Below are 111970 nucleotides of genomic sequence, written 5' to 3' on the forward strand. Positions count from 1 at the left end.
AGATCTTCGGCGAGCCGTAGGTGCCGCCGGAGTCGTCGAACTCCTCCTTCACTGCTTCGATCAGATGCTGTCTGCGCAGCTCACGCCGGGTGGGCTGGCGGGTGCGGTGCTTGTAGAACCATGCCTCGCTCACGCCCAGAGCGCGGCAGGAGACGCGGTGCGAAATGCCGTGCTCGGTCCTGAAGTCGCTGATCACCCCGACGACGGCCGCCGGGTCCGCCACGGCTACTTCACCCACAGGACCATGCAGCGTTTGAGGACATCACGCTCCATGACCAGTTCCTTGTTCTCCCGCTTGAGCTGGGCGACCTCCCGCCGCAGACGCTCCACCTCGTCACTCCCGCCGGCCGGAGCGATTCCTGCCCGACGGGCGCGGGAGACCCAGCTCGCCAGGGTGGTCTCGTTGATCCCCAGGTCTTCGGCGACCTCGGCGATCGTCTTGCCGGTCTCCGTGACGATCCGTACGGCCCCCTCACGGAACTCCGGATCGAACTTCCGTCGCTTCTCCGCCATGACTCCCAACTTCCCCTGCAGTCACGGTCTTCACGCTACGAGGGGAGGGACACTCGTCAAGTACCTCGTGTCCGTCTTCGAGTGGATGTGGCACCAGGCTTCGCCTCTGCTGGGAGCCACACCGCTGACGTCTTCTCTGGGCAGCGTGTCAGAGGGTCAGTTCGCGATATCCCGCCTGCTGGCGGAGGGGCACACCGACGAGGTGGTGGCCCGGCGGCTAGGAATCAGTGTGCGGACGTGTCGCAAGCACATCGCGCACCTCGCCCAATTGCTCGGCAGCGCAAACCGCGTGCAGCTCGGTGTGCTCATTGCCCGGTCGGGGATGCTCGAAGTGGCGTCGGGGCCGCGGTGACCACGGCCGGCAAGGCCATGCGCACGGCCGATTGTGCGCGGCCACGCGGTGCAACAAGATGACGAGGGCCTCCGGTCCATTCCCGGGCGTTGTGCACGGGGTTCGCCATGACGGGCCGGAGCGTGCCATGTCAGTCCTTGTCGTCCAGAATGCCCGACTGCGCGATGAGGTAGCCGAGTTGGGCCCGGCTGCCGCTGCCCAGGGTGGCGTTGAGCTTGGCGATGTGGGCGCGGCAGGTGCGCACGTTCATCCCGAGGCGGCGGGCGATGGAGTCGTCGACGTGACCTTCGACGAGGAGCCTTGCGATGGAGCGCTGTATACCTGTGACGCCGTTGGAAGGCGGTGAGTAAGGAAGTTGCTCGTTGAGTGGTGTGGCACGCCGCCAAAGGTGTTCGAAGACTTGAGCCAGGTAGTCCACCAAGCCGGGGTGGCGCAGCTCCAACGCGATCCTGCGGTCCGAGCGGGCAGGGATGTACGCCACAGTGCGGTCAAAGATGATCAAGCGTTCGATCAGCTCTTCGAGGGTGCGGATTTCCACCTTGCCCTCAGCGAGTTGTTCGGCATAGGCGAGGGTGCCCAGACTGTGCCGGACCGTGTGCTGATACAAGGTGCGGATGCTGATGCCGCGTTCGACGACGGCCTTCCCGCGTTCCAACGCCTCGCTCAGCACATGTTCGCTGCGCCCTCCGCCGGGTTGGACGGTCAAGACTTCTGTGTGGCATTCCATGGTTGCCAGGTCGAGCGCCGCGTTGATGCGACTGACGCCCTCCAGCACAGTGATGGCGTGCGTGGTTGAAGGGTCCTGCGCACTGATACTCATGAACGGCTCGAATGAGTCGGTCAGTTCGACGGTGAGGTGCCGCCGCTCCTGGATCTCTCGCTCGATGGGCTGGAGGCGCTGCGCGAGTGCTGCGGACGGCGGAACGGGGCGTAGCCACTCCGGGTCGTCTGGATCCGGGTGCAGAAGCGCGAAGTCCATCAGGCAGGGAGCGACAGCGGCCTCGGCGCGGGTCACACGGCCCGAGCGCAGTGCACTGGCGTAAAGACGCCTTCCTGCCTCGCACATATCGGTTACGCCATGGGGATGCGCCCGATTTGTGGTTTCTATGCTCAAATCTCCACCCCCCAGGGTCCTGAACGTGCAAGAACATGATGCATCGCTTCTGTGGCATTCGTGTCCTTGGGTGAGGCATCGTCGAAAGGGCGGGGGAGAGGAATCCATCAAGTGAGGACGAAGCTGAGTATGTACAGGAGAATGCTTCGCTCGGTGCTTGCCACGACCTTCTCCGCGGCTGTGATCTACGGCGGCGTAGCCGCCGCTGGCGACATCGGTTGGGACACCGCACCGGCAGGGATGACTACGGCTACTGCTATCGGAACAACGTCGGGTGGGGACATCGGCTGGGACGTCGCACCGTCTCGGGCGGGTTCAAGCAGCTCGCAGACGGGTTCAGGCGCATGACCATTCCCCCGGATGATCGCGTGTTCCGGCGCGAGATGGCGACGGCCTACCGCTCCGGGTGGCATTTCATCGACCTCGTCACGGCGATTCCGCATCGTGGCGACTCGTTGATGGTCACCCTGTTCGGCGAGCCGATCGTCGTCGCACGCGAGGAGGACGAGGATGTCCGTGCCTACCGCTGCCTGCGCCGGCCCCGAGGGGCTCCTCAGCCCGTCCGCTGTGCCATTCGGTACGGCATGATTTTTGTCAATCTCGACCAGCGTGACCACCAGCTGGCCGAGCCGGACACCACCGCCACCCCCCGCAGTGCCTGAGCGATTCCCCCGTCGTTTCAAATCGCTCAGGTGCTTCCCCCACACAGCGGCGCCATCGTGGACCTGAAACACGATGGCGCCGTTGTGCTGCCCGGAAACGCCTCGGGCGGCAGGCGCGCCTGAAATCGGCCGGCCCGGCCTGTCCCGCCCCGCTCGCCCCGGCCGGCCCGCCCCCGGCCCGGCCTGTCCCGCCCCGGCGCGGCTACGCCCGGCCCATCGCGCGGGTCAGTGCGATCTCGATGACCACCCGGTCCGGGTTCGGCTTCGGGGTGCGTCCGTACCGCTCCGCGTAGCGGCTCACCGCGTCCGCCACCACCTCCGCCTCCGTGCGGATGGTCGCGACGCCCTCCAGCGTCGCCCAGCGGCCCTTGTCGACCTGGCAGACCGCCACCCGTGCGCCCTCGGGGCCGGCGGCCAGCACGTTCGCGACCTTGCGGCTGTGTTTGTTGGTGATCACCCGCGCCTTCCCGCCCTCCGGGTCGTAGGTCACTCCCACGGCGACCACGTGCGGAGTGCCGTCCGGGCGCGGGGTCGTCAGCGTGCACATGTGGTGGTCGCGCCAGAAGCTGAGGTAGGGGGCGTCGGGGTTGCGAGGGTCGATGGCCATGGGGCGGAACCTACCTCCGTGGGGCGATGTCCTGTCCGGCAGCACCCTGAGTGGATTAGACTCAACTTTGTGCACGTTGTCGGAGTCAGTATGGATGTGACAACCCCATCGGCGAGGAGGAGAGAGCGCACGTGGACGCAGAGCTGACCAACAGGAGCCGGGACGCGATCAACGCCGCGACCAGCCGGGCCGTGTCCGAGGGTCACCCCGATCTGACCCCGGCGCATCTGCTCCTGGCGCTGCTCGAGGGGCAGGACAACGAGAACATCATCGACCTTCTGGCAGCCGTCGACGCGGACCAGGCCGCGGTGCGGTCGGGGGGCGAGCGCGTCCTCGCGTCGCTGCCCAGCGTCACCGGGTCCACCGTCGCCCCGCCCCAGCCCAACCGCGAACTGCTCGCCGTCATCGCGGACGCCGCGCAGCGCGCCAAGGAGCTCGGGGACGACTACCTGTCCACGGAGCATCTGCTCATCGGCATCGCCGCGAAGGGCGGCGCCGTCGGCGAGGTGCTGGACCAGCAGGGCGCAGGTGCGAAGAAGCTGCTGGCCGCGTTCGAGAAGGTAAGGGGAGGGCGCCGGGTGACCACACCCGACCCGGAGGGTCAGTACAAGGCGCTGGAGAAGTTCGGTACGGACTTCACCGCCGCGGCCCGCGAGGGCAAGCTCGACCCGGTCATCGGCCGGGACCAGGAGATCCGCCGCGTCGTGCAGGTGCTGTCGCGGCGCACGAAGAACAACCCGGTGCTCATCGGCGAGCCCGGCGTCGGCAAGACCGCCGTCGTCGAGGGCCTCGCCCAGCGGATCGTGAAGGGCGACGTCCCCGAGTCGCTGCGCAACAAGCGGCTCGTCGCACTCGACCTCGGCGCCATGGTCGCCGGCGCGAAGTACCGCGGCGAGTTCGAGGAGCGGCTGAAGACCGTCCTGTCCGAGATCAAGGACAGCGACGGCCAGATCATCACCTTCATCGACGAACTGCACACCGTCGTCGGCGCCGGAGCCGGCGGCGACTCCGCCATGGACGCCGGCAACATGCTGAAGCCGATGCTCGCCCGCGGCGAGCTGCGGATGGTCGGCGCGACCACCCTCGACGAGTACCGCGAGCGCGTCGAGAAGGACCCGGCCCTCGAGCGGCGCTTCCAGCAGGTGCTGGTCGCGGAGCCGACCGTCGAGGACACCATCGCGATCCTGCGCGGCCTCAAGGGGCGCTACGAGGCGCACCACAAGGTCCAGATCAACGACAGCGCGCTCGTCGCCGCCGCCACCCTCTCCGACCGGTACATCACCTCCCGCTTCCTGCCGGACAAGGCCATCGACCTCGTCGACGAGTCGGCGTCCCGGCTGCGCATGGAGATCGACTCCTCGCCCGTCGAGATCGACGAGCTGCAGCGCGCCGTCGACCGGCTGCGGATGGAGGAGCTCGCCCTCAAGAACGAGTCGGACCCCGCCTCCAAGCAGCGCCTGGAGAAGCTGCGCCGCGACCTAGCCGACAAGGAGGAGGAGCTGCGCGGCCTCACCGCCCGCTGGGAGAAGGAGAAGGAGAGCCTGAACCGCGTCGGTGAGCTCAAGGAGCGCCTCGACGATCTGCGCGGCCAGGCCGAACGCGCCCAGCGCGACGGCGACTTCGACACCGCCTCCAAGCTGCTGTACGGGGAGATCCCCGGCCTGGAGCGGGAGTTGGAGGAGGCCGCGCGGGCCGAGGCCGAGCAGGAGGCGTCGAAGGACACCATGGTCAAGGAGGAGGTCGGCCCCGACGACATCGCGGACGTGGTCGGCTCCTGGACCGGCATCCCGGCCGGGCGCCTCCTCGAGGGCGAGACGCAGAAGCTGCTGCGGATGGAGCAGGAGCTGGGCCGGCGGCTGATCGGCCAGAGCGAGGCCGTGCGGGCCGTCTCCGACGCCGTGCGCAGGACGCGGGCGGGGATCGCCGACCCGGACCGGCCCACCGGCTCGTTCCTCTTCCTCGGCCCGACCGGAGTCGGCAAGACCGAGCTGGCGAAGGCGCTGGCCGACTTCCTCTTCGACGACGAGCGGGCGATGGTCCGCATCGACATGTCGGAGTACGGGGAGAAGCACACCGTCGCCCGCCTGGTCGGCGCGCCTCCGGGCTATGTCGGCTACGAGGAGGGCGGCCAGCTCACCGAGGCGGTCCGCCGCCGTCCGTACAGCGTGGTGCTGCTCGACGAGGTGGAGAAGGCCCACCCCGAGGTCTTCGACATCCTGCTCCAGGTCCTCGACGACGGGCGGCTCACCGACGGGCAGGGCAGGACGGTGGACTTCCGCAACACCATCCTGATCCTGACCTCCAACCTCGGCAGCCAGTACCTGATGGACCCGACGACCGCGGCGGAGCAGAAGAAGCAGCAGGTCTTGGATGTGGTGAGGGCGTCCTTCAAGCCGGAGTTCCTCAACCGGCTCGACGACGTGGTGGTCTTCTCCGCCCTGTCCGAGGACGAGCTGGCGCACATCGCCGAGCTGCAGATCGGCCGGCTCGCCAAGCGCCTGGCGGACCGCCGGCTGACCCTGGACGTCACGCCGGAGGCCCTGGCCTGGCTCGCCGAGGAGGGCAACGATCCCGCGTACGGTGCGCGGCCGCTGCGCAGGCTGATCCAGACGGCGATCGGCGACCGCCTCGCCAAGGAGATCCTCGCGGGCGAGATCAAGGACGGCGACACCGTACGGGTGGACCGTGTCGAGGACGGCCTCGTCGTCGGCGCGGCGCAGTAACGGCTCGCGTGCGACATCCCCGGCCGCCGGTGCCCTTGTGGTCCGGCGGCCGGATCTTTGTCAGCCCGCAGCGGATCGCGGGCGACGGGGCTTGCCACCCCCCGCCGGGGATGGGAGAGGATGGCCGCATCCGTACGAAGGGAAATACACGGTGACCATCGATCCGTCCTCGATTCCGAATTTCGGGGGCAAGCCCCAGCCCCAGGCCGCAGGACCGGCGGGCCCCGTCGTTCCCGATCAGGATCTCGTCAAGCAGCTTCTCGACCAGATGGAGCTGAAGTACGTCGTCGACGACGAGGGCGACCTCGCGGCGCCGTGGGAGGACTTCCGCACGTACTTCATGTTCCGCGGCGAGGACGAGCAGCAGGTCTTCTCGGTGCGGACCTTCTACGACCGGCCGCACGCGGTCACGGAGAAGGCCAAGATCCTCGACGCGATCGACGACTGGAACCGCAGGACCCTGTGGCCGAAGGTCTACACCCACCTCCACGAGGAGGAGGGCGCCGAACTGCCGACGATCCGTCTCATCGGCGAGGCGCAGATGCTGATCGGCACGGGCGTGAGCCTCGAGCACTTCGTGTCGTCGACGGTCAGCTGGGTGCGCGCGTCGATCGAGTTCGACAAGTGGCTCGCGGAGCAGCTCGGCCTGGCCGTCCAGGAGGACGAGAAGCCCGCCGACGACGCCTGAGGCGTCCCCACGCGACAAGGCCCGGCGGGGCCGCGGTCTTCACGACCGCGGCCCCGCCGGGCCTCCGCGTTCGCGGGGCGGCTCGCCCTCAGGAGACCGGTGACTTGAGGCGCGCGACCGCCTCCTCGAGGACGTCGACGCGCTTGCAGAACGCGAAGCGGACGAACGGGGCGCCCTGCCCGGGTTGGTCGTAGAAGACCGCGTTCGGAATGGCGACCACCCCGCAGCGCTCCGGGAGCGCACGGCAGAACGCGAACCCGTCGGACTCGCCCAGCGGCCGGATGTCCGTGGTGACGAAGTACGTACCCGCCGGACGCTGCACCCCGAAACCGGCCGCGGCGAGCCCCTCGCTCAGCAGGTCGCGCTTCGCCCGCAGGTCCTTGCGGAGCCCGTCGAAGTACGAGTCCGGCAGACGCAGCGCCTCGGCGACCGCGTACTGGAACGGGCCCGCGGAGACATACGTCAGAAACTGCTTCGCCGTGCGGACCGCCGTCACCGGCTCCGGTGACGCGGTCACCCAGCCGACACCTTGCTGGCCTACCTATTCCCATGTCGTGCGACAGGCCCCGCTGCGGATCTCCGGCAGCGGCGGTGAGCGGGCCGCACAACCTGTCCGGACCGGTCTGCCGGCCGTACCGACGGGCTCGGTGACGCGGCACTGTCCGTCGTATCCTGACCACACACGGGAAGGAGCCGTCCATGAGCGTCGACGCGATCGTGCACACCGAGTTCCCCAAGGGGTACACGGTCCTGTTCGGGGCCGACGGAAAGGTGATCATGACCCCGCAGAGCGAAGAGCACTCCAGCACCATCAGGTCGATGCAGATCGACTCCGCTCTTGCCCTTGGCCGTCACGCGAAGGTCACCTCCGACGTCTACATCGACTTCCCCGCCGACGAGAACTCCGCCCCCGACCTCGCGATCCTGCGCGAGGACGCACGCAAGGTAGGCAAGCGCTACAGCTTCGAGGACGTCCTGCTGATCTCCGAGGTCGTCTCGACCTCTTCCGCACGCAAGGACTACGACGACTGCACCGCGAAGTACGGCAGCTACGGAATCCCGATCTACCTGGTCGTGGACCCCTACGCCCAGGAAGTCGTCCTTCACACCCAGCCGACCGCCACCGGTTACATCGCGGCGCACACCCACAAGTACGGCACGGGCAAGCTCCCCATCCCCCTGGCCGACGGCCGCACCTTCACCCTCGACCTCGACGAACTCCCGCGTCCGGAGCCCGACTCGAACGCCCGCTGACGAAGGGCTCCCGGCGGTAGCGTGCCACCGTAAGGACTGCGGCGGACAGGTGGGACGGGGGAGATGCGGATGAGGTCCGCGCCCGAAGCCGAGGAGGAGTTCGAGGCCGCGACCGGGCTGCTGGTCGACCGCCTGGTCCGGTGGGCCGGGGAGCAGGCTGCCGGTGGACGGGTTCACGGCCGAGGCGATGCTGGACTACCGGCACCGGGCGACGGCCGACGGCCGGCTGGGTCTGTGGGAGGCGCGCCACGTGGACGAGGTCCTGCTCTCCTGGCTGCCCCGGAACGTCACCGAGCTTCCCGGGGAGGAACGCTCCGACGCAGCCACGAACGCGGGCACCCTGCTGCCAGGAGCGGCCACAAGCGACGCCGCTGACCAGCGGCGTCACCGCCCGGTGCCGCGGACAGTGACGAGTGCGAACTCGCAGCGCGGGTCTGCGAAGACGGACGTCATGGTCGGAGTCGGACACCGTGGTCCCGCGGTTCGGTGACGACGACGAGGTTCTGGGCGGAGCAGGAGAGCCGGTCGAGCCGGCTCAGGCCGTCGCGCTGCGGCGCTGGTACGCGACTGCGCCGAGCCAGGCCGCGACGACGGTCGTGGCCGCGACGACCGTCACGGCCACGCCCCGGTCCGAGGCGCACCACGCCACCTGGTTGACCAGGGCGCCGGGAGTCAGCCCGCGCAGTGGCTGCCAGACCGACAGCAGCGGGTCGACCAGGAGTAGCGTCACAAGACCGATCCCGATCGCGGCGCCGCCCGAGCGGGTCACGAGCGCGACCAGCGCGCCGAGAGCGCCCAGACAGCAGGAGGCCAGAGTGAGCCCCGCCCACTGCTCGACGAGCGCGCCGAGCGCTGCCGCCGATGCCCACGAGTCCAGGGAGGCGCCGCGCGAGAGTGCCATCGCACCGCCGGTCAGCATCGAGAGCAGGAGGGCCAACGCGCCCACCAGGGCCGTGACCGCACCCAGGACCAGCAGTCTGGCGAAGTGGATGCGCCGGGCCGAAGGTCCCTGGAGCCGTGCCGCGCGGGCTGTGGCATGGGTGAGGTCGCGTCCGGCGGAAAGCGCGAACAGACAGTAGGCGACGATGGCGAGCTGTGGAGCGAGCAGCCGGACCGCGGCGGACGCTCCCTCCGGCTCGGTCAGTGCCACGAGGTCCATCGGCATGCGGGCGGTGCCGTCCGCCATCGCCCCGGGCGCCGCTCGCCCCGGCACCAGCAGGGCGAGGACGGTGACCGCGAGGACGGGCGCCGTGACTGCGCACAGCGCGGTCACGATGGGGGACGGCCTGGACAGGCGGGTCAGTTCGGCCGTGAACACTCCGGTCATGCCTTGCCTCCCGGGTGGGGGGCGCCACCGATCGCCGCGGCGAACGCCTGGAAGAGATCTGCCTGCTGCTCGCTGACCTCGACGACGTCGATGTCGGCGGTGATCAGGGCGCGGTTGAGTTCCGCCGCCCTGCCGCGGTCCGCGGCCACCACGACGTGGTCGTCGTACGGGGCGGCCGTGAGACCCAGAGACTGCGCGGTGCGTACGACCGCGGCGAGCATGGCCGGGTCGGCGGGGACGACCCGCAGACCGCTCCTGCCCAGTCCGAGCACCTGGGCACGGGGGCTGTCGATACGGCAGGTGCCGCCGTCGATCAGTACGAAGTGGTCGCACACCGACTCCAGGTCGGCCAGGACGTGGCTGGAGATCACCACGGTGTGGCCCGTCTCCGCCTGTTCCTTCACGAGGTTCAGCAGCCGGGCGGAGCTGAACGGGTCGAGGCCGTTGGTCGGTTCGTCGAGCACCAGCAGCTCGGGGTCCTTCAGCAGGGCGCCGGCGATACCGAGGCGCTGCTTCATGCCGAGGGAGTAGCCGCGTACCTTGCGGCGGGCGGCGTCCGTGAGCCCCACGGTCTCCAGGAGTTCGTCGATACGGTGCTCGGGGGTGCCTGACAGGCGCGCCAGGACCCGCAGATTGGCGCGGCCGGTGAGCGCGGGGTCGACGGCCGGGCCGTCGATGAACGCCCCCACCTTCGGCAGATAGGCCGCGGGGTCGGACAGCGGGTGTCCGAGGATGCTGCCCTCGCCCCGCTGCGGCCGCAGCAGGCCGAGCATCACGCGCAGCGCGGTCGACTTCCCCGCCCCGTTGGGGCCGATCAGGCCGGTGACCTGGCCGCGTGGGATGCGCAGGCTCAACGAGTCGAGGACAGGGCGCCCGCCCAGTTGGACGCCCACGCCGTCGAGTACGACAGCCGGTCCGCTCACAGCGCGACACCTCCGACGAGCGCGCCCACGGCGCCGATGACCGTGGTCAGGGCGGTGACGACGGCCGATCGGGCGAAGGTGAGCCCCAGCCCCTTGCGACAGCCGATGAAGAACAGCACGGCGACCGCGGCCAGGAACGGGTCGGCCACGCCGATGACTCCGGCGTGCGCCGTGAGCCACTCGGGGCCGGCGGTGGCGATCACCAGCACATAGCAGAGCTGACGCAGAATCAGCGGGAAACAGGCGTAGGCCCAGACGGCGAGCATCTTCCGGTGCGCGGGTTTGGCGTCACCTCCGATGCGTACGACCACAGCGAACATGGCGTAGTTGGCGGTCATGAGCGCCACCTGCACCACGCACAGCACCACTCCTGCCAGCACCGCGAGATAGCCGGCCGCGCCCGCCCGGTCGGCGAGTGCCGGATCCTCCAGGAGCGCGGACCGTATGCCGCCATGCACCAGGAAGGCGAAGACGACGGGCATGAGGGGCAGGGTGAACAGCAGGGCGCGCAGGGCACGTCGAGGTCCGCTGCCTTCGGCCACGGCCTGGAAGACGGCGCCGGGCGCGGCCAGAACCAGCCATGGGCGGGGTGCCTGCGGACCCGCCGCCGTGCCGTCCTCCGCCTCCGGGAGCCGGGGTGGGGACGCCATCGAGGTCGTCACGACGCCTCCGCCACGATCAGAGCCAGTCCACCGAGCATCCCGAGCACGCCGCAGATACGCAGCAGCAGACAGGGGCCGGGAGCGAGCATCCCGGAGGTGAGTACCGCTCCGGCCGCCAGCAGACCGAGCGCGGCGCCAGGCCCGTACAGGCCGGGCAGCAGGATCAGGGCGAACAGGGCCGCGGGTGGTGGCACTACGGCACCGACCAGGGCGATACCGCGCCGGGGGCGGCTGGGGTCGGGGGTGTTCATGGGTGAATCTCCATGGCGCGAAGGGTGGTCGGGGTGGCAGCGGACGGCGGGGTGGTCAGGTGGCCGCTTCGAGGACTGCGGCGGGTATCAGGAGAACCGTCGCCGCCGCGAGGCGCAGCCCGCTGTCGCGGGCCCACTTCCGCCGGGGTGGGAGCGGGCGACCTCGGACGGACGCCAAGGCGCGCGCGGCGCCGGACAGCCCGACCGCCGTGGCCAGGACGAATGCGCCGAGTTCCGGTACCAGATGGGGCATTCGGCTCAGCAGCTCGGCCAGATCGTGTCCGCTGCCCAGGTAGGAGCCGAGGGCGTACCCGTTGACGAACCATCCGACGCCTGCCATCAGCAGGGTCAGCAGCCCGAGCGAGAGCAGGCCCAGGACAGCGGTCGTCACGGCGAGGCCGGCGTTGTGCGCCCAGATGCTGAGCGCGCCACGCCCCTCGGCTCCCAGGTGCTCGGCCGTACCGAGGAGTCGGCCGGACTGCGCACCCGCGAGCAGTGGCAGGACGACGGCTGCGGCCGCCGCCAGAGCCGTATGGGAGGTACGGGAGGAGGACACCGGAGCGTCCACCGCCTGGCCGGTCATGGAGAGGCCCCCTCTTCTTCCATCGCCAAGTGCCGGCGCAGCGCGGCAAGGGCATCCGGGTCCTCGTACTGGCCGACGAGGCGGCCCCGGTCCACCCGGAGGGCCCGGGTGGCGATGGTGACCAGCGGTTCGAACGTGTGGGTCGCGACCAGGACGGCTCCTCCGGTCGCGAGGTGGGCGCGCAGCGTCTCGCGCAGGATCCCGGCCGTCGCGGCGTCGAGGCCGTTGAACGGCTCGTCAAGGAGGAGGAGTTCGGGCTCGTGCAGCGTCGCCACCGCCAGGGCGAGGCGCTGGCGCTGGCCGAGGGACAGGGTACGTACGGGACGGTCGGCGACCTCGTCCAGCCGGAACCGCCGCAGCCGGTCGGCCGTTCCTGGCGTCAACTGCCACAGCCGGGAGAGCAGTTCGATGTGTTCGACGGGGCTGAGGACGTCGTACAGCGGGGGCTTGTCGGCGACGAAGCCTACTTTGGACCGGGCGTCCGGTGATCCGGCCGGTGCTCCTGCTATCAGCGCCAGGCCCTCGTCGGGCTCGGTGAGACCTGCCGCGGTCCGCAGGATCGTCGACTTGCCCGCGCCGTTGCCTCCGCCGAGGACCACACAGTCCCCCGGGGAGACGCTGAAGGAGACGCCGTCGAGAGCCGCGGTCCCTGTCTGCGGGTAGCTGACGCGGACCGATTCAAAGCTGAGCATGGGCATCCGTTTCGGGGCGGGCTGGGGCATCCGGTGCGCGGCGCGTCGCGGGTACGGGCAGGGGCGGGTGGGCGGAGTGGGTGCCACGGGCGGCCCACCAGCGCGGCAGGGCCGCTCCGGCGGGGCGGGCGAGGACGAGGACGAGCAGACAGCCGGCCACCGCCAGCGGCCAGAAGTCGGGTACGAGGTAGCCGAGACCTGCCGCGAGCGGGCCGCCGAGGCTCACCCACAGCGCGGTCGCCGTCATCGAGGCGGCGCGCACCTGGGGTTCGGGGTGAGGCAGTACGATCTCGGGGCGCAGGGGCGCCGGATGGTTCCCCGAGACGATCACCAGGACCGTGGCGTCGATGGCAGCGCTGCCGAGGACCACGGGGGCCAGCGCGGCGACCGCCGACGGTGGCAGGGCCAGGGCCGGCTGCGCCACGAGCAGCATGCCGATGCCGACGGCGGTGCCGACCAGGGTGCAGGCACCCGCTCGCACCGACCGCAGCCGGTCGAGCGCACCGGGGATGGTCCGCAGCAGCTGACCGGCGGGGCCCTCGGTGTCCATGCTGATCACCGGGGCGAGCACCTCGCCGAGCAGGCCCAGGACCGTACCGATGAGTGAGGCCACCAGCATGGTGACCAGAGCCTGGGCGAGCGGTCCCGAGCGGGCGGAGGGGCCGAGCACGGCCAGCGAGCCGACGCAGACGGCCAGGGCCGGCACGAAGACGGCGACTCCGGCGAGCAGCTCCCACACCTGGGGGCCGCGGCGCACCAGCACGCGGAGGTCCTTCGCCCGCAGCGCCGCGTCGGGAGCCGTCGGGAGCGGCTGGGTGACGCGCCAGGTGCCGGGGGTGGTCATGCGCTGCTGGACGGTGTGTGGATCGGTGCGGCGCATCGCGAACACGGCGAGCGCACCCGCGGCACAGCCCACGGTGAGCAGGACCAGCGCGGAGGCGGCACCCGGAGTTCCCGCCCGGCGGGAGATCTCGGCCGCGAGCGCGCGGACCGGCTCCTCGGCGTCGCGTACGTCCCCGACGAGGGCGAGGGCGGCCGCGGCGAGCACCAGGTGCCGGCAGCCGCCGAGCAGGGTGAGCAGCGGGGCGTTCCAGGCGGCGGGAGCCAGGAGGCCGAGTCGGAACAGGAGTACGGCGCAGGCGCGGGCGAGGAGGGCGACGCCGAGCGCGCACACGGTGCCCCACAGCAGCATGCCTGAGGCCGAGCCCAGCGGGAGCACACCTGCCAGTACGGCACCGGTGGTGACGCCGCCCCCGATGAGCAGGCCGCCACATGCCGCGTACAGGGCCGCCGGCAGGAGCAGCCGGACCACGGCGATGTGTACGCCGGATACCGGCAGTCCCCGCAGCAGCGCGGCATCCGGTACGAGCAGGGCGTCGCGCACGGATGTGACCGAGAACCCGGCCAGCGCGACCAGGACGACGAGCCCGGCCCAGGTGACATCGAGCGCGGGCCGGGAGCGTTCGACTCCCGCGAGCTGGCCGGCCCCGGCGCAGACCAGCGCGACCAGGAGGAAAACGGCGGTCGCCGCAGCGACCGCCGTTCCCCGTATGCGGGCAGGACCGGACGGCAGCCAGGGGAAGCGCGCGCACCACACACGGATGCGGCGCTGCCGATCCAGCCGCCACAGACTCCAGATGGTCATTTCCCGGTCCTCTGCCGATCCGCCCGATCAGTGTCGTGCTCTGTCTACTACCAGCCGACCATGGCGCCGGTGGCGGCCTTCTTGCCGATGGTGGCGACGAAGGTGGCCCAGGTGGCGCGGATGGTCAGCGCGGCACCGCCGAGGCCCAGCGGCAGCAGGGCGACACTCAGCGCCATGGCCCACGGGCTGTTGACCGCGTCGACGATCTTCTTGGCGGCGTACGCGCTGACGCCGAACGTCGTGGTCAGGTCCGCCGAGAACGCCGTCGGCAGGGCCTCGGCGTGGGACGCGCCACCGGTGGTCAGCAGCGCGACCGACGCGACGGCCAGCAGTGCGGCGACCGAGAACGCCATGAGGGCGCGCGGCAGCGTACGGATGTGAGGCATGCTCATTCCCCTGTTCAAAGTGGTCATTCCGGACCGACGAACGGTTCCGGTCCGGCGAATGGGCAGGGTAGGCACACGCAGCCCTGCCCAACCTCCGCCTGTCGAAGGTCCCGCCCCCGCCGAGCGGTGGCTCCTTCCCCCGCCGTTCGGCGGGGTTCTATCGCCTGGAATGACTGATCTCAGGGTTGCGCGGCCTTGTTATGTTGAGGTGACCGCAAGACACAGGGGGACCCACGTGATCCGGGTGTTGATCGTCGACGACGAGGTGCTGTTGCGCTCTGGCCTGCAACGGATTCTGGACGCCGAGCCGGACATCACGGTGCCGGTGACCTGCGACGGCCCGGAGGCGGTCGAGATGGTCATGCGGCACCGCCCGGACGTGGTGCTGCTCGACGTGCGGATGCCACGCAGGGACGGTCTGAGCGTGCTCACCGAACTGTATGCCCGTCCCCGCCCTCCTGTGGTGGCCATGCTGACGACATTCTCCGGCGACGGGGAGATAGCAGCAGCTCTTCGTACGGGCGCGGCAGGCTTCCTGTTGAAGGACACCGCACCACAGGGGCTGGCCCACGCGGTCCGCACGCTCTTCTCGGGCGGAACGGTCCTGTCACCCGCCGTGGCCTCCAACGTGGTTGGCGGCTACCTCAGCGGCCGGCAGCTCGACCCCCGCATGGACAAGCTCACCGAGCGCGAACGAGAGGTGCTGTCGCTCCTCGGGGAGGGCCTGTCCAACGCGGAGATCGGCCACGAGCTGCTGATGAGTGCGGCCACCGCCAAGGACCACGTCAGCTCCATCTACACCAAGCTCGGCCTGTCCAACCGTGTCCAGGCGGCGGTACTCGCGCACCAGAACGCCCGCACCGCCCCCAGGCCATGAGGGTCTCTCCCCGCCTCGAATCCGCCATAGTCCTGGTCCCGTCGGCGGCCGAGCTGCTGACCGTCTGCCGCGTCGCCACCCCGCTGGAACTCGCCTGGCACACAGCGTCCGTGGCAGTACTGCTACTCCGCCACCGCCTGCCGGTGGCCGTGCTCGCGGCGACGCTGCCCGCGGCCCTCACCGGCTACCTGCTGATCGCCCCGATGGCCGCCCTCTACCAGGTGGCGAAGGACATCCGCCCCCTGCGGACCGTGGTGTGCTGCGCTGTGCTGGTCTTCCTGGCGGGTCTCTGGCCGTGGTGGCCGACCCAGGACGGCGAGTGGACGTACGAGGAAGTCCTGTTCGGCGTGCTCTCGGCCGCGATGCTGAGCGCCGGCCCGACCGCGGTCGGCCGGCTCGCGCGAGCCCGTGCCCAGCTGTGCGAGCAGATCGCGGAGCTGGCGCGTGCCCGGGACCGGGAGCGGGAGCTGCTCTCCGAAATGGCCGCCGCCGAGGAACGGGCACGCCTGGCGCGGGAGATGCATGACGTCGTCTCCCACCAGATCAGCCTGATCGCGGTCCAGGCAGGGGCACTTGAGGCGACGGCGAAGGACAGGGACAGCCAAGAAGGCGCGATGACGATCCGGAGACTCAGTACCGCCACCCTGGAGGAACTGCGGCACCTGGTCGGGGCGCTCCGGTCGCCACGCAGGACACCTGGCCTCGTGGACCTGCCGGCCTTGGTCGAATCAAGCGGCCTGCCGGTTCGTTTCGATGCGGTGGACGTCTCGTCCCTCTCGTGGACCGGGGCGGTGGATCACACGGCATACCGCACCGTGCAGGAAGCCCTGACCAACGTACGAAAGCATGCTCCGAACGCCGAGGTGACGGTCGCCGTGAGCACGGTGCCGGGAACCACGTCCACGCTCGTCGTCGAGATACGCAACAGCCATTCCGCTGGCGCGAACCCTTGTGAGTCACTCCCCACAGGTGGTGGCCACGGACTGTCCGGACTGCGAGAGCGTGCCGAGCTGCTCGGAGGGAAGCTGGAGGCAGGGCAGACGGAGGACGGAGGCTTTCGTGTACAGGCAATCCTGCCCGACTCAATCCCCTCGAACTGTTGAGTCCTTCCTCTGAAGCCGGTTCCACGGTGAGGCCGGCCCAGTATCCGTTCTCGTAGACGGTCGGGCCGGCCGCACGGAGAGCGATGACCTCAGCCGGCCAGGCGTCGCAGGCGGGTGGTGGCCTCGTGGAGGACGTCGTCCCTCTTGCAGAACGTGAAGCGGACATGGGTGCGGCCGGCGTCGGGGTCGTCGTAGAAGACGGAGTTGGGGATGGCGACGACGCCGCAGCGTTCGGGGAGGGTGCGGCAGAAGGTGTAGGCGTCCTTCTCGCATGGCTGAATCCGTCGCCCGGATTGACGCCGGCTCAACATGATTGCCTTGCCCCGCCATTCGTGCCCTGCTTATGGTGACGGCGGCGACCAGCGGCTCTGGCCAAGCCGCCGAGGTGATGCACGGTGGAACGGACGGGTGCTGCGGGCCGGAGTCCTGAAGTCCGCCCCCGTCAGAGTGTTCGCCGTGGTGGCGGCCGTTCTGCTCCTGGGCGTCATGTGCACCGCCTCGTACTACTTCCTCAAGCCCCTGGTCGATGAAGCGGCCGTGTGGCGGCTGCTGTTCGATACCTCGACGGTGTCCCTCCTGCTGTGGGTGCAGATCGCGTTCCTACTGGTGAAGGTGTTGTTCATCAACGCCGAAGGGATGCTCCAACTCAGCTATCAGCTACCGGTCACCAACCGGGAACGCTCGACGGCGTTCCTCATGTACGAGGCGGCGATGACCGCCGTCGTGGCCGCCGTCGGCCTGGTCTCCCTCTGCGTCAGCGCGCTGATCCTCCTCGGCCCGTCCGCGACCGGGTACATCACGGCATCGGTCATCCTGCCGGTCGCCCTGACCTACCTGGTGCTGTCTGTTCTATACCAGCTGCTGACCCGGCTGTGGATGCTGATAGGGCTCAGCCGGATGGCGGGCGTCCTGAACGTGCTGGTTCTGTTCGCGGTGCTCGATCGAGCGGACAGCGTGGCGCACGTCGGTGATCCCGGAAGGGACGATGAGTGCGAGGCAGACAGCCGTGGTGGCCCTGGTCGGGCCGTCTGCTTGCATCACGGTGGGCGCCCTTCTGTGGCTCCTCGGCCTCGACCGGCCCTTGGCCTGGTGGTACCTCGCGCACATCGTGTTCCTGCTGCCGTTCTTCGGCGATGGCCGGGCCCTTTGGCACGGCTTCGGCGCTACCTGGAGGCGGCCAGAAGGCAGGAGTTGACATCGTCCGCCCCGTGACCAGGAGAGCACCCCGAGGCCGTTCTGCTGGGCATGAGCGCACGCCCTCCCGGCCTGCTGTCGCGCGAGCGGTGCCGGACAATGCATGCGTGACGAACGACAACAGACCTGGCGGTCCTGGCCGCAAGACCCTCGCGGCGATGGGGCTCCCGCTCGGCCTTCTGGCCGGTGTCGTACTCGGCCTGATCGTGTTCGACGACATCGACCTCGGCATCGCCCTCGGCCTCGGCGCGGGCGCCGTGATCGCCGGAACCGGCGTCGCCCGCGGCAGCCGGCCGGACACGGACCCGCAGCGCTAGTCCGCGGACGCCAGGCCCGGACGCTCCCCGGCAGGCGCGGCCAGCTCGGGGGCGTACAGCGTCGCGAGCGGCTCCGGACCGGCGTACCGACGGCACGGGCACCGGCCCTCCGCCTTGCCGCCGGCACCGCTCGCAGCCTTGGCGACCTTCACCGACGCGTAGCACAGACCGTCCCGCGCATCGTGATACGCGAGATGGTGCCCGCACCCACACACCGGCTCCGGGCCGCTCAGCGCCCGCTCACGCGCCTTCCGCCGCTCAGCCGCCGCCTTCTTCAAGCGGTCGTACGCGCCCCCGGCGACATAGCCGCCCGCGAGTATGACCAGTGCGATCTCGAAGCCCGTCAACGCTCCCCCTGCCGAATCGACGTCCACCGCGACTCACCGGATCTTCGCACCTCCGCACGGCTGGCGAGCGTCCAGATCCCGGTACCCGCAGCCATTGACACCCGACAGCCCTAAGATCCACTCCGAGTCGACGCCCCAGCGGGCCCGTACAGGAGTGGAACTGATCCGATGCCAGAACGAACCGGGCAGTTACGGCACACGCTGGCTTGCCGCACCCGCCGCATCGTCGACTCCGAAGCCTTCGGCACCGCGGTGTTCTGCCTCATCCTCGGCAACGCCGTCCTGCTGGGCGTCGAGACCTACGACGGCGCGATACGCCAGTGGCACGATGCCTTGAAGGCCGCTGAGCACTTCTTCCTGGCCGCCTTCACCACGGAGGTACTCCTCCGTGCAGCCGCCCACGCCGACCGGCCCAGAGACTTCTTCCGTGACCCGTGGAACCTCTTCGACCTCGCCGTAGTCGCTCTCGCCTTCGCCCCGTGCGCCCGCGAGAACGCCACCGTGCTGCGACTGCTGCGCCTCGCCCGTGTCCTGCGCGCCGCGCGCTTCCTCCCCCAACTGCGCATCGTCATCGTCGCCGTGGGCAAGAGCCTGCCCGGCACCCTCAGCTTCCTGCTCGTGGGCACACTGCTGCTGTACGTGTACGCGATGCTCGGCTGGGTCATTCTCGGCGACGAGGACCCCGAACACTATGGCTCCCTCGGCCGTGCCGCGCTCACCCTGTTCCTGCTCATCACCCTCGATGGCCTCGGCGACACGGTCCGCGCCGGCCTCGATATCTCCCGCTGGACCATCCTCTACTTCGCCTCCTACGTCCTGTTCGGCTCCTTCGTCCTGGTGAACCTGCTCATCGGTGTCGTCATCAACTCCCTGGAAGAGGCCCGTGAACTCGAAGCCGCGGCGCGCCGCCCGCAGGAGCAGCCCGCCCCGGCTGACGGCGCTCGCGTGCGTGAGCGCATCGCGGCAGCCCGCCAGGCACTAGACACCCTCGAAGCCGAACTGGCCGCGCTGCCCGCGCCCCGCCCTGCCGACACCCCGCGAAGCCCACCGAGACCAACACCCTGACCTGCGCAAACAGCGCCTGGGCAGGTGTCGGTCCTGTTCATACCCCGTTCGGGACGGGAGAGGGGCGTGAGTCAGGACGCGAGGCGTCGCAGGCGGGTGGTGGCCTCGTGGAGGACGTCGTCCTTCTTGCAGAAGGCGAAGCGGACCTGGGTGCGGCCGGCGTCGGGGTCGTCGTAGAAGACGGCGTTGGGGATGGCGACGACGCCGCAGCGTTCGGGGAGGGTGCGGCAGAAGGCGTGGGCGTCCTTCTCGCCGAGGGGGGTGATGTCGGTGGTGATGAAGTACGTGCCCTGGGGCTGGTACACCTCGAATCCGGCCGTCCTCAGGCTGTCGCCGAGCAGGTCCCGCTTGCGTCGCAGGTCGGCGCGGAGGCCGTCGTAGTACGCGTCCGGGAGGCGCAGCGCCTCGGCGACCGCGTACTGGAACGGGCCCGAGCTGACGTACGTCAGGTACTGCTTGGCGGTTCGGACAGCGGTCACGAGTTCCCGTGTGCCGGTGGCCCAGCCGACCTTCCAGCCGGTGAACGAGAACGTCTTTCCGGCGCTCGAGATGGTGACCGTGCGCTCGCGCATCCCCGGGAACGATGCGAGCGGCACATGCTCGCCGTCGAAGGCCAGGTGCTCGTAGACCTCGTCGGTGACCACCAGAAGGTCCCGTTCGACGGCGAGTTCGGCGATCCGGGAGAGCTCCTCACGGCTCAGGACCGTGCCGGTGGGGTTGTGCGGGGTGTTGATCAGGAGCAGCCGGGTGCGTCCGGTGACGGCGGCGCGCAGCTCGTCGAGGTCGAGGCGGAAGCGCTGCTCGTGCGGGCGCAGCGTCACCGGCACGCGCACGCCGCCCGCCATCGCGATGCACGCCGCGTACGAGTCGTAGTACGGCTCCAGGGCGATCACCTCGTCGCTCGGCTCCACGAGCGCCAGCAGGGCGGCCGCGATCGCCTCCGTGGCGCCCGCCGTGACGAGCACCTCGGTGTCGGGGTCGTGGACGAGGCCGTGGAAGCGCTGCTGGTGCTCGGCGATCGCGTGCCGCAGCTCCGGGACGCCGGGGCCGGGCGGGTACTGGTTGCCGCGCCCGTCCCGCAGGGCCCGTACCGCCGCTTCCCGCACCTCCTCGGGCCCGTCGGTGTCGGGGAAGCCCTGGCCGAGGTTGATCGAGCCGGTGCTCAGGGCCAGTGCCGACATCTCGGCGAAGATCGTCGTGCCGAACTCCGCCAGCCTGCGGTTGAGCAGCGGGCGCGGGCCCTGGTCGCGTGCCGTCCTGTCCGTCGTCATGGCGGCCATCCTGCGCGGAACCTCTGGAGTTGCTCAAGTCTGCTTTGGGGCCGCGTGGCCGAGGGCATCCCCATGCCACGCAGATAAGCGGCCCGTAAAACAAGAAGCGGTCACGCAACGTCGCGGGGGTCTTGCTTCGGGGGAACGAGAAGGACGGTGGGAAGATGACGGGTTTCTTGATCGGGTTGATCTCGATCGTGATGGTGATTGTCGTGCTCGTGGCAGTGAGCGCGTCCGGTTCGGGCGGTCGCAAGGTCGGGCGCAGCCGCAGCCGCAGCCGCAGCCGCAGCGGCGCCGGCGGCAGCTGGTGGGCCGGCTCCGACAGCTCCAGCGGCCACGCGTGCGGCGGCAGCTCGTCGTCCTGCAGCAGCAGTTCGTCCTGCGGCGGCGGAGGCGGCGGAGGGTGCGGGGGCGGAGGCAGCTGACACGGGGCAGCTGACTTCGCGGCCGGGGAATGTGCCCGGTGGGTGTGCCGAGCGCACGACCAACACCCGCCGGGCATCTTCCTGTTCGAAGAACGTCCGGGCGGCGTGTTGACTTCATACCCTGGTTTTCCGTTGAACAGTTGAACCGTTGGGCCCCCGAGGGGATGGAAACCACGCCACGTTGGGTAAAACCGCTGTGGGCGCCGTCCACTTCGTGATTTTCTCCCTGTCGGAACCTGTTGGATCCATCCAGCCCTCGGACCTCACGTGGACACGAGCAGGCCACCCCCCACACGTCCAGAGCCTGTCCGGCTGATCGCTGCCGGGCGGGCTGGGCACTCCGTTGCCGGAGTGCCGGTCCACGCGTCCATCCCCCGCCGAAGCGCGCTTGCGGAGCCGACCCATGCTCACGACCATCGATACCGCCTACACCGACACCCGTGCCGACGATCTCGCCTGGGCCCTGGGAAGGGAGCCGCTGCCTGCCCTGGCCGTGCTCGACCTCGAACTGGCGGGCGCCAAGCTGCAGTTGAGACTGCTGGGTGCATCCCACCAGGTGCTGCTCGAGGAGGGGAAGGGCGCCTGTTCGGAGACAGTCGCCTGTATCCCCGGCAGCAGCACCCCGCTTCCGCTGGGCGTGGCGAAGCGGCTCGGCGACTGGGAGTACGAGTTCGCGGCCCGGGTCGAGACGCTGTCGCGGCGCTCGTTCGCCGGCCGTGCCCAGGAGCTGCTGGCACTGGTGGCCGACCATCCGCACGGCCTCGCCGGTACGTTCCCCGGTTCGCCGCACGCGTTCACCGCGATGGTGGCGCAGCGCGGCGAAGGCCAAGTGCGGTGGCGCACCTGGCACGCGTATCCGCAGGAGGGCCGGCTGGTCGTCACTCGTACACGTGTCGGTGCCGTGCAGCCCGCCCTGCAAGGCGACCGCGCCGAGCGTCACCCCGAGCCTTTCGGCGCGTAGTTGACGCGTGTGGGTGACAAGCGGTGCGTCTGCCGTGACGTAGCGTTTCCGGGGTGATCGACCGGACGCAGCCCTCGCCGCCTCAGGGCAAGGTGCTGCTTCCCGTGCGTCCGGACGCCGGCCGCCACATCGTGCTGGCCGTGGTCTTCGTCTGCGCCGCGTGCGGTCTGGTCTACGAGCTCGAGCTGGTCGCTCTCGCCACGTACCTGCTCGGTGACTCGGTCACCCAGGCGTCCGTCGTCCTGTCGGTGATGGTCTTCGCGATGGGCGTCGGATCGCTGCTCGCCAAGCGGCTGCGCTGCCGGGCGGCCGTCGGTTTCGGGCTGCTGGAGGCGGCGCTGGCCCTGGTCGGCGGCACCTCGGCCATGGTGCTGTACGCGTCCTTCGCCTGGTTCGGCGAGTCCCGGTGGGTGCTGGTGTGCTTCAGCCTGACCATCGGGGTCCTGATCGGTGCGGAGATGCCGCTCCTGATGTCGCTGATCCAGCGCATCTCGCGGCGGGACGCGGACGGGACGGTCGCCGACCTGTTCGCCGCGGACTACGTGGGCGCTCTCGTCGGCGGGCTGGCCTTCCCGTTTCTGCTGCTGCCGTGGCTCGGCGAGCTCACCGGCGCGCTGGTGACCGGCGCGGTCAACGCGGTGGCGGGCGGGGCGGTGGTGCTGTGGCTGTTCCGCGGTGAACTCACGGCGCGCTGGCGGGCACGGCTGCTCGCGGTCAACGTGCTGGTGCTGATGCTGCTTGCGGGCGCCGCCGTGCTGGTCGACGACTTCGAACAGGCCGCACGCCGGGCGGTCTACGGAGACGACGTGCGGGTCGCCGTGCGCACAGAGGTCCAGGAGGTGGTGCTCACGGGCGGACCGTCCCAGCCGCCGGACCTGTTCCTGAACGGGCGGTTGAAGGTGCGCGGCCGCGACGAGCACCGCTACCACGAGGCGCTCGTCCACCCGGCGATGCGCGGACCGCACGAGCGCGTCCTGATCCTCGGCGGCGGCGACGCACTGGCGGCGCGCGAGGTGCTGCGCTACCCGGACGTCCGCGCGCTCACCGTCGTCGAACTGGACCCCGAGGTCGCCCGGTTGGCCCGCACCGAACCGGCGTTGGCGAAGCTGAACGACCATGCCTACGACGACCCGCGGATCAGGGTCGTCACCGCGGACGCCTTCTCCTGGCTGCGCGGGCACCGAGGGACCTACGACGTGGTCGTCTCCGACCTGCCCGACCCGGGCATCACCGCGAGCAGCAAGCTCTACTCCTTGGAGTTCTACGGGCTTGCCCGGCGCGTCCTGGCCGACGGCGGCCGGCTCGTGGTCCAGGCCGGGCCCACCGCTCGGCCGCGGACGTTCTGGACGGTCGACGCCACGCTGCGCGCGGCCGGGTTCGCCACCAGCGCGTACCGGGTGCGCGGGACCGAGTCGGGTGCGGCGAGCGGCCCGGACCCGTTCAGGGCCGCCGGGGAGGCGTCCGCGGACTGGGGCATGCTGCTTGCGGCAGAGGGCGGTGCTCCGCGCCTCGGCCTCGCCGCCGACGCACCGGGACTGCGCTCGGAGGTCGAGTACACGCTGGCGCGGGATGCTCTCGCCGCGGAGCGCACCAGGCTGCGGGGGCTTCCGCCGTCGACGCTGGCCCGGCCGCGCTACACGCACTGACCGGCGGCGGGTACACACGTTGACCGGCCGGGGGATGCGCGCCGGGCGCGCGCCGGGCGGCGCTGCACACGCTGACCGGCGGCGGGTACACACGTTGACCGGCGGGGGGATGCGCGCCGGGCGCGCGCCGGGCGTCGGAAAGGCAGACGTGGCGCGCCGTGCTGAGTAGGCTCGGATCCCATGGAGCATGAGGTGTTCGTTCCGGTACCGGCTGAGACCCTCCGACAGACGCTGCGGGACCCCTCCCGGGTCGCCCGCTGCATCCCGGGGCTCCAGCGGGACGCAGACGAGTCGGCCGGCCCCCTCGCCGGGCGGCTCAAGGTCAGAATCGGCGGCCACACCATCACCTACCGCGGCACCCTCCACATCACGGAGCAGGACGGCGAACGGGGCGGGGTCTTCGCGGTCGAGGGCGAGGGCGCCGAAGCACGCGGCACAGGTTCGGTGAAGCTCACACTGATGATCCGCCCGGCGCCGACCGACGGCGGTACGACGATGACGTTCACGGCCTCGGCGCGCGCCGAGGGCCGCCTGGCCGACCTTGCGGCAGGTACGAAGGTGTCGGCCGCGCACCGTCTGCTCGACCGGTTCGCGGAGGCGCTGTCGGCCGCCGCCTTCGAGGACCCGGAGCCCACGCGTGGCGCCGCCGACGCGGCTCAGTCCGTCGACGCGGCCGACGAGACCGGCTCGCCCCGGGCCGACGACGCGGCCGACGAGACCGGTACGCCCGTCTTCGACCCGCCCGTCCCGCCCCCCTCGCTCCGCCCCGACGCCGACGACGAGTTCGACGACCTCGACGAGGTGGAGGACGTCGACGGCATCGAGAGCGTCGACGATCTCGACGACCTCCCCGACGCGGCCCCGGCAGAGGCCGCCCATGCGCGGCGCACCATGATCGGCCGGAGCGCCGAGGAGGTCGACCACGCGCCGCCGCGCGGGCGTTACGCACCCACACCCCCGCTCGACGCGGGCTCTGCCGGTACGACCCTGCGCTGGCTCGCGCCCGCCGCGGCCCTCGCACTGGCATCTGCGGTCGTGGTCGGCAGGGCGCTGCGCCGTCGCCGGTGACACGCCGTAATGTCGTCGTGTGAGTAGCGAAGAGAGCATCCGGCTGGCCGCCGGTGACGTTGAGTTGACCGTGCATCCAGCGCTCGGCTGCCGCATCGGGAGTCTGCGCATCGGGGCCACAGAGGTGCTGCGCCAGGGCGAGCGCTACGGCGTGTTCCCCATGGTTCCCTGGTGCGGCCGCACGCGGGACGGGCGGTTCCGCAATGGCGGCGTGGAGCACCAACTGCCGCTCAACGCACCGCCGCACGCCATCCACGGCACCGGCCGCGACACCGTGTGGCGCACCGCCAGGGCCGGCAAGGGCGAGGCGGCCTTCACGTACGACCTGGCAGACCCGTGGCCATACAACGGGCGCGTCACGCAGGCCTTCGAGCTGGCGGACGACGCGCTGACCATCAGGATGGGTGTGGAGACGTACGGGACGTCGTTCCCCGCCCAGGCAGGCTGGCACCCCTGGTTCCTGCGGAAGCTCGGTCGCGGTGCGGGCAAGGGTGAGGGCGAGAACGTACGGGTCGACTTCACGCCCGAGTGGCAGGAGGAGCGCGGCGAGGACCATCTGCCCACCGGCAAGCGCATCGCACCGCTGCCCGGTCCGTGGGACGACTGCTTCGGGATGCCCGACGGGGTCGCCGTGACCCTCACCTGGGCCGGACAGCTCGAGCTGACGGTCAGGAGTCCGGCCGAGTGGGTCGTGCTCTACGACGAGCAGCCGGAGGCGGTCTGCGTGGAGCCGCAGTCGGGTCCGCCGAACGGCCTCAACACCCACCCCCAGCTCGTCACGCCGATCGAGCCGCTGGAGATCGCGACGACCTGGACCTGGCGACGGCTGTGAGTCGACGGCTCTAAGCTCATGGGCATGACTGACGTACGTGCTGAGCTGCTCGAGCAGATCAAGGACAAGGCCGTGGTGCACGGCAGGGTGACCCTCTCCTCGGGTATCGAGGCCGACTGGTACATCGACCTCCGCCGGATCACGCTCGACGGCGAGGCCGCGCCGATGGTCGGTCAGGTGATGCTCGACGCCACCGCCGATCTGGACTACGACTGCGTGGGCGGTCTGACGCTGGGCGCCGACCCGGTGGCGACGTCGATGCTGCACGCCTCGGCCGCGCGCGGGAAGCGGCTCGACGCCTTTGTCGTCCGCAAGGCCGGCAAGGCGCACGGCATGCAGCGCCGGATCGAGGGCACGGACGTGAGGGGCCGCCGCTGCCTGGTCGTCGAGGACGTGTCCACCACCGGCGGCTCGCCGCTGACCGCCGTCGAGGCGGTCAGGGAGGCCGGCGGCGAGGTCGTCGCGGTGGCCGTCATCGTCGAGCGCGGCGCCGCGCCCAAGATCGCGGAGGCGGGCCTTCCATACGTCAACGCGTACTCGCTCAAGGAGCTCGGCCTCGCCTGATCATGGCTTGACCTGCGCATACATCCAGGGTCGCGCTGTTTCACGTGAAACAGCGCGACCCTGTCGCATATCGCCTGGCCAGGCAGTCTGGTGCCGACGCGGGAGTCTGGAAAGATAGGCCGCGACGATGACGTCGCCCAAGGTCAGGGCCCAGCACCACATACCCGCACATCACAAGGAGCGGACACATGCCCATCGCGACTCCCGAGGTCTACAACGAGATGCTCGACCGGGCGAAGGCAGGCAAGTTTGCCTACCCGGCCATCAACGTGACCTCGTCCCAGACCCTGCACGCTGCACTGCGTGGCTTCGCGGAGGCCGAGAGCGACGGCATCATCCAGATTTCCACCGGCGGTGCCGAGTTCCTGGGTGGCCAGCACAACAAGGACATGGTCACGGGCGCCGTTGCCCTCGCCGAGTTCGCACACATCGTCGCCGCCAAGTACGACGTCACCGTCGCGCTGCACACCGACCACTGCCCGAAGGACAAGCTGGACGGCTACGTACGTCCGCTGCTCGACATCTCCGCCGAGCGCGTGAAGGCCGGCCGCAACCCGCTGTTCCAGTCCCACATGTGGGACGGCTCGGCCGAAACCCTCGCCGACAACCTGGCCATCGGCCAGGAGCTGCTGGCGCAGGCCGCCGCCGCCAAGATCATCCTCGAGGTCGAGATCACCCCGACCGGCGGCGAGGAGGACGGCGTCACCCACGAGATCAACGACGAGCTGTACACCACCGTCGACGACGCGCTGCGCACCGCCGAGGCCCTCGGCCTGGGCGAGAAGGGCCGCTACCTGCTGGCCGCCTCCTTCGGCAACGTGCACGGTGTCTACAAGCCGGGCAACGTCGTCCTCCGCCCCGAGCTGCTGAAGGACCTGCAGGCCGGTGTGGCCGCCAAGCACGGCAAGGCCGAGCCGTTCGACTTCGTCTTCCACGGCGGCTCCGGCTCGACCGCCGAGGAGATCGCCACCGCGCTGGAGAACGGCGTCGTGAAGATGAACCTCGACACCGACACCCAGTACGCCTTCACGCGTCCGGTCGCGGACCACATGTTCAAGAACTACGACGGCGTCCTGAAGGTCGACGGCGAGGTCGGCTCCAAGAAGACCTACGACCCGCGCACCTGGGGCAAGGCGGCCGAGGCCGGCATGGCCACCCGTGTCACCGAGGCCTGCGCGGCTCTGCGCTCCACGGGCACCAAGATCAAGTAAGGCTTCGGCCCTTACGTCGGGCCCGGCGTCCCTGCGAGGCTGTGAGGGAGCCGGGCCCGCGGTATGTCCGGCGTCCGACGAGGGTGCCGCTGCCCGGTCGTAGGGCGGCGGAGCTGCTGCGATGATCCCCGTATGGACAAGAGCCCAGGAGGCATCAGGCTGGCGTCGGCCGCCGGCCGCTGGGTGGTCCTGACGACCGTCCTCGGGTCCGGCATGGCGCTGCTGGACTCGACCGTCGTCAATGTCGCCCTCCCCCGGATCGGTGAGGACCTCGACGCCGATCTGGCCGTCCTGCAGTGGACCGTCAACGCCTACATGCTGACGCTGGCGGCGCTGATCCTGCTCGGCGGCGCGCTCGGCGACCGCTACGGCCGCCGCCGGATCTTCGTGCTGGGCGTCATCTGGTTCGCCGTCGGATCGCTGCTCTGCGGGCTCGCGCCGAACGGCGGAGTGCTGGTCGCAGCCCGCGCCCTCCAAGGCATCGGCGGCGCCCTGCTCACACCCGGGTCGCTGGCCCTGATCCAGGCGAGCTTCCGTCCGGACGACCGCTCCCGGGCCGTGGGCCTGTGGTCCGGTCTCGGCGGGTTCGGCGCGGCGATCGGGCCGTTCGTCGGCGGCTGGCTGGTCGACGGACCCGGCTGGCGGTGGGTGTTCCTGCTCAACGTGCCGCTGGCCCTGCTGTGTGTGCCCGTGGCGATGCGCCATGTGCCGGAATCCCGCGACCCGAGGGCGACGGGCCGTTTCGACATCCTGGGCGCGTTCCTCGGCGCGGCGTCCCTCGGCCTCGTCACGTACGCGCTCATCGCGGCGACGGTGTGGGCGGGGCTCCTGGGCGCGGCCGTGGGGGTCGCCTTCGTCCTGGTCGAACAGCGGGCGCCGGAACCGATGCTGCCGCTGTCGATCTTCGCGTCGCGCCAGTTCACGGCGGTCAACGTGGTGACGCTGTGCGTGTACGCCGCCTTCGGCGGATTCTTCTTCCTCATCGTCCTGCAGCTCCAGGTGGTGGCCGGCTACTCGGCCCTCGGCACGGGCACGGCGCTCCTGCCGACCACCCTGCTGATGCTCCTGCTGTCCGCGCGCTCGGGAGAGCTCGGCGAACGGATCGGCCCGCGCATCCCGCTCACCGTCGGTCCGCTGCTCTGCGCCGCCGGGATGATGCTGACGCTGCGGGTGGACGAGGACGCGTCGTACCTGACCGATGTGCTGCCTGCGCTGCTGGTGTTGGGGCTCGGCATGGTGACGCTGGTCGCGCCGCTGACGGCGACCGTGCTGGCGTCCGTGGAGACCGGTCGGGCCGGCATCGCGAGCGGCATCAACAACGCGGCCGCCCGCGCGGCGGGCCTGATCGCGGTGGCGGCGCTGCCGCTGCTGGCGGGCATGGGCCCGGAGGCGTACCGCTCGGCCGCCGAGTTCGGGGAGACGTTCCGGCGGGCGATCCCGATGTGCGCGGGGGTGCTGGTGGCCGGCTCGCTGATCGCGTGGTGGACGGTGCGCCGGCCGGACGACGCGCGCCGCTGCCACCCCGAGTGCAAGGTCAACTGCGGCGTGACGTCCCCGCCGCTGGAACCGCAGACGTGACGACTCTTTCGGACCGACGCCGCGCGGTCCCGCCCGACCTGTGAGACTGGGGGCCATGTCCATCCACGAGAACCTGCTCGGGGGCCCGCCCCCGACCCACCTGCCCGACGAGCCCGGACCGCGAGAGCTCCTGGCCGGCGGAACCGCTGCCGCCGAGGTCGCGGCCAAGTACCCGACCAGCTCGCTGGCCTGGGCGCAGCTCGCCGACGACGCCTTCGAGAACGGCCGCGTCGTCGAGTCGTACGCGTACGCACGGACCGGCTACCACCGTGGCCTCGACGCGCTGCGGCGCAACGGCTGGAAGGGCCACGGCCCGGTGCCTTGGGAGCACGAACCCAACCGCGGCTTCCTGCGCGCGCTGCACGCGCTGGCGCGCGCCGCCGGTGAGATCGGCGAGAAGGACGAGTACGAGCGCTGCAGCACCTTCCTGCGCGACTCCTCGCCGACCGCGGCCGAGACGCTGGGCTGAGCCGGGACGGGGCCGGCCGACTGCCGCGACGTCCGTTGGACGAAGGCGCGTTCCGGCCCCGACTCCGCTTGGGCGAAGGCGCGTTCCGGCCCCGACTCCGCTTGGACGAAAGCGCGTTCCGGCCCCGCCACGATCCGCGGGCCGGCGACCCGGACCGGGTCCGCCGGCCCGCGGCCGGTACGATCGCACGCACTGCCGAATTCACGCTTGCACGGCCGGTGCAGAGGCCCCCACCCACCTCTCCCCCCAAAAAACCGGCCCGAACCAGGGAGAGGTCTGTCTTGGGCCAGCGCGCCGCCGCCCGCAACGGGCGCAGCCGCCGACGGAGCCGCAGCAGCACGGTCCGGCGCCGGCCGGTTGGCCCGATAGTGCTGCTGGGCCTGTGCCTCGCCCTCATGTCGGTGGGCGGCGGCGCCGCCCTCGCGCACTGGCAGGGAGGCCGGCCGGCCGTCGCGGAGGCGGCGGGCCTCGCCGGAGAGCCCGAGGTCTCCCCCCTGATGTCGCCCGAGGCGTCACCGAAGGCGCCGCCGAAGGCGTCGGCGTCGCCGTCCCCGTCGAAGAGCCCCAGCAGCTCCCCCAAGCCCAAGGCGCCCCAGCCCAGCAGCAAGCCGCCCGTCGTGCCCCGCTCCGGCCCGGGGACGTTCACCGCGGCACGGGCGAACGGCGCTCCGGCCGGTGAGGGAACGCTCCGTCGCTACAAGGTCGAGGTCGAGGACGGCATCGATGTCTCCGCCGCGCAGGCGGCCGCCGAGATCCAGCAGATCCTCGCCCATCCGCGCGGCTGGGCCGCGAACGGCCGGGGCCGCTTCCAGCTGGTCACCTCCGGCGCCGACTTCGTGATCAAGATCGCCACGCCGTCCACCGCGGACAAGCTCTGTCTCGCCGTGGGCCTCAACACGCGTGGCGAACTCAACTGCGAGACCACCGAAGGGGTGGTCGTGAACCTGCGGCGCTGGCTGCTGGGCTCGCCGACGTTCGCCGGGACGCCCGCCGAGTACCGTCATCTGATCATCAACCACGAGATCGGACACGAGATCGGGATCCGCACGCACATGGGCTGCCCCGGCGCCGGAAAGCCTGCTCCGGTGATGATGCAGCAGATCAAGGGCCTGAACGGGTGCGTTTCCAATGCCTGGCCCTTCGCCGAGGACGGGACATATCTCACCGGCCCACCCGCGTGAACTTCTGCTTATGATGCCGGTGGGGACCGGGGCCCACACCGAGAAGGAAGGGGCGGACCGCTACCCGGATGTCGAGGAGACAGCAATGTCACATGACTCCGCCCCGAATCTGGACTTCGCGGGCACCACGCCGTACGAGGACTACGTCCAGGCGGACGTCCTCACCCACCTCCAGCATCCGCGGTCGGACGACCCGGGCGAGATGGTCTTCCTGGTCACCACCCAGGTCATGGAGCTGTGGTTCACCGTCGTCGTGCACGAGTGGGAGACCGCCGCACGCGCGTTGCGTGAGGACCGGATACCCGTAGCGATGGACGCCCTGAAGCGGTCCACGCGCGAACTGGAGGCGCTCAACGCCTCCTGGCGGCCGATCGCCAACCTGACACCCGCGCAGTTCAACGCCTACCGTGACGCCCTCGGCGAGGGCTCCGGTTTCCAGTCGGCGATGTACCGGCGGATGGAGTTCCTGCTCGGCGACAAGTCCGCCTCCATGCTTGTGCCGCACCGCGGCGCACCGAGGGTCCACGCCGAGCTGGAGAAGGCGCTCCACGAGCCGAGCCTCTACGACGAGGTGTTGCGACTGCTCGCACGCCGCGGGTACGCGGTGCCGGCCGAGGTGCTGGAGCGCGACCTGTCGCAGAAGTACGAGCCGTCCGAGGCGGTCGAGCGGGTCTGGGCCGAGGTGTACTCGGACGCCGAGCAGGACACCGAGCTGGTGCGCCTCGGCGAGGCGCTCACCGACGTCGGCGAACTGGTGTGGCGCTGGCGCAACGACCACCTGGTCGCGACCCGTCGGGCGATGGGCTCGAAGGTCGGCACGGGCGGTTCTGCCGGTGTGTCCTGGCTGGAGAAGCGCGCCCGCAAGAACGTCTTCCCCGAGCTGTGGACGGCGCGCAGCCATGTCTGAGTCCCTGGCCCGGCGGGCCGCGGCGCTGGACGCCGCAGACGAACTCGCAGGTGCGCGAAAGCTTTTCGCCCTCGACGACACGGTGTACCTCGACGGCAACTCGCTCGGCGCGCTGCCGGCGCATGTCCCGGACCGGGTCGCCGACGTGGTGAACCGCCAGTGGGGGCAGCTGCGCATCCGCTCCTGGACCGAGGGCGACTGGTGGACCGCGCCCGAGCGCATCGGCGACCGGATCGCTCCCCTGGTGGGGGCGGCACCGGGCCGGATCGTCGTCGGCGACTCCACAAGTGTGAACGTCTTCAAGGCCGTTGTGGGCGCGGTGCGGCTCGTCGACGACCCTGCGCGCACGGACGTCCTCGTCGACGCGACCACGTTCCCGACGGACGGGTACATCGCGGCCTCGGCCGCGCGGATGACCGGCCACCGGATCGTCCCCGTCGACCCGGCCGACCTGCCGTCCGCGCTCGGGCCGGCCACGGCGGCGGTCCTCCTCAACCACGTCGACTACCGCTCGGGCCGGCTCCACGACCTGCCGGCCCTGACGGCGGCGATCCACGAGGCGGGCGCGCTCGCCGTCTGGGACCTGTGCCACAGCGCGGGCGCGCTGCCGGTCGGGCTCGACGAGCACGGCGTCGACCTGGCGGTCGGCTGCACGTACAAGTACCTCAACGGCGGCCCCGGTTCGCCCGCCTACCTGTACGTGGCCCAGCGTCACCAGGCGTCGTTCGACTCACCCCTGCCGGGGTGGACGTCGCACGCGGACCCCTTCGCGATGACCCCCGGCTACGAGGCCGCGGACGGCGCGGTACGCGGCCGGGTCGGCACGCCGGACATCCTGTCCATGCTCGCCCTGGAGGCGGCGCTGGACGTCTGGGACGGGATCGCCATCGAGGCGGTACGTGGGAAAAGTCTGGCGTTGACGGACTTCTTCCTGGAGTGCGTCGAGGCGTATCTCCCGGCGGGTCGGGTCGCTTCGCTGACCCCGGCCGCGCACGCCGAGCGCGGCAGCCAGGTCGCTCTGCGCTGCGACGACGCGCCGCGGGTCATGGCGGAGCTGATCGCCCGCGGCGTCGTCGGTGACCTGCGCCGCCCGGACGTGCTGCGGTTCGGCTTCACGCCGCTGTACGTGGGCTTCGCGGACACCGAGCGTGCGGCCCGGGTCCTGGCGGAGGTCCTGGCCGGATGACGCAGCGGCGGGTCCGGGGGCGTGTGCCCCCGGACCCGCCGTGTCAGTGCTCGTCTTCCGCCCGGTCGCGCAGGCCGGTCGCCAGCAGGTCGAGCGCGTCGGGCGGCCTGGAGAACAGCGGCGCGCAGCCGACGCAGGCGTAGACGTTGAACCCGGGCCCGGAAGCGGAGTGCACCTCGGAGACGAGTACCGGCTCGGTGGTGATCCGGTCGCAGCGCACGCACATCCGCACCGGTTCGCGGCGACCGTCGGCGTCGTTCGTCATGCGGCCCCCTGTGCTCCGACGAGATGGTGGTCGAGGTCGAGACCGAAGTCGGCGGCGAGCACCAGGGCGAGCCGCCGCTGACGTTGTTCGTCCGCGAGCAGGTACGGCCGGACCAGGGCGTTCTCGTGGCCGTTCAGGGGGACGTCGAGTCCGTACGGCGAGCGGAGAGCGGGTAGCCGCGACGCAGGACGGGGCGGCATGGTCGCGGCCCTGAGGTGAGCCGGACGCGGCCGATGCCGGCCGGTGCCCGGAGGGATGAACAGGAGCCTCGCCCACCGGACGAGGGCACGGATAAGGTCGTACACGTCGACGCTCCTTCGAAGCGTTGGCCATGCCCCGGGGGTGCCGCCAGCACCCGCCGGGGTCTTTCCTTGCCGGCCCACGCTATCGGGCCTGGGTAGGCCTGTCTATCCTTAGCTATGCCTGTACGCATCTATGTTCGGCTGAGGGTTGCTGCATACAGTCCTGCGTGTGATCGAGTTCGACCCCACCCGACCCAAGTGGGCACAGATTGCCGACGTCATCCGGGAGCGGATCGCGAGCGGCGAGTACCCGCCGCGCCATCTGATCTCCGAAGTGCAACTGGAGCAGGAGTACGGCGTCGCGCGCATGACGGTCCGGAAGGCGACGGCGGCCCTCCGGGAGGAGGGGCTGATCACCACGACCCCGGGCATGGGATCGTTCGTCGCCGGGCGGCCACGGCAGGCCGACTGAACCCCGACGTCCAGTGGTAGCGTCCGCGCTGATCAGAGCGAACACATCGGCCCCGCAGGACTGTTGGAGCACCACATGCCGGACCTCGTCGCCAAAGACGCCTCCGAGGAAGCCTCGGCGCTCTCGCACCCCGCCGTCGAGCCGGACGCGTCCGCCACGTACGGGGACGATCCCGATCAGGTCGTGGACTTCTACGCGCCGCGTGGCGGGCGGGACGGTGCGCCGCTCGTGGTCGTGCTGCACGGCGGGGCGTGGCGCGCACCGTACGACCGGTGGCACATCACGCCCTTCGCCGCGTTCCTCGCCGACCGCGGACTGGCCGTGGCCAATGTCGAGTACCGGCGGGGCGGTGGCGACGGCACGGAGGCCGAGGCGGTCGCGGGCCGGTGGCCGGAGACGTTCGACGACGTGGCCGCCGCAATGGACGCGCTCCCGGACCTGGCGCGGCAGGCGCTGCCGCAGGCCGACCTGCGGCGCATCGTGGTGACCGGGCACTCCGCCGGCGGTCATCTCGCGCTCTGGGCCGCCGCCCGGCACGTGCTTCCCGCCGACTCGCCGTGGCGGCTGCCCGCGCCGCCCGCGCTGCGCGGTGTCGTCGCGCTCGCGCCGATCGCCGACTTCGCGGCGGCCGTCGGGCGCGACGTGTGCGGCGGCGCGGTCCATCAACTGCTGGGTGGCGCGGGCGAGTACGAGAAGCGTGCGCCGCACGCCGATCCCGCCGTTCTGGTGCCGACCGGTATCGCCACCGTCGTGGTCCAGGGGCGTGCGGACATCGTCGTCCCGCAGGCCGTCGCGGAGGCATACGTCTGCGCGGCGGCCAAGGCGGGCGAGACCGTGGGGTGGACGCTGCTCGACGAGGTCGGGCACTTCCCGCTGATCGACCCGGCGGCCGACGCCTGCGCGGTGGTCGCGGAGGAAATCGCCCAACTCGCTTGGTGACACGGGATCGCGGACAGAAGCTGACCGCAAGGCTTCATACGTTCTTCCCATGACGAATCTCGTGACCGGAGCAACCGGAACCGTAGGCCGCCAGGTCGTGGCGGAGCTTCTCCGCCGTGGACATTCCGTCCGCGCCCTGACCCGCGACCCCGCGAAGGCCGACTTCCCCGAAGACGTCGACGTCGTGCAGGGCGACCTCACCGACGCCGAGAGCCTGGCCGCCGCCCTGGAGGGCGTCACCGGCCTGCACCTGATCACCTTCGGCGGCCCGTACTTCGCCCCGCTGGACACCGGCTCGCGCATCGTGGAGCTGGCCCGGAAGGCCGGCGTGCGTCGGGTCACCGTGCTGCACGGCGGCGGTCCGAGCCCGCTGGAGGACGCGGTCAGGGGGAGCGACCTCGCCTGGACCGTGCTGATGCCCGTCGAGTTCATGGCCAACGCCCTTGAATGGGCGGAAGGCATCCGCGCCGACGGCGAGGTACGCGAACCGTTCGTCGGCAGGCTCAGCGCCATGGTCCATGAGGCCGACATCGGCGCCGTCGCGGCCGTCGCCCTCACCGAGGACGGGCACGACGGCCAGGAGTACGTGATCACCGGGGCGCAAGTGCTGACCGTCGAGGACAAGGTGGACACGATCGCCGCCGCCCGGGGCCGGAAGATCCGGCTGGTGGAGCTGAGCGAGGAGCAGGCGGTCGCGCAGTGGAAGGCCGCGGGACAGTCCGAGGAGGTCATCGGGTTCCTGCTGGACGTCTATGGCAACACGCCTGTCGAAGGACGCACCGTGGCCGACACGGTCGAGCGGGTCACGGGCCGCCCGGCCCGTACCTTCGCCCAGTGGGCCGAGGAGCACGCGGACGCCTTCCGGGCCTGACACGGGGCGGGCGGGTGGCGCAGGGCCGCAACGAGTCCTGCCCCGCCCGGGCCCGAGGGACCCTCGGCTTCGACCCGGTGGACGGCGACGGCGACCAGCGCCGGATCGCCCGCGGCCGACCGCGGTCCGTTGCCTCTCCCCTGACCGTCCGGTCCGCGGCCTCTCCCTCCGACGGTCCGTTCCGCGGTCTCTTCTTTGACCGTCCGGTCCGCGGCCGGCAGTTGACGAGGACCTCCCCGCCCCCGGAACCGCCGGGCCATACTCGTGCGTGGTGTCCGACGAAGAGCGGACGCCGGCACGATCTGGGAGGAGTCTCGGGGTGAGCGACGGCACTGCACTCGCCGAACGGATCGCCGAGCGGCGGGACGGCACGGGCGATCCTCGGGAACTGGTGGGGGAGTTTCGGCGCTCCCTTGTCCTGGTGCCCGTCGAGGGGGGCGGCCTGTGGACCGCGGAGCTCGGCGGGGTGCGCTGGATCTGCGCCTTCAGCGACGAGGCGGCCCTGGCCCGGTTCGCCCGCGCGCGGGACACCGGCGACGGACGGGAGACGGGCCGTTCCTGGGAGTTCGCCGAGATGCGCGGGGCGCGGCTGCTCGACGAGATCGTGCCGGCGATGGGTGTGCCTGCGGGTGTGGCGGTCGACATCGCCGATCCGGACGGGGCGATGGCCTTCCCGCCGGTCAGAGGCATCGTGCCGGACGCGGTCGCCGTGGACGTGCGGACCGGGGACGGCGCGGCCTGATGGGCGGCGCGGAGGACCTGCGGCTCGATCCGCAGAGCGTGCAGCGCATCACCAGCGGCATGCGCTCTGCCATGGCCGAACTACGGGACATCGGCACGGGCACCGGGGCGGTCCTCGGCAAGGGCTTCTCGGACATGGCGATGACCGGGATGGAGGCCGGGCACCACGGCCTGTCGGTGGACTTCGAGGACTACTGCGAGCGCTGGGAATGGGGCGTGCGGGCGCTCCTCCAGGACGCCAACGTCATCGCGGCGACGCTGGGGCTCTCCGCCGGCCTGCTCTGGGAGGAGGACCAGTACATCCAGGGCACCTTCAAGATCGCAGTCAATGCCGCGGTCGGCAATCCGCACGCCTCCGAGGAGGACGTCGTCAAGCAGAACTGGGGCGATGTGTTCACGCCGGACTACCTGAACCCGGACTGGAGCCCCGAGTCGTTCCAGCGGGCAGGCGACGAGATCGGACAGACCTGGAAGGACACCGGCCGGGCCGTGCTCACGGAAGGGAACGGCGGCCGTCAGTCCCGGATCCTGAACGAGATGCTCGGCGTGGACCAGGAGGCGTTCGACCGCGCGGTGGACGACACCTTCGGCCCGTCCCCCGAGCAGCGGGCAGCGCAGCAGCAGCCGGGTAACGGGGGGAACTGAGCCGTGGGCATCGGGGATTTCGTCAGCGACATCACGCCGGACGTGGTCGAGGACGCGGTCGAGGACGGCGTCGAGTGGGCCGGCAACCGCGTCGAGGACGCGGGGAACTGGACCGCCGACCGGCTCGAGGACGCCGGCTGGGAGTCCGGCGCCGACTGGGTGCGCGAGCAGTCCCGTTCGCTGGCCAACCGGATGGGCGCCGAGGTCGACGAGATGGACCTCGGGCAGACCGAGGACAAGACGAAACTGGTCTACGGCAGCCCGTCCAAGCTGCGGTCCACCGCCTCGCACCTGAGGGACCTCGAGAAGTCGTTCGATCTGGTGGGCCAGGGGCTCAAGGGCCTCGACTCGTCCGCGATCAAGGGCGAAGCGGCGGACGCCTTCCGAGAGACGGTGTCGATCGAGCCGCCCAAGTGGTTCAAGGGAGCGGACGCCTTCGGGAAGGCGGCGGACGCGCTCACGAGCTTCGCCCTCACGGTGGAGTGGGCGCAGGGGCAGGCGCAGACCGCCATCGACAAGTGGAAGGCGGGCACCAAGGCGTCGTCCGACGCCGTGGAGGCGCACAACAAGAAGGTCGACGACTACAACAAGGCCGCCGACCGTTACAACGCCCAGCCGGCGGACGAGCGCGACCCGTCCACCCTGCCGCCGAAGCCGGGCTCGTTCAGCGACCCGGGCAAGGCGCAGATGGAGGAGGCGCAGGAGATCCTCGCCGAGGCTCGCAAGCAGCGCAACGCGGCCGCAGAGACCGCCCGTACGGCGGTGCAGGCGGCCAGGGACGCCGCCCCGCCGAAGCCCTCGTACGGTGAGCAGGCGATGGACGGCCTGGAGGAACTCCAGGTGATGCAGACCCATTTCGGGGCCGGCATCGTCAAGGGCACAGCCGGCCTGGTCAACTTCGTCCGCAGCGTCAACCCCACCGACCCGTACAACATCACCCACCCCGCCGAGTACGCGACCAGCCTCAACAGTCTGGCCTCCGGCCTGGTGCTGGTCGCCAACGACCCGTGGGGCACGGGCAAGCAGATGCTCGACAACTTCATGAAGGACCCCGCGGAGGGCTTCGGCCGGCTCGTGCCGGACCTGCTGCTGACCGCCGCCACCGGCGGCGCCGGGGCCGGCGTGAAGGGGGTGCGCGTCGCCGCGGAGGCGGCGGACCTGGCCTCGGACGCCAACCGGGCGCGCAGGCTGATCGACGACGCCCCGAACGGCACCCACAACCGGCCGGACGGCCGGCGCCACTCCGGCGAGACCGACCCGGTGGACCTCGCCTCCGGCCGGATGTTCCTCCCGCACACGGACGTCGTGCTCCCGGGCACGCTGCCGCTGGCCTTCACCCGTCGCACCGAGTCCGGCTACACCTGCGGCCGGCATTTCGGGCCCTCCTGGTCCTCCACCGCCGACGAACGCCTGGAGATCGACGCGCTCGGTGTCGTCCACGTCACCGAGGACGGCCTGCTGCTCACCTACCCGCATCCCGTCCCGGGCGTGCCCACCCTCCCCGAGTCCGGCACCGTGTGCCGGACGCTGACCCGAGAGGAGAGCGGCGACTACACGCTCACCGATCCGGAGAGCGGCGTGACACGCCACTACACCGCACCCCGCGGCGTGGAGCCGGGCGGTGACGGGGACGCCTGGCTGGCGCGGATCAGCGACCGCAACGGGCACACCGTCACCGTCGACCGCACCGACGCCGGTACGCCGCTCGCCCTCGTCCACTCGGCGGGGTACCACCTGGACGTCGAAGCGGCCGACGGCCGGGTGACCGGCCTGTCCCTGCGGCTTCCCGACGGGAACGCACAGTCCGTCGTCCGGTACGGCTATACGGACGGCGACCTCACCAGCGTCACCAAGCCCTCCGGCGCCACCCTCACCTACGAGTACGACGACCGCCGTCGGGTCATCGCCTGGATCGACTCCAACGACAGCCGCTACGACTACGTCTACGACGATCAGGACCGGGTCATCGGCGAGGGCGGCCAGGCCGGACACCTCCAACTGACCCTGTCCTACGGCCTCCCCGACCCGGTCACCGGTCACCGGAGCACCACACTGACCACCGCTGACGGCCGCACGACCCGTCATCTGATCGACAGCGCCTGCCGAGTGGTGGCCACCACCGACCCGGCGGGGAACACCACTCGCTACACCTACGACACGCACGGGAACCAGCTCAGCCGGACCGACGCCCTCGGCCGCACGACCGGCTACGTGTACGACGAGGCGGGCCGTCTGCTCACGATCGTCCGCGCCGACGGCAGCCGGGTCGGAACCGTCCGCGACGAACGCGGCCTGCCGGTGGAGTTCACCGACGCGGACGGGGCACGTTGGCAGCGGCAGTTCGACGATCGGGGCAATCCCACCTGCGTCACCGACCCCGCCGGGCACACCACCCGGTACGTCTACGACAGCCACGGTCACCTGGTCTCCTCCACCGACGCGCTCGGAGCCGTCACCACGTTCCGCTGCGATCCCGCCGGCATGCCCGTGGAAGTGACCGACCCGCTCGGCGGGACCACGCACTGGGACCGGGACGCCTTCGGCCGTCTCGTACGCATCACCGATCCCCTCGGGGCGGTGACCACCCTCGAATGGACCGACGACGGCGAACTCGCCAGGCGGGTCCGCCCCGACGGCAGCGCCGAAACCTGGACGTACGACGGTGAAGGCAACTGCACCGCGCACACCGACGCAGCAGGCCTGGCGACCCGCTTCGAGTACACGCACTTCGATCTGCTCGCCGCCCGCACCGGGCCGGACGGGGTGCGTCACGAGTTCGAGCACGACGCCGCACTGCGCCTGACCCGGGTGACCGGCCCGCAGGGACACACCTGGTCCTACACGTACGACGCGGCCGGCCGGCTCGTGGCCGAGACCGATTTCGACGGACGTACCGTCCGCTACACGACCGACGCCGCCGGACAGGTCACCGCCCGCACCGACGCGCTCGGCACGTCCGTCGGCTACCACCGGGGACCGCTCGGTCAGGTGGTCCGCAAGGACGCGGCGGGAGCCGTCACCGACTACGTGTACGACGCCACGGGCCGACTGCTGGAGGCCACCGGCGCGGACGGCGGCCTGATCCGGCATTACGACCGCCGAGGTCTGCTCAAGGCCGAGATCGTCGAGGGCCGGGCCACCACTTACGCCTACGACGCCGCGGGCCGCAGAGTTCGCCGCGTCACCCCCACGGGCCTGGCCACCTCCTACGGCTACGACGCCGCAGGCCGCCCCACCCACCTGACCAGCGGCGAGCACCGCGTCACCTTCACGCACGACTCCGCGGGACGCGAACGGCTCCGGACCTTCGGTGACACCCTCGCTCTGGTGTCGGGCAGGGACGGGGCCGGCCGCCTGACCACCCAGGACCTCGTCAGCGGCGACCGCACCGTCAACCACCGCACCTACACCTACCGCGCCGACGGGCATCTCACCGCCCTCGACGACTCCCTGCGGGGCTCCTTCCGTTTCGACCTCGACCCGGTGGGCCGGGTGACGGCGGTGACCGCCGAGGGCTGGACGGAGTCGTACGCCTACGATGCCGCCGGCAACCAGACGGCGGCGTCCTGGCCCGCCTCGCACCCCGGCCATGAGGCGACCGGTCCCCGTAGCTACGACGGCACCTCTCTCACCCGCGCCGGAGCGGTGCGGTACGAGTACGACGGCGGTGGCCGCACCACCTTGCGGCAGAAGACCCGCCTCTCCCGCAAGCCCGACACCTGGCGCTACACCTGGGACGCCGAGGACCGTCTCACCGCGGTCGTCACCCCCGACGGGACGTGCTGGCGCTACCGGTACGACCCGCTGGGCCGGCGCACCGCGAAGCAGCGCCTGGCCGCGGACGGCGAGACCGTCGTCGAGGAGGTGCTGTTCACCTGGGACGGCACGACCCTGTGCGAACAGACCACCACGGCCCCCGATCTGCCCCGGCCGGTGACCCTGACCTGGGACCACCGGGGGCTGCAGCCGCTGGCACAGACGGAGCGTGTGCTCGGCGCGGACGCGTCGCAGCAGGCCTTCGACGAACGTTTCTTCGCCATCGCCACGGACCTCGTCGGAACCCCTACCGAACTCGTCTCCGAGTCCGGTGAGGTCGCCTGGCGCACGCGTACGACGCTGTGGGGCCAGGCCGCCTGGCCGTCGGGGAGCATCACCTACACGCCACTGCGGTTCCCGGGCCAGTACTACGACCCCGAGACCGGCCTTCACTACAACCTGCACCGCCACTACGACCCGCAGACCGCCCACTACCTCACCCAGGACCCCCTCGGCCTCGCTCCGGGGCCGAACCCGTCTGCCTACGTCCACAATCCGCACACCTGGGCCGACCCGCTGGGGCTCGCCCCCTACGACCCGCTGCGCGAGGGCTACACCTCCTCGCCGGGGTTCGAGAAGGACCCGTACCACCCGGACGTGGTCGAGCGCCGCATCAAGGAGAACCGCGAGCTCTACGGGATCAAGGACCCGGACGGCCCGGGGATGATCGGCGCGAACGGCACGCAGATCACCAGCAAGACGCTGTGGAACCATGGGCCGTACCGGATCGACGTGGAGAATCCGAACCCGGGCGAACGACCGGGACAGCTGCACTTCCAGGACCAGAGCAACAAGGGCGCGAAGTACCAGTACAACTTCGAGACCGGCAACTTCGACGGGCTTCCGCGCAGCATCGAGAAGGCCGTCGGCAACAACCCCGGTTTCATCGCCGGAATCAGGAAGGGGCTCGCCGCACTCGGCGAGGGATAGACGTGCGCAGCAACCAGCAGATGGCCGACCTCTTGGCGGACGCCGACGTCACCGGCCTGTCGGTGCGGGACATCCCGCCGATGTTCCGCGAGGTCGTGGAACGGGGGTGGACCCTGACCGGCAGCGGCGCTCGCGTGCTCGCCGGCCTCCGCCCCGACGAGGACCGGTCCTACTTCGACCGGCTCGCGGAGGAGACCACGGTCAACGGACGCGGCATGACCGACTACGACCTCCCCGCGGGCGCAGGAAAGGAACGTGCCGAGGTGCTGCTGCGGCGGTCCCTGGCGTACATCGGCGCCTGCCTTCGGTCGGCGGAGAAGGAGTTCGGCGATCAGCAGGTGCTGGCGTACCTCTCCCTGTCCCTCGGCGGTACGGACGACGACCTCCTGACCGCCCACGTCACCTTCTGCACGCCCCGGCCCGACACGCCGCCGTACGTCGCCGACCTCGAGCAGGTCCGGAATGCGGCGGTGGCGGAGATCTCGGTGGAAGACTGCCCGGACCGGTGACGTCACCGGACGACAACAGCCATGCCACCGAGGTGCGCAAGCGCTGGTCGCGGCCGGAGAACGCCTCCGCCCTCGCCGCGATCCGGGACGCGCTGACCGGCGACGGCGACTGGCGCGCTCTGGTGCGTGACTGGACACAGCCGTGGGGCGCCGAGAACGACCTGGCCGGCATCCCGCTCGAAGACGCCGTCCTCTCCGGACGGAACCTGACGGGCATTCACCTCTCCTACGCCGATCTGCGCGGCTGCGACCTGAGCGGCTGCGACCTGACGGACGCGTCACTGACCGGCGCCGATCTGCGCGGGGCGAACCTGACGGGCGCGACGCTGACCCGGGTGAACGCGGGTCTCAGCGATCTCACCGGGGCCGGCCTCGGCGACGCCGGCGCGGACGACGCCGTGCTGTCCCGCGCCCGTCTGGTGGGCACGGTTCTGCGCGGCGCGTCACTGTGCCGGGCCAGGCTCGTCGCGGCCGATCTCACTGACGCGGATCTGACGGGCGCCGACCTGTCGGACGCGGTGCTGATCTCCGCGCGGACCGGGGGTGCGGTGATGACCGGTACCCGGCTGGACGGGGCGAGGGGCGGCTCGCTGCGCCGCTGACGCCCGCTGGTCGCGTCCCTGCGTCGAGCGCCGCGGGTCGTGTCCCGGTGTCGAGCGCCGCGGGTCGTGTCCCTGCGCCGAGCGCCGCGGGGTCGCGTCCCTGCGCCGAGCGCCGCCGGTCGCGTCCCGGTGGCGAGCCGCGCGAGCTCGCAGAGCGATCAGCCCCGCGACCGCCCCGCGCCGTCCGGAGTACGGGCGGGGCAAGATCTACAAGGGCCCTGCCCTACCCGTAATACCTGAGAGCTACCACGCAGGAGCGCTCCCCAGCGGGACGCCGACGACCGGCCCCGCTTCATAACTTCTGGTCCTGACACAGCGATCCGGACCGGAAGGAACCTCATGGCGTCCCGCCTTCGGCGCACCCTGCTCGCCGCGCTCGTCACCGCTGCCGTGGTCTTCCCTGTCTCGGCCGCCGCGGGGCCCTCAGCCGTACCCGCGCCGCCCCCCGCCGCCCTCGGTCCGCTCGACGCGGCCGAACTCCCCCTTCTGCAAGCACGGTTCGCGGCCAACCGGGACAACATCCGCGAGGCCGCACGGGTTGCGGCCGATCACGGTGACCGGAGGCGGGCCGCCTCGCTGGACGTCATGGCCGCGGGCGGGCGGCAGCTCCTGACGTTCGACGGCCGCGACGGCGGGCGCACCGCCGAGGTGTTCGGCGACCTGGCCCACGCCGACCGCATCGCCTTACTGGTCCCGGGCTCCGACACGAACCTCGACACCTACGAACGCTTCCGTGCCGGAGCCGTGGCACTGTTCGACGCCACCCGGGCGGCGGGCGGAGGGCGTACGGCCGTGGTCGCCTGGCTCGGCTACGCCACGCCGGGGACCGTCAGCACCGATGTGCTCACCACCGGCCGCGCCGACGACGCCGCTCGGCAACTGCAGGCGTTCGCACGGGAAATGAAGGCCGCCCGACCGCGCGCCGGGCTGTCACTGCTCTGCCACTCCTACGGTTCCGTCGTGTGCGCCCGCGCCGCCCACGGACTCGACGCCGCCGACATCGCCCTTTACGGCAGCCCCGGCACGGGCGCGGACTCCGTCGGCGAGCTCGGCACCCGCGCCACCGTCTGGGCCGGCCGCGGCAGGGGCGACTGGATAGCCGACGTGCCACACGTACGCCTCGAACTCCTCGGCACGGACATCGGGTTCGGTACTGATCCGGTGTCCGACGGCTTCGGCGCCCGCGTCTTCGACGCCGGCGACGGAGGACACAGCGACTACCTCCGGCCCAAAACCGTCTCGCTCGACAACCTCGCGCTCATCGCCGCGGGCCGCACCGGCCAGGTGTCCGGTGCGTGAGCTGGTGCACCGCGTCGGCGCCGCCACACCGCCCGGACGGGACCGGGCCGTCGACGCCCTGCGGGCGTTCGCCATCCTCGGGGTCGTCCTGGGGCACTGGCTGGTCACCGCCATCGTCACCGACGGCGGCACGTTGCACGGGGTGAGCCCTCTCGCCCACATGCCCCTGCTCGCGCCGGTCTCCTGGGTGTTCCAGACCCTCGCCGTCTTCTTCCTCGTCGGCGGCCACGTGGCCGCCCGCAGCCACACCAGTGCGCGGGCACGCGGGACGATGCACGGCCGGTGGCTGGCCGCACGCCTCGGCCGGCTCTTCCGGCCCGTCGCGGCCGTGCTCGTCCTGTGGAGCGTCGCGGCGGGCGCGATGCTCGTCGGCGGGACCTCCCTGGAAACGCTGCGCACCCTGCTGACGCTGGCCCTGTCACCGCTGTGGTTCCTGCTCGTCTTCGCCGTGCTCACTGCCGCGGCGCCGCTGGCCGCCCGGCTCCACCCGCTGTGGCCGCTCGCGGTGGTCCTCCACGTCGACGTTCTCCGTTTCGGGTTCGGCGCCCCCGACGCTCTGGGCTGGGTCAACCTCGCCGCGGGCTGGCTCGTGCCGTACTGCCTCGGCGCCGCGTGGGCGCGCGGTGAGCTGCGCGGCCGGGCGACGGGCTGGGCGCTGCTGGTCACCGGCGCCGGTGCGAGCGCCTGCCTTGTGCTGTGGGCCGGGTATCCCGCGTCCATGGTGGGCGTCCCCGGCGCGGCCGTCTCCAACCTCAACCCGCCGACCCTCGCGGCCGTCAGCTTCGGGCTGGCGCAGTGCGGTGCCGCGCTGCTGCTGCTCCGGCCGCTGCGCAGGGCGATGAGGCGGCCGGCGCTCTGGGCGGCCATCGCCCTGGTGAACCTGTCGGCGATGACGCTGTTCCTGTGGCACCAGACGGCGTTGATGGCCGTCACGGCCACCGGGCTGCTCACCGGACGGGCGCTGCCCGGCCTGCACACCGTCCCCGACGGTCCGGTGTGGGTGGCGGCCCGGCTGGCCTGGCTGCCGGTTTTCGCCGTCGCGCTCGCGGTGTGCTGGGCGGCGTTCCGCACGTACGAGCGTCGGCCCTCGCGCCGGACAACAGGGATGCGTGACGTCCCACCGACAAGGAAGAGTGCCACCCATGTCTGAAGTTTCCGGGGTGGGGATCCGTGCTGCGTTCGTGGCGGCGCTGCTGCGCGTCGGGCGTGCGCTGCGCGACGATCTGGGGGCGGCCGCGCGGGATCCGCTGCCGCCGATGCGGGGGCCGCGGCTGCTGTGCCGGCTGCCGCACGTGCTGGTCGTATGCGTCGTGTGGGCGCTCACCGTCGCGCAGGCGGACCAGCTCATCCACAGTCACGGCATGGCTCCGGGGCTGGGCATCCCGATCGCGGTCGCCATGGGATTCTCCGTGGTGCTCGCCATGTTCCGGCCGGTGCCCGCGTGGTGGCTGTCGTTGGGGATCGCCGTCGTCGGCGCCGAGTTCGCGAAGAGTTACGAATCCGATCTGCTGGTCCAGTTCGGTTCGAACGGTCCCTGGCCCTGGTCCTTCACCGGGATGCTCGCGCACGCACTGGTCCTGTTCCTGGTCGCCCTGCGGGTGCGGGCACGGGTCTCGGCCGAGACGCTGCTGCTCAGCGCGGCGGTGGGACTCGTCGTCGAGTGGGTGTCGGGCGACCACCCGCACGTCTCGTCGGTGGTGCTCTCCTCCGTCATCTTCGCCGTCGTCGTCGTGCTCGGCTCGGCTCTGCGGGGGAGGCGGGAGGCGCGCGGCAGACTCGTCGAACAGGAGGTGCTCACCGCGGAGGAGCGCACCCGCCGCACCGTCCTGGAGGAGCGCAGCCGCATCGCCCGCGAACTGCACGACGTCGTCGCCCACCACATGTCGGTCGTCTCGATCCAGGCGCAGGTCGCTCCGCACCTGGTCGAGGCGCCGACCGAGGAGCTGAAGGAGAACCTCGCGGGCATCCGGCAGAACGCGCTGGACGCGCTCACCGAACTCCGCCGGGTCCTCGGCGTCCTGCGGTCCGAGAACCCGGAGGCGGCGGAGACGGCGCCGCACGCGCCGCTGCCCACGCTCTCCCGCCTCGGCGCCCTCGTCGAGAACGCGCGAGCCGCCGGACTGTCCGTCCGATACGTGAGGACCGGCCGGCAGGAGCCGCTGACGCCGGGCGTCGAACTGTCGGCCTACCGGATCGTCCAGGAGGCGCTGAGCAACGCGATCCGCCACGCCCCCGGCGCGTCCGTACGGATAGAGCTCGCCCACACCGGCCCCGGGCTGAGCGTCCGGGTCATCAACACCGCGCCGCGCGGATCCGCGCCGCCGTCACCGGGTACCGGGCACGGGTTGCTCGGGATGCGTGAGCGAGCCGCCATGCTGGGGGGCGACCTGGCCACCGGCCCCACACCGGACGGCGGGTACGAAGTGACCGCCCTTCTCCCCACGGAGCAGCAGACATGACGATCCGGGTACTGATAGCCGACGACCAGATGATGGTCCGCCAGGGCTTCACCGTCCTGTTGAACGCGGAGCCCGACATCGAGGTCGTCGGCCAGGCCGTCGACGGGCTCGACGCCGTCGACCAGGTCGCCCGGACGCTGCCCGACGTCGTCCTGATGGACATCCGGATGCCCGAACTCGGCGGCATCGAGGCCACCGGGCGCATCACCGCCGACCTGCCCGACGTCAAGGTGCTGGTGCTGACCACCTTCGACCTCGACGAATACGTCTACGAGGCGCTGCGCGCCGGGGCGTCCGGTTTCCTGCTGAAGGACGCGTCCGCGGACGAGCTGGCGCACGCCGTGCGGGTCGTCGCCGGCGGGGACGCACTGCTGTCACCGAACATCACCAAGCGGCTGATCGCGGAGTTCTCCCGCACGACCGGCGCCCCGCGAGCACCGCTCAAGGAACGGATCGGTGCTCTGACGGAGCGGGAGACGGAGGTGCTCGCGCTGATCGCTCAGGGCCTGTCGAACGCGGAAATAGCGAGCACACTGGTGGTCGCGGAACAGACGGTGAAGACGCATGTGAGCAGGGTGCTGGTGAAGCTGGGGCTCAGGGACCGCACCCAGGCCGCCGTCTTCGCCTACGAGACCGGCCTCGTCCGCCCCGCCGGCTACTGAAACCCCGGCCCCACCAGGTAGTACTCAGGACGGATGCCGCAGGATCCGCATCGATGCTGACGACCGTCTCCGCTGCGCCCCGTACCTTCGACACGTGACCGAGAAGACCCGCAGCCCCGAATACGACCTGGCCCAAGGGGCGCTCAGCGGCCTCCGCCAGGACCTCTTCCACGACGCCTTCGGCTACCGGCCGCTGCCGCCGCTGCGCGCCGACGGGCCCGTGGTCCGCCGGCTGCCGGGCGAGCGGATACGCCGGGCGGCCGTGTGGCTGCCGCACGCCGTGGTCCTGTTCCTCGCCTTCCTCACGGTGGTCATCGCCTACACGGACGGCGGGGGCGGACTGCCGATGCTGATCGGCGGCTTCGTGCCGGCGGGCGCCGTCGTGATGACGCTGGTCCGGCCGGTCGGCGCCTGGTGGGTGTCGATCGTGAGCGCACCTTTTGTGAGCGCCCTCGCCTCCTACGGCGACTGGCCCTGGGCACCGGCCGGGTTCCTCTCCCATCTCACCGTGATGACCGTCGTCGCCCTGCGGACCCGGCCCCGTGCGGCGGCCTGGATGTGGGTCATCACCGCCGCCTTCGGGGTGCTCGCCGACACGGTGATCCAGCGCGGCTACGGCGCCATCGTGCCGGGGATGCTCTTCACCTCCGCCGTCAGCCTGCTGATCGTGAGCATGTTCCTGGTCCGCCGCGACGCGAAGCAGGAAGTCGCCGCCCAGCAGACCGTCACCGCCACCGAGCGGGACAGGCGCACGCTGCTGGAGGAGCGCACCACCATCGCCCGTGAGCTGCACGACGTGGTCGCGCACCACATGTCGGTCGTCGCCATCCAGGCCGAGGCCGCGCCCTACCGGGTGGAGAACCCGCCGGAGGAGCTGGAGAAGGCGTTCGCCACGATCCGCGAGAACGCGGTCGCCGCGCTGACCGAGCTGCGCCGCATCCTCGGTGTCGTACGGGCGGAGGACTACGAGGCCCCCGACGCCCCGCAGCCGGTCCTCGCCGATCTCGGGAATCTGCTCTCCAACGTCCGCGAGGCCGGTCTGCAGACCGAGAAGACGGTCACCGGCGCGGTTCGCGCGCTGCCGCAGGGCGTGGAGCTCTCGGCCTACCGGATCGTCCAGGAGGCGCTCAGCAACGCACTGCGCCACGCGCCGGGCTCCACCGCCACGGTCGAGATCTCCTACGTGCTCGGCGGCCTCGGTCTGCGGATCGTCAACACCGCGCCACGAGGCCTGGTGAAGCCTTCGCCCGGGGCGGGTCACGGCATCACGGGCATGCGGGAGCGTGTGACGATGCTGAACGGCGAGATGACCGCCGCCGCCACCGACGAGGGCGGGTACGAGGTCACCGCCTTCATCCCGGTCGCCACGACCGAGCCGGCCGCCGCCTCCGAGGAGACCTCATGACGATCCGCGTCCTCATCGTCGACGACCAGATCATGGTCCGGGAGGGCTTCTCGGTCCTGCTGAACGCCATGCCGGACATCGAGGTCATCGGCGAGGCCGTCAACGGCCGCGAGGCCGTGACCAAGGTCGCGGAGCTGGCGCCCGACGTCGTCCTGATGGATATCCGGATGCCCGAACTGAACGGCATCGAGGCGACCCGCGAGATCGTCGCCGCGCACGCCGAGTCGAAGGTGCTGGTGCTGACCACCTTCGACCTCGACGAGTACGTGTACCAGGCGCTGCGCGCCGGGGCGTCCGGCTTCCTGCTGAAGGACGCCTCCGCCAGGCAGCTCGCCGACGGCGTGCGGGTGGTCGCGGCCGGCGAGGCGCTGCTCGCGCCGACGGTCACCCGCCGTCTCATCACCGAGTTCTCCAAACTCTCCGAGAATCCGCGGCCGGCGGCGATGACGCAGATCGGTGATCTGACGGAACGCGAGACGGAGGTCCTGGTGCTGATCGCGCAGGGCCTGTCCAACGCGGAGATCGCCTCGCACCTGGTGGTCGCGGAGTCGACCATCAAGACGCATGTGAGCAGGGTCCTGGTGAAGCTCGGGCTCCGGGACCGGACGCAGGCGGCGGTGTTCGCGTACGAGGCGAGGCTGGTCACACCCGGATAGCGGGGCTACCGTTCCCCGGCATGGACGTGCCTTTCGAACCCTGGTCCCCGGCGTTCGTCGCCGATCCGTATCCGGCTTTCACCGAGCTGCGGGAGCGGGGGCGGGTGCACTGGTTCGAGCCGACGCGGCAGTGGCTGGTGCCGCATCACGCGGACGTGTCGGCGCTGCTGCGGGACCGGCGGCTGGGCCGCACGTATCTGCACCGCTTCAGCCACGAGGAGTTCGGGCGTACGCCCCCGCCGCCCGAGCACGACCCGTTCCACACGCTCAACGACCACGGGCTGCTGGACCTCGAGGCGCCGGATCACACCCGTATCCGCCGGCTGGTGACGAAGGCGTTCACACCCCGGACCGTGCAGGCGCTGGAGCCGGTCGTGCGGCGGCTCGCGGCCGGGCTGGTCGCCGACTTCAAGAAGGCGGGCGGCGGTGACCTGCTCGCCGAGGTCGCGGAGCCGCTGCCGGTCGCGGTGATCGCGGAGATGCTGGGCATCCCCGGGTCCGACCGTCATCTGCTGCGGCCGTGGTCGGCGGACATCTGCGGGATGTACGAGCTGAATCCGTCGCAGGACACGGCGGCGCGCGCGGTCCGGGCGTCCGTCGAATTCAGCGCCTACCTGCGGGAGTTGATCGCGCTGCGGCGGGCGGAGCCGGGCGAGGACCTGATCTCTGCGCTGATCTCCCCCAGCTACCGCTGGGAGGTGCCCCCAGCGCACGACGAGGGAGACCGGCTCAGCGAGCAGGAGATGATCTCCACGTGCGTGCTGCTGCTGAATGCGGGCCACGAGGCGACCGTCAACACCACCGCCAGCGGATGGTGGACACTCTTCCGCCACCCCGAGCAGCTGGCCGCGCTGCGGGCGGACCACTCGCTGCTGTCCACCGCTGTGGAAGAGCTCATGCGTTACGACACCCCGCTTCAGCTCTTCGAGCGCTGGGTGCTCGACGACATCGAGATCGACGGGACCGTGGTGCCGCGCGGCTCCGAACTGGCCCTGCTCTTCGGCTCCGCGAACCGCGACGGGGCCCGCTTCCCGTACCCGGACACCCTCGACCTGTCCCGCCCGGACAACCCGCACGTCACCTTCGGAGCGGGCATCCACTACTGCCTGGGCGCGCCGCTGGCGCGCATCGAACTGGCGGCGTCCTTCGGGGAGTTGCTGCGGGAGGCGCCGGGGATGCGGCTTGTGGAGCAGCCGCGGTGGAAGCGGGGCTTCGTGATCCGTGGGCTGGAGGAGCTGCGGGTCGAGCTGTGACGGGGCGGCGAGTACGAGTACGGGCGGGGGCCGGTGCGCGGGGCCGGCCCCCTGCCCGCCCTTTCCCGAACCGGGCCCCGGGCCCCTTCCGGGCTCAGCCGGACCCCGCCGGGCAAGCCCCGGACCGTACCTCGCTTTGCGGGGTGGCCGGCACATCCAGCCCGCCGGCGGCACTCCCCCTTCGGCCTGGCGGCCCTGGGAGGTACCCCCACCCACGGCCGCCAGCCGAACGGGAGGATCGAGTGGGCGGGGGTCCGGGGGCGGAGTCCCGGAACCACCGGGCGGAGCGCGGTGGCGGGTCCGGGCGGAGCCCGGTTTCGGGACGGGGTACCACTCATGCCGCCAGGAGTGGGGTACCGCCAACGCCGCCAGGAGCAGGGGGAGGACGGGGTCGGGAAGCGCTCCGCGGAGCGGCCACCCCGCGCCCCCACGCACCCGCTACTTCGTCTCCAGGTCCCGCCTCCGGAACCCTTCCAGGCCGACCCGCACCAGCCCCGCCGCCAGCAGCGTCAGCACCACCATCGGCGTCCAGCTCATACCCGTCGCAGGCAGCTGGGGGACGTGCCCGAACGGCGAGAGGTTGTTCATCCAGTCGGGGAACTGCAGCAGCCGGCCCAGGTACCCGACCACGAAGGCGTACACCGGCACGATCCACGCCGCCGCGCTCGCCCGCGGGAACCAGCCGAAGAACACCACCGCGACCCCGACCGTGACCCACAGGGCCGGTGCGTACGCGAGCGCTGCGCCCAGCAGCCCCAGGAACAGTCCGCCGTCCGACGCCGAGGCGGCGCCCGAGAGACCGAAGCCGAGCCCTGCCAGCAGCAGCAGCGCCGTACCGCCGGCCATGGCCACGGCCAGGTGGCTGCCCACCCAGCGGGAGCGGGACAGCCCGGTCGCGAGCAGCGGCTCCGCGCGGCCCCCGGTCTCCTCGGAACGCGGCCTGAGCGCCGCCATCACCACGTACACCGATGCCACCACCGCGATGACGACCATGACCATCGAGGCGAACGACTCGGCCATCGTGGTGCCGCCGATCTCCGCCAGCGCCTCTTGGATCTGGTCGATGTTCTTCAGCATGTCTTCGGCCTCGCCGAGGATCGACCCGTACATCGCGCCCATCAGGAAGAGTCCGGCGCCGAAGCCGATGAGCATGCCGCGGTGCAGCCGCAGCGCGAAGCCCAGCGGAGTGCTCAGGGCGTCGGAGGCCACGGGGCTGCCGAGCCGCGAGGCGCGCAGGCCCGCGCCCACGTCCCGCCGGGTCGACAGGACGAAGCCCGCGGCCGCGCAGAGCACGGCGAGCGCCAGGCACAGCAGCAGCGGCCACCAGCGGTTGTCGACGTAGACGTACGTACGCTGCGCCCAGCCGACGGGGGACAGCCAGGACAGTGCGCCGTTGCCGCCTGCGTCTCCGGCGGCGCGCAGGACGTACGCGATGCCGATGACGGCGAGCGCCATGCCGGAGGCGCCGCGGGTGTGCGCGGTGATCTGCACGGTGACGGCGGCGACGGCGGCGAAGGCCACGCCCACGGCCGCGTGGGTGAAGCCGTAGAGCAGCGAGCCGCCGGTGTCGATGCCCTCGATGCCCAGCCCGCCGAGGCCGACGGCCAGCAGCAGGGCGAGGACGATGTTGGCGGCGGCCGCCACGGTGAGCGCGGCCGCCAGGTGGGCGTGTCGCCCGACAGCGGCGGAGCGCACCAGTTCGGCGCGGCCCGTCTCCTCCTCGTTGCGGGTGTGCCGGGTGACGATCAGGATGCTCATCAGTCCGACCATGACGGCCATGAAGCCGATCATCTGATGGCCCATCATGGCGCCGAAGTTGTAGTCGTCCAGGTAGTGCCGGGGGCCCGTCATGGCGAGCCCGGCCGGGCTGTCCATGGTGCTGACCACCGAGGCGCGGTCCTGCGGGTCGGCGTACAGCGTCTTGTAGTTGCTCGCCGTGGAGACCGTGCCGAGGAACAGGGCGACGATCCAGACGGGGAGCCGGATGCGGTCCCTGCGCAGGTCGAAGCGGATCAGCGTGCCGGTTCCGGCGAGCGCGCCCCCGCCCGTGCGGGACCCGGCGGGTGCGGGCGCCCTTGTCACGGTGGCGGTGCTCATCGCGTGCCTCCGCCGCTCGTGCCGTCCGCGCCGACCGCCTCGTCCGTGCCGTCCGCGCCGACCGCCTCGTCCGTGCCGTCCGTGCCGACCGCCTCGTCCGTGCCGTCCGTGCCGTCCGTGCCGTCCGTGCCGTCCGCCTCGTCCGTGCCGTCCGTGCCGTCCGCCTCGTCCGTGCCGTCCGTGCCGTCCGTGCCGTCCGTGCCGTCCGTGCCGTCCGCCTCGTCCGTGCCGTCCGTGCCGTCCGTGCCGTCCGCCTCGTCCGTGCCGCCGCTGCGGCCGTTCCCCGCGAGTTCGTCGCCGTAGTGCCGCAGCATCAGCTCCTCGAGCGTCGGCGGGTGGCTGGTCAGGCTGCGGACGCCGAACTCGGAGAGAAGACGGATCGCGCCGTCGAGCTGGTTGCCGTCCACGGCGAAGCGCACCCGGCCGTCGTCTGTCCGTACCTCGTGCACGCCCGGCAGCCCGTCCAGTCCGGTGACCGGGCGGGCTGTCTCCGCCTCTACGGTCGTACGGGTCAGGTGCCGCATCTCGCTCAGGGTCCCGGACTGCACGACCTTCCCGAGCCGGATGATGCTGACCCGGTCGGCGAGCTTCTCGACCTGGGCCAGGATGTGGCTGGACAGCAGGACGGTCTTGCCGGCGGTCTTCGCCTCGGTGATGACGTCCTGGAAGACGACCTCCATCAGCGGGTCGAGTCCGGCGGTCGGCTCGTCGAGGAGCAGCAGTTCGGCGTCGGAGGCCAGCGCGGCGACGATGGCGACCTTCTGCCGGTTGCCCTTGGAGTAGGCCCGGCCCTTCTTGGTCGGGTCGAGGTCGAAGCGCTCGACGAGCTCGTCGCGGCGCCGCTTGTCGATGCCGCCGCGCAACCGCGCCAGCAGGTCGATGGCCTCGCCGCCGGTGAGACCCGGCCACAGCTCGACGTCACCGGGGACGTAGGCGAGGCGCCGGTGCAGTTCGACGGCGTCGTGCCAGGGGTCCTTGCCGAGCAGCTGCGCGGCGCCGGAGTCGGCGCGCAGCAGCCCGAGCAGGACGCGGATCGTGGTCGACTTCCCGGCGCCGTTGGGCCCGAGGAAGCCGTGGACCTCGCCGGTCTCGACCGTGAGGTCGAGGCCGTCCAGCGCACGTGTCCGTCCGAACGACTTGTGTAGTCCGGAGACGGTGATTGCCTTCGTCATGGTTCAGAACGTACGCTGATTTCACAAAGTTGTGAAGTTAAGGAACCGTATAAACTCGCCTCAGAGGTTCGTGAACAGGGGAGATGATCCGGTGGGGACTGAACAGGCCGCGACAGCGCAGCAGCTGCGCGACGAGGACGCGGTGTCGGCCTTCGTGGAGCGATTCGCCGCCCAGCTCGTCGAGGCGGGCATGCCCCGGATGCCGTCCCGTGTCTTCGCCGCCCTCCTCGCCTCCGACGCCGGCGTCATGACCTCGGCAGAACTGGGCGAGGCGCTCCAGGTCAGCCCCGCCGCCGTCTCCGGCGCGATCCGGTACCTCGCCCAGGTCAACATGGTCACCCGCGAGCGCGAACCGGGCTCACGCCGCGAGCGCTACCGCGTGCACAGCAACCAGTGGTACGAGGCGCTGACCAACCGTGACCAGATCCTCAAACGCTGGGAAGGCACCCTGCGGGACGGCGTGGCGAGCCTCGGCCCCGAGACGGGGGCCGGCCGCCGGATGGCCGAGACGCTGGAGTTCTTCCAGTTCCTGGAGAAGGAGCTCGCGTCCCTCATGGAACGCTGGCGCCAACACCGCGACCGGCTCTACGGCGAGTCCTGACCTGTGCGGAGCCGGTTCGGACGGCGTCAGCCCGCCGTCGGAGCCGCTTCGGACGGCGTCAGCCCGCCGTCGGAGCCGCTTCGGATGGCGTCAGCCCGCCGTCGGAGCCGCTTCGGATGGCGTCAGCCCGCCGTCGGAACCGCTTCGGACGCGTCAGCCTGCCGGACGAGCGACCGGCTGTATCAGCCGGCCGGAGAGGTGACCGGCAGCGTCAGCCCCCAGGCCCCCGCACGCACCGTCCACGTCCGCGTCCGGACCGGGCCCGTGACGTGGGTGTCGGCCCGGTAGCGGAAGTCCGGGCCGGAGACCGTGAGCGAGCGGGCGTTCGCCCGTAGCGGTTCCTCGGCCGATCCGTGCCGGACGACGACCTCCGCGCGGCCGCCGAGCCCGGCCCGCACGGTCACGTCCTCCACCGGACGGTCGAGGTCGGTCAGCACGACGCCGTCCGCCTCGACCCGCAGCCGGTGCGTACGGACCGGAGCGGTCGTGGGGGCGGGTCGCACGAGCGTGCGGACCAGGGAGCGGGCCGTGGTCCACACCGACGCCACCTCCGCACGCGGCGTCGTCCGGCGGGCCACTGGGATCGACAGGTCGCCCAGCACCACCCCGTCGCTTTCGTCCACCAGAAGGTCCAGCCGCCGTGGGCTGCCGTCCAGCACGGCCCTGGCCGCAGCGACCGCCCCGGCGGGCACGCCGAGCGAGTGCGCGAGCCCTACCGAGGCGCCCACCGGGACCAGCGCGAGCACCCCGTCACCCAGCCAGCGGTCACGGTGCAGCAGGGACACGGCCCGCAGCAGCGCCCGGTCGTCCCCCACCACCACCGGCCTGCGGGAACCTCTCCGGGCCAGCGCCCGGGCGAACTCCTCCGGCCCCTGGGGGAAACAGATTTTCGCCTCCGACCCGCCGCACAGCACATCCTTCGCAATGCGCACGGACTCGCCGTCCATTCGGCGGGCGACCGGGTCGATGACCACCAGCAGCTGGTCGTGAGCCGACACCTCGGTCCTTCCTCGGGTAGCATCTTTGTGCAAGAGCCCCTTGCGCTATTGCGCCAGGGGCTTCGTCTATTCCGGGGCAACCTGTCCCAGGACTCAGGCACGGCTCCAGCCCCCTGACCTTGGTCTTGCCCCGCCCGGAAGGGGTGTACGCCTGTGCCCGCACTTGTGCTGCTCGGTGCTCAGTGGGGTGACGAAGGCAAGGGAAAGGCCACCGACCTGCTCGGTGGATCAGTCGATTATGTAGTGCGTTACCAGGGCGGCAACAACGCCGGCCACACGGTCGTCGTCGGCGACCAGAAGTATGCGCTGCATCTGCTCCCTTCCGGAATCCTCTCGCCCGGATGTACTCCGGTCATCGGCAACGGCGTCGTCGTGGACCCGGCGGTTCTGCTCTCCGAGCTGAGCGGGCTGAACGACCGCGGTGTCGACACGTCGAAGCTTCTGATCAGCGGAAACGCCCATCTGATCACCCCGTACAACGTCACCGTCGACAAGGTGACGGAACGGTTCCTTGGTAAGCGCAAGATCGGCACCACGGGGCGGGGCATCGGCCCGACGTACGCCGACAAGATCAACCGGGTCGGCATCCGAGTCCAGGACCTCTACGACGAGTCGATCCTGATGCAGAAGGTCGAGGCTGCCCTCGACACGAAGAACCAGCTGCTGACGAAGGTCTTCAACCGCCGTGCGATCGAGGCGGAGAAGATCGTCGAGGAGATGCTCCAGTACGCGGAGCAGATCCGGCCGTACGTCGCCGACACCACGCTGATCCTGAACAACGCCATCGACGAGGGCAAGGTCGTCCTCTTCGAGGGCGGCCAGGGCACCCTCCTCGACGTCGACCACGGCACGTACCCCTTCGTCACCTCCTCCAACCCGACCGCGGGCGGCGCCTGCACCGGCGCGGGCGTCGGCCCGACGAAGATCAGCCGGGTCATCGGCATCCTCAAGGCGTACACGACCCGCGTCGGCGCGGGCCCGTTCCCGACCGAGCTGTTCGACGAGGACGGCGAGGCACTGCGCCGCATCGGCGGCGAGCGCGGTGTCACCACCGGCCGCGACCGCCGCTGCGGCTGGTTCGACGCGGTCATCGCCCGCTACGCGACCCGCGTCAACGGCCTGACCGACTTCTTCCTCACCAAGCTGGACGTGCTCACCGGCTGGGAGCAGATCCCGGTCTGCGTCGCGTACGAGATCGACGGCAAGCGCGTCGAGGAGCTGCCGTACTCGCAGACCGACTTCCACCACGCGAAGCCGGTGTACGAGATGCTGCCGGGCTGGTCCGAGGACATCACCAAGGCGAAGACCTTCGCAGACCTGCCGAAGAACGCGCAGGACTACGTGAAGGCTCTGGAGGACATGTCCGGCGCCCCGATCTCGGCGATCGGCGTCGGCCCCGGCCGGACCGAGACGATCGAGATCAACTCGTTCCTGTAGGCCTGCCGGGCAGGACGGACACGGTGCGAGGCCCCGGACGCGAATCGGCGTCCGGGGCCTTCGCGTCGGTTCCCGCCGGGGGGAGTCAGTGGGTGGGCGGGTGTCCTCGCCCGAGGGTGCCGGTCCCGACCGCCGGCGTCCGCCTGACGGCCGGCGGGCCGGGCCCCGCGGTGACCCACGAGTGACGGCCGAGGTCCGTCGGCGTACGAGGCGGGCAGGGGCCTCTCCCCGCCGTGCACACGGCTGGTTAGGCTGCGTGTTCCGAATGTTCACGCCGGCGCCGAGGCGGGAGCACTGCCGAGGCCGGTTCAGGGGTGAAGACACATGGCGGATCGCCAGACGACCCAGTTGCTCGACAGCATGCGGCGGGGCATGCCGTTCGAGTTCACAACCAAGATGTCGATGACGAAGCGGCTCGCGACGCTGGTGTGCGTCGCCGAGCTGTTCGGCTACCAGTACGCCGGGGCCCGGCAGGAGGTCTTCTCCATCAAGCTGGCCTTCACTCCCGACCCGAGCCCGCAGGCGCAGGCGCGTGCCGCGCAGTACTGGCCGTACGCACCCCGTATCCCCGAGATCCCGCAGCAGGTGCTGGAACTCAACAAGAAGCGGGTTCTGTTCGACCTGAGCAGCAGAGCCGCGCTGCTGAGGCGGCTGCCGGTCATCGGGATCGCGCTCCTGCTCGCGAGCCTGCGCCCGCTCGGCTCCCTGAGTGACAGTCCTGGCCTGGCTCTCGGCTACGTGTGCTTCCTCGCCGCGATCGCCGGCCTCGGCGTCTGGTTCAACTTCGCGCGCCACAAGAGGGCCGGCGCACACCTCGAGGCCGCGGGTTTCGTGCGTCACGAGCCCTCCCCCGGCCAGGTCTCCTACCTCCCGCCCGGCAGCCTGCCGCCCGCCCAGTGGCACGAGCCGCAGCAGTACGGGCCCGGCCCGCAGCAGGGGTACGCCCAGCAGCCCTACGGCGGGCCGCAGCCTCCGTACCCGGCGCCGCAGCACCACCAACCCCAGCCCTACGCCCAGCAGCCCCCGGCCCAGCCCCCGTACGGCCAGCAGCCCCCGGCCCAGCCCCCGTACGGTCACCAACCCTACGGCGGTCAGCCGCCGCAGTGAGGCACGGCGGCGGCGGGCTGTGGTCGGTCCGTTGCCGTGCAAGGCATCGAAGTCAAGCGTAATTGGCCCAGCCTCAGTCAAGGAGACGCCTCGTGGCTGTCAGAAAGCCGTCCACGGAAAGGCAGCGTCGTCTCGGTTCGGAGCTCCGCAGGATGCGTGAGCACATCGGCATGTCGATCAACGAAGCGGCCGTCGTGCACCGCACCGATCGGACGACGGTGAGCAACACCGAGTCGGCCCGGTCCGGTGTGAGTAGTGACCGGGTGCGGGTCTGGGCCGCCAACTACCGCTGCCCTGACGCGAGATACGTTGACGCGCTGGCCGAGATGGCCAGGGAGCGCGGGGCGAACTGGTGGGACGAGTACCGAGATGCCCTCCCCGCAGGGCTGCTGGACATCGCAGAGATGGAGCACCACGCGGCGGCCCTGCGGTCAGCGCAGAACATGCACATGCCCGGCGTGCTCCAGACCGCCGACTACATGCGCGGCATCTTCGCCGAAGCGGTCCCGACGATGGACCCCACAGATCTCGATCGCCACGTCGAGTTTCGCGTGAGGCGCGCTGAGCTGCTTGACCGTCCTGAGCCGCCCCCGTGCGAGTTCCTGATTCACGAGACGGCGTTGCGGATGAGCTTCGGCGGTCGGAAGGTGCTGCGCAAGCCGGGACGGCGCCTTCAACGCGGATCTTCCGCTGCGGGTCACACCCGCCGAGGCGGAGGTCCTCCACGCGCAGCTCTGCTACGCCCTGGACGACGAGTCGACGCCCGCGATCACCCCCGCGTCCGCCCTCCCCGACTGTCGTAAGCCCGCAGAGGGCGGCGGTCGGGGCCACCGTCCGTAGGCGTGGACCGGTGACCTGTGTGGGCGACGCGGACCTGATCGTGTCGCCCACACGCTCCTCACTCACCCCGTGCCCACCGCAGACCCGGCACCGGGCGGGTACTGTCGAGGAACGCAGCAACGTCCACCATCGAACCGGGAGCACGACCGTGACCGCACTGCCCGCGGATCCACAGGCCGGCGAGCCGCTCATTCCCATGCCTGCTCTCACCCCGGACGCCCTGCGTGCCGCTGTCGAGAAGCTGACGCCCAGTCGCATGCCGGCGTTCGTCCGCGATCTTGTCGAAGCGACCACCAGCGCTCAGGAGCTCCAGTCTCTCGCGCCGTTGCGTACCTTCGTCCGCACGTGGGGTGTGTTCGTCGCGGTCCAGCGGTACCCCGCGCGAGCGGCACGGCTGCGCCACCTGGAAGAGCTGGTCAGCGCCGGCGAGGCGGACCCGGTCGACGCCATCGCGGAGATCAGAAGGATCCACGCGGACGCGGAGGTCGAGGCCGGGCTGTGACCGACTGGAAGTGGGACTACAACCCGAGCGAGGAGTATCTGACCGACGGACTTCCCGTCGGAGTGATCGCCGAGGTGGAGCGGATCGCCACCGAACTCGCGGCGCTGGGACGCGATGCCGAGCATGCCGGCAGCAGACCGGAGGAGCAGCCAGGGGGGCTGAGGAACTTCCCGATCTTCGGTGGACGCGGCTTCATCCAGTTCCTCGCCGTGCCCCGGCATGAATGTGTCTACGTCTGCAGCATCGTCTGGAACGGGTGAAGGCATCGCTGCCAGACGGCGCGAATTGAGCGCCCGTCCGCACCCCTGACGCACAATGGACCCTCACACGTTCACCGTGACGCAGGGGAGGGCGCGGCGGATGGCTGTTGGCGTGGTCGGCGGGGAGCTCGGCGAGCGGGGTGGGGCGGAACGGCAGCTGCTGGAGCACCTCAAGGCGGTGGACTTGCAGCACATCGAAGGCGCCCGCCTGAAGAACGCCGGCGAACGCGACGACCACCGGCATGTGCTGCTCGAACGGTGACTGCGGGCCGCGATCCGCCGGACGTCACCCTGGATGACGGGCGACACCGCCGGAGAGCCGCCGGCTGAAGGCCGAGCTCGATGACCTGGGCCGCCGGGTCTGGATGGGTGACCTCATGCACCAGGCGGGCAGCCCGGAGCGCGCGCCGTGCGCGTGACGGAGTGGGCACCTTCGCAGAAGGCATCATCCCGTGCCGAGGCCTGGCCGGGGACTCTGCGGACGGTACGGCCTCGACGTTCGAGGTCGACTCGTCCCTGCAGGGCATCCGCGGGACACTGGTAGACCCCGAGGGGCAGATCCGCGGCGAGGGCCGAGCGTCTTCGCCGCGGGTTCGCGTCGGGGGTTCTTCCGTGCCCGGACGCACCGGTGACCCGGCCGGGGCCCGGCCGCCCGGAGCGGCGGGCCTCGTGGCCGGTTTTCCGGGCCGTCGGAGAGCTGTCACCCGGTTCCTTTATGCTCCCGCCATGAGCGACGGGGGCCCCGCAAGACGGGTGATCGACGGCCGGTTCGAGCTGGAGGGGCGGCTCGGCGGCGGTGGGATGGGGACGGTCTGGCGGGCGCGGGACGTCGTGCTGGACCGGGCCGTGGCGCTCAAGGAGGTGCGGCCGCCCGATCCGGGGCTCGCCGAGTACGACCCGGAAGCCGCCCGGATGCTGAGAGCCCGGGTGTTGCGGGAGGCTCGGGCGCTGGCCAGGGTGGACCACCCGGCCGTAGTGACCATCCATCACATCGTGGACGGCGGCACCGACACCTACCCCTGGCTCGTCATGGAGCTGGTGACCGGCGGCTCGCTCGCCGACCGGCTGGCCAGGGGGCCGATGGCCCCCGCCGAGGCCGCCCGGCTGGGCCGCGGGGTGCTCGCCGCCCTGCGCGCCGCGCACGACGCCGGCATCCAGCACCGGGACGTGAAGCCGGCCAACGTACTGCTGCGGCCCGACGGGCGGCCGGTGCTCACGGACTTCGGGATCGCGGCGATCCGTGACTCCACCGCGCTGACCGCGACCGGGTCCCTCATCGGCACGCCCGACTACATGGCGCCCGAAAGGGTCAGGGGCGAGGACGGTGGCCCAGGGTCCGACCTGTGGTCGCTGGCGATGATGCTGTACGTGGCCGTGGAAGGCCACCACCCCCTGCGGCGGGGCAGCACGCTCGCGACGCTGGCGGCCGCGCTCGGCGACGAGCTGCCGCCGCCGCGTCGGGCCGGACCGCTGACGGATGTGCTGAACGCCGTGCTCGTACGGGATGTGGCAGCCCGTCCCGACGCCGAGGCCGTGGACGGGATGCTGGCGTCGGTGGCGGAGGGAGCGACCGCGGCGCCTGCGGGGGCGGACGCGACCACCGCGGTGGCGGGCGGCGACGCGGCCACCACCTCGTACCGGCTGGCGCCCCCGTCGGGCGCACCCGCACCCGCGGCGCGACCGTCGGCGGGGGTGGCAGGGCAGCCCGGGGCCGGAACGGCCGCGGAAGCGGACGGCGGGTCGCTGCACGACGCCGTGCCCGGGCCGGCCCGCCCGGATCGGCGGGACGCCGGACCCGCGGCACCACAGATTCCCGGGCGGCAGCTCGACGGGAGACGCCAGATGCGGCGGCGGGTCGCCGTCGCATCGTCGCTCGCGGGTACGGCCCTGACCGCCGTGCTGGTGTGGACGCTGCTTCCGGACGGCGAGAGCGGCACCACGGGCGCCGGGGCCAAGGACCGTGAGGTTCCGTCACAGGTCGGAGTGAGCGACTCGTCCTCGCAGCCCTCCTCGCCCTCCCCCTCGGCCGCGCCACCGTCGAAGTCCGCCTCACCGCCTTCCCAGGTCGGCTCGGACAACCTGCTCACCCCGGACGCCATCCGGTCCGCGATCAAGGAGATCAAGGCGGAGACGGGCACGGACAGGGCCGGTTACCTGGCGGTGTATCCGGAGTATGTGGCCGTCTGGTCCATGGTGGAGGGCAGCGACAAGCGGTACGACACCTGGACCTACCGCCCGGGTGAGGGCATGAACAGGGGCCCCATCAGCGGCTCCCTCATGGGAGGGGACCTCCCCTTCGACCTGGACGACTTCGACTGGGACGTCCTGCCCGGCCTGGCGAAGAGAGCGGAGAAGGACTTGAAGGTCGACGAACCCACCTCCCGCTACCTGCTGGTCGACCAGGCCAACGACACCTTCGACACGCCGCTGAGACTGGCGTTCTACCTGTCCGACGACCACGGCGGCGGCTACGTCCAGGCCGACCTCGACGGGAAGGTGACCAGGGTGGTGCCGACGGAGCGCTGAGCCGTCGGCCCCACTCCTCGCCGCTCCGCTGAACCATCCCAGGGCTGCCCCTCGCACGCCTCTCACGGTGGAGGGAGCACCGTCCGGAGGGCGGGCTGTGCTCGGGTCCTGCTCCCGCGATCGGACGCCGGATGCCGGTCCGCCGTTCAGACGCCGCGGCGGCTCATGTGCGGACGGTACTCCGCCGGTTCGCCGTCCACGCTCATCCCGTACATGAGGAGACGCTCTTTGCCCTCGAAGCGGTCGGCGCGCAGGTTCTGCGTTCATTCCGTACGGGGGCGTGTCGCGGCCTCCTTGAACGCTTCGGTCCCTCGGCACGTACTGGGACGGGGGGCCTCGGCATCCGGGGCCCCACGTCACTGATGACGCCGTCCGGTACGACTTTGGGGCCGCGGATGATGCACACACGACGGAGGCGCGTACGGCGGAAGCTCCAGCGGATCGTGCGGCTGGCCGCCGCCGGCGGGCTGCTCTGCGGCGGGCTGATGGTGTCCACCGCCGCGGCCGGTGAGCCGGCCACCGATCCGCGGGCCGCCGATCCACGAGTCGCCGGGGACCCGACCGCGGGAGTGGTCTCGCGACTCGGGCCGTCCCGGACCGCGGGCAGTTGGACGGGCGCCGACGGCCGGACCGTCGTCGCGGTCACCGATGCCGACGCCGCGGAGGAAGTGCGGCGGGCCGGCGGGGAGGCCAAAGTCGTCGAGCACAGCATGGAACGGCTCCGCTCGGCCACCGAGACCCTGAGCTCCGAGCCCCGGGTGCCCGGTACCGCGTGGGCGGTCGACTACGCGTCCAACAGCATCACGGTGCGCGCCGACAGCACCGTCTCGGCCGAGGACTGGTCGCGGCTGTCCGGCTTCGCCGAACGCATCGGCGGCTTCGTCACGATGGAACGGACCCGGGGGACCTTCACCACCCGGGTGAGCGGAGGCACGCCCGTCTTCGGTTCGCAGCGCCGTTGCTCCGCCGGCTTCAACGTGACCAACGGCCAGGACACGTTCATCCTGACGGCCGGGCACTGCGGCCCCGAGCAGACCACCTGGTTCCGGGACCGCCAGGGCGACGAACTGGTGGGCACCACCACGGCGTCCAGCTTTCCCGGCGACGACTACTCCCTGGTGCGCTACGAGGACGTGAACACGCTCGACCGCACCAACGTCGTCGACATCGGCGACGGCCAGGTGGTGAACATCATCGGGGCGGGCGAAGCCTCCGTCGGCCAGCGGGTCTTCCGCCGCGGCAGCACGACCGGATTCCGTTCCGGTGAGGTGACGGCCGTCAACGCGACGGTGAACTACCCCGAGGGCACGGTCACGGGCCTGATCGAGACCACGGTCTGCGCGGAGCCCGGCGACAGCGGAGGCCCGCTGTTCTCCGAGGGGCTCGCGCTCGGCGTGACGTCGGGAGGCGACGGTGACTGCACCACCGGGGGCACGACGTACTTCCAGCCGGTGACCACCGCCATGGAGACCCTGGGGGTGAACCTGACCGGCGGGCCGCCGAACCCCGGGGGCGACGGCGGGGCAGGGAACGGGGACACCGGGTCCGGTGTCCCGCCGGACCCCGCGACCCCGCCGGGGACTTCGGGGGAGCCGAACGCGTCGCGGACGGTCACGTCGATCGTGAACTTCGGAAATCCGGCTCTGGGACTGGGCCTCATCGGCGGCAGCCTGACCTGCCTCGTGGCCGCGCGCTGGATCGTGTCGGCGCAGGAGCGCAGGGAGTACCGCAGCTTCCACGAGGCGAGCTGGGGCTGACCGGGGGCCGACGGCGGCGGGCGTCAGCCGGCCTTGGTGTAGGTGAGGGGCTCGCCGGTGGATCCGACCAGTTCGCGGACGACGGTCGTGTCGTTCGGCATGCTCAGCCGGCTCCACTGACCGGGCGCGCAGGACACACGGTCGCCGAACGTGACGGCCGTCGGGTCCAGTTCGAGGGGCGGACCCGAGGCGCGCAGGGTGGCGGACCAGCGGCAGTCGTAGTTCGGGCCCGTTCCGGTCAGCGTCATGACCTGGTCGCCCGTCGCGCCCTGGGTGATCGTCATGATCCGGATGTTGGTGCCGTCCGCCGTGTCGAAGGACGCCCGCCACGTCCCGACGTACTGCAGCGGGACGCCGCCGGAGGCCTGGGCCGTCGAGGGCGAACCGGAGGGCGTCGGCGCCGAGGTCCCTGGGGAGGCGGAGGCGGGGGAGGGCTTCGGAGAGGGCTTCGGGTCCGCGGTCGTGTTCTTGTCGTCGTCCTTCGACATGAACGCGTAGACGGAGCCGCCCGCGCCGAGCGCGACGGCCAGCGCGACCGCGATCAGGGCCACGGTCCCGCCGCGGGAGCTGCGGCGCGGGCCGGCGGCCGGGTGTGCGTACGAGCCGGGGGCCGGCGGTGCGTACGGGCCGGCGGCCGGGGGTGCGTACGGGCCGGGGTGGTCCGGCTGCGGAAAGCCGTACGCCGGCCCGTACGGAGGCGTCCGCGACGGCACCGGGTTCGGCGTCCCGGCCGGAGCGGGCGCCGGAGGCGGTGGGGGCGGGGGTGTCCGCGGCGGCGGCGCGGTCTGTGTCGGGGGCTGCACCGGTGACCGCGGCTGCTCCACCTCCAGCAACTGCACGGCATGACGCCCGAGTTGGGCGATCAGCGCCCCCGGCAGCCACGGCTCGCCGTCGGCGTCGGTGGTCGTCCGGTCCAGTATCTGCGCGAGCGTCGGCCGGGACTCGGCGTCCTTGCGCAGACAGTCGCGGATCAGATCGAGGAGCCCCTCGGGCACACCGGTCAGGTCCGGTTCCTCCTGGGCGATGCGGAACATCTGCGCATGCCCGCCGCTGTCCGCCGAGCCGAACGGAAGCCGGCCGGCGGCCGCGTAGGCGAGTACGGACCCGAGGCAGAAGATGTCGCCGGCCGCGGTGACCCGGCCGCCGCGCACCTGCTCCGGCGACATGAAGCCGGGGGAGCCGACGAGCGCGCCGGTGCGGGTCAGACCGCCGTCGGTGACCGTGTCCAGCGCGCGGGCGATGCCGAAGTCGATGACGCGCGGTCCGTCGATGGTGAGCAGGATGTTCGACGGCTTGAGGTCGCGGTGGACGAGACCTGCGCCGTGGATGTCGGTCAGCGCGTGGGCGAGCCCCGAGGCCAGCAGCCGCACACTGCGCTCGGGCAGCGGTCCGTGCCCGCCGGAGACGACGGCGTGCAGCGCCGGCCCGGCTATGTATCCGGTGGCGACCCACGGGATCAGCGCCTCCGTGTCCGCGTCCAGCACGGGCGCGGTCCACTGGCCGCCGACGCGCAGCGCGGACCGGACCTCGAGGCGGAAGCGGTTGCGGAACTCCTCCTGTTCCGCGAGCTCCTGACGTACCAGCTTGACCGCGACGGTCCGCCCGCGGTCGGAGCGCGCGAGATACACCTGCCCCATGCCGCCCGCCCCGAGCCGGGCCAGGAGCCGGTACTCCCCGATGTGTTGCGGATCCCCCGCTGCCAGCTGCTCCATCGCCGCGCGGCCCTTCCCCCCGTACCGAAATGCTCGACGGACCGAGGATAGTGCGCCTCGAAGGCCGGCCGGCGGGTCATGGCCGGGGCAGCGACGCCCGCCGAGCCGGTGCGCTACGCGTCCTCGTCCGCCTCTTCGTCCGCGCCCGCCGTCCCGCCCACACCCTCCGCCTCGATCGTGGCCATGGCCTTCGACAACTGCTCCAGCACCTGTGCGGTCTCCGCGAACCGCTCCGGTCCGAGCACCGCCAGCAGCCGGTTCGCCAGCGCGGCATGACCGGGGTCGATCTTCTTGATCGCCGCCTGCCCCTCCTCGGTGGCGTGCAGCAACTTGGCGCGCCGGTGGGCGGGGTTGGGCCGGTACTCAGCCAGACCCTGCCCGACCAGTACGTCGGCGATCCGCTGCACGCTCTGCCGCGTGATGCCCATCGTGCGGGCGATCCCGGCGACGGACTGCGGCTCGCGCAGTACGGCGCCGAGGACCTGCCAGCGTGCGGCGGTCAGTCCGGCTTCCCGGGCCAGCCCGTCGGAGACGGTGATGAACTGCCCGTTCAGTCTGAAGACGCCGAGCGCCGTGCGGGTCAGCAGTTCCTGGGGGTGGTGTGTGGGCCTCATGAGTTCAGGATCTCGAAGGCCGACGGGTCCGAGTCGTGGAACAGCCGGTACCAGGCGTCCAGCTTCTCGCCCTCGTACACCCCGAGCCGGGCGAAGACCTCGCGGGCGAAGGCGACGGGCTCGGTCGGCCCGGCGGTGATCAGGTCGCCGTCGGTGACGGCGTCCGTGTCCACGTAGTGCTCGCCGCCCTTGTAGCCCGTGGCGTCCAGATAGAACGAGACGGCGCTGGTGTGGGGCCGGTCGTCGAGCAGGCCCTCCCGGGCGAGGCCGGCGGTCGCGCCGCAGATCGCGGCGACCGGGACGTCGGCGTCGAGGAAGGTGCGCGCCGCCGAGGCGAACGGCGCGAGCTCGTCGCCCGTGTCCCACAGCTGCGCGCCGGTGAGGATCAGCAGCGCGCTGTCGGCCGGGTCCAGGTCGGCGAGCGCGAGGTCTGGCTGGATGCGGACGCCTCCCATGGTCGTGACGGGGTCGGTGGTGAGGCCGACCGTCTTCACGGTGCAGCCGTTCTGGGTGAGGTGGGCGGTGGTGTGGCCCGTCTCCCAGTCGGCGTAGGTGTCGTACACGGCCAGATGAACTGTCCTGCGGGTCATGAGGTCTCCTCGATGTCCTGCTCCGATGACAGTAGCCTGTCATGTCGACAGTATGCTGTCAATGGAGTTGGTCTCCCGTCAGGCGGCCGGAAGGCCCGACACCCTGCCCAGATAAGCCGCCGAGTCCATACAAGGTGGCCATGTCGACCCCCGCCGGCGTTCCTTACGCTGGGCGCATGACCCCTCATGCCGATCCCCAGACCGGTGCCGCCGTCAAGGCGGCGGACCGCGCGCACGTGTTCCACTCCTGGTCCGCCCAGGGCCTGATCGACCCGCTCGCCGTCGCCGGCGCAGAGGGGTCCTATTTCTGGGACTACGACGGAAACCGCTACCTCGACTTCACCAGCGGCCTCGTCTACACCAACATCGGATACCAGCACCCGAGGGTCGTCTCCGCGATCCAGGAGCAGGCCGGGAAGCTGGCCACGTTCGCCCCCGCGTTCGCGATCGAGGCCCGCTCCGAGGCCGCCCGGCTGATCGCCGAGCGCACACCCGGTGACCTGGACAAGATCTTCTTCACCAACGGCGGTGCGGAAGCCGTCGAGAACGCCATCCGCATGGCCCGTCTGCACACCGGCCGTCCGAAGGTGCTCTCCGCCTACCGCTCGTACCACGGCGGCACCGCCACCGCGATCAACGTCACCGGCGACCCCCGCCGCTGGGCCAACGACAACGGCACCGCGGGCGTCGTCCACTTCTGGGGCCCGTTCCTGTACCGCTCCCCCTTCTACGCGTCCACGGAGCCGGAGGAGTGCGCGCGTGCCCTCCAGCACCTCGAGGACACCATCGCCTTCGAGGGCCCCCAGACGATCGCGGCGATCATCCTCGAGACCATCCCCGGCACGGCCGGCATCATGACGCCGCCGCCCGGCTATCTCGCGGGTGTCCGCGAGATCTGCGACCGGTACGGCATCGTCTTCGTCCTCGACGAGGTCATGGCCGGTTTCGGCCGCACGGGCAGGTGGTTCGCCGCCGAGCACTTCGACGTGGTGCCGGACCTGATGACCTTCGCGAAGGGCGTCAACTCCGGGTACGTGCCGCTCGGCGGCGTCGCGATCTCCGCCGAGATCGCCGCGACCTTCGACAAGCGGCCCTACCCGGGCGGCCTCACCTACTCGGGCCACCCGCTGGCATGCGCGGCGGCAGTCGCCACGATCCAGGTCATGGAGGAGGAGAAGGTCGTCGAACACGCGGCCCACATCGGCGAGACCGTCCTCGGCCCCGGCCTGCGCGAACTCGCGGAACGCCACCCGTCGGTGGGCGAGGTCCGCGGCCTCGGTGTCTTCTGGGCCCTCGAACTGGTCCGCGACCGCGAAACCCGCGAACCCCTGGTCCCGTACAACGCGGCGGGCGAGGCGGCGGCGCCGATGGCGGCGTTCGGGGCGGCCTGCAAGAAGAACGGCCTGTGGCCCTTCATCAACATGAACCGCACGCACGCGGTGCCGGCGTGCAATGTGACGGAGGCGGAGGCGAAGGAGGGGCTGGCCGCGCTGGACACGGCGCTGTCGGTGACGGATGAGCTGATCGCCTGACCCGGGGGCTCGCCCCGGACCCCGCCCGAACTCCCCCGACGGCCCGGCGGCCATGGGTGGGGGTACCTCCCACGGCCGCCAGGCCGAAGGGGGGTCCCCAGTGGGGCTGAGAGAGTCAGCCCGTCCGGCGTTCGAGGACACCGCGCGGAGCGCGGTACGGGTCCGGGGCCTGCCCCGGTTCCGGGACGGGGGTACCACCCACGCCGCCAGGCGTAGGGGAGGGCGGGGGAATCAGCCCCGCGCAGCGGGCGGGAGGCCCGGGCCGGAGGTGTCCCCGAACACCTGCGCCGGAGGCGGCCCCGCCGGCTCCACCTCCAGGAACCGTTGCTTCCGCGGCCCTCGGTACAGCAGCGCCTCCCAGCCCAGCCGCCCCAGCGCCGCCGCGCACGCCTTCAGCCGGCCCTCCCCCTCCTGGGCCGCGCCGCTGCCCGGCGGGCCGAGCCACTCCACGTACGCCGTGCCCGGACGGTCGCCGGGCCGCACGCGATAGCCCGTCGCCGTGCGCCTGCTGTCGTCGTCGACGGCCGAGGGCGGGAAGCCGGACGCCTCCAGGGCGAGGGCGACCGCGCGGACGGTGCGGGCCAGCTCCCACGGCGCGGGCGTGGCCGCCTCGTCGGTGTTGTTCGTCACGCGCCGGATCTGGAGCAGCCCTTCGAAGGCCGTCCTCACCTCCGCGGCCCGCCCCTTGGCCGCCATGCACGGCCCGTCACCCGTGGCCGGTTCGAACGCCACTGCGGCATCGCCTCCCCTCGCCGTCCAGACCGTACGCCGCGAACCGGTGCTTTCGCCCCTGGCCTATCGTGTCCGGAACCGAAGGCGAAGGAGAAGGCCACGATGCCCGGCTACGGCAGCGGTAGCGGTGGCGGGAACGGCAGCAGCGGCGCCGTGACCCGCAACACCCTGCGGCAGCAAATCGCCGACGCGCTGCGTGACGAGGTGCTCGCGGGCCGTATGCAGCCGGGTCAGGAGTTCACCGTCAAGGAGATCGCCGATCAGTACGGCGTCTCCGCGACGCCCGTGCGTGAGGCGCTCGTCGATCTCTCCGCCCAGGGCCTGCTCGACTCCGATCAGCACCGCGGTTTCAAGGTGCACCAGTTCTCCGTCGACGACTACCGGACCATGGTCGACACGCGGTCCCTGGTCGTGGACGCCGTCTTCGGCCGGAACGAGCAGCACAGGTACGCGCTGCTGGACCCGCAGGCGCTGGTGTCCGTACGGCGCCGGGCGGAAGAGGCCGCGCGGGCCGCGCGCACCGGGGACCTGGACATCCTCATCGGCTACGACCTGCGCTTCTGGCGCGAGCTCGGCGCGCTCGTCGCGAACCGCTACATCTGCGACTTCCTGCACCGGCTGCGGGTGCAGGCCTGGGTGTTCGCCGTACCGTTCCTGCGCGCCGACCCCGAGATATCGGACTGGCTGTGGGGCGGCCATCAGGACATCGTCGACGCGGTGACGAAGGGCGACGCGGACGGCGTGCGGGCCTCGATCCGCGCCTACGACGATCACGCCCTCGTCTGGGCGGACCGGCTCGAACGACGGGCGCAACGGGGGCGGCAACAGCGGTGAGCGTGGATCTGAGTGTCGTCGTCCCGGCGTACAACGAGGAGGCGCGGCTGCGCCCCACGCTGGACGCCATCTGCGCCCATCTGCAGGCGGATCCGGACCGCTGGGGCGACTGGGAGCTGATCGTCGTCGACGACGGCTCCACCGACGCCACCGCGAAGATCGCCGCGGAGGCGGCGTCCGAGGAGCCGCACATCCAGCTCGTGTCGAGCGAGGCGAACCGCGGGAAGGGCAGCGCCCTGCGCCTCGGCGTCCTCGCGTCGTACGGGCGGCGCGTGCTGGTGACGGACGCCGACCTGGCGACACCCATCGAGGAGCTGGAGCGGCTCGGCGAAGAGCTGGAGAGCACGGATGCCGCGGCCGCGATCGGTTCGCGCGCGCACCCCGACGCGCGGATCGAGGTGCATCAGCGGCGCATCCGCGAGTGGCTCGGCCGGATGGGCAACCGCGTGATACGCGCGGTGGCGGTCTCCGGCATCCGCGACACCCAGTGCGGTTTCAAGCTCTTCGACGGTGACAAGGCGCGCGCCGCGTTCGCCGACTCGAGGCTCGACGGGTGGGGGATCGACGTCGAGATCCTCCGCTTCTTCCGGCGCGCGGGCTGGCCCGTGACCGAGGTCCCGGTCCGCTGGTCGCACCGGGCAGGCTCCAAGGTCGGCCCCTCCGACTACGGCAAGGTGCTCCTGGAACTGCTGCGGCTGCGCGCCCGTGCCGTGCGCCGCGTGGACCTGGCCGTCGTCGGGCTGTTCCTGGTCGCGTCCGTACTGCTCTACAAGGGGCTGTGGGCCGACCTGGACCGGGCCTACCTCCGCGACGCGGGTCAGGACCAGAACCAGTGGGAGTGGTTCTTCGCCGTCACCGCCGACAACGTCGCCCACCTGCGCAACCCCCTCTTCACGACCCTCCAGAACAATCCCGACGGCGTGAACCTGATGGCGAACACGGTGATGCTCGGCCTGTCCGTGCCGCTCACACCGGTCACGCTCGCCTTCGGACCGACGGTCACCTGGGCGCTCGTCCTCACCCTGGGGCTCGCCGCGACCGCTTGCGCCTGGTACTGGCTGATCGCCCGGCGCCTGGTGCGAAGCCGCTGGGCGGCGGCGCTCGGCGGCGGGTTCGCCGCCTTCGCGCCGCCGATGATGTCGCACGGCAACGCCCACCCGAACTTCCTCGTCCTCTTCATGATCCCGGTGATCATCGACCGGGCGCTGCGCCTCTGCGAGGGCGGGAACGTCCGGCGGGACGGGGTGCTGCTCGGCCTCTTCGCGACGTACCAGATCTTCCTCGGCGAGGAGCCGCTGCTGCTCGCCGCCATGGGCATGCTGCTGTTCGCACTGTCCTACGCGCTCGCGGCGCGCGACGTGGCCAAGGCGGCGTGGCGGCCACTGCTGCGCGGTCTGGGCATCGCGGTACTGGTGTGCCTGCCGCTGGTGGCGTTCCCGCTGGGCTGGCAGTTCTTCGGGCCGCAGAGCTACAAGAGCGTGCTGCACGGCGACAACGCCGGCAACAGTCCGCTCGCCTTCCTGCAGCTTTCCGGCCGGGCGCTGATGGGCTCCGACGCCGGAGCCGACCCGCTCGCGATGAACCGTACCGAGCAGAACGCCTTCTTCGGCTGGCCGCTGATCGCGCTGGCCGTCGCGATCGTGATCCGGCTGTGGCGGCTCGCGCTCGTCAAGGCTCTGGCCTGCACGGCGGTCGCCGCGGCGTTCCTCTCCCTCGGGCCCAAGTTCCGTATCCCGTACACGGACATCGTGCTGACCGGGCCGTGGCGGGCGCTCGCCCACCAGCCGCTGTTCGAGTCGGTCATCGAGTCGCGGGTGGCGATGATCTGCGCGCCCGTCCTCGGTGTGCTCCTCGCGCTGACCGCCGACCGGCTGGCGGCTTGGCGGCCGCTGATGCGGGGCCTCGGTTTCGCGGCGCTCGCGGCGGCTCTGGTGCCGGTGCTGCCGACGCCCTATCCCGTGCGGGAACGGGCCGAGGTACCGGGCTTCATCACACAGGGCACCTACGCCGAGTACCTCGCGGAGGGCGAGTCCCTGGTCACCGTGCCGCTGCCGAACCCGGGCAGCGCCGAGGCACTGCACTGGCAGTCGGCGACGGGCCTCGGCTTCAAGGTCGCCGGCGGATACTTCAACGGGCCGTGGGGCCCCGACCGTATCGGCATCTACGGCGCGACCCCCCGCCACACCTCCAACCTGCTGAACGACGTCCGCGACACCGGCCGCGTACCGGTCATAGGCCCCAACTGGCGGGCACAGGCGCGGGAGGACCTCGACGCGTGGAACGCGGGCGTCGTGGTGCTGGCGCCGCAGTACAACGACGGACCGTTGTACGAGGCCGTGGAGAAACTCCTGGGCCGGCCGGGGGAGAGGGTGGCCGGGGTGTGGGTATGGGACGTGCGAGCGGAGTGACAAGGGGGTGCCGGACCGTGCGAAATCGTGTGGAACAGCACCCTTCGCGAGCCCGGTCCGCCGCACTACGCTGTCCCGACCATCGTCGCCTTCACGTTTCCTCCACCTCCCCGATCCTCTCCGAACTCCCCGAACTCCCCGAACTCCCCGAACCTCCTCGAGCTGCTGAGAGCGAGCACTCCCTTGGCCTGTGACCTGTGGCTGGTCCCCCTTGTCGACGTGCTGTGCCACAGCCCCGACAATCCCTTCGCCGAAGAGATCGCCTCCTACGACAAGGCGCTGACCGGCGCGGGCCTGCCGACGGTGCCCGTCTTCGCCTACATGCCGGGCCTGTCGGGCGATGTCGCGCCGGTAGCCGGTTTCGACTACGACGCGCTGCACTTCCTGCGGCGCGCCTATCTGCTGCAGCTGTGCGGGCTCGCGGTGACGCCGGTGGACGAACTGGGCGGCGACTACGAGCAGTTGCTGGAAATGTTCGAGACGACAGCACAGCAGTCGCATCTGGTGTGGCACTACGACCACGCCGGCGCTTACGTCCCCGTCGACTTCGCGACCCCGCTGTTCAACGACGAACTCCTGGAGGGTGGGGGCCCCTTGGGGTCCACACAGGGCCTGCTGCGCGAGCTGGAGTACGTGGCCCCCTCCATCGGTATCGACCCGGCGAACCCTCCGGCCGCGCCGGAGCCGCCGGCACGCCCCACGGCCCTGGAGGAACCCGCGGGCCCGATCCCTTACGACGAGAGCCCGTTCGCGCGTGAACGGCATGTCTGGCTGGGGCTGCACGCGGCGGCGACACGGAGCCTGGGCCAGGGCTCGATGATCATCTTCAGCTGACGCGGGTGCATCATGTCCTGGGACGTTAAGACGCCGGACAGGTGCCCGACGGCTGTCGGACACCTCGTTCCGGTAGGACCGGGGCATGTCGCAGACAAGTACCCCCGTAGCGGGGGCGGCCGCGGACGAACTTCCCAGGCCGGAGCGGTTCGCTGACGTCAAGGGCTGGTTCTGGCCGGTCGATCAAATGATCTTCGACTGGTTTCTGGCCCGCCAGGCGGATACGGACCGGCGGGGGGATCTGCTGGAGCTCGGGGCCTATATGGGCAAGAGCGCGATCTTCCTGGGTGGTTACCTCGCGGAGGGGGAGAAGTTCACGGTCTGCGACCTGTTCGACTCCGAGGCTCCCGACGACCCCAACAGCGCAGAGATGGACCGCTCCTACGCGACCCTGACGCGCCGGGCCTTCGAGGCGAACTACCTCTCCTTCCACGACGAACTGCCCACCGTGGTGCAGGCCCCGACCTCCGTGATCAACTCGAAGGTCGCCCCCGGCACCTGCCGCTTCGTCCACGTCGACGCCTCGCATCTCTACGAGCACGTCCACGGCGACATCGAGGCGGCGCGCCAACTCCTCGTCCCCGACGGCATCGTCGCCTTCGACGACTTCCGGGCCGAGCACTGCCCGGGCGTCTCCGCGGCGGTGTGGGGCGCGGTCGCGACGACCGGCCTCAAGCCGATCGTGATCACGGGCAGCAAGCTGTACGGGACATGGGGCGATCCGGCGCCGTTCACCGAGTCCCTGCAGAAGTGGCTGGAGACCCGCACGGACGTCTGGCACGGCGTGGAGGAGGTGGCGGGCCTGCCGCTCATCCGCATCAAGGGCCCCAAGGCCCGGCCCCCGGCCGGGCCGGTCTCCCGCCACGAGCCGCTTGCGGAACCGGAGCCGGAGTCGCTTCCTGCGCCGGAGTCGCAGGCCGCGGCGCCCGTGGCTCCTCCCGTACGCCGCTCCCTGGCCCGCCGTCTGGCACGGGACCTGCTGCCGCCGATCCTCACCCGCGCCCTGACATCCGGCTCCCGCCGCCGCTGACGCCCGGCCGCCCACGCCTCCCGGAGCCGCCGTGCGTCAGCGCGGCGGCTCCGGGGGGCGCTGGCGAGGCATGTTGGGGCGGGTGTTCGGGGGCAGTGGGAACCGGCCCTGGATGACGCCGTGGGACGGAGGGAGCTCCGCCGTCGTGCGCGCGGCCGAGGACGGCAGGCGCAGGGGTGCCGGGCCGGGGCGGAAGTCGGTCATCCAGTCCGACGTCTCCGAGCGGACCAGGTCCGAGATGTCCTCGGAGAAACGTCGCAGCACGCCCAGACAGCGTTCCGCGGCCTCGCTCGCCGTACCCTCCGCCGGGCCGAGCACCTCGCGCACGCTCTCCGACGCCCAGTCGTACCGAAGTGCCTGGAGGCGGCGCTGGACCGCCTGCGCGGTGGCCACGTTCCGCATCCAGCCGGCCGTCAGGCCGAAGTAGCGGTCGCAGGCCAGACAGGCCGCGGCCGCGAGGAGTGAGAGATAACCCCAGGGGGCCGTCTGGCCCACCGCGCCCGTGAGGTCCAGCAGGGGCAGGGCCGCTCCCGCGACGACGCCCAGAGCCGTGCCGAGGCGGAGCAGACGAGCCGCCCGGCGCTTACGGACCCGGTCCGAGAGGTACCAGTCCGCCGTGCGCAGTGCGTCCGCCTCCACCCAGCGGTAGAGCTCGTCGAGCCGTGCCGCCGGCTCGCCCCAGTCCCCGAGGGGGAACGACCGCCCCGTCAGGTCACCCAGCGGCGCCTCGCCGCCCTCCTCCCGGGCCCCCCCGGGCTGCATCTCCGGCTGACTCACCGGTGCACTCCTCTGCGCTCTGCTGACGACAAGGACTGACGCCCAGGACTGACTATCAGGACTGACTATCAGGTCCGAAAAGGTGCTGAAAAGGTGCTGACGTTACACCGCGTGACGTACGTGGCGGGCGTGCGTTCTGATACGGCGCAGGCCCTTCATACCGCCGAATGGTGGGCTGCGGGTTGAAGATCCCGGTATTTCCGCCCACACGGGCTCGCTGGTCGGGTAGTGGAGCCCCGGAAGGGCCCCCGGCGCTCACTCGAAAGAGTTGGTCGATGCGGGGTGGGGCATGCCGCCCGGCGAGCACGTAGGCTCGGGCGTACCGAAACGTACAGCACATTGAGTCCCGTATTCAGTCGTCGAAGCAGCCAGGAGTGACCGTGATCCCCGGTGGTGGCCAGCCCGATATGCAGCAGCTCCTCCAGCAGGCCCAGAAGATGCAGCAGGACCTCGCGCAGGCTCAGGAGGAGCTCGCGCAGACCGAGGTCGAGGGTCAGGCCGGCGGCGGGCTCGTGAAGGCCACCGTCACCGGCTCCGGCGAGCTGCGCAACCTCGTCATCGACCCGAAGGCCGTGGACCCGGAGGACACCGAGACCCTCGCGGACCTCGTCGTCGCCGCAGTCCAGGCCGCGAACGAGAACGCGCATCAGCTCCAGCAGGACAAGCTCGGCCCGCTGGCGCAGGGGCTCGGCGGTATGCCAGGCATGCCTTTCTGACCCGTTCCCGCTGTTGGTCTTCTGACGGCCACAGGCACCAACTACCGTAAGCAGCAAGCACTCCAAGGAGAGGCGTTCCGTTGTACGAAGGCGTGGTTCAGGACCTCATCGACGAACTGGGCAGGCTGCCCGGCGTCGGTCCCAAGAGCGCGCAGCGGATCGCCTTCCACATCCTCCAGGCCGAACCCACCGACGTCCGCCGCCTCGCGCACGCCCTGCTCGAGGTCAAGGACAAGGTCCGTTTCTGCGCGGTGTGCGGCAACGTCGCCCAGCAGGAGCAGTGCAACATCTGCCGCGACCCGCGCCGGGACCCGACGGTCGTCTGTGTCGTCGAGGAGCCCAAGGACGTCGTCGCGATCGAGCGGACGCGGGAGTTCCGCGGCCGTTACCACGTCCTGGGCGGGGCCATCAGCCCCATCGAGGGCGTCGGCCCCGACGACCTGCGTATCCGTGAGCTGTTGGCGCGGCTCGCGGACGGCACGGTCACGGAGCTGATCCTGGCCACGGACCCCAATCTGGAGGGCGAGGCCACGGCCACGTACCTCGCACGAATGATCAAGCCGATGGGTTTGAAGGTCACGCGGCTGGCCAGTGGACTCCCTGTAGGGGGAGACTTGGAATACGCCGACGAGGTCACGCTCGGGCGTGCCTTCGAGGGGAGACGATTGCTCGATGTCTGACGCCATGCTGCACGCCGTAGGACAGGACCCCGACAGCTTCGCGGTCCAGATCGCCGACTCGATCGAATCCTTCATCGTCGCGACCACCGAGGTCGCGAAGGGCGACGAGCCCGACAGCGCGATCCCGTTCCTGCTGCTGGAGGTGTCCCAGCTGCTGCTCACCGGTGGCCGTCTGGGCGCGCACGAGGACATCATCCCGGAAGAGCGGTACGAGCCCGACACAGGCCCGGATGTCGACGTGGACGAGCTGCGGATGCGTTTCGCGACCATGCTCGAGCCGATCGACGTCTTCTCCGAGGTCTTCGACCCGTACGAGCCCCGCAAGGCCCCGGTGCCGTCGCGGATCTCCGACAGCCTCGCCGACATCATCACCGACCTCCGCCACGGCCTCGCCCACTACCGCGCGGGCCGGACGAGCGAGGCGCTGTGGTGGTGGCAGTTCTCGTACTTCACCAACTGGGGCCCCACCGCCTCCGCGACGCTCAGGGCGCTGCAGTCCCTGGTCGCCCACGTCCGCCTGGACCAGCCGCTCGCCGAGCTGGACGGCCTCGACACCGACGAGGACCTGACCGAGGAGGTGCTGGCCGAAGAGGCGGGCAAGGTCATGGTCCAGGAGATCGCCAGGCCGCTGGGGCTGCGGCGGGCCCGCTAGGGCGTGTTTCGAAAGTCCCGCCTGGCCCACGACGTCTGGCACGCGCACTCGCTGCGTTGTCGGAGTCATCCAGGTACGTCCAGTACGAGGATGATCCTCCGCCTTGCGATTGCACGCACCAGACGCCGCGGGCCCCGCCCTGCGGGCGGACGACGCTACTTTCGAAACACGCCCTAGCCCCGACCTGCGCGTGAGGCTGTGGCGGAACTGGTACTTCCGCGTGTCCTGACCGCTTCCACCACGCTGCTATTTTCGGCCACCGACCGAGAAGCAGCGGGGGAGTGGCCTCAGTGGCGCAGGGGTGGACGGGCATACGCGCCCGGGCAGCGGGCATGGCGGCCCTCACGGCTGCCGCGCTGCTGATCAGCGGGTGCGGCACGGAGGACGACGGCGGCAAGGCCCGGGCCGAGGAGACGACGGTCGCCTCTGCCTCCGCGTCCGTATCGGCGTCTTCGTCGGCGACGACCGCACCGGCTTCCCCGACCGCGTCACCTTCCCCCTCCTCGTCGCCTTCGGCCTTGCCGTCAGCGTCGAAGCCCGCCCCCAGGACGACCACCGCGCCGCCCGCCGTCACCCGGCCGCCGAAGCCGACCGTCGTGTCGATGTCCGCGGCCGCGGCCGGTGGTCCGCTGAACCTCACGCGTGGCGGGGCGCCCCGCGAGTTCACGGTCACGGTCAGCAACGGCAACAGCCGCGCCTACGGCGCCCTGCGCGTCGTCTTCCAGATGGAGATGATGTTCGGCGAGGGCACCACTCCTGCGCAGAACGGCTTCACGCTGGAACGCCGCGACTCGGCCTCCGGCGCATGGAAGACGGTCGAACTCCGCGTCGCCAACGACGTCCAGCCGCACTTCCTCTTCAGCGGCGGCGCCCCGCTCGCCAAGGACGCCGCGCGGACCGAGCGCTACCGCATCCGCGCCGGCAAGTCCGGTCCGACCGGCTCCATTCCTCTGATGATCAGCCTCATCGACACGACGGCGCCCGAGAACGCGGCGTACGAGCGCGGTGTCCCCGAGGCCACGTCCCTGATGGTCGCAGCGCGTCGCGGCTGACGTCGCCCAGTACGCGCAGCGGAACGTCACTTGGTGCCGACGCCTACGTTCATCCGGCTGTTGAGCACGGCGACGCCGTCTGCTCCCGCGCGTTCGCGGAGCATGCCCGCCGCATCGCGTACGCGTACCAATGCGGCGCGGCGGCCGGGATGGTCCGTACGTACCACGGGCGGACCGGACGGGAGACCCTGCCGCACAGCGACCAGGGCTCGTGGACGGCGTCAGAGCATCCCGTGCCGGTAGGCGTACGCGGTGGCCGCGGCGCGGGAGGACACACCGAGCTTGGCGAAGACGTTCTGCAGGTGGCGGCGGACCGTGTGCTCGCTGATGAACAGTTCCGTCGCGATCTCGCGGTTGGTCCGCCCGGCCGCCACCAGCTCCAGGATCTGGACCTCGCGCCCGGTGAGCCCACCCGCCGCCGTCGAGGGCGCTCCGCCGACTTGTGGCCCTCTCCGCCGCCTCCAGGAGGGCCAGGTCGGGTGCCGCGCCCAGGTCGCGGAAGACCCGGCGTGCTCCCTCCAGGTCCAGCGCGGCGGTGTCGTGGTCACCGAGCCGGTGGCAGGCGATCCCCATCAGGGCACGGGTGCGGGCGTCCTCGTACGGGACCTGGAGCTCCAGCCAGAGCCGCCGGGCCCGGCCCAGTTCCGCGCAGGCAGCGCGGGCGTCGCCCTCCGCGAGGAGCACGGCCCCTGTCGCACGGGCAGAGACCGCGTGCAGCAGGGGCGCTCCGAGGTCGGCGGCGATCGCCGCCGGCTCGTCCGCGGCGGTGCGGGCGGCGGCGGTGTCACCAGCGGGGGCAGTGTCGGCGGCGGCTGTGTCCTCGGCAGGCGCAGTGTCGTCGACGGGGGGCGAGCGGTACGGGCCGAGCATGACCTCCACGTACGCGGCCAGCACCTTCGACCGGGTCAGCCGGTCCTGGACGTCCCGCACGATCCGGCCCAGGGCCCCCTCGCGTCCGCGGGCCGCCCCTGGGCCAGGCGCAGCAGCGCCAGTCCCGGCTGCGGCGCGCGCCCCTGCTCGGCGGCCTGCCGGCAGGCCTGTTCGGCGTCGTCGAACTCGCCGCGCAGCCGGTGCAGTTCGGCCTGCTGGTAGTACGCCATGCCGATCGCCGGCTGCCCGGGTGGCGTCGCGAGCCGCTCGCGCGCACGCCGTGCATCTGAAGAATCTCCGAACGGTGCACCAGGCACTGGCCGCGGTAGGGCACCAGATCCGGCTGCGACGCGCACCAGCGGCTCAGCGCCTCCGCCCCCTCCTGTGCCCGGTGCAGGTCGAAGACCTGCTGGCAGGAGATGATCGCGGCGCAGTAGACGATCCCGGCAACCACCCGGTCCGGTCGGGTTCTCGTGTCCCAGGCAGGTTTCCGGGCCGGTCATGCCCGGTTCGTGTGAGCCGGCCCACATACTGCGTACCCCGGCGGCCCTTGGGCAGTAGCCAACCCGAACGGCCGCGGGCGCCCCTCCGGGGCTTCCGGATGATCACACTGTGAGCGGGACATCTCACCATGTGACATAACAAGGGCGAACCGCGGCCGCTCGATAGACTGAGCCGACCGCAGTAATGACTGCACAAGACCGAGCGAGGAGCGCACGTGGGCCTTGTCGTGCAGAAGTACGGAGGCTCCTCCGTTGCCGATGCCGAAGGCATCAAGCGGGTCGCCAAGCGAATCGTCGATGCCAAGAAGAACGGCCACCAGGTGGTCGTCGTGGTGTCGGCGATGGGTGACACGACGGACGAGCTGATCGATCTCGCTGAGCAGGTATCCCCGATCCCTGCCGGACGCGAATTCGACATGCTGCTGACCGCAGGAGAGCGAATCTCCATGGCCCTGCTGGCGATGGCGATCAAAAACCTGGGCCACGAGGCCCAGTCGTTCACCGGCAGCCAGGCAGGCGTCATCACCGACTCGGTCCACAACAAGGCGCGCATCATCGATGTGACGCCGGGCCGGATCCGTACGGCGCTCGACGAGGGCAACATCGCCATCGTCGCCGGATTCCAGGGCGTGTCCCAGGACAAGAAGGACATCACCACGCTCGGCCGGGGCGGGTCGGACACGACCGCCGTCGCCCTTGCCGCCGCGCTGGACGCCGAGGTCTGCGAGATCTACACCGACGTCGACGGGGTCTTCACCGCCGACCCGCGGGTCGTGAAGAAGGCGAAGAAGATCGACTGGATCTCCTTCGAGGACATGCTGGAGCTCGCGGCCTCCGGCTCCAAGGTGCTGCTGCACCGCTGTGTCGAGTACGCACGCCGCTACAACATCCCGATCCACGTCCGCTCGTCCTTCTCCGGACTGCGTGGAACCTGGGTCAGCAACGAACCGCAAGGGGATCAGAAGGTGGAGCACGCCATCATCTCCGGAGTCGCCCACGACGTCTCCGAGGCGAAGATCACGGTCGTCGGGGTGCCGGACAAGCCGGGCGAGGCCGCGGCCATCTTCCGTACGATCGCGGACGCCGAGATCAACATCGACATGGTCGTCCAGAACGTCTCCGCGGCCGCCACCGCGTTGACGGACATCTCCTTCACCCTCCCCAAGACGGACGGCCGCAAGGCCATGGACGCCCTGGAGAAGGCGAAGAGCGCCATCGGCTTCGAATCGCTGCGCTACGACGACCAGATCGGCAAGATCTCGCTGGTCGGCGCGGGGATGAAGACCAACCCGGGCGTCACCGCCTCGTTCTTCGAGGCGCTGTCCGACGCAGGCGTGAACATCGAGCTGATCTCGACCTCCGAGATCCGCATCTCGGTCGTCACCCGCGCCGACGACGTCAACGAGGCCGTGCGCGCCGTGCACAGCGCCTTCGGTCTCGACTCCGACTCCGACGAGGCGGTCGTCTACGGAGGCACCGGGCGATGACCCGTAAACCGACGCTCGCGGTCGTCGGAGCGACCGGAGCCGTCGGTGCGGTGATGCTCCAGATCCTGTCGCAGCACGCGGACGTCTGGGGCGAGATACGCCTTGCCGCCTCCCCGCGCTCGGCCGGCCGCAAGCTGGCCGTGCGCGGGGAGGAGTGCGAGGTCATGCCAGTCGGCGAGGACGTCCTCGACGGCGTCGACGTGGCCCTGTTCCTGGCGCCCGGCGAGGTGTCCGAGCGCTGGGCGCCCGTCGCCGTGGCCAGGGGTGCAGTCGTCGTCGACGCCTCACCGGCCTTCCGGATGGACCCCGACGTTCCGCTGGTCGTTCCCGAGGTCAATCCCCATGCCGTGCGGGTACGCCCGCGCGGCATCATCGCGAGCCCGCACGACACCACGCTCGCCATGATTCCCGCCGTCGGCGCCCTGCACGCCGAGTTCGGACTGCGGGAACTGGTCGTCTCCTCCTACCAGGCCGTCAGCGGCGCCGGACGCGAAGCCGTGGCCGCGCTGCGGGCCCAGATGTCGCTCGTCGCCGGTACGGAGCTGGGGGCCGGGCCCGGAGACGTACGGCGTGCCGTGGGGGACGATCTCGGACCGCTCCCGGCGCCGCTGGCACTCAACGTGGTGCCCTGGGCGGGGTCGCTCGCCGACGACGGCTGGTCCACGGAGGAACTGGGGCTACGAGCCGAGACGCGCAAGATCCTCGACCTGCCCGGGCTGAAGGTCGCCGCGACCTGTGTGCGTGTGCCGGTGCTCACGACACACTCCCTGTCGGTGCACGCGTGCTTCGAGAACAAGGTCACCGTCGAGCGGGCGCACGAAATCCTCGCGACCTCCCCCGGTGTCGTGCTGTACGACAACCCGGAGGTCGGCGACTTCCCCACTCCGGCGGACGTGGTGGGGACCGACCCGACCTGGGTGGGGCGGGTGCGACGGTCGCCGGACGACGACTGCGGCCTCGAACTGTTCGTGTGCGGGGACAATCTCCGCAAAGGCGCGGCACTGAACTCCGCGCAGATCGCCGAGGCCGTCGCCGCCGAGTTCGGCTCACGGCCGGGCGGTGACAGGGCCCGGGAACCGGTCGCCTAATCTCATGCCGGCGGACGTTAATACGCGGCAACTCGACGCAGGCCCTTTATAGGATCTGTGAACGTCCTGTGAGCAAAACGATGGTCTGTACCACTTGAGCCGGGGCGCCGACCTGTTCGACTGTTCGCTTCCCCCTTGCTGCAACCGGCAGTTGGGCGGGAGGCGTCTTTGCGGTCACCTCACGACGGTGTCGTAAAAACTGGGGCATTGGGAAAGAGCGGTGCGCATGCGGGCATTTGGTTCGCCGTCAAAAGCGGTGGCGTACCCGTACAACCCTGGCGGGGGGCAGCGTGTCCAACAGGCGTGGCAGAGGTTCTCGACATCGCAAGGGTGGTCCCGGTCCGCGGCGCTTCGGTGCGCACGCTCCGCAGACCCCGCCCGGCCGGCGGCATGCCGGTGATTGCACCCATGCCTGCTTCGCGGACCACTCGCGTCCCCTCCCCGCGGCAGGGCGCTGACGACGCCATGGCCACGGGTACCACCGTCGACCACCTCACCGAGACCTACCGCGCCCACTACCGATCGCTGCTCGGCCTCGCCGCGCTGCTCCTCGACGACACCGCCTCCTGCGAGGACGTCGTCCAGGAGGCGTTCATCCGTGTGCACTCCGCGCGCAACCGTGTGCGGGACCCGGAGAAGACGCTCGCCTACCTGCGGCAGACCGTGGTCAACCTCTCCCGCTCCGCGCTGCGTCGGCGCATCCTCGGGCTCAAGCTGCTCTCCAAGCCGATGCCGGACATGGCGAGCGCCGAGGAAGGTGCCTACGACCAACTGGAGCGGGACGCGCTCATCAAGGCCATGCGCGGACTGCAGCGCCGCCAGCGCGAGGTGCTGGTGCTGCGATACTTCGCCGACATGACCGAGGCGCAGGTGGCCGAGACGCTGGGCGTGTCGCTGGGCTCGGTGAAGGCGTACGGCTCACGGGGCATCGCGGCGCTGCGCGTCGCCATGGAGGCCACGAAATGAGCGGGCGCGGGCACGGGCGCGGGCGTGACAACAGCTTTGAGCACTACGGGCCGGACGGGCCGTCTGACGACCGGACTGGGAACAAGATTGTGAACAACGGGCCGAACAACGGGCCGAGGCGTCTTCCGGCCGATACCGGGCCCGCTGCCGGGCCCGGGGCGGGATCCGATGCGGGAGAGGACAACAAAACGGGCGGCGGGAGCGACCGCAGGCCCGACCTCGGGATTGCCGTCGGAATCGGCAGCGGGACCGGCAGTGGGATCGGCGACGGGACTGGCCTCGGAGGGGACGAGGACGCGCTGCGGCGGCTGCTGCACGGAGTCGTCGACGACATCCAGCCCTCCCCGGGGGCGCTGGAGCATCTGCACAGAGCGGTTCCCGCGCGAAGGGCCCGTAAGAGGCAGGCGCTGGTCGGCATGGCCGCCGCGGCGCTGCTGATCGGCACCGCCGTCCCCGCCTTCGTCCATGTGGCGAACTCGACGGGCAGCGAAAAGCCCAACCCGATCAACGCCGGGCACGGCGAGCAGGCGCAGGGGGGCACCGGCAACGACCTCGGCGTCACGGGCGGGGACCACGGCACCAAGGGGCCCACGCAGGGTGCGGGTGAGGCACCCGCACCCGGTCGGAGCACCGGGCCGAACCAGCCGACGGACCAGCCCACCGGTGTCGGGGACGGCGCGTCCGGTGCGGTCCAGTCACCCGCGGCCGGCCAGGTACAGGCCTGCACGGCCGATCAGCTGACCGTCTCCACCGAACTCGGCGCACCGGACGCCGAGGGCAAGGTGTACGGCACCTTCCGCGTCACCAACATCTCCGGCACCGACTGCTCCGCCAGCGGCTCCACCATCGGCTTCCAGGCGTTGGGTGCCGCCGACGCAGCCCGGATCGGCGTGGCCCGGCACGCCGCGGGCGACGCGGCGGGCGGGCTGCCCGACCCGACGGCGGCCGAGACGGACGCGGCGATCGCGATGGCGGGCAAGGCGTACGAGACGAAGTTCGCCTGGGTTCCGTCCGATACCTGTCCGACCGAAGGCGACGCCTCTCCCGATCCCTCGCCGTCCGTCGGTGACGCCAGTGGCGGCGGCGGGCAGGGCGGCACCGGCACGTCCGAGGGAAGCGCGGCCGAGCCCCAGCTCGTCACGGAGGGCGGGTTGAAGGACGGCAGCGTCGCGGTCACGTACTCGGCGCTGGGCGGCTCGGTGACCGGCCAGACGACGGTGTCGAACGCCTGCGCCGGCACGATCTACTACACGGGCGTCCTCCCGGGCCAGTAACGCGCGGGGCCCACGGGCCCGCGCCGTATCGGGCGCGGGTCAGCGTCGGTCCCGGCCGTGTCCGGGTGCGGGCCGGCGTCGGTGACGCGGTGGGCTCACGGCCCGCCCCGTGTCGGGCGCGAAGCGGCCAGCGGCGGGTGGGCTCACTGCCCGGCTGTACCGGGTCGCGCGTCTGCGTTCGTCCCAGCCGTGTCCGGGCGTGGATCCGGTCGGTGACGCGAGTGGGCTCACGGCCCGCCCGTGTCGGGCGCGAGGCGGCGTCCGTTCCCGCCGCCCGGGTGCGGGGCCGTGCGAGCCCGGCGTCACGGCCGTCCGCAGCCCGTCCTCAGGCGGCCTCGGCGTCCAGGCCCAGGGCCCGGTCGGCCTCCGCCTCCGCCTCGCGGCGGACCAGGCGGAACCACATGAAGAGCACGAAGCCGGCGAAGACGAACCACTCGCCCGTGTAGCCGAGGTTCTGGAACGCCTTCAGGTCCAGGCCGCTGTTCTGGGGCGCTGCGGCGGGGACGGCGGTCAGGCCGTCGTCCGCCTTCAACAGCGTGACCCACGCGTCGTACACGTCGTCCGGTACGAGATTCACCAGCGACGCCGCGCTGATCATGCCGAGCCGGCCGCTCGGCAGGCCGCCCGCCGTGTGCACCCCGTCGGTGCCGCTGGACTCGGAAGCCTGCAGCGCGCCCGTCACCGTGACCTCGCCGGCCGGCGCGGCCGGGGCCTGACCGCCCTGGGGCAGCCAGCCCCGGACCACGGGAAGCGCGCGCCCGCCGTCCGTCTTGAGCAGGGTCAGGACGTACGAGCCCCGCTTGCCGTCGAGCTCACGCTCCGGGACCAGGAACTGCTCCCCGTACCGGCCCGTGGCCGTCGCCGTCCTGCCGGACGTCTCCTTGTCGACGGGGAGCAGCTCGTCGAGCGGCACCGCCTTCTGCTCCTGCGGTTCCGGCTTCTGCTCCGCCGCGCGATGAGAGTCGACGCGGTCCTCGAACCTGCCCAGCTGCCAGGAGCCCATGAAGATGCAGAACGGGATCGCCAGCAGAACGAAGACGTTGATCCCCCACCAGCGGGGCGTCAGCAGGAATCGGTACACCCCTCCACGGTACGGAACGCGCCGGCCGCTCCGGGTGCCGGGGCCGCTGTGACGGCAGCCTTACGGCGGGACCCTGGCGATGGCCCCGCCGCCGCCGGGGCAGCGCCACTCCTGCCTTCGCGACTGGGCCACGCCTGCCGTGCGGCTGTGCCACCGCCGCCCTCGCGACTGTTCCCGTGGTGTGTCAGCTCTGCTGCATGACTGCCCCCAGATGACGGTCCGCGAAGTCGATCTCCAGCCGCACCTGCTTGATGCGCTCTTCCACCACGAGGGAGCCATGTCCCGCGTCGTACCGGTACACCTCGTGTACCGCGCCGCGCGCCACCAGCCGGTCCACGTAGTTGTCGATCTGGCGGATCGGGCAGCGCGGGTCGTTGACGCCCGCCGAGATGTACACCGGGGCGCGGACCGCGTCGACGTACGTCAGCGGGGACGAGGCCTCGAAGCGCTCAGGAACTTCCTCCGGGGTGCCGCCGAGCAGCGTGCGGTCCATCGCCTTCAGCGCCTCCATCTCGTCGTGATACGCCGTCACATAGTCCGCGACCGGGACCGCGGCCAGGCCCAGCGCCCACGCCCCCGGCTGGGTGCCGAGGCCCAGCAGCGTCAGATAGCCACCCCAGGAGCCGCCCGCCAGGACCAACTTCGCCGGGTCGGCGAGACCCGAAGCGACCGCCCACCCGCGGACCGCCGCGATGTCCTCCAGCTCGATCAGACCGACCCGGTGCTTGAGCGCGTCCGTCCACTCGCGGCCGTAACCGGTCGAGCCGCGGTAGTTGACCCGGACCACCGCATAACCGTGATCGACCCAGGCCGCGGGACCCGCCATGAAGGAGTCGCTGTCGTGCCACGTCGGACCACCGTGGATCTCGAAGACGGTCGGCAGCGGGCCCGTCGCCCCGGCAGGCTTCTGCACGAGGGCGTGGACACGGCCGCCGGGGCCTTCCACCCAGACGTCCTCCACCGGCACTGAAGCCGGCGCTTTCATGCCCGGAGGGTCGAGAACGACGCCGCCGGCGGTCGACCGAACCCGGGGCGGCTGCGCCGCGGACGACCACAGATACTCCACGGCCCCGTCGGGGCGGGCAGTCGCGCCCGAGACAGAACCGGCGGGCGTGTCGATCTGGACGAGCGCACGCGACGACAGGCTGTAGTGCCACAGCTCGCCGCGCGCCTCGAAGCTGTGGGCGATCAGCAGCGCCGAGCCGTCCGGATACCACTCGGCGTTCACGTCGCCGGGCAGTTCGATGCCCAGGTCGGTCTGCTCCCCGGAGGCGACGTCCCAGATCATCGGCTCCCAGCGGCCGCGCCGCTGGTGCCCGACGAGGAGCCTGGTGTCGCCGTGGACCGGGGCGAACCCGAGGGCCTCGAGCCCGAGCTCCACAGTGCCGCCCTCGGTGTCGTCGAGCTCGGCCACCGGGCTCCCGTCCAGGCGTGTCACACGCAGCGCGGAGTGCATCGCGTCCCCGTGCTCCGTGTGCTCGATCGCGAGCAGTGACCCGTCGTGCGAGAGGCTGCCCACGCCGGCCGACTGCCGGTGCCGGTAGATCTCCGCGGGCGCTGCGCCCGCCCGTACGACGTGGATCGTCGTGCCCTCCTCGTCGGTGGAGCGGCCGATCACCGCAGTGGCGCCGTCACGACCAAGGGCGACACCCGCCGGATACGACGGCTCGAGGCCCGGCGCGGCGGGCACGTCGTCGCCACCGCCGAACGGCTGCCGCATCCAGACGCCGAACTCGTCCCCGTCGGTGTCCGAGAACCACCAGATGGCCTGGCCGTCGGGCGTGACTATCCCGTCCGTCGTGCCGTTCGGCCGGTCGGTCACCTGGCGCTGGTCGCCCGTGGCACGGTCCCAGGCGTACAGCTCGTACGTCCCCGTCGCGTTCGAAACGAACAGGGAGCGGTCCGGTGCGTCCTCCGCCCAGTCGGGCAGAGAGACACGCGGCGCCCGGAAGCGCTTCTCCCAGTCGGGCATGTGGGGAGTGCCGGGCATGTCGGGCAGGTTGTGTGCGTCGCTCATGCCCTCCATCAAAGCGGATTCCGCCGGCACCCTCCGCAGCCTGTGGATAACTTCTCCACAGGCGGGCGCCAGGGCATCGTGCGGCACCTGCGCCAGGCTCTGCAGGCCCGTCACCGCACCGGTCGCTCGGCGCGGTCGAAGTCCGTCGCCTCGTTGGCCGCCCATCCACGCACGCTCGCCGGCCGCGTCCCCAGCCGCTTCTAGGACCGGGGGACGCCGCGTGGCGGCCCGGCGGGCGCACCAGCGCTCTGCAGGAGCGATCTCCATGCAGGTGTGGGGCAGCACGAGGCACACGTCGGCGGCCCCGGTTTGGCCGACATCGGTTGCACACATGCGGAGGTGGAGCGAGCGCCGGAGGGGGCTTCGCATGGGATGCGGGCGGGCCCAGCGGCCGGCCGAACGCAAGGGACATGCGCGCGGCGGGAGTCTGTCGACGACGGGGACGGCCGGGACGACTGGGACGGCCGGGCGACGGGAGCGCGACGGGAGCGCGACGGGCCGAGCGGGCAGCAGGGCGAGCCGTCGCGCGCAGCGTGCGGCGTGCTGCGGATCAGGCCGGCGTGTGGCGCGCTGCGGATCAACGCGGCGAAGGCCGGCGAAGGCCGACGCACCGATGTGCCGAGGCTCTCCCGGGCCCCGGCACATCGGACCGGCGTTGTCAGATGTTGACTCCGAAGTCCTGCGCGATGCCGCGCAGACCCGAGGCGTAACCCTGGCCCACGGCACGGAACTTCCACTCCGCGCCATTGCGGTACAGCTCGCCGAAGACCATCGCGGTCTCGGTCGAGGCGTCCTCGCTCAGGTCGTAACGAGCCAGCTCGTTGCTGTCGGCCTGGTTGACAACGCGGATGAAGGCGTTGCGCACCTGGCCGAAGGACTGGCTGCGGCTCTCGCCCTCGTGGATCGACACCGGGAAGACGATCTTGTCGACCTCGGCGGCCACGCCGGCCAGGTTGACCTTGATCTGCTCGTCGTCGCCCTCGCCCTCACCGGTGAGGTTGTCACCGGTGTGCTCGACGGAGGCGTCGGGGCTCTTGAGGTTGTTGAAGAACACGAAGTGCTGGTCGCTCAGAACCTTCCCGTTCGCGTCCACCAGCAGGGCGCTGGCGTCCAGGTCGAAGTCGGTCCCGGTGGTGCTGCGGACGTCCCAGCCGAGGCCCACGACGACCGCGGCCAGGCCCGGGGCCTCCTTGCTGAGCGAGACATTGCCGCCCTTGGAAAGGCTGACTCCCATGGAAATCCCCTGCGCAATCCGGCGCGGGCCGCGCCTCTTGACGGTTTCTTTGCCCAACCGGACAACGAGCGACCTGTCGCTCTGGTTCCCCATTCGTCCGTTCGGCCGTATCCCGCTCTCCTCGACTGCGCGGTGTGCGCGCCGGCTGCCGCCGACGACCAAGCCGTGCCCGCGCACGCGACCGCCCTCGTCAGGACAGGCTGCTCACCACGTCGCGCACCTTCGCCGCCACCTTCTCCGGCAGCGGCGCGTAGTGGATGCGGGAGAGGCCCTGCTGGCCTTCCTCGCTCGCGGTGTACGACAGAAAGGACTTGAGGGCGGGCAGGACATCGGCCCGGTTGCCCTTGGCGCACACGACCTCGTAGGTGACGAGGACCATGGGATACGCCCCGGGCGCCTTGGTCCGGTAGTCGAACTCCAGCGTCATGTCCTTGCCCTCGCCCACGTCAGCGGCCGCGGCGATGCCGTTCGAGGCCGCCTCGGCGGTGGGGGCGACCGGCTCCGACGCACCCGTGTCCAGCCTGACGGTGGGGATCTGCCGGTCCTTCGCGAACGACAGCTCGAAATAGCCGATCGCGCCCTCGGTGTGGAGGACGTCGGACGCCACACGGTCCGAACCGCTGGCGGAGTGGCCCCCCTTGGCCTGCCAGGCCTTCTCCTTCGGATACGGCCACTCGTTCGGCGCCGCTTCGGCCAGGTACGCGTTCAGGTTCTGGGTGGTGCCCGATCCGTCGGAGCGGTGCACAGCGGTGATCGACGTCTGGGGCAGTTCGACGCCCGGGTTCAGGCGCTGGATCGCCGGGTCGTTCCACCGGGTGATCTCGGAGTCGAAGATCCTGGCCAGGGTGCGTGCGTCGAGGACGAGGTCGTCGACGCCCTCGATGTTGTAGCCGATGGCGATGGGACCGCCGACCATCGGGAGGTCGATGGCGCTGCCTCCGGGGCACACGTCGCGGGAGAACGCGATCTCCTCCGGCTTCAGCGCGGTGTCCGTCCCGCCGAGCACCGTCGCCCCGCGCAGGAACTGGGCCACACCGCCACCGGATCCGAGGGGAATGTAGCGGATCTGTACCCCCGGGCACGCGCGCTGGTACTCCCGCGTCCAGTGGCGCATGGCGTTCTGCTGGGCGGACGAGCCGGAGGCCGCGATCTTCCCCTGCTCGGCGCAGTTGATCCGGCTGGTCGGTGCAGCGGAAGACCGGTCGTCCGTGGCCTCACCGCTGCCGCTGCCGCTGCCGCTGCCGCAGGCCGTGAGCCACAGAGCGCTCGCAACTGCCGCCGCGACGACGCCGTACAGCCGCACGCGGCCCATCGGTCGATGCTGCACCAAGGTTCCTTCAGGGCTTTCGGAGGGCGGGGAACACCGATACTTGCCGACGCATGTGTGGCGGAGGTGACGAGTCGGCGAACAGCTGTCGTCGCCATGCCTTTCCTTCGATGTCCGAGGTCTTACGCCCGGCCGGAGGTTCCGTGCCGGACCAGTGGATAGGATCGTCAGATCATGGACGTGGACCGAGGGCCCGAGATGATCGCCGTTCCGGCCGGGCAGGTGACGCTGTCGGACCGGCGGACGCAGCGGAGTTGGACGGTCGAACTCTCGCCCTACCGGATCGCGGCTGTCCCGGTCACCCAGGAGCTGTACGCCCGGATCACCGGCAGCCGGCCGAGCACGGCACCACAGGGCGACCGCCTCCCCGTCGAGGGCGTGTCGTGGTGGGACGCTGCCAACTTCTGCAACGCCCTGTCCCGGCACGAGGGTGTGGAGCCCGCGTACCGTCTCCACGCCGACGCCGAGGCGGAAACAGCCGAGTGGGACGAGTCCGCCGACGGCTACCGGCTACCGGCTGCCGACCGAGGCCGAGTGGGAGCACGCATGCCGTGCCGGTACGGCCGGCGCGCGGTACGGGCGACTCGACGAGATCGCGTGGTACCGCGCCAACTCGCACGAGTGGATCCACGACGTGGGCAGTAAGCAGTCCAACGCGTGGGGCCTGCACGACATGCTGGGCAACGTCTGGGAATGGACCTGGGACCTCTACGACCCTGAGGTCTACGGCACCTACCGTGTGCTGCGCGGCGGAGGATGGTTCGACGAGCCCTGGAGCTGCCGTGCCTCGGTGCGGCGTCGGAGCCACCCGACGTTCCGGATCGACGACGTGGGGTTCCGCGTCGCGCGTACCGTCTCCCCGAATTTGCCGGTGTCCCCGTGGTCCGGACGGGCTCTGGCTCCGGTTCGGCCGTGAAGTGCCAGGGGTGACGGGGTCGTTGAGGTCACCTTGGCGCGCTACGGGTCGGCTTCCGCCTGATGGCGTGGATGCTGCGAGCCGCGCGTCGGCGCAGCCGGCTGTTGTGGGAGGCGAGTGGCGTGCGCCGCCGGGGCAGGTGGCAGTTGACCCGAAAGGAGGGCGCTGCGCCCCTGGATCCGGTCCCTGGTGACGGGCAAGGTCCTCGATTCCGCGACCCAGCGGCAGTGGCTGCGCAGCCCGCAGGCGGAGGACCCGGCGGCATGCATCACGTCCTGACCGGGAGAACCCGCTTCCCGCCCACGTCCCTCACCTCACATCCTCTGGTCCGCTGTTCAGCGGTACGTCACGGTGAGCCCGCTGAACGGGCCTCGACAAGCGCATCACCAGGATGTGCGTCGTCCAACGGCTTCTCGCGCCCGGGCGGATGGAAGTGGTGCAGCAGCGGTCCCGTCATCACGGTGGTGATCAGCGCCATCGTGACCATCGCGGTGAACAGCCTGCCGTCCAGCACACCGAGCCCCAGCCCGACGTTGAGAATGACCAGTTCGGTGAGGCCGCGGGCGTTGAGTAGAACACCGAGCGTGGCGGCTTCCCGGCCGGTGGCACCCGTCAGGCGTGCCGCACCCGCCGCGCCGATGAACTTGCCCACGCAGGCAGTTACCAGCACGGCCATGAGGATGACGAGCCCCTGCCCGCCGAGTCCGCCGAGATCTACCGAGAGTCCGGTCACGACGAAGAACACCGGAAGCAGGAACAGACTTGTCTGCTCGATGCGCTCGGGGATCTCCGGGGCCCGCGCGTCGACCAGGTGGCGGGGCACGGCCGCACCGAAGGCGAACGCTCCGAACACCGCGTGCAGCCCGATGGCGTCGGTGGCCCAGGCGCTCAGCAGCAGCCCGACGATCAGGATGGAGTGGACCCGTGCGCTTCCGGCGTGCCATCGGTCCTCCTGGGAGAAGAGCCACGTCAGTACGGGCCGGACCAGCCACACCAGGCCGGCCAGCAGCAGCGCGGACCATACGGCCATCCCTATCAGCGGCCCCGCGCCGCTCTCGTTCGCCAGGGCCACCACCAGGGCGAGGACGCTCCAGGCGAGAAAATCCTGGACGGCCGCGCAGGCGACGGACATGTGCCCTATGCGTTCCTTCTGCAGGCCCCGTTCGGTGATGATCCGAGCCAGAACCGGGAACGCGGTGACGGACATCGCGGCGCCCAGGAAGAGCGCGGGTGTCAACACACCGTCCGTCTTCATCTGTGACCGGTCGAACCACGGGACCATGCTCCAAGCCAGTCCCGCCCCCAGGGCGAACGGTAGCGCCATGGAGGCGAGGGACACCGCTGTGACCTGACGCCCCTGCCCCCGCAGATGTGAGCCGTCGAACCGGTACCCGATGCCGAACATGAAGAGGATCAAGCCGAGCTGAGCGAGAACCTGCAGGTACGGATGGATCTCCTCAGGCAGCAGCCGCTCGGTGAGATCGCCTGGCACCAGCCCTAGGAGGCTGGGGCCGAGGGCGATGCCGGCCACGATCTCGCCGACGACCACCGGCTGCCGCACCCGTTGGGCGAATCTGCCGCAGACGTGTCCGACCGCGACGATCAGAGCCAGTGCACCGAGCACGTGCCCCGTCATCTACGTGCACCTCACGCAAGTGAGCCGTACTTCTCGATCGGCGTCCATGACGTACAGCGTCCGGGGCTCACCACAGACAGGGCAGTCGGTGGGGGAACGGTAGACACGCGCCCTCGGTATGTCCGGCTCAAGCTCCGGGGCGCGTCGCTTCGGACTCACGGTGACGGGACTCTGGGCGGTCAGTTGCTCCATCGGTTTCCCTTTCCTCTCGGGGTACGGGCTTCGCCGCCGGTCCGTCCCTGCCGGAATCAGGCCACAGCGCCGCATAGGGGTCGAAGTTCAGCAGTACGTGCCACAGGAAAAGCCGCAGTCCTCGTCGCCTAGCCACCTGCCGTGCCCGCCATGCAGGCCGCGAGGGTCGCCCCGTCCGACGGGTCGACGAGCAGAAAGGAACCGGTGCGCCGCGAGTCGGCGTACGCGTCGAGGGCGAGCGGTTCAGCGGTACGCACACGGATCCGGCCGATGTCGTTGGCGACGAGCCGACCGGGACGCGGATGCCGGGACAGGTCGTCCAGGGTGAGCCGGGAGGTGATGTCCTCGACGATCCCTCTGACGGTTCGGGTGGTGTGCTGGACGAGCACCCGCCGGCCGATCGTGAGCGGATCGTCCGCGAGATGGCAGGTGGTGGCCGACACCTCGCGCGTGTGCGCGGGAGGGTGGGGACCCGCCGTGATCATGTCCCCGCGGGACAGCTCGAGTTCGTCGGCGAGACGCACCGTGCAGGAGGTGCCCGCGCACACCGTGGCGGCGTTCCTGCCGAGGATGTCGATCGCTGTGATCGTGCTCGTGCGTCCCGAAGGGTGCGCGGTGACACGGTCGCCCACCGAGAGTCTGCCTGCGGCCAGTTGACCCGCGTAATGGCTGCTCCCACCGTGCCGGATCACGTACTGGACCGGGAAGCGGGGTGGTGCGTGCGTGGCCAGGACACTGACGGGGACCGTTTCCAGATGTTCGAGGACGGTGGGGCCTTCGTACCAGTCCATCCGGGTGGAAGGCACCACGACGTTGTCCCCGGTGAGTGCGGAGACCGGGATCGCGGTGATCTCGGGGATACCCAGCTTCTCGGCACAGTCCGCGAATTCGGCACAGATGCCGGTGAAGACCTGCTCCTGGTACTCGACCACGTCCATCTTGTTCACCGCGAGCACCACGTGCGGCACCCGCAGCAGGGCCGCGATGGCGGCGTGACGGCGGGTCTGTGTGACCACGCCGTTGCGTGCGTCGATCAGGATGATCGTCAGTTCGGCGGTGGAGGCGCCGGTGACCATGTTGCGGGTGTACTGCTCATGGCCGGGGGTGTCGGCGAGGATGAAACGACGCCGGGGTGTGGCGAAGTAGCGGTAGGCGACATCGATGGTGATGCCCTGCTCCCGCTCGGCGCGCAATCCGTCGGTCAGGAGCGCGAGGTCAGGAGTGTCCTGGCCGCGTGCCGCGGAGGCCCGTTCGACGGCCTCGAGTTGATCGGCGAGAACCGATTTGGAGTCGTGCAGGAGACGCCCGACCAAGGTGGACTTGCCGTCGTCGACGGAGCCTGCCGTGGCAAAGCGCAGTGTGTCGATCGTGGGCATGTCAGAAATATCCTTCGCGTTTGCGGTCTTCCATCGCGGCCTCGGAGAGCTTGTCGTCGGCGCGGGTCGCACCGCGTTCGGTGAGCCGGGAAGTGGCAACCTCGGCAATCACCTGCCCGAGCGTCCTCGCGTCCGAGTCGACCGCGCCGGTGCAGGACATGTCGCCGACCGTGCGGTACCGCATCAGACGGTTTTCGACCGGTTCGGTGTCCTTGGGACCGCCCCACTGACCTGCGGTGAGCCACATCCCGTCCCGTCGGAAGACATCCCGCCGGTGGGCGAAATAGATCTCGGGCAGGTCGATGCCCTCGCGGGCGATGTACTGCCACACGTCCAACTCGGTCCAGTTGGACAGCGGGAACACGCGGACGTGCTCGCCCGGGGCGTGCCGGCCGTTGTAGAGGTTCCACAGCTCGGGCCGCTGACGCCGCGGGTCCCACTGCGAGAACTCGTCCCGCAGGGAGAACACCCGCTCCTTCGCCCGGGCCTTCTCCTCGTCGCGCCTGCCGCCGCCGAAGACCGCGTCGAACTTCTCCGCCTGGATCTTCTCGGTCAGCGGCAGCGTCTGCAGCGGGTTACGAGTGCCGTCCGGTCGCTCCTTGAGGACACCGCGGTCGATGTAGTCCTGCACCGAGGCCACGTGCAGCCGCAGGTTGTGCTTCGCCACCGTACTGTCGCGGTACTCGATGACCTCGGGGAAGTTGTGGCCGGTGTCGACGTGCAGCAGCGAGAAGGGCATCGGTGCCGGCGCGAACGCCTTCAGCGCGAGATGCACCATGACGATCGAGTCCTTGCCGCCGGAGAACAGGATCACCGGGTTCTCGAACTCGCCGGCCACCTCACGGAAGATGTGTACGGCCTCGTACTCCAGGGCGTCCGAGTGAGACAGTGCGTCCAGCTCGTCGAGGTGCGCATCCACGGCATGTTCGGCAGGCACCGCGGCCGGTCCGGTGAGCTTCAGGGCCGGCATCAGCCGACCCTTTCCAGGTGAGCCTCCAGGTCTGCTTCCCTGTTCGTGTCGCACAGGTGCCCCAGGAGGTCGTGCCGCGTGACGATGCCGACGGGTTTGCCCCCGTCCAGCACCATCACCCCGTCCGCCGTGCCCAGCGCGGTGAACGCATCGCCCAGTGACGAACCCGCGCCCACGCAGGCGAGCGGCGGCGCCATGTGCACGCTCACCGGGTCCTGCGGATCCGTCGTGCCGGTGAACATCGCTTCCAGCAGCGTGCGTTCGCTGATGGACCCGACGACCTCGCCGGCGGTGACGGGAGGTTCGGCATTGAGGACGGGCATCTGCGAGACGCCGTAGCGGCGCAGGACCTTGGCCGCCTCGGAGAGAGACTGCCCGGGGCGGATGTGCACCATCTCGGGGAGGGATGTGCCCTTGCCGCGCAGCACGTCCCTCATCGTGATCGCCCGGGCCGCGTCAGCCCCCTTCTCCGGCGTGGTGTCGAATCCGTGCGAAGCCATCCAGGTGTCGTTGAAGATCTTCGACAGGTAGCCGCGGCCACCGTCCGGGAGCAGCACGACGATCACGTCGTCGGGGCCGCTCGTCCGGGCCACCCGCAGTGCCGCGGCCACCGCGAGACCGCAGGACCCACCCACCAGGAGCCCTTCCTCACGGGCGAGCCTGCGGGTGAGGTGGAACGCCTCGGCGTCGCTGACCTTGATGATGTCGTCGCAGAGCGCGGGGTCGTATGCGGCGGGCCACAGGTCCTCGCCGACGCCCTCGACGAGGTAGGGGCGGCCGGTGCCACCCGAGTACACCGAGCCGTCGGGGTCGGCGCCGATCACGCGCACCCGGCCGCCGGACACCTCCTTGAGGTAGCGCCCGGTGCCGGTGATAGTGCCACCGGTGCCGACACCGGCGACGAAGTGCGTGACGCGGCCTTCGGTCTGCCGCCAGATCTCCGGGCCCGTGGTCGCGTAGTGGCTGGCCGGATTGGCTGGGTTGGCGTACTGGTCCGGCTTCCAGGCGCCGGGAATCTGCCGGGCCAGGCGATCCGAGACGCTGTAGTAGGAGTCGGGATGATCGGCGGGGACCGCGGTGGGACAGACCACCACTTCGGCTCCATAGGCCCGTAAGGTGTCGCGTTTGCTCTCGCTGACCTTGTCCGGACAGACGAAGACACAGCGATACCCGCGGCGTTGGGCGACGATGGCGAGGCCGACTCCCGTGTTGCCGGAGGTGGGTTCCACGATCGTCCCGCCGGGCAGCAACAGCCCGGCCTGCTCAGCCGCGTCGATCATGCGCTGGGCTATACGGTCCTTGGAGCTGCCCCCGGGATTGAAGTACTCGACCTTGGCCAGGACGAGTGGGCTCAGCCCGTCGGCCACCGGCCCCAGACGCACCAGAGGGGTGTTGCCGATCAGCTCGCAGACATCGTTGACGTACTCCACGCGTATCTCCTCGAATCAGCGGAGCGGCAGAGAACTCCGCAGGGGTGGTGGTCAGGCGAGGCCGAGGCCGCCACTGACGGTGATGACCTGTCCGGTGAGCGAGGGGCCACCGGACGTGATGAGCTGAAGGGCGGTGTCGGCGATCTCGTCGGGACTGACGAGGCGGCCGAGCGGCACTCGCGCGAGATAGGCGGCCAGCGCCTGGTCGGAGTCCGGCGCGATGGTGGCGAGCACGTCATCGCGCAGCCCCCCGTCGACGAGGGCGGGGGCGACGGCGTTGCAGCGGATCGGCAGACCTGCGCGCGCGCAGTACAGCGCGACGGAGGTGGTGAGGTGTTCGACGGCGGCCTTCATCGCGCCGTAGGCGACCATGCCGGGGGTGGCCAGCTGCCCTGCCGTGGAGCTGACGTTGACGAGCGAGACGGGACGGTCGGGGCGACGCCTGATGATCTCCGCACAGCCGAGCCAGGCACCCACCACGTGAGTGTCCAGGAGGTCGTGCCATTGCTCGGGGGTGGCCGACAGGACGTCCTGCGGAACCCCGCCGAGCTGGCCTGCCGCATTGACCACGGCGTCGATCCCGCCGTGGCGTTGCAGCACCTCGTCCACGGCCGTGGTCCAGGACTTGGGGTCGCGTACGTCGTGGGTGAGGCCGTCGCCCCGAGCCGTGCGGCCGGTGCGTACGACGGTCATCCCGGTCTGCTCCGCACGGTGGGCGACGGCTGCGCCCAGCGCCCCGTAGCCTCCCGTGACCAGGATCACCCGACTGGTGGTTGTGCCCATCACATCTCCTTCAGCCGATGCGGTTGAGGTGGCGTTCGAGCCGGCGTGCTGCTTCCTTCAAGGTGGAGTCGCGCTTGCACAGGGCGAACCGCACCTGGGATCGGACCCCGGCATCCGGTTCGGAGCAGAAGGCGGTGAGCGGAAGCGCCGCGACACCCCCTTCGGTGATCGCCCGCTCGCACCACGCCTCGGCGTCCTCGCCCACGTCGGAGACGACGTAGAAGCCGCTCTCGGGTACGGGCGCCTTGAGTCCGGCTGCGGTCAGCCGGCCGCAGAATTCGCCCACGGCACGGGCCAGTTCACCTGCCCGAGCGGCGACGAGCTGCGGGAACTCCGGCGACTGGAGAACCTTGGCCGTGGCCAACTGCAACGGCGTGGCCGGACAGAAGGTGAGGAACTGGTGCACGGACCTGATCCGACGGGTCAGTTCGGGTCCCGCGACCGCCCAGCCGATGCGCCAGCCGGTGGCGGCGAGGGTCTTGGAGACCGACGAGACCTTGACGCGCCGCTCGGGGTCGGCGATGAGGCCGAGGACTCCGGGGTGCGGCGTTCCGTCGAGGTTGAGATGTTCGTACGTCTCGTCGGACACGACGGTGAGGTCATGCCGCCCGGCCACGTCCGCGACGGCCTGCCACTCCTCGGGGCCGAACGCTCTGCCCAGGGGATTCCACGGCGAGTTGACGATGATCACCCGGGTCGCCGGGGTGACCGCCGCCTCCAGCAGCTCCGCCGAGACCGAGGCGCCGGGGCCCGTCGGGCGGACCCGGCGGACCGTGGCTCCGGCAGCTGTGACGACCGGCGCGTAGCTCTCGTACGCAGGCTCGATGACGATCGCCTCGTCTCCCGCTCCCAGCAGGGCGAACAGCGTGCAGTACAGCGCTTCCGTGGCTCCGGCCGTCACGGTGATCTCGATGTCCGGATTGCTCGGCACTCCCGCGTACCGCTCGGTGTGGGCGGCGAGCGCGGCCCGGAGCGCCGGGTGCCCGGCGCTGGGGGCGTACTGATGCTCGGCCCCGGTGCCGAGGGAGCGCAGTGCGTCGAGCAGGGCGGGGGCGGGGCCGTGATCGAACACGCCTTGGGCGAGGTTGATCGCACCATGCCGAGCGGCAGCGGCGGGAATACGGACGAACACGGACTCCGGCTCGCCGCGTCCGGGCGCCTGGGCCGTGAGCGTCTTCGGGGTCATGTCCGGTTCTCCCTTTCGGCGGGCGGCGGGACGGGCTCCTGGCCGGCAGCCGGCGCCACCGACGTGGCGGCCTTCGGGTCCAGGCGGCGCTGCACGAACTGAACGCCGAGCGCGGCCAGCAGCACGACGACGCCGTACAGGGACTGCCAGTGGGCCTGGACGAGGCTGACGACCATCACCACGAGCAGCAGCAGGTTGAGCACGGAGCGGACGGTGAAGCCACGCACCCGGATGTAGGAGACGATGGCGAGCACGTAAAGGATCACGAAGATGGCGCTGGCGGTGGCGGTGGCGTCGACCACCAAGCCGGGGAAGCACACCAGCACGGTGAAGGTGACGGCGAACAGGGCGACCAGCAGCAGCGCGGTCTGCCGGGGCACCCCACCGCCGTCGCCCGCGGCGAACCGGCGCGGCAGCATGCCGTTGTGTGCGGCGTCCGAGACCAGGCCCGACACCCCCCACACCCAGGCGACGGCGTTGAGCAGCATGGCGCTGAAAGCGATGACGGTGACGACCCACACCACGAGGCGTTCCGGCTCCATGGTCTCGGCCAGTTGCAGCAGCCCGGTGAGCTCGTCGACGTCGCCGCGCGGGATGCGTACGGCGATGGCGACGGTGAGCAGGATGGTGAAGACGCCGTACACGCTCAGGGCGATGGCGCTGACGGGCAGGAAGTCGCGGGCGGGACGTCGGAACTCGCGGCTGAGGAAGGTCAGGTTCTCGAATCCGGCGAACGCCCAGAACGCCAGCAGCACGCCCGGCAGCACCACCCCGAGGTGCCCGCCGTCGGGTGTGACGGTGTCCAGATTCCCCGATGAGGCGGGGAGCGCGGAGACCAGCAGCACGGTCGCCATCGCCACCAGGCCCCAGGTGACCACCGTCTGCAGGCGGCTGCTGGTGCGTAGGCCCGCCAGGTTGGTGGCGAGCGCGGCGAGCAGCACGGCGGCCGCGATCGCGCTCGTGACCGCGAGACCGCCGTCGAGCGTGCGGGCCACATAGCGACCCGCCACGAAGGCACCGGAGGGCAGACCGACGATGACGAGAGCGATGAACAGAACGGGCACACTACGACCGAAGAGCGAGCCCAGGCCCATCCTGATGAACGACTCGATGCCCCGGCCGTCGGGGTTGGCGCGCACCATGTCGTCGAACATCAGCAGCATGGGCAGGCAGAGCAGGATGGACAGCCCCCAGACCAGCAGACTGTTCTCACCCGCCTCGGCATAGATGGCCGACGGCAGGAAGAGAATGCCGGACCCGGCGATCGAGCCGATGGCCAGCGGCACGGCCTGCCAGCGGGTCAGTCCCCGGCGTGGCGCGGACTCGCCGCTCTCGGGTGCGACGGGTGTCTCAGACATCGGCATCATCTCCAGGCCATGGCAGTACGCGCCCTCGGTTGAGGACGCCACGCGGGTCGAAGGTCCTCTTCAGTACCCGCATGATCTCGATCTCCTGGGGTGAGCGCGTGTAATCGAGGAAGTCGCGCTTCTCGAAACCGATGCCGTGCTCCGCGGAGATGGAGCCTCCGTATGCCGAGACCGCCCGGTAGACGATGTGCTCCACGTCGGCCTTCCGCTCCCGCGTGGCCTCACCGGTGACGACGGCGATGTGGACGTTGTCGTCGCCGAGGTGCCCGAAGACGAGCAGCTTCACCTGCGGCCACCTGAGGAGCAGGTCGGCCCGCATCGCGTCGAGGCAGCCGCTGAGGGAGCGGGCCGGAAGGCTCACGTCGAAGCCGAACAGCGGCTGCATGCGCAGGATCTCGGCCGGTAACCGCCCACGTGCCTGCCAGAAGGCGCGCAGATCGGCCCCATCCGAGGCCACCGCCGTGTCGAGCAGTACGTCGGACAGCTCGTCCAGGCAGCCGGTCAGCACGGCCTGATCCGCGTCGGCACGGGTGGACTCGCACTCGACGAGGATGTAGAGCGGATGCCCTTGCGGCAGCGGCAGTTGCACCCCGGTGCCGTCGAGGACTGCATACGCGTCCGCCCAGATCACCTCGAACGCCGTGAGTGCCCCGGGCAGCGCGGCCCGGACCGTGGTGAGCAACCGCAGGGCAGCCGGAATGTCGGCGACCGCACAGAAGGCGCCCAGCCGGGCGGGAGCGGCCGGGCGCAGCGCCAACGTGGCCGAGGTGACCACTCCGAGGGTGCCCTCGCTGCCGATGAACAGCTGCTTGAGGTCGTACCCGGCGTTGTCCTTGACGAGCGGCGTCGACAGATTCAGCAAGGTGCCGTCGGCACAGGCGACTTGGAGCGATCGGACATGCTGCCGGGTCATGCCGTAACCGACGACCTTGACTCCGCCCGCATTGGTGGCCACACAGCCTCCGACGGTCGCGGAGTCCTTGGGGATGAGGTCGATCGGCACGACCAGACCGTGCCGGTCCGCCTCGGCCTGGAGCGCGGCGAGGGTCACACCCGCCCCGGCGGTGACCGTGCCGGCCGCCGTGTCCGCCTCGTCGATCGCGTCGAGCCGCTCGGTGGACAGGACCACCTCGTCCGCGGCGGGCACTCCGCCGGAGACGAGGCCGGTCATGCCGCCCTGCACCACCAGCGGCTGGCGATGCTCATTGCAGTACCGCAGCACAAGCGCGACCTCCTGCGCGGTACCCGGCCGTACGACGAGGCTCGCCACGCCCTCCCGGTCGCTCCCCCACAGATCCTGGGTGTAGCGGACCGGAAGGTCGGGACCGGTCAGGACGTGCTCGGCACCGACCATCTCGGCCAGTGCGCGCGCGTGGTCGGTGACGGAGTGCGACGCGGCAGGTTCGGCTCCGCGTGCGGGCCGGGGCTCGGTGACGGATACGGAGGAGGGCACCGGAGGTCCTAACGTCGGCTGGGCAGATCGAAGTTGGCGTGCACGGCTTGCAGACTGGTGCGCACCTGCAGGAGATAGCCCCTTCTGGAGGCCAGGGCCCGGCGCACCGCGGGCTCCACCTGATGCGGCGCCTCCACGCGCTCGGCGGGCAGCCCGAAGGACTCGGCCCAGCGCACCAGGTCCGGATTGGCCAGATCGGTACCGCAGTCCCGGCCCGGGAAGGCTCGGGACTGATGGGCCCTGATCGTGCCGTACGAGCCGTTGTCGGCGACGATCACGGTGGGGACCCGCCCCGCGGCACAGGCGGTGGCGAGCTCGTTGCCGGTCATCAGCAGTCCGCCGTCCCCGACCACGGCGACGACGGTGCGCTCGGGGTGTCGCAGTGCCGCGGCGACCGCCGCGGGCACGCCGAAGCCCATCGAGCCGCCGGACAGCGCGAGCAGCCGCTGCCCTGGACCCAGAGCGACGTACCGGTGGATCCAACTGCTGAAGTTGCCGGCGTCGAGCGTGATCACCGCATCCTCGGGCAGTCGGCGGCCGAGCGCCGTAGCCACCGCGGTGAAGTCCACGCCGTCGTCGCGCAGTTGGGGCGCAGCCTCGCGCAGGCCGGTCTCCACGGCTCGCCAGCCACCCACCCACTCATGCCGGACGATGCCGGCGGCCGGCCACGGCATCCCCGCCAGCTCCCGCAATACCTGGACCGGGTCGGTCGGGAGCAACTCGCCAGGGCCGGCCGGTTCGGGATGCACGGTGAGGATCCGCTGGGTGCCGGTGTGCGGACCAGGCAGGTGGATCTCATCGGCCTTGTCTCCCAGTACGACGACGAGGTCGGCCTGCGCCAGGCGGTCCCGGGTCGCCCGGGGAGTTCCCAGATGCAGGTGCCCCGCGTAATGGGGAACGTGGTTGTCCAGCAGGTCCTGCTGCTTGTTGCCGAGCAGGACGGGCAGGCAGGCGGCCTCGGCGAACCGCACGAGGAGCGGGCCCGGTTCGGTGTCCGTCCCCGCCGCACCCCGCAGCAGGCGGCCGGCCAGCAGAACGGGTTGCCGGGCCGTGAGCAGTTCCTCGCGTACCCGGGCCACGGCCGTACGGCACGACATCTGCAGCGTCTTCACCGAAGCCCTGGAGCCGAGGCGTTCCGCCGTCTCCGCGGCCTTCGAGGCGTGCTGCACCGGCTCCGTCACCTGCGCGGCGGGTTCCTCCCAGAGGTCCTCGGGCACCACCAGGACCACGGGCCCCGGCACCGGCGCGCTCAGCACCTCGCGGCATCGCCGTAGCGCTTCGGGCAGGTCCGCGGGATCGGCGACGGTGACCACGGGACACAGGCCGCCGAGAAACGCCTCGATGTCAGTGGCCTGGAACCCGGTGCGCGGGTCGGTATTCCGCTCGGCCCCGCCGACGACGAGCAGCAACGGAGTCGGATCGGCCACCGCCGCGTCGAGCGCGATGGCCGCGTTGGCGGCTCCTGGCGAGCGGTTGACCGCGAGTGCTCCGGCTCGTCCGGTCAGCCGTGCGTCGGCCAGGGCGGCGAAGCCGGCACCCGCCTCGTGGCGCACGGTCACCAGGTGAAGACCGACCTCGGCGGCCCGGCCGAGCAGCGGCAGGAACGCCTCACCGGGAACCGTGAACAGCCGGTCGCAGCCGAGCTCTGACCGCAGGAAGCGCAGCACCACCTGAGTGACCGTGCCGGCCGGCGGCGGCATGGCTTCGGTGCCCGGCGTGTGGGGCAGTGTGACGGTCATGGCTCACTCACCCGTGGGGCAGTAAGGACCGGTAGCCGACTCCGGCGGCCAGACGACGACCGCGTCGTCCACCGTGTCGCCGAACCGCCGGTAGTGCATCAGCACGATCTCGGGCGGCTGATGGTGCGGCGCCTCGTCCTCGGACCAGGGGAAGGAGACCGAGCCACGCCAGGTGTCGAACGTCTCGGACTCCAGGGCCCGGTGGATTTCCGCCCGCCCTGTGCCACCGGCGGCAGCGGCTGCCTGGGCGAGGATCGTGACGTCGGTGAAGGCGCCCAGCGAGTTGTCCGGCGGGAAGCTGCCGAACTCCTTCTGGTAGCGGTCCACGAACCAGTGCCCGATCGGCGTGAGACCGGGCCAGCCGCCACTGAACCGAGTCGCCGGCCACACGACGCCGACTCCGGCCTTGCCGGCCAGCCGCCAGTAGTCGTCGGAGCGCATCGGGAACGGAAAGCACACCATCATCGGGACGCCCGGCAGCACCCCGGCCGCCACCGCGGACTCGATCAGCAGGTAATTGGTCCGTACGACACCGATGTTGAGCAGCAGGTCCGGCTCGAATCCGGCCACGGACCGCAACTGGTCGTCGAGATCACTGACGCCGTCCTGCGCGAAGTCGATGCGGAGCAGCTCGGCGCCGGGGACAGTGCTGCGCAGCTCCTGCGCCAGGGTGTCCGCGAGCATCTGTCCGAAGACGGTGTCCGCGGCCACCAGGGCGATGCGCCGAAAGCCCTGCTCCCGTACGAAGGTGGCCATGAGCGGTGCGCGGTCCGCGATGGAGAAGTACGTACGGAACACGTAGCGCCGATTGCTGGTGGCCGTGTTGTGACCGTTCTCGATGAACAGCGGCAGACCTATCTCCTCGGCCGCGGCCGCCACGGTCGGAGTCGTCCGCAGATGCCACTGGCCCACGACGGCTGCCACCCGGTCCACGAAGGCGAGCTTCGCCAGGCCCCCGACGGCCGACCGGGACATGTGCTCCTCGTCCGCTCCGCGCTGGTCGTTCTCCAGGACGAGCCGAATACCGGGGCCTACGCCGTGCTCGGCGGCGTAACGGGCGCCGAGCACTGCACCGCGGACCGCCAGCTCTCCGGCCGTGGGGTCGCCGGGGAGGGTGAGCGGAGTGAGGATGCCGACCGGGAGAGCGTCTGCGCCCGCGGTGCAGTTGTTGTGCGCGACGAGCTCGGCGGCTCGCGCGGCGTGGTCCTGTGGCTGTGACGTTGCTGGCACGGGGATCCGCTCCTTGTTGCGATCCGGGTACTGGTCCGGGAAAAGGCCGGCGCTGTGCGTGCTCACACCGCGAACCGGCTGCGATAGGACTCGGTGGCTCGCAGGATCGAGGACTCGGAGAGCCCGAACTCGGTGGGCCCGTAACGGTGGGAACCGTGGGCCCTCTGCGAGTGACGGCCCAGATGGTCCGCGATCCGGCCGTGGAAGGCGGGGGTGAACGGGATCTCCAGGAACGCGCAGACCTCCCGCATGGCCTCGACCGGGTCGGCCACCAAGCGCCGGTAGGGCAGGTCCATGACCGGCTGCCCGGCGACCATGGCATCCCGGTTCTCGGCGAGCTCGGCCGACAGGCCGGTGACGCGGTCGGACCACTGGGTCCCGATCTCTTCGAGGTCCTGTCGGTCGCTGCGTGCTCCGCGCACCGTGCGGCACAGGCTCGCGGTGGACGCCACCACCTGCACCGGATCACGGTGCAGATGGATGAAGCGGGCCTCGGGGTAGACACGTGCCAGGTCACTCAGGAACCAGGTGTGGAAGGGACACTTGAGCACCGGTGTGGGCACTGTTCCGTCCGGGCGCCGGTGCGCCCACATCAGCGCCTGGAGCTGCCTGCGGTGCCACCGATAGGGCTCGACCAGGTTCTGTCGGTGCAGCCACTCCCCGTACGAGGGGACGCGGTAGCGCATCTCCAGGACCATGCTGTGGAAGGTGTTGGCGAGGAGCCGGTGGCACTCGTCCGGCAGGCCGGCGTCGATGAAGTGGATGCCGGGCAGCGCCGGGGCCTTGGCGTAGTAGTCGTCCACGTACGCCTGTGCCGTGGCACGCAACTCGGCGTGGGAGTCGGGCTGTTGTCCTGCCTCGACCGGGTTTGCGAGTTCCCACAGCAGCGGGCTGTGCAGGTCCTCGTGCCGGCCGAGCAGATTGTGCAGCAGCGTGCTGCCGGTCCGCAGGAAGCCGACGACGAACACCGGGCGTCCCAGGTCGAGCCGGGCGATCCCGGGCTGTGTCTGATGGGTCACGGCGGTATCGGTGAGCACCTGCCGACTGCGCTCCACGGAGCGCAGCACCGGCTCGACGTCCCCCGGCCGCAGCCGGGCCTCGCTGTCGAGGGCGGCGGTGAACCGGTCCATGCCCTCCTCGATGGCCGACATCGCCTCGGCGGCGGGTGAACCGGGGTGAGCGTCAAAGGGCTGGATGGCCGTCACTTCGCGGTCCTTTCTCTCCAGGCAGTGATGTCGCGTGGCGCCCTCATGCTGCGCAGGTCGTACAGGTTGGCCAGGAACGCCTGGGCCACGAGAGTCGGCTCGTCGGGGAAGGCGAAGGCCCGGTGCGGCGAGACGACGAGCCCCGGCACCTGCCACGCGTCGTCATCCGGGGGCAGCGGCTCGGTGTCGTGGACGTCGAGGAACGCCCCGCGCAGCCGCCCTGCTCGCAGCGCCGCGTACAGCGCCGCGGTGTCGAGGGTCTCCGCGCGCCCTACGTTGACGACCGTGGCGTGCTCCGGCAGCGCGGCCAGCACCTGGCGGTCGATCAGTCGCCGGGTCCCGGGACCACCGGGCAGACAGAGGACCAGGTGGTCGAACCTTCCTGCCGTGGCGGCCAGTTGGCCGGAGGAGATACACCGTTCGGCGCCTGGCACCTCATACCTCCGGCCCGGACGGGTCACGGCCACGGTGCGTGCGCCCAGCGCTGTCAGGCGCTGCAGCACCGCACGGCCGATCCGCCCGGTGCCCACCACCGCGACGGTGCTCCCGCTCAGCATCAGCGCGTCGGACGTGTACCAGTCGTTCGTGTGACCGAACCTGAGGTCGGACAGCGACTTGAGGGTGTGCAGCAGCCCCGCCACGGCGTACTCGGCGACCGCGTCCACCGGCACGCGGGCCGAGGTGGTGACCAGCACGTCGGGGGCCAGGCCGGCGGCGCCCAGGTGGTCGGTTCCGGTACCGGTCAGATGCAGCCAGCGAAGCTTCGGACAATCCCTGAGGCTCCCCGGGGGAAACTGGTAGCCGACGACGACATCCGCCGCGAGGTGATCTGCCCCGGAGCCTTCTCCGGTGAGCAGCCGCACCCCGGGGGTGCCGCTCAGCTCGTCGTGCAGCACCGCCGACATCCCCGTGTGGGTGATGAGGACGTCGACCTCGCCCCAGCCGCGTCGAACCATCGCCTCCTGAGCGCCGAGCTGTGTCATGTCAACAGCCCACGCCGACGGTCGGCCAGCAGGCTCGGCACGGGGTCTCCCGTGCCGCCCCGGGCTATCTCGAGGACGTCGCGGCTGTTGCGCCGCACCCGCTGGTCCACCCAGTCGAAGAGCCAGTTGACGGTCTCCTTCAGCGGCATCTCCGGGACGGCTCCGGTGAGCACGCAGCCGGTGACGGCGGCACCTCCGACGTTCGCCACGACATCGGGCAGCACGACGGTTCCGGCGGACCGCATACGTTCCTTGGCTCCCGGGCTACAGCAGAGGTTGCCGCCTTCGACTACCAGGTCGGCCCGGACCCGGTGCACGTTGTCGACGCGTATGGCGTCTCCACCGGCAGCCAGGACCAGGACGTCCGCGTCCACATCGAGCCACGCCTCGGGTTCGGCCACCGCGGTCACCGAGTCGGGGAGCCTCGAGCGGTCGATGGTGCCGGCGGTGTCGGTAACGGTGAGCAGAGCGTGCACTGGCAAGCCCGCGGGGTCGTGCACCGTACCGGCCACATCGGCGACTGCCACGATGCGGTGGCCGCGAGCTTCGAGGGTCTTGGCCACCGCGCGGCCCACGGTGCCGAAACCTTGGATGGCGACACGGCGAGGGCTGGTCCAGCCACCGGCTTCGAGGGCGTTGAGGGTGCCCGCGCTGACACCGAACCCGGTGATGTCGACCAGGTGCGTCCAGAAGCTCGCCCAGTCGGTGGGCAACCGGGAGGCCCGAGTGTTCCGCTTCAGGTCGTAGTCGGCCTCGGCGAAGAAGAGGTCGCGGTCTGCGTGCGTCGTGCCCTGGTCACAGCCTAGGTAGATGCCACCGTGAAGCAGCGGAGCCACCGCGCGGCCGAACGAGCGCAGCGCCCGCTCCCGCTGCCCGGGCACCGCGACGATACCGGCCTTGGCCCCGCCGATGGGCAGCCCGACCAGCCCGAGCTTCACGGTCATCGCCCGCGCGAGGCCACGCACCTCCGCCTCGTTCACCGACCCGGTCATGCGCGTCCCGCCCATGGCCATGCCGTCGACCAAGGAGTCCACCACGACCCACCCGTCCAGCGCTTCGGACGGTGTGGCCACGGACGTACAGAGCAGCGGCGGGGGTGCATCACCCTCGACCGGCTTGCTCTCCAGCAGAGTTTCAGTCACGGTTCTCCCCATTCCTGGCGCCGATTTGGCACAACGAAATCCAGCATGCGAACGGCATGCGCAACTTGCTCGAAGTCACCCGAAGAACAGGCGAGAGTAATATGATTCCCGCACTCGAAGTCGGCGCGCCTTTCCGAACTTTCAGCTCTCGCCGATGTGGCGGCTCACCACTCCGTCGCGAACCCATTCGTGCAGTACTGAGTTGGTCAACAACTCGTCGACCACACTCGCCACTTCAGTGGAGGACGAACGGTCGGGCGGCGTGATCGTCAGCGCCATTGCGGTCTTGGTGCAGCCGAGCAGGTTCGCGGACCACTGCTTGGGCAGGAGGGCCATCAGTCGAACTGCGGCCGTCTCGGGCGAGGCATTTCCGATGGTGCGGATCCGCACGTTATATGTGGCAGACATGGCGGCTCCTCTTGCACGTCGAAAGGTATTGGGGATAAGTTCGCCGCCCCTTCGGCTCACCCCCAGTCGTTCACGTTCTCCGTCATGACGACTGCTGACAGTCCGGAATCCCCGGCCGTGGCGGGGGCGGCCGTTACGGCACCCGCACCGGCGAACGTGAGCGACACCGCCCCGATGATCGATCCAAGGGCGAAGCGTTTGGTCTTGTTCGAGCCGGGAGGCTTCATACGGGAACGAGTTGCGCGACGCATATCTGCTCCGTCTCATCGGAATTCGTGTGCTGCGAGCTCGTTACAGCACAACTCTGCCGTCGCTCGAGCCATGTGTGGGCGGCGCGCTTACTCAGCTTCCTGCAAGCTCTCCAGCCACATGCTGCACGGCCGCCGGAGCGCGTCGGGTCGGCCTCGATCCACCGCGTGAGTTCTGACAACGGGTGTGCAGCGGGATCCGGGTGCTTCTTCTGGGCACGACCGGCGGCGGTCTCGCGCGCGCCGCCGCATCGCCCGGTTCCTGGTGGAGGACAGGCAGGAGCATGGCGTAGCCGGGCCGGCGCGAGCCCTTGCCGCTGTTGATGTCGCGGCGCCGCCCGTGCCCCGTCCCGCGGGAGGTTTCCTACTCGGCTTTCACCCGCCCGTGGACCTGCTCGACCAGACCTGTACCGAAGCACGAGCACCCCGACTTTGAATCGACCTGTGGCCGTACGGGCACCGTTCCGCGCGTCGGTGGGTTGTCACGATTGAATCTCAGCAGCGGAGCCGTCCGAAAGGGCCACGACCGATATCTTGATCTTGTTTTCTGACCTGGGCTCTGCTGTCACTGCGGAGAACCCCGCGCCAGGGCGAGGAGAAGTGGTGACCCACGCGGACCTGAGCTTTCTGGGAGTGAGCCCCGATGACGAGGCTCTGTACCGGGTACTCCTCCGCCGGGGCGGTTTCGGCCCAGCCGAGATCGCGCGCCATCTGACCGGCGAGGCGCGGGCGGGCCAGAACCCGCAAGCCGTCTACCAGCGCCTCACCTCACTGGGTCTCGCCACCGAGACCCCCGGCGGTCTGCTGGCCCCCGTGTCGCCGGCCAAGGCGGTCGAAGGGCTGGTCGAGCGCGAAGTGGGGCGTCTGAGGGCGCAGTTGGAAGAACAGGCGATCACCAGTGGCATCGTCGACGCACTGCTCGCAGAGCACGACAAGTCACTGGGTGGCAACAGCCGACCCCCGGGTCCCCAGAGTGCCGTTCAGCACATCGAGGGAATGGCCGCGGTACGCACCACCATCGACGAACTCACCTTCTTCACCCGGACCGAGAACCTGACCACCAGTCCGACCGGGGTGCTCAGCCAGGACACCATCGACCACGCCCGCATCCTCGACACTCGCGTACTGCGCCGCGGAGTGCACATGCGCACCCTGTTGGCCTCGCCCGCACTCGATGACCCCGTCACCATGAGCTACCTACGTGAACTGTCCGCAAAAGGCGCCCAAGTGCGCATCTCTTACCAGCCTCTGGAACGGCTGATCATTTGCGACCGCGCCGCGGCCCTCACCCCCATCGACCCCGCCAACACCTCCAAGGGCGCGATTCTCACCCGCAATCCCGGACTGGTGGCCGCCCTGGTTTCGCTCTTCGAGCGCATGTGGGACGCGGCGCACGATCTCCCGGTGACCGACAACGGGGAGTTCATGCCGGCCGATCTCGCCACCAGCGTGGAACGCCAGGTACTCCAGTCCCTGTGCATTGCGGACAAGGACGAGATAGGCGCCCGCGAACTGGGCATCGCGGTCCGTACCTACCGCAAACACGTGGCGTCGATCATGCAGCGCCTCGGAGCCGCCAACCGCTTCCAGGCGGCACTGCTGGCTCGGGAGCGCGGCTGGGTCTGAGCAGGGTCGATACGGCATCGAACCGCCGGTGGCGTCCTGTCCCACTCCAGCGGCGAGCGGGAGCGAGCAACGAGCCCCTCTCCAGAGGTGTCTTGGCGGCGCTCTTCGGTTTCCTGGCCGTGAGCAGAAGGGCAGCAGACCGTGCGCAGGACGCACGGGAGCGCGCCGAGTTCGTGGTCGCGAAGGCTGACGCGGCACTGAGTGATGAGAGCCCGGTCAGGTAGGGCGATTGACGCGTCTGTCCTGGCCAGGATCCGGGGCTTGAAGCCGTGCGGGATGTCCCGCTCCCGGGCTGGTGCCATCCCAGCTGCGGGCCATTGAGGGGCGCGGGTCGGGTCACACCTTCTTGACGACGATCGTGTCCGGGACCAGCTTCTCCAGGTCGTCGACGTCCGAGGTGAAGACGGTGACCGTGTCCACACCACCGGGGTCACCTCCACGCTTCGGCGCCCCAGAATCGCGGCGGCGGGCGTGATGGTGGTGGGCATCGGGCTGATGCTGCAAGCGGGGTGAGCCGTCGCGGCGACCCGCGCGTCCACGTTCGGCGGGCACATCCCACACGCTGTGATCAGTCGCACGCTTGATCTAATCATCTGCGCTCCCGGCCGGCTTCGCATAGCGTGGTCCATGCCCAACTCGCTTCATTCAAAGGGGGATTGCATGCGTGTCACCATGACCAAGCGGCGTACGCGCGCGCTCGTCGGTACGCTGACGGCACTGGCCGTCGGCGTGCCCGCCGTGAGCGCTGTGGCTGCCGAGATCAGCGGCAGCCGACTGCCCTTCAGTGTTGCCACCGCGGGTAGCCGTGAGGACGGCGACCGCTGGCGGGGCGCCGGAAGCGGCCACGCCAAGGCCTGTGGCGATGTGCCGGTCAACGACACGCGGACGTTCAGCGCCTACATTTACGAGGACCGGAGCTTCCGCCCCGACCCGCAGATCGCCAGCACGTCGCGGAGCTACCGCTCCGGGTACGGCTGCGGTGCCTACAAGGGCACCAGCACCGGCAACAAGTACTACACCAAGGCCACCTGGGCGGGCATTCCCGGGAGCCGCGCGACCGGTTACGTGAACGCCCAGAACTGATCAGGAAAACCGTGTCACCTCACAACAGCACCGCCGCCACCGGCACCGAGCCGGTGGCGGCGGTCGCCGGCGTTTCGATCCGTTACGGTTCGACGACCGCCCTCGACGACGTCACACTCGCGTTCTCCGCAGGGGTCACCGGCCTCCTGGGGCCCAACGGGGCGGGGAAGAGCACCCTGTTGTCCGTACTGAGCACGGCCCGCAGACCCGGGTCCGGCACGCTCACCGTCCTCGGCGAGCAGGCACCGAACGGAGCCGCCGTGCGGCGGCTGCGGCAGCGGATCGGGGTGCTGCCGCAGTCCTTCGGCTTCTATCCCGCCTTCACCGTGCTGGAGTTCACCGAGTACGCGGCCTGGCTGCGCAAGGTGCCGTCGGCGCGGCGCCGCCAGCGGGCCCGTGAGGCGCTGCGCCTGGTAGAGATGGCGCAGTACGCGGACCGCAAGATGGGGGCGCTGTCCGGTGGCATGCTCCGGCGGGTGGGCATCGCCCAGGCCATGGTCAACGAGCCGGCCCTCGTCCTCCTCGACGAGCCGACGGTCGGGCTCGACCCCGCGCAGCGCGTCGGTTTCCGCACCCTCATCCAGGGCCTGGGCGAGCGGTGCGCCGTCGTGATGAGCACGCACCTGGCCGAGGACGTGGCGCACGTGTGCGACCGGGTGTCCGTCCTCCTCCAGGGAAAGGTCCGCTTCACCGGTACGGTTGCCGAGCTGTGCGCCCTGCCCGGGGAGAGCCCCGAAGTGGGCGGGGCGTCCGTGGAGGCCGGATATCTCCATCTGGCCGGGTCGGAAGCGGTGACGAGCTGATGCGCGTGCTGCTGACCGAGATGCGCCGCGGCGAGGCCAAGTGGGTCGCCGGACTCATGGGCGCGATCGGCTGCTACTACTTCCTGTCCGAAAGCCCCGCCCAGAGCGACTGGATCGGCTGGTGGACGCAGACCAGCCTGCGGGTCCAGCTCTTCGCGGTCATCGTGATGGGCTCGCTGATGAGCAGCGCCGCCGCGTGGGCCGCCGGGCGCGCCCACCGCCATCAGGTGCGGATCTGGGCCGACACCACCGCCCGCAGCGGCTGGACGCAGTCGCTCGTGCTCTGGCTCGCGGCCTGGCTGTGGTCCCTGATCGCCTACGGCGTCCTCACCACCGTGGCGTTCGCCCGGACCGCCCAGGTCAGCGAGACCGGCGGGCCGGTCTGGACGCCCCTGCTGCTCGGCGCCTCGATGCTGGCCCTGCAGACCGGCGTGGGCGTGGCCCTGGGCACCGCCCTGCCGTCCCGGGTCTGCGCGCCCTTCGCCGGAGTCCTCTGGTACGGCCTCTTCGTCGCCCTCCCGTTCGTACCGACGAGTC

General features: G+C 70.9%; 109 protein-coding genes and 5 pseudogenes (1 of these 114 cut by a window edge). 65 read left to right on the forward strand and 49 right to left on the reverse strand.

The window, feature by feature from the left end:
• Both ACZ4SA_RS13720 and ACZ4SA_RS13725 read right to left on the reverse strand, forming a co-directional pair.
• A pseudogene (locus ACZ4SA_RS13720) lies at positions 1 to 238 on the reverse strand (hypothetical protein); the annotation flags it as partial.
• Complete coding sequence (locus ACZ4SA_RS13725; protein ID WP_468273501.1) at positions 226 to 513, reverse strand: transposase; 288 nt, start codon at positions 511 to 513, stop codon at positions 226 to 228. The pseudogene ACZ4SA_RS13720 and the gene ACZ4SA_RS13725, both read right to left, overlap by 13 nt.
• An 85-nt stretch (positions 514 to 598) precedes the next feature.
• Between ACZ4SA_RS13725 and ACZ4SA_RS13730 the strand changes: the two genes are divergently transcribed.
• The gene (locus ACZ4SA_RS13730) at positions 599 to 865 is read left to right on the forward strand and encodes a response regulator transcription factor (RefSeq protein ID WP_468273894.1); all 267 of its coding nucleotides are present in this window, start codon (positions 599 to 601) and stop codon (positions 863 to 865) included.
• Between the two features lie 130 nt (positions 866 to 995).
• Here the strand turns inward: ACZ4SA_RS13730 and ACZ4SA_RS13735 are convergent, their stop codons facing one another.
• A complete protein-coding gene (locus ACZ4SA_RS13735; protein WP_468273897.1) occupies positions 996 to 1931 on the reverse strand; it encodes a helix-turn-helix transcriptional regulator in 936 nt (311 codons plus the stop codon).
• A gap of 392 nt (positions 1932 to 2323) precedes the next feature.
• Here ACZ4SA_RS13735 and ACZ4SA_RS13740 point away from each other — a divergent pair, with 392 nt between their 5' ends.
• Positions 2324 to 2641 carry a Rieske (2Fe-2S) protein gene (locus ACZ4SA_RS13740; protein ID WP_100108277.1) on the forward strand — a complete coding sequence of 106 codons (318 nt, stop codon included), beginning with the start codon at positions 2324 to 2326 and terminating at the stop codon, positions 2639 to 2641.
• Between the two features lie 202 nt (positions 2642 to 2843).
• Here ACZ4SA_RS13740 and ACZ4SA_RS13745 read toward each other — a convergent pair whose 3' ends face one another.
• Positions 2844 to 3248: a pyridoxamine 5'-phosphate oxidase family protein gene (locus ACZ4SA_RS13745; protein WP_468273503.1), complete on the reverse strand. Its 405-nt coding sequence runs from the start codon at positions 3246 to 3248 to the stop codon at positions 2844 to 2846.
• Between the two features lie 131 nt (positions 3249 to 3379).
• Between ACZ4SA_RS13745 and clpB the strand changes: the two genes are divergently transcribed.
• The gene (gene clpB, locus ACZ4SA_RS13750) at positions 3380 to 5971 is read left to right on the forward strand and encodes an ATP-dependent chaperone ClpB (RefSeq protein WP_468273506.1); all 2592 of its coding nucleotides are present in this window, start codon (positions 3380 to 3382) and stop codon (positions 5969 to 5971) included.
• A gap of 151 nt (positions 5972 to 6122) precedes the next feature.
• On the forward strand, positions 6123 to 6659 hold the full coding sequence (locus ACZ4SA_RS13755) for a type III secretion system chaperone family protein (protein ID WP_468273509.1): 537 nt from the start codon (positions 6123 to 6125) through the stop codon (positions 6657 to 6659).
• An 88-nt stretch (positions 6660 to 6747) separates the two neighbouring features.
• On the opposite strand, the pseudogene ACZ4SA_RS13760 reads toward ACZ4SA_RS13755, so the two are convergent.
• Positions 6748 to 7185: pseudogene (locus ACZ4SA_RS13760) on the reverse strand (aminotransferase class I/II-fold pyridoxal phosphate-dependent enzyme); the annotation flags it as partial.
• Between the two features lie 173 nt (positions 7186 to 7358).
• Here ACZ4SA_RS13760 and ACZ4SA_RS13765 point away from each other — a divergent pair.
• Both ACZ4SA_RS13765 and ACZ4SA_RS13770 read left to right on the forward strand, forming a co-directional pair.
• Positions 7359 to 7913: a Uma2 family endonuclease gene (locus tag ACZ4SA_RS13765; protein WP_468273511.1), complete on the forward strand. Its 555-nt coding sequence runs from the start codon at positions 7359 to 7361 to the stop codon at positions 7911 to 7913.
• A 163-nt stretch (positions 7914 to 8076) separates the two neighbouring features.
• Positions 8077 to 8403, forward strand: coding sequence for a hypothetical protein (locus ACZ4SA_RS13770; RefSeq protein WP_468273513.1), 327 nt, complete (start codon positions 8077 to 8079; stop codon positions 8401 to 8403).
• Positions 8404 to 8448: 45 nt separating this feature from the next.
• Here ACZ4SA_RS13770 and ACZ4SA_RS13775 read toward each other — a convergent pair whose 3' ends face one another.
• From ACZ4SA_RS13775 to ACZ4SA_RS13810, 8 genes are read right to left on the reverse strand one after another with little or no spacing between them, the layout of a single operon-like run.
• On the reverse strand, positions 8449 to 9240 hold the full coding sequence (locus ACZ4SA_RS13775) for a hypothetical protein (protein WP_468273516.1): 792 nt from the start codon (positions 9238 to 9240) through the stop codon (positions 8449 to 8451).
• A complete protein-coding gene (locus ACZ4SA_RS13780; protein ID WP_468273519.1) occupies positions 9237 to 10163 on the reverse strand; it encodes an ABC transporter ATP-binding protein in 927 nt (308 codons plus the stop codon). The genes ACZ4SA_RS13775 and ACZ4SA_RS13780 overlap by 4 nt, the downstream gene beginning before the upstream one ends.
• Positions 10160 to 10825, reverse strand: coding sequence for a YIP1 family protein (locus ACZ4SA_RS13785; RefSeq protein WP_468273522.1), 666 nt, complete (start codon positions 10823 to 10825; stop codon positions 10160 to 10162). The genes ACZ4SA_RS13780 and ACZ4SA_RS13785 overlap by 4 nt, the downstream gene beginning before the upstream one ends.
• A complete protein-coding gene (locus ACZ4SA_RS13790; RefSeq protein ID WP_468273524.1) occupies positions 10822 to 11076 on the reverse strand; it encodes a hypothetical protein in 255 nt (84 codons plus the stop codon). The genes ACZ4SA_RS13785 and ACZ4SA_RS13790 overlap by 4 nt, the downstream gene beginning before the upstream one ends.
• Positions 11077 to 11131: 55 nt before the next feature.
• The gene (locus ACZ4SA_RS13795; RefSeq protein ID WP_468273526.1) at positions 11132 to 11659 is read right to left on the reverse strand and encodes a stage II sporulation protein M; all 528 of its coding nucleotides are present in this window, start codon (positions 11657 to 11659) and stop codon (positions 11132 to 11134) included.
• On the reverse strand, positions 11656 to 12351 hold the full coding sequence (locus ACZ4SA_RS13800) for an ABC transporter ATP-binding protein (RefSeq protein WP_468273529.1): 696 nt from the start codon (positions 12349 to 12351) through the stop codon (positions 11656 to 11658). The genes ACZ4SA_RS13795 and ACZ4SA_RS13800 overlap by 4 nt, the downstream gene beginning before the upstream one ends.
• Positions 12338 to 13996, reverse strand: coding sequence for a hypothetical protein (locus tag ACZ4SA_RS13805; protein ID WP_468273531.1), 1659 nt, complete (start codon positions 13994 to 13996; stop codon positions 12338 to 12340). The genes ACZ4SA_RS13800 and ACZ4SA_RS13805 overlap by 14 nt, the downstream gene beginning before the upstream one ends.
• Before the next feature lie 47 nt (positions 13997 to 14043).
• Positions 14044 to 14382 carry a hypothetical protein gene (locus ACZ4SA_RS13810; protein ID WP_468273534.1) on the reverse strand — a complete coding sequence of 113 codons (339 nt, stop codon included), beginning with the start codon at positions 14380 to 14382 and terminating at the stop codon, positions 14044 to 14046.
• A 235-nt stretch (positions 14383 to 14617) separates the two neighbouring features.
• On the opposite strand from ACZ4SA_RS13810, the gene ACZ4SA_RS13815 reads away from it, so the two are divergent.
• Positions 14618 to 15259 (forward strand): response regulator, encoded by a 642-nt coding sequence (locus ACZ4SA_RS13815; RefSeq protein WP_468273536.1) that lies wholly within the window; start codon positions 14618 to 14620, stop codon positions 15257 to 15259.
• Positions 15256 to 16362, forward strand: a complete 1107-nt coding sequence (locus ACZ4SA_RS13820) for a sensor histidine kinase (RefSeq protein WP_468273539.1) — start codon at positions 15256 to 15258, stop codon at positions 16360 to 16362. The genes ACZ4SA_RS13815 and ACZ4SA_RS13820 overlap by 4 nt, the downstream gene beginning before the upstream one ends.
• A gap of 89 nt (positions 16363 to 16451) precedes the next feature.
• Here ACZ4SA_RS13820 and ACZ4SA_RS13825 read toward each other — a convergent pair.
• Positions 16452 to 16631, reverse strand: a pseudogene (locus ACZ4SA_RS13825) (aminotransferase); the annotation flags it as partial.
• A gap of 139 nt (positions 16632 to 16770) precedes the next feature.
• On the opposite strand from ACZ4SA_RS13825, the gene ACZ4SA_RS13830 reads away from it, so the two are divergent.
• On the forward strand, positions 16771 to 17574 hold the full coding sequence (locus tag ACZ4SA_RS13830; protein ID WP_468273542.1) for a hypothetical protein: 804 nt from the start codon (positions 16771 to 16773) through the stop codon (positions 17572 to 17574).
• Between the two features lie 89 nt (positions 17575 to 17663).
• Complete coding sequence (locus ACZ4SA_RS13835) at positions 17664 to 17873, forward strand: hypothetical protein (protein WP_468273544.1); 210 nt, start codon at positions 17664 to 17666, stop codon at positions 17871 to 17873.
• On the opposite strand, the gene ACZ4SA_RS13840 is transcribed toward ACZ4SA_RS13835, so the two are convergent.
• On the reverse strand, positions 17870 to 18247 hold the full coding sequence (locus tag ACZ4SA_RS13840) for a hypothetical protein (protein ID WP_468273546.1): 378 nt from the start codon (positions 18245 to 18247) through the stop codon (positions 17870 to 17872). The genes ACZ4SA_RS13835 and ACZ4SA_RS13840 overlap by 4 nt on opposite strands.
• 141 nt (positions 18248 to 18388) lie before the next feature.
• Here ACZ4SA_RS13840 and ACZ4SA_RS13845 point away from each other — a divergent pair, with 141 nt between their 5' ends.
• Positions 18389 to 19285 (forward strand): ion transporter, encoded by an 897-nt coding sequence (locus ACZ4SA_RS13845; RefSeq protein ID WP_468273549.1) that lies wholly within the window; start codon positions 18389 to 18391, stop codon positions 19283 to 19285.
• A gap of 71 nt (positions 19286 to 19356) precedes the next feature.
• Here ACZ4SA_RS13845 and ACZ4SA_RS13850 read toward each other — a convergent pair whose 3' ends face one another.
• Positions 19357 to 20556: a pyridoxal phosphate-dependent aminotransferase gene (locus tag ACZ4SA_RS13850; protein WP_468273552.1), complete on the reverse strand. Its 1200-nt coding sequence runs from the start codon at positions 20554 to 20556 to the stop codon at positions 19357 to 19359.
• A gap of 164 nt (positions 20557 to 20720) precedes the next feature.
• Between ACZ4SA_RS13850 and ACZ4SA_RS13855 the strand changes: the two genes are divergently transcribed.
• The 12 genes from ACZ4SA_RS13855 (at position 20721) to kynU (ending at position 32584) form a co-directional block, all read left to right on the forward strand.
• A complete protein-coding gene (locus tag ACZ4SA_RS13855) occupies positions 20721 to 20981 on the forward strand; it encodes a hypothetical protein (RefSeq protein ID WP_468273555.1) in 261 nt (86 codons plus the stop codon).
• Between the two features lie 403 nt (positions 20982 to 21384).
• Positions 21385 to 21942 (forward strand): DUF2617 family protein, encoded by a 558-nt coding sequence (locus ACZ4SA_RS13860; RefSeq protein WP_468273558.1) that lies wholly within the window; start codon positions 21385 to 21387, stop codon positions 21940 to 21942.
• Positions 21943 to 21995: 53 nt separating this feature from the next.
• Positions 21996 to 23588: a polyamine aminopropyltransferase gene (locus tag ACZ4SA_RS13865; RefSeq protein WP_468273561.1), complete on the forward strand. Its 1593-nt coding sequence runs from the start codon at positions 21996 to 21998 to the stop codon at positions 23586 to 23588.
• 180 nt (positions 23589 to 23768) lie between these two features.
• Positions 23769 to 24656 carry a CoxG family protein gene (locus tag ACZ4SA_RS13870; protein WP_468273564.1) on the forward strand — a complete coding sequence of 296 codons (888 nt, stop codon included), beginning with the start codon at positions 23769 to 23771 and terminating at the stop codon, positions 24654 to 24656.
• A gap of 19 nt (positions 24657 to 24675) precedes the next feature.
• A complete protein-coding gene (locus ACZ4SA_RS13875) occupies positions 24676 to 25488 on the forward strand; it encodes an aldose epimerase family protein (protein ID WP_468273567.1) in 813 nt (270 codons plus the stop codon).
• Positions 25489 to 25512: 24 nt separating this feature from the next.
• A complete protein-coding gene (gene pyrE / locus ACZ4SA_RS13880) occupies positions 25513 to 26052 on the forward strand; it encodes an orotate phosphoribosyltransferase (RefSeq protein WP_468273569.1) in 540 nt (179 codons plus the stop codon).
• A gap of 188 nt (positions 26053 to 26240) precedes the next feature.
• On the forward strand, positions 26241 to 27263 hold the full coding sequence (gene fbaA, locus ACZ4SA_RS13885; protein ID WP_468273571.1) for a class II fructose-bisphosphate aldolase: 1023 nt from the start codon (positions 26241 to 26243) through the stop codon (positions 27261 to 27263).
• Positions 27264 to 27395: 132 nt separating this feature from the next.
• Positions 27396 to 28841 (forward strand): MFS transporter, encoded by a 1446-nt coding sequence (locus tag ACZ4SA_RS13890; RefSeq protein WP_468273574.1) that lies wholly within the window; start codon positions 27396 to 27398, stop codon positions 28839 to 28841.
• A 55-nt stretch (positions 28842 to 28896) separates the two neighbouring features.
• Positions 28897 to 29310, forward strand: coding sequence for a DUF3151 domain-containing protein (locus tag ACZ4SA_RS13895; RefSeq protein WP_468273576.1), 414 nt, complete (start codon positions 28897 to 28899; stop codon positions 29308 to 29310).
• 281 nt (positions 29311 to 29591) lie between these two features.
• Entirely contained in the window at positions 29592 to 30491 is a 900-nt protein-coding gene (locus ACZ4SA_RS13900; RefSeq protein ID WP_468273578.1) for a DUF3152 domain-containing protein, read from the forward strand.
• A gap of 85 nt (positions 30492 to 30576) precedes the next feature.
• Positions 30577 to 31398: a tryptophan 2,3-dioxygenase gene (kynA, locus tag ACZ4SA_RS13905; protein ID WP_468273581.1), complete on the forward strand. Its 822-nt coding sequence runs from the start codon at positions 30577 to 30579 to the stop codon at positions 31396 to 31398.
• Entirely contained in the window at positions 31391 to 32584 is a 1194-nt protein-coding gene (gene kynU / locus ACZ4SA_RS13910; RefSeq protein WP_468273584.1) for a kynureninase, read from the forward strand. The genes kynA and kynU overlap by 8 nt, the downstream gene beginning before the upstream one ends.
• 43 nt (positions 32585 to 32627) lie before the next feature.
• Here the strand turns inward: kynU and ACZ4SA_RS13915 are convergent, their stop codons facing one another.
• Both ACZ4SA_RS13915 and ACZ4SA_RS13920 read right to left on the reverse strand, forming a co-directional pair.
• Entirely contained in the window at positions 32628 to 32849 is a 222-nt protein-coding gene (locus ACZ4SA_RS13915; RefSeq protein ID WP_468273585.1) for a hypothetical protein, read from the reverse strand.
• Complete coding sequence (locus ACZ4SA_RS13920; protein WP_468273587.1) at positions 32846 to 33154, reverse strand: hypothetical protein; 309 nt, start codon at positions 33152 to 33154, stop codon at positions 32846 to 32848. Before ACZ4SA_RS13920 ends, ACZ4SA_RS13915 begins: the two co-directional genes overlap by 4 nt.
• Positions 33155 to 33320: 166 nt before the next feature.
• Between ACZ4SA_RS13920 and ACZ4SA_RS13925 the strand changes: the two genes are divergently transcribed.
• The 15 genes from ACZ4SA_RS13925 (at position 33321) to ACZ4SA_RS13995 (ending at position 50350) form a co-directional block, all read left to right on the forward strand.
• Positions 33321 to 33563, forward strand: a complete 243-nt coding sequence (locus tag ACZ4SA_RS13925; protein WP_468273590.1) for a GntR family transcriptional regulator — start codon at positions 33321 to 33323, stop codon at positions 33561 to 33563.
• A 75-nt stretch (positions 33564 to 33638) separates the two neighbouring features.
• A complete protein-coding gene (locus tag ACZ4SA_RS13930; protein ID WP_468273592.1) occupies positions 33639 to 34502 on the forward strand; it encodes an alpha/beta hydrolase in 864 nt (287 codons plus the stop codon).
• Positions 34503 to 34551: 49 nt separating this feature from the next.
• Positions 34552 to 35373 (forward strand): NAD(P)H-binding protein, encoded by an 822-nt coding sequence (locus tag ACZ4SA_RS13935; RefSeq protein WP_468273594.1) that lies wholly within the window; start codon positions 34552 to 34554, stop codon positions 35371 to 35373.
• Positions 35374 to 35692: 319 nt separating this feature from the next.
• Positions 35693 to 36115, forward strand: coding sequence for a hypothetical protein (locus tag ACZ4SA_RS13940; protein WP_468273596.1), 423 nt, complete (start codon positions 35693 to 35695; stop codon positions 36113 to 36115).
• The gene (locus tag ACZ4SA_RS13945) at positions 36115 to 36759 is read left to right on the forward strand and encodes a hypothetical protein (RefSeq protein WP_468273598.1); all 645 of its coding nucleotides are present in this window, start codon (positions 36115 to 36117) and stop codon (positions 36757 to 36759) included. The genes ACZ4SA_RS13940 and ACZ4SA_RS13945 overlap by 1 nt, the downstream gene beginning before the upstream one ends.
• A 3-nt stretch (positions 36760 to 36762) precedes the next feature.
• A complete protein-coding gene (locus tag ACZ4SA_RS13950) occupies positions 36763 to 41505 on the forward strand; it encodes a putative T7SS-secreted protein (protein ID WP_468273601.1) in 4743 nt (1580 codons plus the stop codon).
• A 2-nt stretch (positions 41506 to 41507) separates the two neighbouring features.
• Positions 41508 to 42014 (forward strand): hypothetical protein, encoded by a 507-nt coding sequence (locus ACZ4SA_RS13955; protein WP_468273603.1) that lies wholly within the window; start codon positions 41508 to 41510, stop codon positions 42012 to 42014.
• Positions 42011 to 42616 (forward strand): pentapeptide repeat-containing protein, encoded by a 606-nt coding sequence (locus ACZ4SA_RS13960; protein WP_468273605.1) that lies wholly within the window; start codon positions 42011 to 42013, stop codon positions 42614 to 42616. The genes ACZ4SA_RS13955 and ACZ4SA_RS13960 overlap by 4 nt, the downstream gene beginning before the upstream one ends.
• A 339-nt stretch (positions 42617 to 42955) precedes the next feature.
• Positions 42956 to 43915: an alpha/beta hydrolase gene (locus ACZ4SA_RS13965; protein WP_468273608.1), complete on the forward strand. Its 960-nt coding sequence runs from the start codon at positions 42956 to 42958 to the stop codon at positions 43913 to 43915.
• Positions 43908 to 45065, forward strand: a complete 1158-nt coding sequence (locus tag ACZ4SA_RS13970) for an acyltransferase family protein (RefSeq protein ID WP_468273610.1) — start codon at positions 43908 to 43910, stop codon at positions 45063 to 45065. The genes ACZ4SA_RS13965 and ACZ4SA_RS13970 overlap by 8 nt, the downstream gene beginning before the upstream one ends.
• A complete protein-coding gene (locus tag ACZ4SA_RS13975; protein ID WP_468273612.1) occupies positions 45058 to 46374 on the forward strand; it encodes a sensor histidine kinase in 1317 nt (438 codons plus the stop codon). The genes ACZ4SA_RS13970 and ACZ4SA_RS13975 overlap by 8 nt, the downstream gene beginning before the upstream one ends.
• Positions 46371 to 47036: a response regulator transcription factor gene (locus ACZ4SA_RS13980; RefSeq protein ID WP_468273615.1), complete on the forward strand. Its 666-nt coding sequence runs from the start codon at positions 46371 to 46373 to the stop codon at positions 47034 to 47036. The genes ACZ4SA_RS13975 and ACZ4SA_RS13980 overlap by 4 nt, the downstream gene beginning before the upstream one ends.
• A 94-nt stretch (positions 47037 to 47130) precedes the next feature.
• Positions 47131 to 48441: a sensor histidine kinase gene (locus tag ACZ4SA_RS13985; RefSeq protein ID WP_468273618.1), complete on the forward strand. Its 1311-nt coding sequence runs from the start codon at positions 47131 to 47133 to the stop codon at positions 48439 to 48441.
• Complete coding sequence (locus ACZ4SA_RS13990; RefSeq protein WP_468273621.1) at positions 48438 to 49097, forward strand: response regulator; 660 nt, start codon at positions 48438 to 48440, stop codon at positions 49095 to 49097. Before ACZ4SA_RS13985 ends, ACZ4SA_RS13990 begins: the two co-directional genes overlap by 4 nt.
• A gap of 20 nt (positions 49098 to 49117) precedes the next feature.
• Positions 49118 to 50350, forward strand: a complete 1233-nt coding sequence (locus tag ACZ4SA_RS13995) for a cytochrome P450 (protein WP_468273624.1) — start codon at positions 49118 to 49120, stop codon at positions 50348 to 50350.
• A 438-nt stretch (positions 50351 to 50788) separates the two neighbouring features.
• Here the strand turns inward: ACZ4SA_RS13995 and ACZ4SA_RS14000 are convergent, their stop codons facing one another.
• Positions 50789 to 52447, reverse strand: a complete 1659-nt coding sequence (locus tag ACZ4SA_RS14000) for an ABC transporter permease (RefSeq protein WP_468273627.1) — start codon at positions 52445 to 52447, stop codon at positions 50789 to 50791.
• 260 nt (positions 52448 to 52707) lie between these two features.
• A pseudogene (locus ACZ4SA_RS14005) lies at positions 52708 to 53619 on the reverse strand (ABC transporter ATP-binding protein); the annotation flags it as partial.
• Between the two features lie 91 nt (positions 53620 to 53710).
• Here ACZ4SA_RS14005 and ACZ4SA_RS14010 point away from each other — a divergent pair.
• Positions 53711 to 54220: a GbsR/MarR family transcriptional regulator gene (locus tag ACZ4SA_RS14010; protein ID WP_468273630.1), complete on the forward strand. Its 510-nt coding sequence runs from the start codon at positions 53711 to 53713 to the stop codon at positions 54218 to 54220.
• 182 nt (positions 54221 to 54402) lie between these two features.
• Here the strand turns inward: ACZ4SA_RS14010 and ACZ4SA_RS14015 are convergent, their stop codons facing one another.
• Positions 54403 to 55218, reverse strand: a complete 816-nt coding sequence (locus tag ACZ4SA_RS14015; protein WP_468273632.1) for a diacylglycerol kinase — start codon at positions 55216 to 55218, stop codon at positions 54403 to 54405.
• Between the two features lie 153 nt (positions 55219 to 55371).
• On the opposite strand from ACZ4SA_RS14015, the gene ACZ4SA_RS14020 reads away from it, so the two are divergent.
• The 8 genes from ACZ4SA_RS14020 (at position 55372) to ACZ4SA_RS14055 (ending at position 63647) form a co-directional block, all read left to right on the forward strand.
• Entirely contained in the window at positions 55372 to 56655 is a 1284-nt protein-coding gene (locus tag ACZ4SA_RS14020) for an adenylosuccinate synthase (RefSeq protein ID WP_403857372.1), read from the forward strand.
• A 324-nt stretch (positions 56656 to 56979) separates the two neighbouring features.
• Positions 56980 to 57762: a hypothetical protein gene (locus ACZ4SA_RS14025; RefSeq protein ID WP_468273636.1), complete on the forward strand. Its 783-nt coding sequence runs from the start codon at positions 56980 to 56982 to the stop codon at positions 57760 to 57762.
• A 92-nt stretch (positions 57763 to 57854) separates the two neighbouring features.
• Positions 57855 to 58565: a Scr1 family TA system antitoxin-like transcriptional regulator gene (locus ACZ4SA_RS14030; RefSeq protein WP_468273639.1), complete on the forward strand. Its 711-nt coding sequence runs from the start codon at positions 57855 to 57857 to the stop codon at positions 58563 to 58565.
• Positions 58566 to 58750: 185 nt separating this feature from the next.
• Complete coding sequence (locus ACZ4SA_RS14035; RefSeq protein WP_468273642.1) at positions 58751 to 59104, forward strand: DUF6247 family protein; 354 nt, start codon at positions 58751 to 58753, stop codon at positions 59102 to 59104.
• The gene (locus ACZ4SA_RS14040; RefSeq protein WP_468273644.1) at positions 59101 to 59364 is read left to right on the forward strand and encodes a hypothetical protein; all 264 of its coding nucleotides are present in this window, start codon (positions 59101 to 59103) and stop codon (positions 59362 to 59364) included. Before ACZ4SA_RS14035 ends, ACZ4SA_RS14040 begins: the two co-directional genes overlap by 4 nt.
• Positions 59365 to 59464: 100 nt before the next feature.
• A complete protein-coding gene (locus ACZ4SA_RS14045; RefSeq protein WP_468273646.1) occupies positions 59465 to 59626 on the forward strand; it encodes a hypothetical protein in 162 nt (53 codons plus the stop codon).
• Between the two features lie 464 nt (positions 59627 to 60090).
• On the forward strand, positions 60091 to 61890 hold the full coding sequence (locus ACZ4SA_RS14050) for a serine/threonine-protein kinase (protein WP_468273649.1): 1800 nt from the start codon (positions 60091 to 60093) through the stop codon (positions 61888 to 61890).
• Positions 61891 to 62285: 395 nt separating this feature from the next.
• The gene (locus ACZ4SA_RS14055; RefSeq protein WP_468273652.1) at positions 62286 to 63647 is read left to right on the forward strand and encodes a S1 family peptidase; all 1362 of its coding nucleotides are present in this window, start codon (positions 62286 to 62288) and stop codon (positions 63645 to 63647) included.
• Between the two features lie 23 nt (positions 63648 to 63670).
• Here ACZ4SA_RS14055 and ACZ4SA_RS14060 read toward each other — a convergent pair whose 3' ends face one another.
• The 3 genes from ACZ4SA_RS14060 to ACZ4SA_RS14070 form a co-directional block, all read right to left on the reverse strand.
• Positions 63671 to 65359: a serine/threonine-protein kinase gene (locus tag ACZ4SA_RS14060; RefSeq protein ID WP_468273655.1), complete on the reverse strand. Its 1689-nt coding sequence runs from the start codon at positions 65357 to 65359 to the stop codon at positions 63671 to 63673.
• Between the two features lie 113 nt (positions 65360 to 65472).
• A complete protein-coding gene (locus ACZ4SA_RS14065; RefSeq protein WP_468273657.1) occupies positions 65473 to 65973 on the reverse strand; it encodes a MarR family winged helix-turn-helix transcriptional regulator in 501 nt (166 codons plus the stop codon).
• Entirely contained in the window at positions 65970 to 66563 is a 594-nt protein-coding gene (locus ACZ4SA_RS14070; RefSeq protein WP_468273659.1) for a DJ-1/PfpI family protein, read from the reverse strand. Before ACZ4SA_RS14070 ends, ACZ4SA_RS14065 begins: the two co-directional genes overlap by 4 nt.
• 176 nt (positions 66564 to 66739) lie before the next feature.
• Here ACZ4SA_RS14070 and ACZ4SA_RS14075 point away from each other — a divergent pair, with 176 nt between their 5' ends.
• The gene (locus ACZ4SA_RS14075; protein WP_468273662.1) at positions 66740 to 68095 is read left to right on the forward strand and encodes an aminotransferase class III-fold pyridoxal phosphate-dependent enzyme; all 1356 of its coding nucleotides are present in this window, start codon (positions 66740 to 66742) and stop codon (positions 68093 to 68095) included.
• A 231-nt stretch (positions 68096 to 68326) separates the two neighbouring features.
• On the opposite strand, the gene ACZ4SA_RS14080 is transcribed toward ACZ4SA_RS14075, so the two are convergent.
• The gene (locus ACZ4SA_RS14080) at positions 68327 to 68791 is read right to left on the reverse strand and encodes a hypothetical protein (RefSeq protein WP_468273899.1); all 465 of its coding nucleotides are present in this window, start codon (positions 68789 to 68791) and stop codon (positions 68327 to 68329) included.
• 138 nt (positions 68792 to 68929) lie between these two features.
• On the opposite strand from ACZ4SA_RS14080, the gene ACZ4SA_RS14085 reads away from it, so the two are divergent.
• From ACZ4SA_RS14085 to ACZ4SA_RS14100, 4 genes are all read left to right on the forward strand, one after another.
• Positions 68930 to 69661 carry a GntR family transcriptional regulator gene (locus ACZ4SA_RS14085; protein ID WP_468273664.1) on the forward strand — a complete coding sequence of 244 codons (732 nt, stop codon included), beginning with the start codon at positions 68930 to 68932 and terminating at the stop codon, positions 69659 to 69661.
• Positions 69658 to 72069, forward strand: a complete 2412-nt coding sequence (locus tag ACZ4SA_RS14090) for a dolichyl-phosphate beta-glucosyltransferase (RefSeq protein WP_468273666.1) — start codon at positions 69658 to 69660, stop codon at positions 72067 to 72069. The genes ACZ4SA_RS14085 and ACZ4SA_RS14090 overlap by 4 nt, the downstream gene beginning before the upstream one ends.
• A gap of 183 nt (positions 72070 to 72252) precedes the next feature.
• Complete coding sequence (locus ACZ4SA_RS14095; protein ID WP_468273668.1) at positions 72253 to 72903, forward strand: hypothetical protein; 651 nt, start codon at positions 72253 to 72255, stop codon at positions 72901 to 72903.
• Positions 72904 to 72988: 85 nt separating this feature from the next.
• The gene (locus tag ACZ4SA_RS14100; protein WP_468273670.1) at positions 72989 to 73933 is read left to right on the forward strand and encodes a class I SAM-dependent methyltransferase; all 945 of its coding nucleotides are present in this window, start codon (positions 72989 to 72991) and stop codon (positions 73931 to 73933) included.
• 36 nt (positions 73934 to 73969) lie between these two features.
• Here the strand turns inward: ACZ4SA_RS14100 and ACZ4SA_RS14105 are convergent, their stop codons facing one another.
• Positions 73970 to 74695, reverse strand: a complete 726-nt coding sequence (locus ACZ4SA_RS14105) for an SLATT domain-containing protein (protein ID WP_468273902.1) — start codon at positions 74693 to 74695, stop codon at positions 73970 to 73972.
• A 395-nt stretch (positions 74696 to 75090) separates the two neighbouring features.
• Here ACZ4SA_RS14105 and ACZ4SA_RS14110 point away from each other — a divergent pair, with 395 nt between their 5' ends.
• From ACZ4SA_RS14110 to ACZ4SA_RS14125, 4 genes are all read left to right on the forward strand, one after another.
• Positions 75091 to 75426, forward strand: coding sequence for a YbaB/EbfC family nucleoid-associated protein (locus ACZ4SA_RS14110; protein WP_468273904.1), 336 nt, complete (start codon positions 75091 to 75093; stop codon positions 75424 to 75426).
• An 80-nt stretch (positions 75427 to 75506) separates the two neighbouring features.
• Entirely contained in the window at positions 75507 to 76106 is a 600-nt protein-coding gene (gene recR / locus ACZ4SA_RS14115; RefSeq protein WP_264245817.1) for a recombination mediator RecR, read from the forward strand.
• On the forward strand, positions 76099 to 76758 hold the full coding sequence (locus ACZ4SA_RS14120) for a DUF5063 domain-containing protein (protein WP_468273671.1): 660 nt from the start codon (positions 76099 to 76101) through the stop codon (positions 76756 to 76758). Before recR ends, ACZ4SA_RS14120 begins: the two co-directional genes overlap by 8 nt.
• Before the next feature lie 290 nt (positions 76759 to 77048).
• Positions 77049 to 77810: a hypothetical protein gene (locus ACZ4SA_RS14125; RefSeq protein ID WP_468273672.1), complete on the forward strand. Its 762-nt coding sequence runs from the start codon at positions 77049 to 77051 to the stop codon at positions 77808 to 77810.
• A 26-nt stretch (positions 77811 to 77836) separates the two neighbouring features.
• Here ACZ4SA_RS14125 and ACZ4SA_RS14130 read toward each other — a convergent pair whose 3' ends face one another.
• The 3 genes from ACZ4SA_RS14130 to ACZ4SA_RS14140 form a co-directional block, all read right to left on the reverse strand.
• Positions 77837 to 77977: a hypothetical protein gene (locus ACZ4SA_RS14130; protein WP_468273674.1), complete on the reverse strand. Its 141-nt coding sequence runs from the start codon at positions 77975 to 77977 to the stop codon at positions 77837 to 77839.
• 54 nt (positions 77978 to 78031) lie between these two features.
• Entirely contained in the window at positions 78032 to 78358 is a 327-nt protein-coding gene (locus ACZ4SA_RS14135) for a response regulator transcription factor (RefSeq protein WP_468273677.1), read from the reverse strand.
• Between the two features lie 357 nt (positions 78359 to 78715).
• A complete protein-coding gene (locus ACZ4SA_RS14140; protein ID WP_468273680.1) occupies positions 78716 to 78910 on the reverse strand; it encodes a tetratricopeptide repeat protein in 195 nt (64 codons plus the stop codon).
• A gap of 488 nt (positions 78911 to 79398) precedes the next feature.
• Here ACZ4SA_RS14140 and ACZ4SA_RS14145 point away from each other — a divergent pair, with 488 nt between their 5' ends.
• From ACZ4SA_RS14145 to ACZ4SA_RS14160, 4 genes are all read left to right on the forward strand, one after another.
• A complete protein-coding gene (locus ACZ4SA_RS14145; RefSeq protein ID WP_468273682.1) occupies positions 79399 to 80670 on the forward strand; it encodes an aspartate kinase in 1272 nt (423 codons plus the stop codon).
• Positions 80667 to 81758 (forward strand): aspartate-semialdehyde dehydrogenase, encoded by a 1092-nt coding sequence (locus tag ACZ4SA_RS14150; RefSeq protein WP_468273685.1) that lies wholly within the window; start codon positions 80667 to 80669, stop codon positions 81756 to 81758. The genes ACZ4SA_RS14145 and ACZ4SA_RS14150 overlap by 4 nt, the downstream gene beginning before the upstream one ends.
• Before the next feature lie 303 nt (positions 81759 to 82061).
• Positions 82062 to 82724 carry a SigE family RNA polymerase sigma factor gene (locus ACZ4SA_RS14155; protein ID WP_468273687.1) on the forward strand — a complete coding sequence of 221 codons (663 nt, stop codon included), beginning with the start codon at positions 82062 to 82064 and terminating at the stop codon, positions 82722 to 82724.
• 89 nt (positions 82725 to 82813) lie between these two features.
• Positions 82814 to 83998, forward strand: a complete 1185-nt coding sequence (locus ACZ4SA_RS14160) for a hypothetical protein (protein ID WP_468273689.1) — start codon at positions 82814 to 82816, stop codon at positions 83996 to 83998.
• A gap of 325 nt (positions 83999 to 84323) precedes the next feature.
• Here the strand turns inward: ACZ4SA_RS14160 and ACZ4SA_RS14165 are convergent, their stop codons facing one another.
• The 4 genes from ACZ4SA_RS14165 to pstS form a co-directional block, all read right to left on the reverse strand.
• Positions 84324 to 85079, reverse strand: coding sequence for an SURF1 family protein (locus tag ACZ4SA_RS14165; RefSeq protein ID WP_468273691.1), 756 nt, complete (start codon positions 85077 to 85079; stop codon positions 84324 to 84326).
• Between the two features lie 184 nt (positions 85080 to 85263).
• Complete coding sequence (locus tag ACZ4SA_RS14170; protein WP_468273906.1) at positions 85264 to 87105, reverse strand: S9 family peptidase; 1842 nt, start codon at positions 87103 to 87105, stop codon at positions 85264 to 85266.
• Positions 87106 to 87754: 649 nt separating this feature from the next.
• The gene (locus ACZ4SA_RS14175) at positions 87755 to 88330 is read right to left on the reverse strand and encodes a TerD family protein (protein WP_468273693.1); all 576 of its coding nucleotides are present in this window, start codon (positions 88328 to 88330) and stop codon (positions 87755 to 87757) included.
• Positions 88331 to 88520: 190 nt separating this feature from the next.
• On the reverse strand, positions 88521 to 89657 hold the full coding sequence (pstS, locus tag ACZ4SA_RS14180) for a phosphate ABC transporter substrate-binding protein PstS (protein WP_468273696.1): 1137 nt from the start codon (positions 89655 to 89657) through the stop codon (positions 88521 to 88523).
• A gap of 174 nt (positions 89658 to 89831) precedes the next feature.
• On the opposite strand from pstS, the pseudogene ACZ4SA_RS14185 reads away from it, so the two are divergent.
• Positions 89832 to 90573, forward strand: a pseudogene (locus ACZ4SA_RS14185) (formylglycine-generating enzyme family protein).
• A gap of 346 nt (positions 90574 to 90919) precedes the next feature.
• On the opposite strand, the gene ACZ4SA_RS14190 reads toward ACZ4SA_RS14185, so the two are convergent.
• The 15 genes from ACZ4SA_RS14190 to ACZ4SA_RS14260 form a co-directional block, all read right to left on the reverse strand.
• Positions 90920 to 92209 (reverse strand): cation:proton antiporter, encoded by a 1290-nt coding sequence (locus tag ACZ4SA_RS14190; protein ID WP_468273699.1) that lies wholly within the window; start codon positions 92207 to 92209, stop codon positions 90920 to 90922.
• Positions 92210 to 92529: 320 nt separating this feature from the next.
• Complete coding sequence (locus ACZ4SA_RS14195) at positions 92530 to 93777, reverse strand: sulfate adenylyltransferase subunit 1 (RefSeq protein ID WP_468273701.1); 1248 nt, start codon at positions 93775 to 93777, stop codon at positions 92530 to 92532.
• Between the two features lies 1 nt (position 93778).
• Positions 93779 to 94747 carry a sulfate adenylyltransferase subunit CysD gene (gene cysD, locus ACZ4SA_RS14200; protein WP_468273703.1) on the reverse strand — a complete coding sequence of 323 codons (969 nt, stop codon included), beginning with the start codon at positions 94745 to 94747 and terminating at the stop codon, positions 93779 to 93781.
• Positions 94747 to 96177 (reverse strand): cystathionine beta-synthase, encoded by a 1431-nt coding sequence (locus tag ACZ4SA_RS14205; RefSeq protein ID WP_468273705.1) that lies wholly within the window; start codon positions 96175 to 96177, stop codon positions 94747 to 94749. The genes cysD and ACZ4SA_RS14205 overlap by 1 nt, the downstream gene beginning before the upstream one ends.
• Positions 96178 to 96228: 51 nt before the next feature.
• A complete protein-coding gene (locus ACZ4SA_RS14210) occupies positions 96229 to 96960 on the reverse strand; it encodes an SDR family NAD(P)-dependent oxidoreductase (RefSeq protein ID WP_468273707.1) in 732 nt (243 codons plus the stop codon).
• A 10-nt stretch (positions 96961 to 96970) separates the two neighbouring features.
• On the reverse strand, positions 96971 to 98146 hold the full coding sequence (locus tag ACZ4SA_RS14215; RefSeq protein WP_468273709.1) for a pyridoxal phosphate-dependent aminotransferase: 1176 nt from the start codon (positions 98144 to 98146) through the stop codon (positions 96971 to 96973).
• Positions 98143 to 99504, reverse strand: coding sequence for an APC family permease (locus tag ACZ4SA_RS14220; protein WP_468273712.1), 1362 nt, complete (start codon positions 99502 to 99504; stop codon positions 98143 to 98145). Before ACZ4SA_RS14220 ends, ACZ4SA_RS14215 begins: the two co-directional genes overlap by 4 nt.
• Entirely contained in the window at positions 99497 to 100966 is a 1470-nt protein-coding gene (locus ACZ4SA_RS14225) for an FAD-binding oxidoreductase (protein WP_468273714.1), read from the reverse strand. Before ACZ4SA_RS14225 ends, ACZ4SA_RS14220 begins: the two co-directional genes overlap by 8 nt.
• Positions 100967 to 100974: 8 nt before the next feature.
• The gene (locus ACZ4SA_RS14230; protein WP_468273716.1) at positions 100975 to 102705 is read right to left on the reverse strand and encodes a thiamine pyrophosphate-dependent enzyme; all 1731 of its coding nucleotides are present in this window, start codon (positions 102703 to 102705) and stop codon (positions 100975 to 100977) included.
• A 3-nt stretch (positions 102706 to 102708) separates the two neighbouring features.
• On the reverse strand, positions 102709 to 103935 hold the full coding sequence (locus ACZ4SA_RS14235) for an ABC transporter substrate-binding protein (RefSeq protein WP_468273720.1): 1227 nt from the start codon (positions 103933 to 103935) through the stop codon (positions 102709 to 102711).
• Between the two features lie 62 nt (positions 103936 to 103997).
• Positions 103998 to 105140 (reverse strand): sulfotransferase family protein, encoded by a 1143-nt coding sequence (locus tag ACZ4SA_RS14240; protein ID WP_468273722.1) that lies wholly within the window; start codon positions 105138 to 105140, stop codon positions 103998 to 104000.
• Complete coding sequence (locus tag ACZ4SA_RS14245; protein ID WP_468273724.1) at positions 105137 to 106123, reverse strand: NAD(P)-dependent oxidoreductase; 987 nt, start codon at positions 106121 to 106123, stop codon at positions 105137 to 105139. Before ACZ4SA_RS14245 ends, ACZ4SA_RS14240 begins: the two co-directional genes overlap by 4 nt.
• Positions 106120 to 107265: a Glu/Leu/Phe/Val dehydrogenase dimerization domain-containing protein gene (locus tag ACZ4SA_RS14250; protein WP_468273726.1), complete on the reverse strand. Its 1146-nt coding sequence runs from the start codon at positions 107263 to 107265 to the stop codon at positions 106120 to 106122. Before ACZ4SA_RS14250 ends, ACZ4SA_RS14245 begins: the two co-directional genes overlap by 4 nt.
• A gap of 141 nt (positions 107266 to 107406) precedes the next feature.
• The gene (locus tag ACZ4SA_RS14255; protein WP_468273729.1) at positions 107407 to 107673 is read right to left on the reverse strand and encodes a hypothetical protein; all 267 of its coding nucleotides are present in this window, start codon (positions 107671 to 107673) and stop codon (positions 107407 to 107409) included.
• A gap of 56 nt (positions 107674 to 107729) precedes the next feature.
• Positions 107730 to 107924 (reverse strand): hypothetical protein, encoded by a 195-nt coding sequence (locus tag ACZ4SA_RS14260; RefSeq protein WP_468273731.1) that lies wholly within the window; start codon positions 107922 to 107924, stop codon positions 107730 to 107732.
• 600 nt (positions 107925 to 108524) lie between these two features.
• Here ACZ4SA_RS14260 and ACZ4SA_RS14265 point away from each other — a divergent pair.
• Complete coding sequence (locus ACZ4SA_RS14265; RefSeq protein WP_468273733.1) at positions 108525 to 109547, forward strand: helix-turn-helix transcriptional regulator; 1023 nt, start codon at positions 108525 to 108527, stop codon at positions 109545 to 109547.
• A gap of 336 nt (positions 109548 to 109883) precedes the next feature.
• Here the strand turns inward: ACZ4SA_RS14265 and ACZ4SA_RS14270 are convergent, their stop codons facing one another.
• On the reverse strand, positions 109884 to 110051 hold the full coding sequence (locus ACZ4SA_RS14270) for a hypothetical protein (RefSeq protein WP_468273736.1): 168 nt from the start codon (positions 110049 to 110051) through the stop codon (positions 109884 to 109886).
• Between the two features lie 156 nt (positions 110052 to 110207).
• Between ACZ4SA_RS14270 and ACZ4SA_RS14275 the strand changes: the two genes are divergently transcribed.
• The 3 genes in view from ACZ4SA_RS14275 to ACZ4SA_RS14285 are tightly spaced (at most 11 nt apart) and all read left to right on the forward strand, a layout consistent with a single transcriptional unit that may run on beyond the window.
• Complete coding sequence (locus tag ACZ4SA_RS14275) at positions 110208 to 110630, forward strand: hypothetical protein (RefSeq protein WP_468273738.1); 423 nt, start codon at positions 110208 to 110210, stop codon at positions 110628 to 110630.
• A gap of 11 nt (positions 110631 to 110641) precedes the next feature.
• Positions 110642 to 111433, forward strand: coding sequence for an ATP-binding cassette domain-containing protein (locus tag ACZ4SA_RS14280; RefSeq protein ID WP_468273741.1), 792 nt, complete (start codon positions 110642 to 110644; stop codon positions 111431 to 111433).
• On the forward strand, positions 111433 to 111970 hold the 5' end (the start) of the coding sequence (locus ACZ4SA_RS14285; RefSeq protein WP_468273743.1) for a DUF7224 domain-containing protein. The gene runs 779 nt beyond the window's last position; the window shows 538 of its 1317 coding nt (coding positions 1-538); the start codon lies at positions 111433 to 111435; its stop codon lies off the right edge, out of view. The genes ACZ4SA_RS14280 and ACZ4SA_RS14285 overlap by 1 nt, the downstream gene beginning before the upstream one ends.

Source organism: Streptomyces sp. NPDC027962 (genome assembly GCF_055566095.1).

What these genes read in the sequence shown, in the direction of transcription:
- ACZ4SA_RS14275 (WP_468273738.1), top strand. Translation starts at nt 110,208, where the DNA reads ATGCGTGTCACCATGACCAAGCGGCGTACGCGCGCGCTCGTCGGTACG.
- ACZ4SA_RS13980 (WP_468273615.1), top strand. Translation starts at nt 46,371, where the DNA reads ATGACGATCCGGGTACTGATAGCCGACGACCAGATGATGGTCCGCCAG.
- ACZ4SA_RS14190 (WP_468273699.1), bottom strand. Translation starts at nt 92,209, where the DNA reads ATGACGGGGCACGTGCTCGGTGCACTGGCTCTGATCGTCGCGGTCGGA.
- ACZ4SA_RS14105 (WP_468273902.1), bottom strand. Translation starts at nt 74,695, where the DNA reads ATGCAGCCCGGGGGGGCCCGGGAGGAGGGCGGCGAGGCGCCGCTGGGT.
- cysD (WP_468273703.1), bottom strand. Translation starts at nt 94,747, where the DNA reads ATGCCGGCCCTGAAGCTCACCGGACCGGCCGCGGTGCCTGCCGAACAT.
- ACZ4SA_RS14045 (WP_468273646.1), top strand. Translation starts at nt 59,465, where the DNA reads ATGGCTGTTGGCGTGGTCGGCGGGGAGCTCGGCGAGCGGGGTGGGGCG.
- ACZ4SA_RS13935 (WP_468273594.1), top strand. Translation starts at nt 34,552, where the DNA reads ATGACGAATCTCGTGACCGGAGCAACCGGAACCGTAGGCCGCCAGGTC.
- ACZ4SA_RS13725 (WP_468273501.1), bottom strand. Translation starts at nt 513, where the DNA reads ATGGCGGAGAAGCGACGGAAGTTCGATCCGGAGTTCCGTGAGGGGGCC.
- ACZ4SA_RS14195 (WP_468273701.1), bottom strand. Translation starts at nt 93,777, where the DNA reads ATGCCCACGATCGACACACTGCGCTTTGCCACGGCAGGCTCCGTCGAC.
- ACZ4SA_RS13740 (WP_100108277.1), top strand. Translation starts at nt 2,324, where the DNA reads ATGACCATTCCCCCGGATGATCGCGTGTTCCGGCGCGAGATGGCGACG.
- ACZ4SA_RS13730 (WP_468273894.1), top strand. Translation starts at nt 599, where the DNA reads ATGTGGCACCAGGCTTCGCCTCTGCTGGGAGCCACACCGCTGACGTCT.
- ACZ4SA_RS13810 (WP_468273534.1), bottom strand. Translation starts at nt 14,382, where the DNA reads ATGCCTCACATCCGTACGCTGCCGCGCGCCCTCATGGCGTTCTCGGTC.
- ACZ4SA_RS14210 (WP_468273707.1), bottom strand. Translation starts at nt 96,960, where the DNA reads ATGGGCACAACCACCAGTCGGGTGATCCTGGTCACGGGAGGCTACGGG.
- ACZ4SA_RS13745 (WP_468273503.1), bottom strand. Translation starts at nt 3,248, where the DNA reads ATGGCCATCGACCCTCGCAACCCCGACGCCCCCTACCTCAGCTTCTGG.
- ACZ4SA_RS14150 (WP_468273685.1), top strand. Translation starts at nt 80,667, where the DNA reads ATGACCCGTAAACCGACGCTCGCGGTCGTCGGAGCGACCGGAGCCGTC.
- fbaA (WP_468273571.1), top strand. Translation starts at nt 26,241, where the DNA reads ATGCCCATCGCGACTCCCGAGGTCTACAACGAGATGCTCGACCGGGCG.
- ACZ4SA_RS13775 (WP_468273516.1), bottom strand. Translation starts at nt 9,240, where the DNA reads ATGACCGGAGTGTTCACGGCCGAACTGACCCGCCTGTCCAGGCCGTCC.
- ACZ4SA_RS14120 (WP_468273671.1), top strand. Translation starts at nt 76,099, where the DNA reads ATGTCTGACGCCATGCTGCACGCCGTAGGACAGGACCCCGACAGCTTC.
- ACZ4SA_RS13895 (WP_468273576.1), top strand. Translation starts at nt 28,897, where the DNA reads ATGTCCATCCACGAGAACCTGCTCGGGGGCCCGCCCCCGACCCACCTG.
- ACZ4SA_RS14055 (WP_468273652.1), top strand. Translation starts at nt 62,286, where the DNA reads ATGATGCACACACGACGGAGGCGCGTACGGCGGAAGCTCCAGCGGATC.
- ACZ4SA_RS14060 (WP_468273655.1), bottom strand. Translation starts at nt 65,359, where the DNA reads ATGGAGCAGCTGGCAGCGGGGGATCCGCAACACATCGGGGAGTACCGG.
- ACZ4SA_RS14100 (WP_468273670.1), top strand. Translation starts at nt 72,989, where the DNA reads ATGTCGCAGACAAGTACCCCCGTAGCGGGGGCGGCCGCGGACGAACTT.
- ACZ4SA_RS13915 (WP_468273585.1), bottom strand. Translation starts at nt 32,849, where the DNA reads ATGACGAACGACGCCGACGGTCGCCGCGAACCGGTGCGGATGTGCGTG.
- ACZ4SA_RS13855 (WP_468273555.1), top strand. Translation starts at nt 20,721, where the DNA reads ATGACGGGTTTCTTGATCGGGTTGATCTCGATCGTGATGGTGATTGTC.
- ACZ4SA_RS14260 (WP_468273731.1), bottom strand. Translation starts at nt 107,924, where the DNA reads ATGCGTCGCGCAACTCGTTCCCGTATGAAGCCTCCCGGCTCGAACAAG.
- ACZ4SA_RS14220 (WP_468273712.1), bottom strand. Translation starts at nt 99,504, where the DNA reads ATGTCTGAGACACCCGTCGCACCCGAGAGCGGCGAGTCCGCGCCACGC.
- ACZ4SA_RS13820 (WP_468273539.1), top strand. Translation starts at nt 15,256, where the DNA reads ATGAGGGTCTCTCCCCGCCTCGAATCCGCCATAGTCCTGGTCCCGTCG.
- ACZ4SA_RS14080 (WP_468273899.1), bottom strand. Translation starts at nt 68,791, where the DNA reads ATGGCGGCCAAGGGGCGGGCCGCGGAGGTGAGGACGGCCTTCGAAGGG.
- ACZ4SA_RS14025 (WP_468273636.1), top strand. Translation starts at nt 56,980, where the DNA reads ATGGCGGATCGCCAGACGACCCAGTTGCTCGACAGCATGCGGCGGGGC.
- ACZ4SA_RS13795 (WP_468273526.1), bottom strand. Translation starts at nt 11,659, where the DNA reads ATGACCGGCCAGGCGGTGGACGCTCCGGTGTCCTCCTCCCGTACCTCC.
- ACZ4SA_RS14175 (WP_468273693.1), bottom strand. Translation starts at nt 88,330, where the DNA reads ATGGGAGTCAGCCTTTCCAAGGGCGGCAATGTCTCGCTCAGCAAGGAG.
- ACZ4SA_RS14050 (WP_468273649.1), top strand. Translation starts at nt 60,091, where the DNA reads ATGAGCGACGGGGGCCCCGCAAGACGGGTGATCGACGGCCGGTTCGAG.
- kynA (WP_468273581.1), top strand. Translation starts at nt 30,577, where the DNA reads ATGTCACATGACTCCGCCCCGAATCTGGACTTCGCGGGCACCACGCCG.
- ACZ4SA_RS14170 (WP_468273906.1), bottom strand. Translation starts at nt 87,105, where the DNA reads ATGGAGGGCATGAGCGACGCACACAACCTGCCCGACATGCCCGGCACT.
- kynU (WP_468273584.1), top strand. Translation starts at nt 31,391, where the DNA reads ATGTCTGAGTCCCTGGCCCGGCGGGCCGCGGCGCTGGACGCCGCAGAC.
- pyrE (WP_468273569.1), top strand. Translation starts at nt 25,513, where the DNA reads ATGACTGACGTACGTGCTGAGCTGCTCGAGCAGATCAAGGACAAGGCC.
- ACZ4SA_RS13990 (WP_468273621.1), top strand. Translation starts at nt 48,438, where the DNA reads ATGACGATCCGCGTCCTCATCGTCGACGACCAGATCATGGTCCGGGAG.
- ACZ4SA_RS14245 (WP_468273724.1), bottom strand. Translation starts at nt 106,123, where the DNA reads ATGACACAGCTCGGCGCTCAGGAGGCGATGGTTCGACGCGGCTGGGGC.
- ACZ4SA_RS14000 (WP_468273627.1), bottom strand. Translation starts at nt 52,447, where the DNA reads ATGAGCACCGCCACCGTGACAAGGGCGCCCGCACCCGCCGGGTCCCGC.
- ACZ4SA_RS13800 (WP_468273529.1), bottom strand. Translation starts at nt 12,351, where the DNA reads ATGCTCAGCTTTGAATCGGTCCGCGTCAGCTACCCGCAGACAGGGACC.
- ACZ4SA_RS14065 (WP_468273657.1), bottom strand. Translation starts at nt 65,973, where the DNA reads ATGAGGCCCACACACCACCCCCAGGAACTGCTGACCCGCACGGCGCTC.
- ACZ4SA_RS13735 (WP_468273897.1), bottom strand. Translation starts at nt 1,931, where the DNA reads ATGTGCGAGGCAGGAAGGCGTCTTTACGCCAGTGCACTGCGCTCGGGC.
- ACZ4SA_RS14215 (WP_468273709.1), bottom strand. Translation starts at nt 98,146, where the DNA reads ATGACCCCGAAGACGCTCACGGCCCAGGCGCCCGGACGCGGCGAGCCG.
- ACZ4SA_RS13945 (WP_468273598.1), top strand. Translation starts at nt 36,115, where the DNA reads ATGGGCGGCGCGGAGGACCTGCGGCTCGATCCGCAGAGCGTGCAGCGC.
- ACZ4SA_RS13965 (WP_468273608.1), top strand. Translation starts at nt 42,956, where the DNA reads ATGGCGTCCCGCCTTCGGCGCACCCTGCTCGCCGCGCTCGTCACCGCT.
- ACZ4SA_RS13995 (WP_468273624.1), top strand. Translation starts at nt 49,118, where the DNA reads ATGGACGTGCCTTTCGAACCCTGGTCCCCGGCGTTCGTCGCCGATCCG.
- ACZ4SA_RS14255 (WP_468273729.1), bottom strand. Translation starts at nt 107,673, where the DNA reads ATGTCTGCCACATATAACGTGCGGATCCGCACCATCGGAAATGCCTCG.
- ACZ4SA_RS13850 (WP_468273552.1), bottom strand. Translation starts at nt 20,556, where the DNA reads ATGACGACGGACAGGACGGCACGCGACCAGGGCCCGCGCCCGCTGCTC.
- ACZ4SA_RS13930 (WP_468273592.1), top strand. Translation starts at nt 33,639, where the DNA reads ATGCCGGACCTCGTCGCCAAAGACGCCTCCGAGGAAGCCTCGGCGCTC.
- ACZ4SA_RS13845 (WP_468273549.1), top strand. Translation starts at nt 18,389, where the DNA reads ATGCCAGAACGAACCGGGCAGTTACGGCACACGCTGGCTTGCCGCACC.
- ACZ4SA_RS13870 (WP_468273564.1), top strand. Translation starts at nt 23,769, where the DNA reads ATGGAGCATGAGGTGTTCGTTCCGGTACCGGCTGAGACCCTCCGACAG.
- ACZ4SA_RS14140 (WP_468273680.1), bottom strand. Translation starts at nt 78,910, where the DNA reads ATGGCGTACTACCAGCAGGCCGAACTGCACCGGCTGCGCGGCGAGTTC.
- ACZ4SA_RS14085 (WP_468273664.1), top strand. Translation starts at nt 68,930, where the DNA reads ATGCCCGGCTACGGCAGCGGTAGCGGTGGCGGGAACGGCAGCAGCGGC.
- ACZ4SA_RS13790 (WP_468273524.1), bottom strand. Translation starts at nt 11,076, where the DNA reads ATGAACACCCCCGACCCCAGCCGCCCCCGGCGCGGTATCGCCCTGGTC.
- ACZ4SA_RS13765 (WP_468273511.1), top strand. Translation starts at nt 7,359, where the DNA reads ATGAGCGTCGACGCGATCGTGCACACCGAGTTCCCCAAGGGGTACACG.
- ACZ4SA_RS13805 (WP_468273531.1), bottom strand. Translation starts at nt 13,996, where the DNA reads ATGACCATCTGGAGTCTGTGGCGGCTGGATCGGCAGCGCCGCATCCGT.
- ACZ4SA_RS13860 (WP_468273558.1), top strand. Translation starts at nt 21,385, where the DNA reads ATGCTCACGACCATCGATACCGCCTACACCGACACCCGTGCCGACGAT.
- ACZ4SA_RS14075 (WP_468273662.1), top strand. Translation starts at nt 66,740, where the DNA reads ATGACCCCTCATGCCGATCCCCAGACCGGTGCCGCCGTCAAGGCGGCG.
- ACZ4SA_RS14070 (WP_468273659.1), bottom strand. Translation starts at nt 66,563, where the DNA reads ATGACCCGCAGGACAGTTCATCTGGCCGTGTACGACACCTACGCCGAC.
- ACZ4SA_RS13975 (WP_468273612.1), top strand. Translation starts at nt 45,058, where the DNA reads ATGTCTGAAGTTTCCGGGGTGGGGATCCGTGCTGCGTTCGTGGCGGCG.
- ACZ4SA_RS13890 (WP_468273574.1), top strand. Translation starts at nt 27,396, where the DNA reads ATGGACAAGAGCCCAGGAGGCATCAGGCTGGCGTCGGCCGCCGGCCGC.
- ACZ4SA_RS14230 (WP_468273716.1), bottom strand. Translation starts at nt 102,705, where the DNA reads ATGACCGTCACACTGCCCCACACGCCGGGCACCGAAGCCATGCCGCCG.